We start from the raw sequence: 113,106 nt of genomic DNA on the forward strand, positions 1-113,106 counted from the left end.
GAAGTCGGGCGGAAGATATTGTTTCCCTCGGGCACGTTGACACCCACCACCATATCCGCGGCCGCGGCAAGCGGCGTGTCGCTCTGGGTAAGCGCGATGGTGGTAACCCCCATGTCGCGAGCCAGCCTGAAACACTTCACCAGCTCCATGTTGCGGCCGGAAAAGGAGGAGCCAATAATCACGTCCTCCTTTCGGGCCGCGGCGGTCATCATCAGCTGCATGCTGTGATCGGCGCTGGTGGAGACACGCAAACCCAGGCGAAAAAGCCGGTTCTGGATTTCCGAAGCGATCATTGAGGAATTGCCGCCCGCGCCGAAGGCATAGATCATGCCGCTATTGGCGATCTTGATCGCCGCTTCATCGGCAAGGGCAGGATCGAGCGTCCTGTGCAACAGGAAAAGTGCTTCCTGAGCCTTGGCAAGCACCTCTTCCGCGACGTCCGAGGGGCCGGTGCTGGACGGTTCGGAGGTGAGGTACCGGATACCGACATAGGCCGTCTTGGCGAGACTGACCTTGAAATCCGAAAAGCTCTGGCAGCCCAGCCGGCGGCAGAACCGCGTCACCGTCGGCGGAGACACTTCGGCGCGGGCGGCAAGTTCAATGATCGACGCATTGACGGCGAATTCGAAATCCGAAACCAGAATATCGGCAATCCGCCGCTCCGATTGCGAGAATTGTCCTCTGTCTTCCTGTATTCTTGCGAAAATATCCATGCTCACCGGTCTCCGTTCCGCCAAAACTTAAGGCTTGGCCCCGTTTCCGATGCACCCTAATCCAGGCCGCGCGTCAACCGAATAAAGCCGGGAGCCGCCGTTGTTCCGTCCTCCCGAAGACACCCCTGACATCCTCAAAATGAAAACAGTTTTCTCTGTTGATTGGAAGATGAGCATATGCCAACAATAATCACCAGAGAAATTTCCAATTCCTGAAAATAATTTCAACAACGGACCAGAATCATGCGCGATCCCTTCCAAAACCCCTTCGCCGAAACCGACAGCGCCCGCCATTCCATCTGGGAGATGCTGGTAACGCGGGACATCGACGCTTTCCTTGCAGCCGACTGGTCCAGGGTAGCGGATGATTTCGTTGAAGACGGCTTCCTCGGCATCAATGCCAGTCGGGATGCAAATCCTGACAACTGGCGCCTGTCTTTCCCCTCTCTTGCCGCCTATCGCGACGAATGGGTGCGGCAGGCGAAGGATTTCCAAAACCAGCAATTTGCTGAAGACCCACGCCATGCGATCTTCACCACCACCACGCTTGAGGAAATCGAAGTGGAAGGCGAAACCGCGCTGGTTCGCAAGAAATTCGACGGCGGAATTCGCAGGGCCGATGGCGGTTTCGACGTCATGAAGTGGCAGACGCTTTATTATTGCCGGCTGCATGAAGGACGCTGGAAGATCCGCGGCTTTACCGGCTACATGCCCAACCCCATGCCGTGATCCAACGGAGATGCTGGAGTTCAGTGAACGCCGGGCCAAAAGCCCGGCGTTGTTTTTTCGCCCGGTGACGGACAAAAATCGCCGGACACCGATCGCATCAGGAAAAGCCGGGCGCGTTAGGACAGAGTGCATGGCCCGACTCCCAGCCGTTATTGTATCAGCTTGAGGACGGAAAGATCGACGCGCCGATCGAGAGCAATGCCGCTTTCGTCGAACAGGTGACAATCCGATGCCTTGATGCCGGTGACGATGGGCTCGTCCACCACCACGGGTGCGGAGCCGGAAAGCAGCGCGCAATAATTTTCACCTGTCGGCGCGACGCCATAGGCGATCGTGTTCACACCGAGCCGCTCGATGACACTGGGAGCCACCTTGATGTTGAGGTCCGCCGGCTCGAGGCCGGTATGTTCGGGGCGAATGCCAAGCGTTAGCTGCGCGCCTTCCAGAGCAGCGCGAGGTTCCACCGGCACGGTGATCGTCTGGCCCTCATAAGCCACCGTTACACCCTCGGGACCGACGGATTTGCAGGTGACCTTCAGGAAGTTCATTTTCGGATTACCGATGAACCCCGCGACGAACAGGTTCGCCGGCTTGTGATAAAGTTCGAGCGGCGCGCCCACTTGGGCGATTTCGCCGGCATTCAGCACAACGATGCGGTCCGCCATGGTCATGGCCTCCACCTGATCGTGTGTGACATAGATCATCGTTGCCTTGAGCGTCTTGTGAAGATTAGTGAGCTCGATGCGCATATCGGCGCGAAGGGCGGCATCAAGATTGGAAAGCGGTTCGTCGAACAGGAATATCTTCGGTTCACGAACGATGGCGCGGCCGATGGCAACGCGCTGGCGCTGTCCGCCGGACAACATGCCGGGGCGCTGCTGCAGGCGCTGGTCGAGCTGAAGAATCTTCGCAACGCTCTCCACCTTGTCCTTGATCTTGCCCTCTTCCATCTTTTCGACGCGCAAAGGAAAAGCGATGTTTTCGAAAACAGTCATATGCGGATAGAGCGCATAGGACTGGAAGACCATGGCGATACCACGCTTGACCGGCGGCAGTTCATTGACCTTCACGCCGTTGATGACGACGTCGCCGCCGGAAATATCCTCAAGGCCGGCGATCATGCGCAGCAAAGTGGATTTGCCGCATCCCGAGGGGCCGACAAAAACGACGAACTCGCCATCCCTGATGTCGAGCTGAACGCCCTTGATGACTTCGAAATGTCCATAGTTCTTGCGGACGTTGTTGAGATAAAGCTGACCCAAGACTTGCCTCTCCCGTCAGCGGCCGAAATCTGGCCGCATTCAGAGACGTTCCGGACAATGATGCGGAAACCGCGTCAGACCGGAACCGTTGAAAAACACGAGAAAGAGCAGCCACAGGGGGCGGCGACCAATCTCACGGCGAAACGGACCGGTTGCGGGCATTACGCCCGCAACCGTCGCAATCGGATTATTTATATTGCTCGAGAGCGCCAGAAGCCTTCTTTGCCGCATCTTCCGGCGTTGCCTTGCCGGTAACGACAGACTGAACCATCTCGATCATCACGTCCTGGAAACCCTTGTAGTCCGTGAAGAGCGGCTCCGGCCCACCATAGGCGATACCGTCGATCAGCGGCTTCCAGAAGGGATCCTTCGCAACGAATTCGTCTACCTTGGCAGACGGACGCAGCGGGGTGAGGCCCGCGCCGCCCTGCAGCTCATATTCGCCCTGGGGGCCGGGCGACGTGATGAACTTCGCAAATTCCGTCGCCTTTTCTTCAACCCCGGTTCCCTTGAAGATCGCCAGGCTGTCGGTGATGAGCAGCGTGCCGGGACCCTTGGCTTCCGGGCCGAGCGGCAGGGTCGCGATACCCCAGTTGATCTTGGTTTCCTGCAGGCGTGTTGCGGCGCCCGAGCCGGCCTGGATCATGCCGACCTTACCATCGAGGAAGATGGCGCGGATTTCATTCTGCTCATAGGCCGTTGGGCCTTCCACGGAATAGGGCGTGATGTCCTTGTAGGCCTTCAGCGCCGCGACAACCTGCGGGCTGTCGACCGTGACCTTGTCGCCGTCGATCACCTTGCCGTTGTTGGTATAAACCCAATGCATGAACTGGTGCATGGTATTGTCGAAGGTCTTGGCGGGGAGGCCGTAACCGGCAATACCCGTCTTTTCCTTGATCTGCTTGGCGAAAGCTATTTCTTCAGCCCATGTCTTCGGCGGCACTTCGGGATCGAGACCAGCCTGCTTGAACAGGTCCTTGTTCCAGTAGAGCGCCTTGGTCGAGAATGCGACGGGAACGCCCCACTGCGTGTCCTCGAACGTCACCGTGTCGACGATGTTGGGGTAATAGCTCTTCTTTTCGTCTTCGGTCATCGGCACCGGAACGATCAGATCGTTCTGCGCGAACTGCTTCAGCGTGCGCGAACCGACATAGGCCATGGCGACGGGCGTGCCGGCGGCGGCAAGCGTTGTCGCCTTGTCCTGGCACTGCGCCCAGCCGACGACCTCGGGCACAACCTTCCAGCCCTCGTTCTTGCCTTCCCATTCCTTGATGTATTTTTCGTGGATCGGGTCCATCTTGTCGCCGCAATAGATCCAGCTGATCTCCTTGTCGGCCGCGTGCGCCGTCACCGTGGTAAGGGCAGTGGAACCGGCAAATGCGAAAGCGCAGAGCGCCAATCCGTAATGTTTCAGTGCCATAGGTAGTCTCCCGTTTTGGTGGTCGTTCCGGTTGTTGTTTATTTCACCGCGCCGGCGGTCAGCCCGCTGACGAGATATCGTTGCATGAAGAAGATCACGACCATGGCCGGCGCAATGCCGACGAAGCTGGCCGCCATCAACTCATTCCAGATGACTTCCTGACGACCGAAATAGGCGAAGAGGCCGATGGGCAGCGGCATATATTCGGTCTTGGAATTGAAAGTGAGCGCGAAGATGAACTGCTGCGCATAAGCGCCGATGAAGGTTGTGATGGAGACCACGGCGATACCCGGCATCGCAAGCGGCAGGATCACCCGACGGAAGGTGTAAAAGTAGCTTGCGCCATCCACATAGGCCGCCTCTTCCAGTTCCCGCGGGATACGCAGCATATATGTGCGCAAAAGCCAGATCGCGGTCGGGATCAGGAAAGCGGCTCCGGGAATGATCATCGCCAGATAAGTATTCAGCACACCCATATTGCGCATCAGCCGGTAAAGCGGGATCAGGAGCACGGCGCCGGAGAACATGTTGATCGCCAGAAATGCACCGAGCAATTGCCCGCGGCCGCGAAACTGGAACCGGGCGAAGGCATATGACGCCGGCACCACCAGAAGCAGAACGATGATCGTGGAGATCGTCGAAATGAAGAACGAGTTGAAGACGTAGCGGGCAAAGCCCGGAACGCTGACCCACATGGTACGGTAGGCCTCGAAGGAACCGTTTGTCGGCCAGAACTTGTAAGGCGAGGAAAACAGCAGGCTGAGCGGTTTCAGCGAAACCAGGAATCCTTCGACGAAGGGCGCCAGCACGAAGGTCAGGAACACGGCGATACCGCAATAAATCCCGACAATTTCATACCACCTGTAGCGGTTGATCATCGCATTCTTGTCGGTCATCGGCTGGCCTCCTGCGAGATGCGGCTGGTAATGCGGAAGTAGAAATAGGTGAAGATCGACAGGAAGATGCAGATCAGCACGGCGCGCGCGGCACCTTCACCATATTTGTAAGAGCCGATCGCCGTCTTGTACGTGTCGATGATCATGGTCGTGGTCTGGCCGGTCGGTCCGCCCTGCGTCAGGATCCAGATGATATCGAAGGAATTAAAGGTCGAAATCAACGAGATCATCGACATGGTAATCATCGCGGGCAGCATCAGCGGCAGCGTGATGCGGCGGAAGCGGTAGAGGCGGCTTGCCCCGTCTGTCCATGCGGCCTCGTAGAGATCCTGCGGAATGGCCTGGATGGCCGCCAGCAGATAGAGCGTCACCATCGGCACGCCGATCCAGACGTCAGTGACGATCGTTGCCCAGAATGCCGTTCTGCCATAGGCGAGGAATGCGACCGGACCATCCACCAGACCGAGGTTCTGCAGCACGCCGGAAATCATGCCGAACTGGCCGTTATACATCCAGCCCCACATGAAGATGCCGATAGCCATCGGCACGATCCACGGCGGCATTGTCAGGATGCGAAACAGCGCCCGGCCGGGAACGGCGGAGTTCAGCAGCACTGCACCAAAGGTGCCGATGATCATCTTTATCGAGACGGAAAAGAACGTCCAGATAAAGGTCCGCGTGATGACATCGGCAAAAGTAGCGTTGAAGATCTTCTCGTAATTGATGAAGCCGACCCAATTTGTCGTTTTCCTGAGCGACGCATCGGTAAAGGACAGGATGAAGGTATCGACAAGCGGATAAGCAACGATAACCGTGATGTATAAAAGCGCCGGCAAAAGAAGGAGCCAGGCAAAGACGACAGCGCTGCGTTTCGCTTCCATCGCGCCGCCCCTCAAGCCGTTTTCACGGCGGGGGATTTCGGCTGCCCATGCAGGGCCAGATCATATGCCTCCCAAACCGGCTTCAGATCGACCACCTTGCGGCCATGACGCGCTTCATCCATCGCAAGCGCCAGAATACCGGCCTCAATTGCGTCGAGTGCGGAAACCGGAAGCGGCGCGCCCTCTACGACATGGGCGATGACGTCCTCCGCCATCTGCTCGTCCGCACCATAATGCTGCGAGAGCGTGGTTGCCGCCGAATAGGTCTTGGCCAGGGTCTTTTCATTGGTGCGGGCATTGTGCACGTTGAGAAAACCGCGCACGAAATCGCCCTCCGCCATGCCCTTGGCGCCGATGACGCAGAAACGGCGGAAATCATCGGGAACGTTGAGATTGGTATGGAAAGCGAGCGAAGCGCCATTTTCATATTCGACGATCGCCGTCTGGTAATCGATGATATCGCCGTCACTGTCGAAAACCTTGTCGGATCCCATCCAGCCGCTCGGCTTGCGATGGTAAACCTCCATGTCGTTGATGCCATCATTCTGCGGCGCATTGGCCGGCGTGAAGCTTTTGCGCCCGCCAAAGCTCGATACGAAACGGGGTCGCGCGCCGACAACACCATTGTAGAGATCGAGATCGTGGCAGCATTTTTCGAGCATGAAGGAGCCGGAATAGTGCTCATAACGCCGCCAGTCGCGCATGAAGAATGCGCCGTGATAGGGCGGAATATGCTCGGAAGCCTCGATGGAAACGACATCGCCAAGCTTACCTTCAGCCTGTGCGGCGCGCAGATCGCGGTAAAGCGGCGAATATCGCAGAACGAGACCCACCAGCAACCGCTCGTGACCATGCTTGTTGAGGAGCCGGGCAAGTTCGAGGCTTTCCTCGATGCTGACGACGATCGGCTTTTCGGAGAAGATGGTGCAACCCGCCTCAAGACCGATGCGGATATGGTCGAGATGCATGTGGTTCGGCGAACCGATCATCAGGAGATCGAATTTTTCATTGGCGATCAAGGCCTCGGGGCTGTCGTAAGCCTTGCCGGCCGAGATCCCCTTTTCCTTGAGACCCGGCAAGCCCGCCGGCGCCGGATCGACATAACCGACGATCTCGAAATCCTTGTCGATCTCATGAAAAACGTAGCCCAGATAACCGAGACGGAATCCGAGTCCGATAATTCCCACCTTCATGAACTTTGTTCCCTGCTCATTCGTAAATAATTTTCGCAGATTCAGCCAATTCTCCGCTGGCTATTCAGTTATCTGCGATAATTTCCAACCATGATGAAATTAGTTTTCAAAACGGTCAAGCAAAATTCGATTTACTCTGGCAAGTCGCGGATATGAAACCGATTCTTCCAGGCCAGCAGGACGCGCAACAGCTATTCACCGGCAACCGATGCCAAAACAATACCAAAAAAATGCCAATCGTCTAGAGCAATTACAATGCTCAGAAAATTTTTTTGGTTAATGCGGAAATTTCGATCATAAGGCCTTAAATTGAGGCATTAGAACGAAAAAAGCTCCGATTAATAATACAAGTTCGCCAATGGTTCTATTTTGGTATTGCTGATCGCGACTTGTGTGGTATAGCCAGAAGCAGCCATATCGGATTGTAACAGAGGTTATGGATGAACGGGGCAGCGCTTAATCTGGAGGATCTGCAATCGGGTGGCGGCCCGCTTTACCTAAAGCTGCGCCAGACGATTGAAGACGCCATCAATGGTGGCCGCCTGAAACATGGTGATGCCTTGCCGCCAGAGCGCGACATTGCGGAAAGTGCCTGCGTCAGCCGCGTCACGGTGCGCAAGGCGGTGGATGACCTCGTGCGCGACGGCCTCCTCGTCCGGCGGCACGGTTCCGGTACCTTTGTCGTCAAGCCGATCACCCGCATGCAACAGCCTCTGACCAAGCTCACTTCGTTTACGGAGGACATGCGCCGGCGTGGCATGACGGCGAGCACCCGCTGGCTGGACAGAGGCCTCTTTCACCCCACCGGCGACGAAATGATGGCGCTTGGCCTTTCACAATCGGCCATGGTGGCGCGGCTCACCCGTCTGCGCCTTGCCAATGACCAGCCGATCGCGCTCGAAGTCACGAGCCTGCCAGGCGATATTCTGCCCGACCCGCAACAGGTCGAAAATTCGCTCTATCTTGTGCTTGAGAAAAGTGGCATTCGCCCGGTGCGCGCCATCCAGCGCATCTCTGCCCGTAACCTTACCGATGAAGAAACCCTGCTGCTTGGCGTTCCGCCGGGCTCGGCAGCGCTTTCCGTTCAACGAATGGCCTATCTGGAAAGCGGGCGCCTCATGGAAATATCCCGTGCGCTGTACCGCAGCGACGCCTATGACCTCGTCGCCGAACTGACGATGGGCCCCGAGTGACCACCAGTGATCAAGGACAGAAACAATGACAACCCTGATGCGCCAGGAAATCGATGAGATTCCCGATGCAGTCGCCCGCCTGCTCGACAATGCCAATTCGGACTTCCAGGAAGCCGGCGCCAAGCTGAAGGCCCGTGATCCGGCCGTTATCGTCACCATCGCCCGTGGATCTTCCGATCACGCCGCCCATTTCCTGAAATATGCCATCGAACTGCAGACCGGGCTTCCGGTCGCCTCGCTCGGCCCGTCGCTCGCCTCGATCTACCAGACGAAGCTGCGGCTGGAACGGGCGGCGGCCATTGCCGTTTCGCAATCGGGCAAGAGCCCGGATATCGTCGCCTTGGCGCAAAGTGCGCGCGATGGCGGCGCGCTCACTTTCTCGCTCGTCAACACCCTGCCATCTGCGCTTGGCGATGCCGCCGATCACGCGATCGATATACAGGCTGGCCCGGAAAAAGCCGTGGCTGCCACCAAATCCTTCGTCAACTCCATCGTTGCCGGTCTCGCGATCCTTGCCGAATGGACGGAAGACAACCTGCTTGCCAAGGCGATCAGCGCCCTGCCGCAGAATTTCGCCCGGGCCGTCGCCCTTGACTGGAGCCACATCGGCGAGGCGGTCAAGGGTGAGGAATCGCTTTATATGCTTGGCCGTGGTCCTGCTCTCGCCATCGCCGCGGAAGCCGCGCTGAAATGCAAGGAAACCTGCGAACTGCACGCGGAAGCCTATTCGTCGGCGGAAGTCATGCATGGCCCGGTTTCGCTGGTCGCGCCGAGATTTCCGGTGATCGCCTTTGCCGCCCGTGACCGCGCCGAGACCTCCGTGACGGAAATTGCCGCAAATCTCTCCCGCAAGGGCGCCAATGTTTTCGTTACATCCTCAAAAGGCAGCCCCGCCAAGTCCCTGCCCTTCGTGGAAACCAACCATCCGCTGACCGATGCATTGTTGTTGATCGCGCCGTTTTACGGCTTCATCGAGCAATTGTCGCGCCTGCGCGGCTTCAACCCGGATGCGCCGGTGGCGTTGAAGAAGGTGACGGAAACTCAATGAGCGGCATCAAGGCATTCGTCGGCGCCCGCATTTTCGATGGTGCCGCATGGCAAGACGACAGGGTGCTCGTGACCGTGGATGGCCGTGTCGGCGACATCAGTGGCCGCATGTCCGCACCGGCAGAAGCCGAGATCATCGACGCGCCAGGATTGCTGATCACGCCTGGCTTCATTGACCTTCAGGTCAACGGCGGCGGTGGGGTGATGTTCAATAACCAGCCGGATGCGAAAGGAATAGCCCGGATCTGCTCCGCCCATGCGAAATTCGGCACCACGGCGCTGATGGTCACGCTCATCACCGACCGGCCGGATATCACATTGCGAGCCGCCGAAGCGGGCATTGACGCCCAAAGAGAAAGGGTGCCCGGTTTTCTCGGCCTGCATTTCGAGGGTCCGCATCTTTCAGTTGCCCGCAAGGGCACACATGATCCGGCACTGATCCGCAAAATGGAAGCGCCTGATCTGGCGGTGCTGACCGGATGCAAGGCAAAACTCCCCTTCGTGATGACGACCGTTGCCCCAGAGAATGTAACCTTGGAACAGGTCAAGGCGCTGGCAGAAGCCGGCATCGTCGTCAGTCTCGGCCATACGGACACAGGACTCGACATGGCGACTGCCTATGTCGAAGCAGGTGCTTCGATGGTCACACATCTTTTCAATGCCATGAGCCCGCTCGGTCATCGCGAGCCGGGGCTCGTGGGGGCGGCACTTTCAAACGGCAAGCTCGATTGTGGATTGATCGCCGACGGTTTCCATGTCGATCCGGCCGCGATGGGCATTGCGCTGCGCGCAAAGAATGGCCCGGCCCACATCTTCCTCGTCACGGATGCCATGTCGACTATCGGCACCGACGATGATGGTTTTGAGCTGAATGGCAGGCGTGTCTATCGCAACGGCGGCCGGCTGACGCTTGAAGACGGTACGCTGGCGGGGGCGGATATCGATATGCTCTCCTGCATTCGCTTCATGCACGAAAAGCTGGGCACGCCGCTGGAAGAGGCCTTGAGAATGGCGTCCGCCTATCCTGCCGAGGCAATCGGCGCTTCTGGCAAAGGCAGACTTCTGCCTGGTTTCGATGCGGATTTGGTCATGCTTACACCTGACCTTCAGATGCATTCGACATGGATCGGGGGAGATAAGATCCACGATGCCGCTCGCTCCGGAGGCTGAATCATGATCGTTTGTTTCGATATAGGCGGAACGACCATCAAGGGCGCGATTGCTTACGCTCCTGACGATATTCGCCCCGTGCCGCGCATCCCGACTCCAAAGACCAGCTTTGAAGACTTTGCCGCTGGCCTGAAATCCGTCATCGACAATAGTGGCGGCACACCCGCCTGCGTGTCGCTGTCGATTGCCGGCGTCATCGATGCCGACACCGGCAGGGCCACTGTCGCCAATATTCCAAGTATTCATGGCCGCGCGCTGAAGGACGAACTGGAACAGGCGCTGGGCCTTCCTGTCATCGTCTCCAACGACGCCGACTGTTTCGTGATGGCCGAATCGGAGATCGGTTCCGGGCGGGGCCATCGCGTGGTTTTTGGCGTCATCCTCGGAACTGGTGTCGGCGGAGGTCTGGTGATCGACGGCCGGCTCATCAACAGCGAGGGTGGCTTCGCCGGCGAATGGGGCCACGGACCCGTGGCTGCAACGCGGGCCGGCAACCCGCCGGTCGAGTTGCCTCGGTTCGAATGCGGCTGTGGCCTCACGGGTTGTGTCGATGCCATTGGCAGCGCCCGCGGCATGGAAAAGCTTCATATGCATCTCCACCGGCAGGACATGACCAGCGAGGAGATCATCGCAGCCTGGTTGGGCGGCAACCCGGACGCCGCAAGAACCATCGATATCCTTGTCGATATTCTCGCTTCGCCGCTTGCGATGGTGATAAACGTCACCGGCGCAACCATCGTGCCGGTCGGCGGCGGCCTGTCAAACTCCAGGGAACTGCTTGCCACACTGGATGAAGCGGTCAGAGCCCGAATTCTCCGTCGCTTCGCCCGGCCGCTGGTCGTGCCTGCCATCTGCAGGATTGAACCGGGACTGATCGGCTCGGCCGTTCTCGGGCTGAAACATGCACGGGTGATCGAAGAGGCCTGAACGGACGCCTACACGCCACCGAAGGATCAACGGGTCAACTTCTCCCGTCGGAAACCGAGGCCGATCAAACGGCCGGCGAGATGGGCGAGAAGCGGAACGCGGGCAATCATGCGCACGAAAGCGGGGGGCCCTTTCGCCTTGCGGCTATTGCCCTGATCCTTCTTCCGGCTGCTGCGCATCATCAATTGCAGCTTTTGTGTCGCCCTTGTCGGAAATGAGCGCCGCGCTTCGATGGCCATCAATTCCCGCTCGCCTGGCTTTTCGCCCCGCGCAAGAACGGGAATGAGAATATTTGCGGCGGCAACGGCATCCTGAATGGCAAGATTGACACCGACGCCGCCAATGGGCGACATGGCGTGAGCCGCGTCACCGATGCAGATGAGGCCAGGCTTCCACCACCGCTTCAGCCGGTCGATCCTGACCGTCAGCAGATGCACATCCTCAAAGGTCTGAAGTTCGAGAAGCCGTTCCTGCGGCAGCGGGCACACTTTCGCCACCGCATCGCGGAACGCTGCGATACCCTGAACCTTCATCTCGGCGAAGGTTCCGCGGCGGACCACAAAACCGCACTGCCAATAATCGCCGCGATCTATCAGGACGAAACCCTGCTGGGGGCCGGCATGCGCCATGGTTTCCGCCGGATCGCCCGGCTGCCTGGATAGTTTCATCCAGAGAACCTCCGTCGGCTGCCCGAAGCTTTCCACCAACAGACCTGCCTTGTCCCGCACGATTGAATTGCGGCCATCCGCCCCGATCACGAGCTCGGCATCGATCTCCAGCGGCCCGTCGGACGTATCCACCACGAGACCCGCAACAACGCCATCGCGCTCGCGCAGACCCGAGACACCTGCATTCATGAGCAGCGTGAAATTCTCATATTGCCCTGCCTTGCCGGCAAGAAAGCTTAGGAAATCCCATTGCGGCATGAAGGCGATGAAACGGTTTCTCGCAGGCAGCCGGGAAAAATCGGCGATGGTGACCGTCTGACCCGCAATCTCGGCATGAAGTTTCTGCGCTCTCGTATGCGGCAGCGCCAGAAACTCCAGAATGAAGCCTAGCTGCTCAACAATATCGAGAGTGGAAGGATGAATGGTATCGCCCCGAAAATCGCGCAGGAAATCGCCATGCTTTTCAACGATGGTGACATCGATACCTGCTCTCGCAAGGAGGAGCCCGAGCATGAGCCCGGCAGGGCCAGCGCCGGCAATGGCAACCCTTGTGATGATCCGCTTCCGCTCTGGCATTTCGGCGTCAAGGCCCCCGGCAACCATACGATCCCCCACCACCATCAAGTCTTTTGCGCAGGTAAGGCCACGTTTTTCGGTTGCGGCCACCCCTGTGCGTCGAACCGGAACAACATGTCGGACCTGGCGAAGATAAAGGCGAAGGCCATGGCCGTCCACATGCCGAGCAGCAGCCCGGCCGCCACATCGCTCGGATAATGCGCGCCGACAATGACACGTGAGACGCCAATCACAAGGGCAAGCAGAAGAAACGCCCAGCGAAAGCGCGGCATAAGCATGGCAAAGACACCGAAAAACGCTCCGGCAGCCGTGGAATGGCCGGAAGGAAAGCTTTCATAAAGATTGTCGCCGGTGAAGGGTGTAAGGCTATACGCCCCCATTTCCAGAAGGAGCTCCGGCCGCGCCCGGCCGATCAGGAACTTTAGCGTATGAACGAGAATGCTCGCGGTTCCGATTGTCAGAAAGAAATAGGAGAGAAGCCGCCACGCTGTCCGCAACCGGCCATGATAGGTCTGCGCGCTGAGAACCCGCGCCGCGACATAGGCGAGAATGGCCAGCGCGCCGGTGGAATAAAGCATCCAGCGGAAAGTTCCGAAATCGGTAATCGCACGATTAAAGGATACCACTGCACCGGGCAACGCCTGCGCGCTTTCCGAGAGGCGCGGATCAAAAGGGACAAAGGCCGCAACCAGCACAAGGCTCGCCGCAAAAATCCATCCGCTGGAAACGAGAAAACGCCGCATCAATATCCTCTCATCGTTTTTCTTGCATATGGCTTTGCCATCCGCAAAAACAATAGGCTGGCTTTGTCCTTGTTATGGCTTGTTTTCGCGGGTAGAGGCTAAAGCATATAGCCCGAAAACGTGCAGTACCTTCGGGAGAACGGCACGCCCGAAGAATTGCGACCAGCAACGGACCGACGGACTAAAAATGACGAATGCCAGTGAAATGCCCCGCAAGCTGACGATCTTGGGTTCGACGGGTTCGATCGGCTCCAATACGCTGGATGTGGTCCGTCAACTGGGCGGCAGGGGCCAATTCGAGATCGTGGCTTTGACCGGCGCCGGGAATATCGCCCTTCTGGCGGAGCAGGCGCGACAATTCGGCGCGGAGCTTGCCGTTACCGCCGAGGACGACAACTACGAAGACCTCAAGTCCGCTCTCGCAGGAACGGGCATAAAGACCGCGGCAGGCAAATCCGGTCTTGAAGAGGCGGCTTCGATGGATGCCGGCTGGGTGATGGCGGCCATTGCCGGAACCCCCGGTCTGGCCCCCACGGTGACTGCGGCCAGGCGTGGCGCAGATATCGCCCTCGCCAACAAGGAGTGCCTCGTTTCGGCGGGCGATGTTTTTATACGCACGGTCAAGCAGGGTGGCGGCAGGCTGATCCCGGTCGACAGCGAGCACAGCGCAATCTTCCAGTGCCTCACGGGCGATCACAGAGAGGCTGTGGAACGCATCATCCTGACGGCTTCCGGCGGCCCGTTCCGGACATGGTCGCGCGAAGAAATGACCAATGTCACGGCGGACGTCGCCCGCGCCCATCCCAACTGGTCAATGGGGTTGAAGGTTTCCATCGGCAGCGCGTCCATGTTCAACAAGGGACTGGAGATGATCGAGGCGAAATATCTCTTCGATCTCAGGCCGGATCAGGTTGAGGTAATAGTCCATCCGCAGTCGATCGTGCATTCGATGGTTGGCTACAGCGACGGCTCTTATATCGCGCAGCTCGGATCTCCCGATATGCGCACCGCCATTTCTTACGCCCTTACCTATCCTGAGCGCGGACAGCTGAACGTCGAACGGCTGGATTTCGCAAAACTGGCGAGGCTCGATTTCGAGGCGCCGGATGAGGCACGGTTCCCGGCACTTCGGCTGGCGCGAACCGCGCTGGAGCGCGGTGGCTTACAGGGTGCCGCCCTGAACGCCGCCGAGGAGACTGCCTTTCACGCCTTCGTCGACGGGGCCATCGGTTTCCTCGATATGGCGGAAATCGTGGAAACGGTCATGGACCGGATGGATGACGGCCGCAGCGCTGGCACGATCGAAGATGTATTCGCGGCAGATGAGGAAGCCCGCCGCCACGCCGGCGAACTCATCTCCACCAAAGAAAAGGCCGCGTAAACGCGGCCCGATTTCCCTATCCGAAGAGTTTCCTTACGCCACCGCACGCGCCAGCGCGCAATGCGACCAGAGTTGATGCAGCGCGCCGACCAGATGCTCGATGTCCGCGTCGCTATGCAGTGGGGTCGGAGTGATGCGCAGACGCTCGGTCTTACGCGGCACGGTTGGATAATTGATCGGCTGCACATAGACGCCGTGACTGTCGAGCAGGATATCAGATATCCATTTGCACTTGGCAGCATCGCCCACCATGACCGGCACGATGTGGCTTGGATTATCCATATGCGGAATGCCGCGCGCATCGAGAAGTCCACGCAGCTTCCGCACGCGGTCCTGATGACGGGCCCGCTCGAAAGGGCTTGCCTTCAGATGCTGGATCGAAGCAATCGCTCCGGCGGCGAGCGACGGCGGCAATGCCGTGGTGAAGATGAAGCCGGAAGCGAAGGAGCGGATGAAATCGCAGACCGCGGTGGAGCCGGTAATGTAACCGCCCATGACGCCGAAGGCCTTGCCGAGCGTTCCCTCGATGATCGTCAGGCGATCCATCAGGCCTTCGCGCTCGGCAATGCCGCCGCCGCGCGGGCCGTACATGCCCACAGCGTGGACTTCATCGAGATAGGTCATGGCGCCATAACGATCGGCAAGATCGCAGATTTCCCTGATCGGCGCGATATCGCCGTCCATGGAATAAACGGATTCGAAAGCGATGAGCTTCGGCGCGTTCGGATCAGCGGCCTGGAGCTTGGCCTCGAGGTCCTCGAGATCATTGTGCTTCCAGATCACCCGCTCACAACGGCCATAACGGATGCCCTCGATCATTGAGGCATGGTTGAGCGCGTCCGAAAAGATGATCAGGCCAGGTATCTTCTGGCCGAGCGTGCCGAGGGTAGCCCAGTTGGACACATAGCCTGAGGTGAAGATCAGCGCCGATTCCTTGCCATGGAGGTCAGCAAGTTCGCGCTCGAGCAGGACGTGATAGTGGTTGGTGCCAGAAATATTCCGGGTGCCTCCCGCACCCGCGCCACAGTGATCAATGGCGGCTTTCATGGCTTCGACAACCTTCGGGTTCTGGCCCATGCCGAGATAGTCGTTGGAACACCAGACAGTAACGTCCTTGCGTTCACCATTGGCGTTATACCGGGTCGCGCGGGGGAAATTGCCCTGCTGGCGTTCGATATCCGCAAAAACGCGATAGCGTCCCTCAGAATGCAGGCTTTGCAGTTCCGTCGTGAAAAATGCCTCGAAGTCCATGCCATGCTCCAGAATTGACCAGCTCGTTCTCTGCCTCGTTGCCGGGACCGTCAACCCTTCCGGGCTATTTTAGCCGCCACTGCGTCAATTCGCCGTTGTTTTGAACCATTCCAATAAACCGTTTATAGCCGCTCATGAAAAGCGCAAAATTGATTCACATCAAAAAAGCGGATTTTTGGAACCTTTTTTGCGCCGCGCCGTTGTTTGGGGCACAATCGATTTACGCTCGGAGGAATGCCTTAAGTGGAGGCTTCCCTAAACGACATCGAATTGTTAGTTATCTGTGGCGGTCGGAGGTAGCAGTCGCCGCAGATAAATATGGGACGCCTACCGAGCCAAAGAGCTCATTGTAACGTTGGAGAGAGTTTCATGAAAAAGGCAATCATATTTGCGCTGGTCGGCCTGTCGCTTGCAAGCTGCACGCAGACTGAAAAGGGTGCTTCGATTGGTGCCGTTTCCGGCGCCGTTATCGGTGGCGCGGTCACTGGCAACGTTCGTGGCGCAGCTGTTGGCGCAGCGATCGGTGGCGTCGGTGGTGCTTTGATTGGCAACGCTTCCGAGCCGGGCTATTGCTATTACCGCGACCAGTACGGCCAGCGTTACACGGCACGTTGCCGCTAATCGCTTCGCGAAATACCGTTGCACAGAAGCCCCGGTCATCCGGGGCTTTTTGCGTTATGGGCTGCAAAACATGTGCCGAGGGTCCTCAAAGCCGTTTATTTATGATTAAATTGCAATGTTAACGGAGAGGAAACGGGTTAGGGCGACAATAAAGGCTCAACCATAAAGCAGCTTATGCGAAGAACACGAACTAACCCGAAGACAGGTATTGCGTATCGGAAAGCTGGCACCGCGCTTGCGGTTGCTGTGACGTTCGCCCTGTATCCGGCTTTTACGCGTGATGCCTTCGCCTTTAAACTGTTCGGCATGCGCCTGTGGGGTTCGGAAGAACCGGAGGTCGAGGTTATCAACCCCGTCAAATATGCCGTCACGCTCAACGCTCCCGACGCCGACAAATCCCTGACGGACAGCCTCGAAAACAGTTCCCTTCTTTTGGCCGACAAGGACAAGCCTGCCTCAGGCGATCTCGGACTCCTGATAAAGGCAAGGGACGACAGGGACAGGCTGATTGCAGCGCTTTATGAAAACGCCCGCTATGGCGGTATTGTCAATGTCACCGTGGCCGGGAGGAATGTCGACGACCTGCCGCCCAACCCGGTTTTCGACCATAGCGCGCCCGTTCCCGTGGTCATAACCGTTACGCCCGGTCCCAAATTCACACTCGGCAATATCCGTCTCCAAGGCGACGTCACAGGCCGCAATCTCGAGGAATACGGCCTGACGACGGGCGGCGATGCCGGCTCCCTGGCGATCATCCGCGCCGGCAACAAGCTGATTGATGATCTGAAGGCCGAAGGCCGCCCGCTTGCCAAGCTGACGAAACGCGAGGCCGTTGCAAACCACGCGACAAACACTGTCGACATCACCATGGCGGCCGAAGGCGGCCCCGTCGCCCCACTCGGCACGGTCACCGTCACCGGTGAAAAAACCGTCGATGGGGATTTCATCCGCCGCTATTCGCGCCTCAATGGCGGCGAGCCCTATTCGCCGGAAAAACTGCGCAAGGCCGCCGATCGCCTGCGCCAGCTCGGTGTTTTTTCCAGCCTGACGATCAAGGAGGCAGGAACGCTCGCCCGCGACGGCACCATTCCGTTGACCATCGAAGTGTCCGAAGGCAAGCACCGCTATTTCGGCGTCGGCGCACAATATTCCACCACCGAGGGCATCGGTCTTCAAGGCTACTGGGGCCACAGAAACCTGTTCGGCCAGGCCGAATCTCTGCGCATCGAGGGCTCGGTCTCGCGCATTGCAGAGGCATCGAGCGTGGAAGGCATGGACTATTCGGCGGGCATTACCTTTACGAAGCCCGGAATGTTCAATCCCCGCACGACATTCAAGACCAGCCTGATTGCCAAGACCGAGCATCCGGACACCTACGAAGCCAAGACGCTGACTGGGACTGCCGGTTTCAGTTATGAACTAAACGATACCGACACGGCTGCCGCGGGCCTGGAGGTGCAGTGGGCCGATACAGACGACGCCTTCGGAAAGAACGAATATCTTACCACGTCCATTCCGCTGGAATTCGTTCGCGATACCCGCGACGACAAGCTCAACCCGACCGAAGGCTTTCGTGCATCGGTGGCCGCCAAGCCCAGCTATGAGGCCCTGAACGGGACCTTCTTCTCCTCTTTCGAAGGTTCGATTACCGGGTACAAGGGGCTGGGCGCGGAAGACAGGCTGATCATGGCCGGAAAACTGTCGGGCGGCGTACTCGTCGGCGGAAGCGACCTGCAGGACATCCCCACCACCCGCCGCTTTTATGCCGGGGGCGGCGGGTCGGTGCGTGGCTATAGCTATCAGGAAATATCGCCTTATAATGCGGCAGGCGACGCGACCGGCGGTCGCTCCTATGTCGTTGGCTCCATTGAAGCCCGCATCAAGGTCACCGACACGATCGGTATCGTGCCTTTTATCGATGCGGGTGTGGTCTCTGAAGACGTGACCCCGGACTTTTCCGACATTCGGGCTGGCGCCGGCATCGGGCTGCGTTACGCGACACCCTTCGGGCCTCTGCGTCTGGATGTCGCCACGCCGCTCGACAAATACGATGGCGGCAACAGTTTCGGCATTTATGCTGGCATCGGTCAGTCTTTTTAAACGCCGCAGTCGAACACCCTTGCAACAGAGTGTAGATTACCCTTTATGAAAACGTTGATTCGATTGCTGAAATGGCTGGGCTACGCTGCCTTGTGCGGCGTGGTACTTCTGTTGCTTGCAGCCTTTTTCGTCGGTTTTACGCCGATGGGCGCGAGAATAGCCGCAAAGCAGATTTCATCGCTTGTATCGACACCCGATCAGATAATCGAGATTTCTCCGCCCAGCGGGCTTTTGACGGGGCATCTGAGGCTCGACAACGTCACTCTTTCGGATCGCCAAGGCCCTTATGCCCGCGTGAACCAGATCGCCGTCGACTGGTCACCCTTCTCGCTTCTTGCCGGCACCTTCCATGCGGACCGGGTATCGGCGGGGTCGATCGATGTCCAGCGCCAACCGGTTCCGGTGGAGGAAACGATGAGCAAAAGCTCCGGCAGTTCCTCTCTGCCGATTGAAATAGCGATCGACAATTTCAGCTTTCCCGATATTCGTCTCGGCCAGCCCCTTCTCGGCCGCCCCTTTGAATTGACGGCCGAAGGCAACCTCAAGGCCGCCAGCGACGATATCAGACTGTCGCTCACGGCCCACCGGCTGAATGCCCCGGATGCGGCCGTTAACGCCGACATCGCATTTCTTCCCAACGAAAATGTCCTGAAGCTGAAAGCGGAGATGCGGGAGCCTGAGGGCGGACTTCTTGCCACGCTGCTGTCTCTGCCCGGCACACCTGCGGTCGCCATCGACCTTAACGGCGAAGGACCGCTTTCAAACTGGACCGGCAGCATGCGCGGCAACGTCGCTGGTAACCCTGTTGTCAACGTCACCGGCCGGCACCTCCTCGCGGAGGATGGCACCCGCCGCATCGAAGTTGCGGGTGGCGGCCAACCCGATCTGCTTCTGCCGCCCGCCTTCCGGCAGCTTTTTGCCGGTGAGACGAAGCTCGACGCAAACGCCACCCTTTCCCCAAAGGGGCGCATCGAAATCGGCAGCAGTACACTGGAAACCGGCACCTTGCTGCTGACGGCCTCCGGCACCATTGATCCGAACGGCCAGAACGACCTCGCCGCCAACCTCATCGGCACAGCCGGGCCCGTCGATTTTCGCTGGCCGCTGAGCGATGGGGAGGTGCAGGCCCTCATCAACGGCCTCGATCTTTCGTTAAAGGGTGGGGCAGACGCCGCACATCTTGACACGACCGTTTCCCTGCGCAGCCTCTCTTTGCCGCAAGGCAGGCTGGACGACGTCAAACTGACGGCGCAAAGCGCTGATCTCAATATCGCTGACCGGAGCGGCACAATCGCCACCGCTCTCTCCGTAGCGCAATCGTCCTTTGTCAGCCCGGATATTGATCGGCTGGTGCGTGCGCCGCTCACCATCAAGGCACCGCTCCGCCTGAGCCCATCCGCCATCGGCTTTGATAGCGCGACGCTTGAAAGCGCCAGCGTTGGCGGAACACTGAACGGCAGTTTTGACCTTACCGGCAACCGCCTCACCTCAAGCGTGCAGCTCTTCGCACTGCCCGCTACCCTTCCACCGGCTCTCGCGGAAAAGTTCGACACCACCATCGCCCTCCAGGGTGATGTCGACGTGACCATCGGTGGACGCACCAGCGTTGAAAACCTCGTCGTCAAGTCGGGAACGATCGAGGCGACAGGCAATGCCAGTCTCGAAAACGATGCATTGAGCGCCAGCCTGACGGGTAAATTTCTCGCTCTTGAAAAGTTGACGCCACAGGCAAAGGGCGTCGCCGATTTTGCGATCGAGGCCACCGGCGCGCTGGCAGCGCCGGATTTCAACGTGACCCTGACTTCCGAGAGCGCAATCCTTGCCGGACGTACGCTTGAATCATTGCAAGTCAATGCGACAGGCAAGGCCGATCCCGCCGCTCCTCAGGCGAAACTTACCGCCAGCGGCAGCCTTGACCGACAGAAGATCGATGCCAACGCCGAATTGGTGCAAACCGAAAACGGCACTGCGATTCCCGAGCTGCGCGTGGCGGTAGGCCGGAATATCTTGAACGGGCAACTGCAATTCTCGCAGCAGTTTCTGCCATCCGGCAATCTTTCCTTCAACTTTCCCGACCTTGCGCTACTCGCCGCTCTCGCTGCGCAGCAGGCGGATGGCGATATTGCCGGCGACATCGCCCTTAGCAACGCCAATGGCCGGATCGCCGCGACGATCAAAGCCAATGGCAGCAGCATCCGTCAAGGCACGACAACGATCTCAGGGTTGGCGGCCGATATTTCAATAGACGACCTTCAGGCAATCGCCATCAACGGCAAGGTCAACGCCGATACCGTCAATGCCGGCGCGGCTGCGATATCTGACCTGAAAGCCACAATCGGTCATTCCGGCACAACGACGCAGTTCGACGTCAACGCGCGTTACGACAACGCACCGCTGGTGGTGAATGGCAGCGCCGAGACGGGCGGATCGCCCATGACGGTAAGACTCGACGCCTTTTCCGCCGCGCCCAAGGGCATTGCCGTGCGCCTTGAAAAACCCACCACCATTGCCATCCAGAACGGTACGGCCCGGATCTCCGATTTGACCATCATCACGGGCGAAGGACGTGTCGAGGTCAACGGCACCGCCGGGTCGACGCTTGATATCAATGCCGATATCCGTTCGCTGCCCGCAAGTCTCGCAAATGCCTTTGCCACCGGACTGGATGCGGCGGGCAGCATCTCCGGCACGGTGAAGGCCAAGGGTGCGGCATCGAACCCTGCGGTCGACTATAATCTCAACTGGGTAAATGCCGAGGTCGCGCAGACGCGCGCGGCGGGTCTCGCCGCCCTCAGCATCAAGGCGAACGGTCAATTTTCCGGTGGTACCCTTCAGATCGACACGAATGTCTCCGGTCAGGGCGGCATGGCGCTTTCAGGCGGCGGCTCGCTCGGTATCGCCGGCAATCGTCCGCTTTCGATGGCGTTTTCCGGCAGACTGCCTTTCTCAGCCGTCGCGGCACAAACAGCAGCGCAGGGCCTTGATGTGAATGGCACCGCCGCCATCGACGTGAAGATTTCCGGCAGCGCTTCCGCACCTGTCATTAGCGGCAGCATCACCACTGATGGCACGCGCCTGACCGACGTGCGCCGAAACCTCACCATCAACGATCTGGGCGCCACCATCACCTTCGACCGTGATCGTGCCGTCATCTCCCGATTGACCGGCAGGCTGGCAGGCGGTGGAACGATCTCGGGAACCGGCAGCGTCGGCATAACCGGTGGTTCGGGTTTTCCTGCCGATATATCGATTACGCTTAATCGCGCCGGTTACAACGACGGCACGCTGGTAACGACAGTGGTGAGCGGCACGCTGACGCTGAAAGGCCCGTTGCTGAATTCCCCCGTGCTGGGCGGCAACCTGACGCTGGACAGAAGCGCCATCACCATTCCGGAGAAGCTGCCGGCCTCGCTGACGGAGATCGACGTCAAGCACAAGAACGCGCCACCCAAGGTGCGCGCGCAGGCCAAGGCGCTTGGAGCCGATCAGGGCGGAAGCGGCAGCTCGTCCACCATCAATCTCGATCTGCAGGTCAATGCACCGAGCGGTATATTCGTGCGCGGTCGGGGTATCGATGCAGAACTGACCGGCAATCTGACGATCCGTGGCACCGCAGCGGTTCCGGTCATTTCCGGCGGCTTCGAAATGCGTCGGGGCAGGCTTGAAATCCTCACTCGCCGCCTTGATTTCACGACAGGAAATATCAGTTTCGGTGGCGGCCTCGTTCCGGTCCTCGACATGAAGGCGGACTCAACGGTTGGTTCAACGACCATCACCGTATCTGTTTCCGGTACTGCCAACGATCCGACCTTTGCGTTCTCCTCGGCTCCCGCTCTGCCACAGGATGAGGTGATGGCACAGCTGATCTTCGGCCAGTCCATGTCAAAACTATCCGCGCTGCAGATCGCACGGTTGGCGGATGCCGCCGCTCAACTGGCCGGCGGGCGTTCCACATCGCTGTTCGACAAGCTCAGAAGCAATCTCGGCGTCGATGATCTTGATATTTCGACCGATTCCGAAGGACAGGCCCGTGTTTCCGCCGGTAAATACCTGAACGAAAGAACCTATCTGGAGCTGCAGCAAAGCGGCGAATCCGGCGCAAAAGCCATCATCAATCTCGACGTAGGACGCGGTGTGAAGCTGCGCGGGGAAGCGGGCGGCGATGGCGAAGGCGCAGCAGGCATATTTTACGAGAAAGAGTATTGAGATGGTTCGCATTTAGGTTTGCGAAACCATCTCATGCTAGGAATCTTCCATTGAAGACGGAAATATTGTTTCCGGCTGTTCAGGCACCAGGCAGAACGCCAAATTCGCATTGCAAGTGTCGGTGCACTTGCGCCGGCCTCCACAGCGAGCATTGGGAAGAATTCTGATGGCAATGATTAACTCTACCAATTTTGGCGGTGAGACGCTCGAAATCATCGCATTCCGCCTGCATGATCAGGAATTCTGCGTGAAGACGACGACCATTCGCGAAATCCGCGGCTGGGCGCCTTCGACGCCCATTCCCCACGCACCGAAAGACGTCATCGGCGTCATGAACCTGCGCGGCTCTGTTATCCCGATCATAGATCTGGCTCACAAACTCGGCATGAAAAGCACCGTTGCCAATGAGCGCAGCGCAATCGTAGTAGCCGAGGTGCATAACATGGTCATCGGCATGCTGGTGGATCGCGTTTCAGACATTCTGACGATCCCGGCAAACCAGGTCCAGCCGGTTCCCGAAATTTCAGCCTCCTTCGACAAGTCCTATTCCGAAGGGATCATCGCCAACGAACATGGCATGATCTGCTTTCTGAACCTTGCGAAAATGTTCAAGGGCACTGAAGCGGAAGATCTCGCGGCCTGACAAGGTCTGCGCAGGCCTCGCTGAAGAATGATAAGGAACAATCCAGACCGCCGGAGCACCTGCCGGCGGTTTTGTTTTTTCTTTCACGCATTTTATTAAATAAGAACATTTTAATATTATAGATATCTAATATTAACGCCATAGATCAGTACCGCGCCGGTAAGCCTATTACGCGGGCGGATACCTGACCCAGGGCCAACATAGAGAAGTGCCTGCATTGCTGCCTTCGGCGGCAAAACCTGTTCGGTGTTCAACGTGATATGGCGTGGACCGCATCTTCTTTGCGGCTTGCCGCGCCGTGGGCTGACTTTGGGGGACTTGTAATGCTGGGGTTAGGAAAAAGCGCAGACAGTAGAAATATGCTCGATGCGATATCAAGATCGCAGGCGGTCATCGAATTCGATCTCAAAGGTAATATCCTCACCGCAAATAAGAATTTCTGCGCGGCACTGGGTTATGACCTCACCGAGATCGTCGGTAAGCACCACCGCATATTCTGCGACAGCGAGCTTGCCGCGTCTCGCGCCTATCAGGAATTCTGGGACTCTCTCGCCCGTGGCGAGTTTCAGGCCAGGGAATTTCGCCGTATCCGCAAGGACGGCTCGGTGATCTGGATCGAGGCATCCTACAACCCGGTTTTCCGTTCGGGCAAGCCCTATAAAGTGGTAAAGATCGCAACAGATATCACCGCAAAAAAGATCACGGCCGCGGAAGATGCGGGCAAACTGGAGGCGCTCTCCCGCTCGCAAGCCACCATTGAGTTCTTTCCTGACGGTACGATCATCACCGCCAATCCAAACTTCTGCGCTGCGGTGAACTATGACCTCAAGGAAATCGAGGGCAGGCACCACCGCATGTTCTGTGATCCTGCCTATGCCGCCTCGCCCGCCTATGCAAATTTCTGGCAACGACTGGCATCAGGCGAATTCATCTCGGACGAGTTTGTCCGCTACGGGAAGAACGGCAAGGAAATATGGATCCAGGCCGCCTATAATCCCGTTGTCGATGAAACCGGTAAAGTGGTGAAGGTGGTGAAATTTGCCACCGACGTCACACCGCGCATGAGCGCCATTCGCATGCTTGCAGATGCCCTGCGGGCGCTGGCCGAAGGCGACCTTGTACAACGCCTCGACAACAGCTTCGTGCCCAGCATGGAAAAACTGCGGGCAGATTTCAACGAGGTCGTCGCCAAGCTGCAGGCCACGATGCAGACGATCGCGCATAATGCCTCGACAATCGCATCCGGATCCGGCGAAATCCGCATCGCCGCCGATCAGCTCTCGCAACGCACCGAACAGCAAGCCGCCTCACTGGAGGAGACCGCTGCGGCGCTGGAGGAGATCACCACCACCGTAACCGATGCAAGCCACCGCGCAGGTGAGGCCGGTAAACTGGTGCTGCGGACAAGAGAACATGCCGAGCATTCCGGCGACATCGTTCAGCAGGCAATTTCCGCCATGGATGCGATTTCGAGGTCCTCAGGCGAAATCACCAACATCATTGGCGTTATAGACGACATCGCTTTCCAGACCAATCTTCTGGCCCTCAATGCGGGCGTCGAAGCAGCGCGCGCCGGGGAAGCGGGCAAGGGGTTCGCCGTCGTCGCACAGGAGGTCCGGGAACTCGCACAGCGATCCGCCGTTGCCGCCAAGGAGATCAAATCCCTCATCAACACCTCTCGCGAGCAGGTCTCCAACGGCGTGGATCTGGTGGGCAGAACCGGCGACGCCCTGCGGGACATCCAGTCGCAGATGGGCGAGATCGACACTAATGTCTCGGCCATCGTTGAAGCATCCCGCGAACAGGCGAACGGTCTCAGGGAGATCAATCAGGCCGTCAACGTCATGGATCAGGCCACCCAGAAAAACGCCGCGATGGTAGAAGAAACCACCGCTGCGAGCCACGGGCTCGCTACAGAAGCGGAAAATCTGCATGAATTGCTGCGGCAGTTCAGAATCGCGCACGACACGTCACCCGCACGCCCCGTCGACAAGAAACCAGCCGTCCTCACCAGGCTGCCGGTGCCGCAACCGCGATATGCTGCTTTACCAAGGTCTCATGGAAACGCAGCAGCCGAATGGGCGGAGTTCTAAGGGTCTCTTTGAAGTCTGAAGGCCGTCGGTAGCGGCGGCCTCTACGTCATAAAATGATGCGATCCGCCCTGGTAAATATCTCAAAATCTTCACCCCGCACGAGTGCGACAAGGGTGATACCCGAGCTTTCTGCGGTTTCGATGGCGAGCGCGGTGGGTGCGGAAATCGCCGCCAGAATGGGACTGCCAAGGATGGCGGTCTTTTGGACCATTTCTACCGACAGGCGGCTGGTCACAACCACAATGCCGGCATTCGGCGGCAGGCCTGCATTAACAACTGCACCTGCAAGCTTGTCGAGCGCATTATGCCGACCGACGTCTTCACGAACAGCAAGCAGCCCCTTTTGAGGATTGTAGAAACCCGCGCCGTGAACCGCTCTCGTTTCGCGATTAAGGCTTTGCGCTTCATTCAGTGCTTTCATCGCAGCAACAATATCATCCCCGTAGACGGAGAGTTCAGAGCCGCTCAGGACCGGGACCACTCGGACCGCCTGTTCTATCGACTCGATGCCACAAAGACCGCAGCCGACAGGGCCTGCCATATGCCGCCGTCTCGCCCTGAGCGCATCCGCATTGGCATCCTGCAAATCCACCTGAACGTCGAAGCCCTGCCCCGCCTCGATCACCTCGATTGACCGGATTTCCGCCCGTGTGGATATGATGCCTTCCGTCAGACTAAATCCGACTGCAAAATCGACAAGATCTGCGGGGCTGGCCATCATCACGGCATGGGTGCTGCCACCATAGGAAAAAGCAACCGGCACTTCCTCGGGCACCGCTCTCTCGCCCTCGATCAGGGTCCCTGACCGCAACGCGGTTCTCGCGACCCCTCTGTAGCTCGCTTTTGCCGACACGCCGATCACTCCTCCATCACCAAATCTGCTTCGTGTTGCGCACAGCCCAAGCAGCATTTCTTCGGGATATCACATCTAAACGAAAGCTCTGAAAATCGGAATCGGTTTCCGAGGCTGCCCCGGTTGAAACGCAATCGTTGAAGCGCGCCTTTGCTAGACTCATGTTCCATAGGCGATAATTGATGCAACCCGGTCAACGTGATTTTGAAGCTTATGTAGGCAGGCTGAGGACGACGAAGGCAATCGTACCCGCTGACCCGTTAAGCAGCAGGTCAAAACAAAAAAAGCGACCGAGACGGCCGCTTTCTGGTTCGGATTTTTTGTGGGCAGTCATTCTTTCGAACCCGCCCGGTGCTTTCAAGCAGCGACGAGAACCTCATGCAGGTTCGTCAGTTCGTAAAGGTGCTTTTCAAGCTTGGTCAGATGCTCGTGGTGATGATTGCCTTCTTCGATTTCGGCCTTGGCCGCATCGATGCGACGCTGCAACGTGTCGGGAGACATGTCATCGGCCGAAACAGCGGATTCGGCAAGAAGTGTGCAGCCCGTCGGGAGAATATCGGCGAAGCCACCGAAGACGACATATTTATGCGTTTCACCAGAAGCGAACTTCACCGTGACCAAACCCGGCTTGATCGTGGTCATCGTCGGCGCATGGTTGGCCAGAACGGTCATTTCACCCAGCGTGGCCGGGATGACGACTTCCGTAACCGTTTCGGAAACGAGCAGACGCTCCGGGGAAACGAGATCGAATTTGAAACTGTCAGCCATGGCTATTCACTTCTTTTCAATTACGCGGGCGTCACGGACTTGTCTGTTACAACGCCGACAAAGCCTTATCGGTTTCGCCACCATTGTCGGCAAGGCGCGCGGCTGAACCACGCGCCCGCCAATTCATGATCAGGCAGCTTCGGCAGCCAGCTTCTTGGCCTTTTCAATGGCTTCTTCCATCGAACCGACCATATAGAAGGCAGCTTCCGGCAGGCTGTCATATTCACCGTTGACCAAGCCCTTGAAGCCCTTGATCGTGTCTTCGAGCGCAACTAGCTTGCCCGGCGAACCGGTGAAGACTTCGGCCACGAAGAACGGCTGCGACAGGAAGCGCTCGATCTTACGGGCGCGGGCAACCGTCAGCTTGTCTTCTTCCGACAGTTCGTCCATGCCGAGGATGGCGATGATGTCCTGAAGAGCCTTGTAGCGCTGAAGGGTCGACTGAACCTTACGAGCCACTTCATAGTGTTCTTCGCCGACGATCATCGGGTCGAGCATGCGCGAGGTGGAGTCGAGCGGGTCAACGGCCGGGTAGATGCCCTTTTCAGCGATCGAGCGCGACAGAACCGTCGTGGCGTCCAGGTGGGCGAACGAGGTAGCAGGAGCCGGGTCGGTCAAGTCGTCGGCGGGGACGTAAATGGCCTGAACCGAGGTGATCGAACCCTTGGTCGTGGTGGTGATGCGTTCCTGCATCTGGCCCATGTCGGTTGCCAGCGTCGGCTGATAACCCACGGCCGAAGGAATACGGCCGAGCAGAGCCGACACTTCCGAACCAGCCTGCGTGAAGCGGAAGATGTTGTCCACGAAGAACAGAACGTCCTGGCCTTCGTCGCGGAAGTTTTCAGCGATCGTCAGACCGGTCAGAGCGACGCGAGCGCGAGCGCCCGGCGGTTCGTTCATCTGGCCGTAAACCAGCGCAGCCTTGGAGCCTTCGCCGCCGCCGAGCTTGTTGACGTTCGATTCGATCATTTCGTGGTAGAGGTCGTTACCTTCACGGGTACGCTCACCAACGCCGGCGAATACCGAGTAACCGCCGTGTGCCTTGGCAACGTTGTTGATGAGTTCCATGATGAGAACGGTCTTGCCAACGCCGGCGCCGCCGAACAGGCCGATCTTACCACCCTTGGCGTAAGGAGCCAGAAGGTCGACGACCTTGATGCCGGTGACGAGAATCTGTGCTTCGGTCGACTGTTCGACGTAAGCAGGAGCGTCCTGATGGATGGCGCGCTTGGAAGCGGTCACGATCGGACCAGCTTCGTCAACCGGCTCGCCGATGACGTTCATGATACGGCCGAGCGTTTCCGGACCAACCGGAACGGAGATCGGAGCGCCGGTGTTCGAAACGCTCTGACCGCGAACGAGACCTTCGGTCGAGTCCATGGCGATCGTGCGAACGACGTTTTCACCGAGGTGCTGCGCGACTTCCAGAACCAGGCGGTTGCCGTTGTTCTCGGTTTCGAGCGCGTTCAGGATCGGAGGCAGTTCGCCTTCGAACGCCACGTCGACAACAGCGCCGATAACCTGGGTAACCTTGCCCGCGCCGTTCACCGCTGCGGTTTTCTTGGGGGTAGCTGCCTTAGCCATTATCCTTACCCTCTTTCCTTACCTCAGAGCGCTTCCGCGCCCGAAATGATTTCAATGAGTTCCTTGGTGATCTGAGCCTGACGCTGACGGTTGTAGGACAGCGTCAGCTTGTTGATCATCTCACCGGCATTGCGCGTTGCGTTATCCATCGCGCTCATCTTGGCGCCCATTTCACCGGCAACGTTTTCGAGCAGAGCCCGGAAAACCTGAACCGAAATGTTGCGCGGAATAAGGTCTTCCAGAATAGAAGCCGCATCCGGCTCATATTCATAGACAGCGTTCTGCGTTGCTGCATCCTCTTCCACAACAGGCGTTGCGGCCGGAATGAGCTGCAGGCCGGTCGGGATCTGGCTGATGACGGACTTGAATTCCGAATAGATCAGCGTGCAGACATCGAACTCACCGGCGTTGAAGAGCGAGATCACCTTCTTGGCGATCTGGTCGGCATTTTCGAAACCAACCTTCTTCACGTCGCGCAGCTCGATGCGCTCGATGATGTTGGCTGCAAATTCGCGACGCAGGGCGTCGTAACCCTTCTTGCCGACCGTAATGATCTTGACCGTCTTGCCTTCCGAAATCAGCTTGCGGGCGTGATCGCGGGCAAAACGGGCGATTTGCGAGTTGAAACCGCCGCAAAGACCACGCTCAGCCGTGCAGACGACGAGCAGATGCACGTCGTTCTTGCCGGTGCCGGTCATCAGCGCCGGAGCAACGTCCGCCTCGACCGCATTCGCGATGTTGGCAAGAACGGCGCTCATGCGCTGAGAATAAGGCCGGGCGGCCTCCGCAGCTTCCTGGGCGCGCCGAAGCTTCGCCGCGGCGACCATTTTCATCGCCTTGGTAATCTTCTGCGTCGCCTTTACGGAGGCAATGCGGTTTTTCAGATCCTTTAGTGAAGGCATCCGTTATCCGTCCGAGTAAAAGAGCCCTGATTTAAGAGAAAGACTTGGCGAAACTATCAAGAGCGCCCTTGAGCTTGCCCTTGGTATCGTCGCTGATAGCCTTTTCCGTGCGGATGGTGTCGAGGATCGCCTTGCCTTCCGACCGGAGGTAGGAGAGCAGACCCTGCTCGAACTTGCCGACCTGTGCGACCGGAACCTTGTCGAGGTAACCGTTGACGCCGGCGAAGATCACCGCAACCTGTTCTTCCGTCTTGAGCGGCGAGAACTGCGGCTGCTTCAGGAGTTCGGTCAGGCGTGCACCGCGGTTCAGCAGGCGCTGCGTCGAGGCATCGAGGTCCGAACCGAACTGGGCGAAGGCGGCCATTTCGCGATACTGGGCGAGTTCACCCTTGATCGAGCCGGCAACCTGCTTCATCGCCTTGATCTGGGCGGCAGAGCCAACGCGCGAAACCGACAGACCGACGTTAACAGCCGGACGGATACCCTGATAGAACAGGTCGGTTTCAAGGAAGATCTGGCCGTCGGTGATCGAGATCACGTTGGTCGGAATAAAGGCCGAAACGTCGTTACCCTGGGTTTCGATGACAGGCAGAGCTGTCAGCGAGCCGGCGCCCATTTCGTCGGAGAGTTTTGCAGCGCGCTCGAGAAGACGGGAGTGGAGGTAAAAAACATCGCCCGGATAAGCTTCGCGGCCCGGAGGACGGCGCAGCAGAAGCGACATCTGACGGTAAGCAACGGCCTGCTTGGAAAGGTCGTCGTAACCGATGAGGGCGTGCTTGCCGTTGTCGCGGAAGTATTCGCCCATGGCGCAACCGGCAAACGGTGCCAGGTACTGCATCGGAGCCGGATCGGAAGCGGTCGCAGCAACGATGATCGAGTACTGCAGCGCGCCGCGCTCTTCCAGAACCTTCACGAACTGGGCAACGGTCGAACGCTTCTGACCGATAGCGACGTAGACGCAATAAAGCTTGTCGCCGTCAGGACCATTGTCGTGAATGGCCTTCTGGTTCAGGATCGTGTCGAGAATGATTGCGGTCTTGCCGGTCTGGCGGTCGCCGATGACAAGCTCGCGCTGGCCGCGACCAACCGGGATGAGCGCATCGATGGCCTTGAGGCCGGTCGACATCGGCTCGTGAACCGACTTGCGCGGAATGATGCCGGGAGCCTTGACGTCAACGCGCGAACGCTTGGCGGCGTTGATCGGGCCCTTGCCGTCGATCGGGTTACCGAGCGCGTCAACGACGCGGCCCAGCAGTTCCGGACCAACGGGAACGTCAACGATAGCGCCAGTCCGCTTTACGGTGTCGCCTTCCTTGATGTCACGGTCGGAACCGAAGATAACCACACCGACATTGTCGGCTTCGAGGTTGAGCGCCATGCCGCGGATGCCGCCCGGAAACTCGACCATTTCACCAGCCTGAACATTGTCGAGACCGTAAACGCGAGCAATACCGTCACCGACGGAAAGCACCTGGCCGACTTCCGAGACTTCCGCCTCGTTGCCGAAATTTTTGATTTGATCTTTCAGAATTGCGGAAATTTCCGCGGCGCGGATATCCATCAGCCAACCTCTTTCAGTGCAAGCTTAAGGGTGGAAAGTTTGGTGCGAAGAGACGTATCGATCTGGCGGGAGCCGACCTTGACGATCAGACCACCGAGGATCGAGGGATCGACGGTAACGGAAACCGCCACATCCTTGCCGGTAACGCTCTTCAGCGCCGCCTTCAGTTCAGTTTCCTGCGCCTCGTCGAGCGCATGTGCCGAGGTGACCTCGGCGGTAATTTCGCCGCGATGGGCGGCAGCAATGGTGCGGTAGGCGCGGATCATGCCGGGAACGGCGAAGAGACGGCGGTTATTCGCAACAACCTTGAGGAAATTCAGCGCAAGACCGGTGATGCCGGCCTTTTCGCAGATAGCGGTGATTGCCTTGAACTGGTCCTCGGCGGAGAACACCGGGCTCGCAACCAGACGCTTCAAATCGTCACTTTCGTCGAGAAGTGCGCCAAACTTGTCCAGTTCGGCCTGAACCGCTTCGACCGTACCCGCTTCCAAAGCAAGCTCGAAAAGCGACGACGCATACCTTTCCGCTACACCGGATGTTCCCTGGGAGGTCTCTGCCACGGGCACTTTTTCCCTGCTAATCGTCCAAGACCATCAGCGATGGGGCTCCACCGCATCAAATTCTTGAAATCGTTTCAATTTCCCCGAAAAAGACCGGAATTCCCCCCTGCCTTTTCCCAATTTCGCGGTCCGTCTAGCATAGGACGCCGGGACTCGCAACACGCGTAATAGCGGAAAGCGCCGTTTGGGCAAGGGGGAATGCGTTTTAATTTTCCGATTTCGCTCTGGATCAAGCGCCTGTGAGGTGCAAAAGCCAAAAAACCCGCTTCAGACCAGGCCGAAGACGTAGCTCAACGAGAATGCAGCGAGCAGAAAGTGCACAACCAGAAGTAAGAGATTCCGCATGCTTGCGCCACCATCCGAGAGGATGGAGAGTATCCCGCCGAAGACGCTGAGGCCGAATGCCGCACCGAAGGCGAGATAGACCATGGGCTGGGCGAGAAGCAGGGCGGCGGCGCCGAGGCCCAGATAAAAGCCGGCAAGCGACGAGCGCACCAGCGCATAGCCATCCCGGCGTTCGCCGGCGGGCAGCAGACCGAAAGCGCGAAGCGTCAAGCCGGGTGCGAACATGAAAAACAGCCCGATGACAGCTGACACCACCGCCGCGCCGAAGGCCAATTGTTCGCCGAACTCGGTCGGAAAATAAAACTCCATATCGTTCCCCAAATCATTCTGTTTCCCGCTGGCGTTATGACACGGTCATGACAGCAGGAAAAAGCCCTTCTTTGCTAAAGTTCAAAGGAAACTTTGCGGATCGATATCCAGCTGAACATGCACGCTGCCGCGCTCTTTAGGGCCATTTGCCAGAAGCGTTCGCAGGAACGACTGCATGTCGGAGTTGCGTCGCCCGTGCACCAGCAACCGGAAGCGATGGCGGCCGCGGATGAGCGCGAGCGGCGCTTCCGCCGGGCCAAGCAGCATGATGCCGGTTACCTGCGGGGCCGCAGCCCGCAATCCACGCGCATGTGTCTCCGCCTCTGCGCGCGTATCGGCTGATACGATGATCGAGGCAAGCCGTCCGAAGGGCGGCAGGACAGCCTTTTCGCGCTCCACGATCTCCCTCTCGTAAAAGGCCGAGGCGTCACCGGAGACGATCGCCTGCATAACCGGATGCTGCGGCTGATAGGTCTGGAGCAGGCCATGACTCTTGCGCCCCGTCCGTCCGGCGCGACCCGTCACCTGCGAAAGCAGCTGGAAGGTTCGCTCCGCCGCACGCGGGTCGCCATTGGCAAGGCCGAGATCGGCATCGACGATGCCAACGAGCGTCATCAGCGGGAAGTTATGCCCCTTGGCGACGAGCTGCGTGCCGATGACGATATCCGCCTCGCCTTTGACGATCGCCTCCAGTTCCAACCGCAACCGCTTGACGCCCATGAGATCGGAAGAGAGCACGATGGTGCGGGCATCGGGGAAATGTTTCTCCACCTCTTCGGCAATGCGCTCGACACCCGGCCCGCAGGCCACGAGATGATCGAAGGTGCCGCATTCCGGGCAATGGTCGGGCGTCAGCTCATTATGGCCGCACTGATGGCACTGCAACTGATTGCGGAAACGATGCTCCACCAGCCAGCTGGAACATTGTGGGCACTGAAAACGATGGCCGCAGACGCGGCAGAGCGTCAGCGGCGCATAACCGCGTCGATTGAGGAACAGCAGCGCCTGCTCGCCCTTCTCGATCGTCTTGCCGATTCCGCGCAGCAGAACGGGTGACAGAAACCCTCCCCTTTCCGGCGGATGGCGGCGCATATCGACAAGATGCAGATCGGGCATTGCCGCATCGCCGAAACGCGTATGCAGGTGAATGGTGTTGTAACGCCCCGAACTGCCGTTGACTTGGCTTTCCACCGAAGGCGTGGCCGAAACCAGCACGACGGGGAATTCGGCGATACGCGCCCTCACCACCGCCATGTCGCGGGCATTATAGAAGACACGATCTTCCTGCTTGTAAGCGGGGTCGTGCTCTTCATCGACAATAATAAGACCAAGATTGTCGAACGGCAGGAAAAGCGCCGAACGTGCCCCAGCCACCACCTTCACCTCGCCGGTCACTGCCTGCCGCCAGACCTTTTCGCGCATACGCGGCGACAGGTCCGAATGCCATTCGGCCGGTTTCGCGCCGAAACGATCCTGGAAACGCTCCAGAAACGCCGCCGTCAACGCGATTTCGGGCAGCAGGATGAGGACCTGCTTGCCTTGCCTGAGCGTCTCGGCCACGGCCTCGAAATAGACCTCGGTCTTGCCGGAGCCGGTCACGCCATCGATGAGCGAGACGTGAAAACCGCCCTTGCGCACATCCTCGAGAATCTCCGATGCCGCCTGTCTCTGCGGGCCTTCCAGACGCGGCTCGACATAATCGGGGTCAGGCTCGGGCACCACTGGCGGCGCGGGCAGGAATATCGTCTCGAACACGCCCTGTTTGACAAGCCCGTCGATGACACTGGTCGAAACGCCTGCAGCATGGGCAAGTCCGCTCTTCGTCCAGCCGTGCCCTTCGGCCGCCAGCTCCATCACCCGTTCGCGGGCGGGGGTCAGGCGCTCCGGCCTACCTTCGGTCAGCCGCAGCCCCTCGATCATCGGTTCGGGATCGAAAGCGGCGGGCGCACGCAACGCCATGCGTGCCACGAGGCCGGGCGGAGAAAGCGTATAGGCGGCGACCCAGTCCACGAAGCGGCGCATTTCCGTCTTCATGGGCGGGCACTCGAAACTCTTGGTAATGGGCCGCAACTTCTTCGGATCGACAGCTTTCTCTCCGGTTTCGTCCCACACCACGCCGAACACCTGCCGGGGGCCGAGCGGCACCTGAACGACGGAACCAGTTTCCACCACCATATCTTCAGGCACGGCGTAGCTATAGGGCCCGGGCGCCGGCATGGGCACAAGAACGGGCACCGTGCGCGTGGGCGACGGCGGGTCGAACAGAGCCCCAAACAGATCGGACGAATCTTTTGCCATGATGTGGCGACCATGCCCCGGCGACAGGAAAAAGGAAACCGCCCGGATGTAGTGGGCGCACCACGCAAAGTCCACCTCTTAACCAAATGCTGACCATAACCGCATAGTTTCGAATTGTGGAATGGAGCGCCGCGTGACCGAAATCCTGACATTTGCCGAACCCGACCTGCTCGCCGAGCGCCAAGCCTGGCTGACGGCGCTTGCAGGCGAGCGCCGCCTCTCCGACAACACCGTCGAGGCCTATGAGCGCGATACGCGTCAGTTCCTGACGTTCCTGACCGGCTACATCGGCAAACCAGCCTCCATAATCGATATTGCCGATCTGCGCCCCGTTGATCTTCGCGCCTTTCTGGCCAATAGACGCAAGGAGGGCGCCGGCGCGCGGTCGCTTGGGCGGCATCTGGCGGGCCTGCGCTCGCTACTGCACCACCTGCAGAAAAAGGGACTCGTCAATGCGGCCGGCGCCACCGCAATGCGCTCGCCAAAACAGCCAAAATCCCTACCGAAGCCGCTGACCGACCGTCAGGCGCTGAAGATCACCACGGCCGAGGCACAGTTGAACGATGAACCCTGGATTGCCGCCCGCAACGCTGCGGTTCTGTCGCTGCTTTATGGCTGTGGCCTGCGCATTTCCGAGGCACTGGGTCTTACCCCGGCCGATTTCCCACCCGGCGCGCGCAGCCTGCGCATCACCGGCAAGGGCAACAAGACGCGGATCGTGCCGCTGCTGGCGGTGGTGACGGAAGCGGTCGATACATACAAAAAGCTCTGCCCCTATGCCCTGTCGGCGGACGAACCGATGTTCCTCGGGGCACGCGGCGGCAAGCTTCAGCCTGCCATCATCCAGCGTGAAATGCAGAAGCTGCGCGGCGCTTTCGGCCTGCCGGAAAACGCCACCCCGCATGCGTTGCGCCATTCCTTCGCCACCCATCTTCTGGCCGGCGGTGGGGATCTGCGCACCATTCAGGAACTGCTCGGCCATGCCAGCCTCTCCACCACACAGGTCTATACCGGGGTGGATACGGCAAGATTGCTTGAAATCTACGACAACGCGCACCCTCGCGCATGAAGCAGAAAAATGGTTAACCATAGGCATTAACCAGACGTCCAAACCGCCGTTCTATAAGCGAACAAGAACCGGATTGGACCGATGCACAGCCTGATAAAGCCTCAAAATCTCACCGCCACCCTGATGGGCAAGACCGGCGACGCGCTGCTCTGGCTGCTGGCCGCCCTGCATGTCACCGCCGTTGCCATCCTGCTCATGACCTTGCTGTCACTCAGTGAAGCGGAAGCCGCCGAGCAGACGATCACCTGCGCGGGCAGCGACATTCTCGTTGACATGCGCAAGACCGATCCTGAAGCCTTCGCCAAGATCGAACAGGAAGCGGCCGCGATCCCGAACGGCAAGGGCAATTTCTGGCGTATCGAAAAGGCAGATACGGCCCCATCCTATCTTCTCGGCACCATGCATGTGACCGATCCGCGCGTTCTGGAGATGCCGGCCGCCGCCAGCCCCGCCTTTGAGAAGGCAGCGACTGTCATCGTGGAATCGGACGAGATCCTTGATGACAAGAAAATAGCGGCATCCCTGCTGGGCAAGCCCGAACTCACCATGTTTCTGGACGGCAAATCGATCACCGACATCCTGCCGCCCGACAATGTCGCGCGCCTCGAAAAGGGCCTGAAGGAGCGCGGCATTCCACTCAATGCCGTGTCGCGCATGAAGCCCTGGATGCTCTCGAGCTTCGTTGCCCTTCCCGCCTGCGAGTTTGCCCGCAAGGCAACGGGCCTTTCCTTTCTCGACAAGAAGCTTGCCGAAGATGCGGTTGCGAACGGAAAGCGCCTCGTCGGGCTGGAGACAATGGTCGAACAACTGACCGCCATGTCCGAACTGCCGATGGAATTTCATCTGCAGGCGCTTATCGAAACGCTTGAGCTTGGCGACCGCATGGATGACGTGATGACGACCATGACCGATCTTTACGTCGCGGGCGACATCGGCATGACCATGCCGATGCTGAAAAGTCTGGATCCCAAGAAGGCCGCCGACAACGATAAGGGCTACGCCGCTTTCGAACAGCGCATCATCACCGATCGCAACCATGTGATGGCGGACCGCTCCACCAATGAGCTTGCCAAGGGTAATGTCTTCATGGCCGTCGGCGCGCTGCACCTGCCGGGCGAAGGAGGCCTCGTGGAACTGCTGCGCGCGAAAGGCTTCACGCTGACGCGGGTTGAGTGACCGGAGTTCCTGTTTCGACGGGCCAGATAGAGGCGCAGAACGGTCGCATCGTCGCAGGCACGATGCGGCGGTGAAACGGACCAACGAGAAGAAGATAAAACCGACCGAACAGGTTCTTGCGCCGGACAATGGTGGTGACGCTCGCCAGCTGGCGGTCTGCCGCATCTTCGAGATCGATGACGATGCGAAAATCGAGGTGGTGGTCATCAAAGCCGAGGACTGTTCGCTCTGGCGTGGAGGTGATGACCGGGAACCCGCCCGCAGAACTGCCCGCCGCCAGCTCGACCGTTTTTAAACCGACCATCGAAACGATACCGTTTCGAAGCGACATCAGGCCGCTGATCCACGTCGGAGGATGCTCCAGAAAAAGCCTGCTCACATCGAGCGATGACGTTACCGGCGTTGTCAATTCACCCTGAAAGCAATCGTACCAATCGGCACCTGGCAATATATCTTCAATATTTGGCATCTTTGATCCCCAGCCGCTCCTTTGCAGCAAGGGAAACATGCCGTTTTTACGCGGCAGGGGGAACGTGACAAACCGCCGCTCAGCCGTGTGTCATGCGCCGGAGGAGATTGGTGCGCCAATAGAACTGGTGAACAAGGACAGCCGCGACATGGCCCGCGATCAAAACCCACATCAGCACCTTGAACGGGCCGGAGTGTAGCTCCCCTGCCGCGCCTACGCCCAAGTAATAGGCGGCGATGCCGGAGAGTGGCAGGATGAAGAACAGCGCGTAAAGCGTAAAATGCGCCACCTTGGCGGCAATCTGCGCGACACGCGGCTCCTCAGGCGGATGTGGCGGAACGCCCTGGATCAGCCGCAGACAGAAGCGCAGTACCGCAAGAAACAGCACGGCGAAGCCGACATAGGCATGGATATTGGCAGAAGAAATCTGATCTGGCGTCAATGTTTCACCCCGCCGCATCAGCCGGTAGGCATGGGCCATGGCATCGGGAAACAAGAGGTTGAAGAAAATCAGAAGCGCCATTGTCCAATGGATGACACGCTGCGGAATGGAGAAGGAGACTTGAGTGGAATGCGCCATTTTATTGCCTTTTATCAAAAGGTTAGACAGGCTTTAGCGCGAGTATGAGAAACCCCGGCCTGCATGGCAAGCCGGGGTTCAGCAGATGACGGAAATTTAATATTCGAGCGTCGGGCTCAAACGCCGATCACATGTGGATCGGCTTGAAGAACGTTGCCAGCGCCGCTTCCTTCACGGCTTCCGACATGGTCGGGTGCGCATGGCAGGTGCGGCCGAGATCTTCCGAGGAACCGCCAAATTCCATCAGTACGGTGATCTCGTGGATCATTTCGCCAGCGCCGAAGCCGACAATGTGACCACCGAGAACCCGGTCGGTTTCCTTGTCGGCAAGGATCTTCACGAAACCATCCGTCACCTGCATGGCGCGGGCGCGGCCATTGGCGGTGAAGGGGAACTTGCCAACCTTGTAAGCGACGCCGGCGGCCTTGAGTTCCTCTTCGGTCTTGCCGACGGAAGCCACTTCCGGCTGCGTGTAAACGACTGCCGGAATGACGTCGTAATTCACGTGACCGCGCTGGCCGGCAAGGATTTCCGCAAGCGCAACACCCTCGTCTTCCGCCTTGTGCGCCAGCATCGGGCCCTTCACCACGTCGCCGATCGCATAGATGCCGTCGACATTGGTCTTGTAGTGGCCGTCGATTTCAACGCGGCCACGGCTGTCGAGCACGACACCAGCTTCGGCAAGGCCGAGACCTTCGGTGTAGGGCTTGCGGCCGGTGGAGATCAGCACGACGTTTGCTTCCAGCGTTTCGGCAGCGCCGCCCTTGACCGGCTCGAACACGACCTTGGCGCCGGCAGCGGCCTTTTCAACAGCCGTTACCTTTGCGCCGAGCTTGAAATCGAGGCCCTGCTTGGCGAGCAGACGCTGCGCCTGCTTGGAAACTTCGGCATCCATGCCGCCGAGAATGTTGTCGAGATATTCGACGACGGTAACCTTGGAGCCGAGACGCGACCAGACCGAACCGAGTTCAAGGCCGATGACGCCGCCGCCGACAACGATCAGCTTTTCCGGAACCTTGGAGAGAGCGATTGCGCCGGTGGAGGACACGATGACGCTTTCATCGATATCAACCTGAACACCCGGAATGCCGGCAACGTCAGAACCCGTGGCGATGACGATATTCTTTGCTTCGATTTCCTGTGTCTCGCCCTTGTCGTTGGTGACGGAAACCTTGCCGGCCGACACAACCTTGCCGGTGCCCTGGAAAGCATCGATCTTGTTCTTCTTGAACAGGAAGGCAACGCCATCGACATTGGCCTTCACCACGCCGTCCTTGTGACCCATCATCTTTTCAAGGTTCAGCTTGGGCGCTGCAACTTCGATGCCGAGCGAGTCGACACCATGGGCAACATGCGCGAAGGTTTCGGACGCGTGCAGCAGCGCCTTGGAGGGAATGCAGCCGACATTGAGGCAGGTGCCGCCATAGGTCGCGCGCTTTTCGATGACAGCGACCTTGAGGCCCAGCTGCGCCGCCTTGACCGCGCAAACATAACCGCCGGGGCCGGTGCCGATTACAACTACATCATATGCCATGTTCTGGTTCCTGCTTTATAGGGGCAAGATATCGGATCATTGCCCAGCTTCCATTTGACCTGAAACTCAGGCCGCTTTTTCCGTTGCGAGTTTTATACCGAGGGCGATGAAAACCACCCCGCTGGTGCGGTCGATCCATTGGCTGGCGCGCTGAAACGCGGCGCGCATCCGTGGTGTCGTCATGAACAGGCTGACGCCGACGAACCAAAGGATGAGGCAGCTTGCCATGACGAGACCGTATCCGAATTTGACGGCCACCGGCGTGTGGGCGTGAACCACCGTCGAAAAGATCGACAGGAAGAAAAACACCGGCTTGGGGTTGAGCGCGTTGGCCGCAAAACCGAGCGTAAACGCCTTCAGCGCCGTCTGACTGCTTTTCGCCTGAACGTCTTCACCTTCGGCAGCGGGAAATTCGGTCTTGCCAGCGCGCAACGCCTTGATGCCGATATAGATCAGATAGGCGACACCCAGCCATTTGACGATGTTGAAGAGATAGATCGACTGGGAAATGATCAGGCCAAGGCCGAGGATCGTATAGGTGACATGGAACATCAGCGATGTCCCGACGCCGAAGCTGGTGATAATGGCCTGCTTGCGCCCATGCACCATCGCCTGACGCATAACCATGGCGAGATCGGCGCCAGGCGACACGATCGCGAAGGAGAAAATCGCCATCAGGGATGCAAGTTCGATGAGATATTGATGCATCGTAAAGCAGCCTTCAGAACATCAGCACGACAAACATGAGCGCCAGCCCGAGCATCGACCCCAGCCAGACGAAAGACCGTATATAGGGGATGCCCGCCAGATAGAGCGGAATATAGATCACCCGGCAGATCAGCCAGATCCAGGCGCCAGTGAGCGCCAGACCGGCAGGATCACCCGCCATGATGACTCCGAAAGCGAGCGCCAGAAAAGCCGGATATGTTTCCCGGAAATTCGCAGACGCGCGTGAGGCACGGCCGGAAAGCCTGCCCTTCGGCTCTCGGCTGCCATCCCTCGGGCCGGCATTCCATTCAAGCCCGAATTCCGTGGTCGCCGTCATCCCCTGCAACATGACGTGCACGACGAGGAGAAGAACGCTCAGACCGACAAGCGGCAAAAAAGGCGAAGCGGCTAGAAATGTCGGCTGCACGTCTGCTCTCCCTGTTAGTCTTTCAGCGGGGCTTCACTTGAAGCCCCGCTGAAACGAAAAGCAAGAGCGATTAGAGATCAAGAACCAGACGTTCCGGATCCTCGAGGCTTTCCTTGACGCGAACGAGGAAGGTCACGGCTTCCTTGCCGTCAACGATACGGTGATCGTAGGAGAGCGCCAGATACATCATCGGCCGAATGACGACCTGCCCGCCGATGGCGACCGGACGCTCCTGGATCTTGTGCATGCCAAGAATACCCGACTGCGGTGCATTGAGGATTGGCGAAGACATCAGCGAGCCGTAAACGCCACCATTGGTGATGGTGAAGGTGCCGCCCTGCATGTCGGCCATGCCGAGCGAACCATCGCGCGCCGCCTTCGCAAGACGGCCGAGTTCCTTTTCGACGCCGGCGATGGAAAGCTGGTCGGCATCGCGGATGACCGGAACGACAAGACCCTTGTCCGTGCCGACAGCCATGCCGACGTGACAATAGTTCTTGTAGATGATGTCCGTGCCGTCGATTTCGGCGTTGACGGCAGGCAGTTCCTTCAGCGCGTGGGTCACGGCCTTGGTGAAGAAGCCCATGAAGCCGAGCTTGACGCCATGCTTTTTCTCGAACACGTCCTTGTAACGGTTACGCAGGTCCATAACCGCGCTCATGTCCACTTCGTTGTAAGTGGTGAGCATGGCGGCGGTGTTCTGCGCGTCCTTGAGGCGCTTGGCGATGGTCTGACGCAGGCGCGTCATCTTCACACGCTCTTCGCGAACCTGATCCTGTTCGGCGGAAACCGGACGCGGTGCAGCAGCAGGAGCCGGAGCGGCGGCGGGTGCCGAAACGCCCTTGGCGACAGCAGCGAGCACATCGCCCTTCAGCACCTGGCCACGCTTGCCGGAACCGTCGACCTGATCGGCAGACAGGTTGTTTTCAGCAAGCAGCTTGCCAGCGGCAGGTGCCGGCGGCATGGCGCTTGCGGCAGAAGCAGCGGGAGCCGGAGCGGCGGCCGCGGCAGCAGCAGGCTTTGCCGGTTCGGCAGCCGGTGCGGAGGTCGCAGCGCCGGCAGCACCTTCGGCGATCTGGCCGAGAAGCGCGTCGAGCCCAACGGTCTCGCCGTTCTGCGCAACGATTTCAGTCAGAACGCCAGAGGCAGGCGCCGGGACTTCGACGGTAACCTTGTCGGTTTCCAGTTCAACGAGAGGTTCGTCGGCCTTGACGGTGTCGCCGACCTTCTTGAACCAGGTGCCGACGGTCGCTTCGCTGACGGATTCGCCGAGGGTTGGTACGCGGATTTCAGTGGCCATGATCTAGTTCCGTTATTCAGGTGTCTTTTTTGCGGGGCGATGCGGGAGAGTTCTCACTCTCCCAGCGCGTCTTCCAGGAACGCAGCAAGCTGCGCCAGATGCTTGGACATCAGGCCGGTCGCCGGAGAGGCGGCAGCCGGACGGCCCGTGTAACGGACCTTCTGGTACTTGGCGTCGATATGCGCCAGGACCCATTCCAGGTAAGGGTCGATAAACGACCACGCACCCATGTTCTTCGGCTCTTCCTGGCACCAGACCATCTCCGCATTGCGGAAACGCGACAGTTCGTTGATGAGCGCCTTGGCCGGGAACGGATAGAGCTGTTCGATACGCAGCAGATAGATATCGTCGATGCCGCGCTTCTCACGTTCTTCCAGCAGATCATAATAGACCTTGCCCGTGCACATGACGACACGGCGGATTTTCGAATCCTTCTGCAGCTTGATCGGGCCGTCCTTGATGACTTCAGCATCGTCCCACAGGAGACGGTGGAAGGAGGACTCGCCTGCAAGCTCGGCCAGCGAAGAGGTGGCGCGCTTGTGACGCAGCAGCGACTTCGGCGTCATCAGGATCAGCGGCTTGCGGAAGTCGCGCTTCACCTGGCGGCGCAGGATGTGGAAGTAGTTTGCCGGCGTCGTGCAGTTGGCGACCTGCATGTTGTCTTCCGCGCACATCTGCAGCCAGCGCTCCAGACGGGCGGACGAATGTTCCGGACCCTGGCCTTCGTAACCATGCGGCAGAAGGCAGACGAGACCGGACATGCGCAGCCACTTGCGTTCACCCGACGAGATGAACTGGTCGAACACCACCTGTGCGCCGTTGGCGAAGTCGCCGAACTGGGCTTCCCAGAGCGTCAGCGCATTCGGACGGGCGAGCGAGTAGCCATATTCAAAACCAAGGACGGCTTCTTCCGAAAGCATCGAGTTGATGACTTCGTAACGGGCCTGCGTCGGCGCGAGGTTTGCGAGCGGGATGTAACGCTCTTCGGTTTCCTGATCGTAGAGAACCGAATGGCGCTGCGAGAAGGTGCCGCGTTCGCAATCCTGACCGGAGAGGCGGATCTTGTGGCCTTCGACGGCGAGCGAACCGAAAGCAAGCGCTTCCGCCATCGCCCAATCGATGCCTTCGCCGGTCTCGACCATCTGCGAGCGGTTTTCCATGAAACGCTGGATCGTGCGGTGGGCGTTGAAACCCTCCGGAATGGTCGACAGTTTCTTGCCGATTTCCTTCAGCTGCTTCATCGGCACGCCGGTCTTGCCGCGACGCTGCTCATCCGCATTGTCGGCGGCACGCAGGCCGGACCACTGACCGTCCAGCCAGTCGGCCTTGTTCGGCTTGTAGGACTGCCCCGCCTCGAATTCCTGCTCGAGATGGGCGCGCCAGTCGGCCTTCATCTTTTCGAATTCGCCTTCGCTGAGCAGGCCTTCGGCGATCAGACGGTCGGCATAGATGCGCGCGACGGTCTTGTGGCCGCGGATGACCTTGTACATCTTCGGCTGCGTGAACGCCGGCTCGTCGCCTTCGTTGTGGCCGAAGCGGCGGTAGCAGAACATGTCCACGACGACGGGCTTGTGGAACTTCATGCGGTATTCGGTGGCAACCTTGGCCGCATAGGTCACAGCTTCCGGATCGTCACCGTTGACGTGGAAGATCGGCGCTTCGATCATCTTGGCGACGTCGGACGGATAGGGCGACGAACGGGAGAAGGCCGGGTTCGTCGTAAAGCCGATCTGGTTGTTGATGATGAAGTGCATGGTACCGGCAACACGGTGACCGCGCAGGCCGGAGAGGCCGAGAATTTCAGCAACCACGCCCTGGCCCGCAAAAGCGGCATCGCCGTGCAGAAGCAGCGGCAGAACCTTGGCGCGCTCGGAAAGCGGAATGACATCGCCTTCCCACACCTTGGCCAGCTGGTCCTGCTTGGCACGGGCCTTGCCCATGACGACAGGGTTGACGATTTCAAGATGCGACGGGTTGGCCGTCAGCGACAGGTGAACCTTGTTGCCGTCGAACTCGCGGTCGGAGGAGGCACCAAGGTGATACTTCACGTCACCCGAACCTTCGACGTCGTCTGGCTTGAACGAACCACCCTTGAACTCGTGGAATACGGCGCGGTGCGGCTTGCCCATGACGTTGGTCAGAACGTTCAGGCGGCCGCGGTGGGCCATGCCGAGAACGACTTCTTCGAGACCTTCCTGGCCGCCGCGCTTGATGATCTGCTCGAGCGCCGGGATCAGCGATTCACCGCCATCGAGGCCGAAACGCTTGGTGCCCTTGAAACGCACGTCGAGGAACTGCTCATAACCTTCGGCTTCGACCAGCTTTGACAGAATGGCCTTCTTGCCTTCGGCCGTGAAGGCAACGCCCTTGTCCGGACCTTCGATGCGCTCCTGAATCCAGGCCTTCTCTTCCGGGCTGGACATGTGCATGAATTCGACGCCGATAGTGGAGCAATAGGTGCGCTCCAGAATATCGATCATCTCGCGCACGGTCGCATATTCGAGGCCGAGCACGTTATCGATGAAAATCTTGCGGTCGTAATCGCTTTCTTCAAAGCCGTAGGACTTCGGCGAAAGCTCGTTATAGTCCTCGACGGCAACGGCAATACCGAGTGGATCGAGCTTGGCATGCAGGTGGCCGCGCATGCGGTAGGCGCGGATCATCATGATGGCGCGAACGCTGTCACGGGTCGCCTGCAGCACTTCGGCTTCGCTGACCGGCTTGCCGGTATCGGCGCTCTTGGCCTCAGCCTTTGCCTGAACCTTCTTTTCGATGGCCTTTTCGACCGTGGCCCAGTTGCCATCAAGTGCGGAAACTAGGTCGCCATTTGCCGGGATCGGCCAGTTGGCACGCTTCCAGGAGGCGCCCTTGGCCGCCTTCTTCACATCTTCCGGATTATCGGACAGTGCCTTGAAGAAGCTCTGCCACTCCGGCGACACGGAAGAGGGGTCCTCTTCGTACCGGGCATAGAGCTGCTCGATATAGGCTGCATTCGCGCCGTCCAGAAACGACGTGATCTGAAACTGCTCGTTCGCTTCTTGCCTTGCCATTGTGTTCTTGCGGACTTGTCCGTCCGCCTCCTCGATGCCGTTAGGGCCGTTCGACCGGCCTGCCGCTTTGATTATTGCTGTCTGCCGCCGAGGCGGTATGCCGTCTGTTTGTCTTCGTGCGGCATCGGGCAGCGCGAGCTTGAAGCCGCGCCGCCCGTTACCGGTTTCATGTGGTCTCAGCCCTTGAGGACTTCAACCAGCGTCTTGCCGAGGCGCGCCGGGGAAGGCGATACCTTGATGCCCGCTGCTTCCATGGCAGCGATCTTGGATTCCGCATCGCCCTTGCCGCCGGAAACGACAGCACCGGCGTGGCCCATGGTGCGGCCCTTCGGAGCCGTACGGCCTGCGATAAAGCCGGCCATCGGCTTCTTGCGGCCCTTCTTGGCTTCGTCGATCAGGAACTGCGCCGCATCTTCTTCAGCCGAACCGCCAATTTCGCCGATCATGATGATCGACTGCGTGGCGTCGTCAGCGAGGAACATTTCCAAGACGTCGATGAACTCGGTGCCCTTGACCGGGTCGCCGCCGATGCCGACAGCCGTCGTCTGGCCGAGGCCTTCGTTGGACGTCTGGAACACGGCTTCATAGGTCAGCGTGCCGGAGCGCGAAACGATACCGACCGAACCCTTACGGAAAATGGAGCCCGGCATGATGCCGATCTTGCATTCTTCCGGCGTCAGGATGCCGGGGCAGTTCGGGCCGAGCAGGCGGGACTTCGAACGGTCGAGGCGAGCCTTGACGCGGACCATGTCCATGACCGGGATGCCTTCGGTGATGCAGGTGATGAACGGAATTTCCGCATCGATGGCTTCGATGATCGCGTCTGCTGCACCTGCCGGCGGAACATAGATCACGGATGCATCTGCACCGGTCTTTTCCTTGGCTTCGGCAACCGTTGCGAAGATCGGCAGGGTTTCGCCCTTGGAACCGGTCCAGGTTTCGCCACCCTTCTTCGGATGAATGCCGCCGACCATCTGCGTGCCGTAATAGGCAAGCGCCTGTTCGGTGTGGAAGGTACCGGTCTTGCCGGTCAGACCCTGAACGAGGATCTTGGTGTCTTTATTAACGAGAATAGACATTATTTCCGGTCCCTCAATTAGCCGTTGATCGCCGCGACGATCTTCTTGGCTGCGTCGTCCAAATCGTCAGCAGCCGTAATCGCAAGGCCCGATTCATTCAGAAGCTTCTTGCCAAGTTCGACGTTGGTGCCTTCGAGGCGAACAACGAGCGGAACCTGCAGACCGACTTCCTTCACCGCGGCGATAACGCCCTCGGCGATAACGTCGCACTTCATGATGCCACCGAAGATGTTGACGAGGATGCCCTCGACCTTCGGGTCGGCAGTGATGATCTTGAAAGCTGCCGCAACCTTCTCCTTGCCGGCGCCGCCGCCGACGTCGCAGAAGTTTGCCGGCTCCTTGCCGTAAAGCTTGATGATGTCCATGGTGGCCATCGCAAGACCTGCGCCGTTGACCATGCAGCCGATATTGCCGTCGAGGGCGACGTAAGCGAGGTCCCACTTGGAGGCTTCGATTTCCTTGGCGTCTTCTTCGGTCTCGTCGCGCAGCGCCTTGACGTCGTCATGGCGGAACATGGCGTTGCCGTCGAAGGAAACCTTGGCGTCGAGAACGCGCAGATGGCCATTTTCCATGACGATCAGCGGGTTGATCTCGAGGAGAGCCATGTCCTTCTCGCTGAAGGCCTTGTAAAGGATCGGGAAGAGCGACGTGGCATCTTCGGCTGCAACGCCGTCAAGCTCAAGCGCCTTGGAGATCGCAGCAACGTCGGCATCGGAAACGCCCTTTTCAGGGTTGATGGCGATGGTGTGGATCTTTTCAGGCGTGTCGTGGGCGACGGCTTCGATGTCCATGCCGCCTTCAGTGGAAACCACGAAGGCAACCTGGCCGACCGAACGGTCTACCAACAGCGAGCAATAGAGTTCGCGAGCGATATCAGCGCCGTCTTCGATATAGAGACGGTTGACCTGCTTGCCGGCATCGCCCGTCTGCGCCGTTACCAGCGTGTTGCCGAGCATGTCCTTGGCGTGGGAAACGACTTCTTCAATGGACTTGGCCAGACGAACGCCGCCCTTGGCGTCCGGGCCGAGTTCCTTGAACTTGCCCTTGCCGCGGCCGCCAGCATGGATCTGGCTCTTGACGACATAGAGCGGGCCCGGAAGCTGCTTTGCGGCAGCTTCAGCTTCTTCGACCTTGAGAATGGCAACGCCTTCAGCAACCGGCGCGCCGTAGCCCTTCAGAAGAGCCTTGGCCTGATATTCGTGAATATTCATGGAATAATCCCTGTTTGGAACCGCTTGAAGTTGTTACTTCAGCGACGGAGCGATGTTGATGCAGGCTTCGCAGAGACCAGCGACAGCGCCGACGGACTTCTGGAAGGCAGCCTCTTCTTCCTTGTTGAGTTCGATCTCGATGATGCGCTCGATACCGCCTGCACCGATGATGGTGGGAACGCCGACATACATGTCGTCTACGCCATACTGGCCCGAAAGGTGGGCAGCGGCGGGCAGAACGCGCTTCTTGTCCTTGAGGTAGGATTCAGCCATCTCGATTGCCGAGGCAGCCGGGGCGTAATAGGCCGAGCCGGTCTTCAAGAGACCAACGATTTCGGCGCCGCCGTCACGGGTGCGCTGGATGATCTCTTCGAGACGCTCGGCGGTCAGCCAGCCCATCTTTACGAGATCGGTCAGCGGAACGCCGGCAACGGTGGAGTAACGGGCGAGCGGCACCATGGTGTCGCCGTGGCCGCCGAGAACGAAGGCGGTGACGTCTTCAACCGAAACGTTGAACTCTTCGGCGAGGAAGAGGCGGAAACGCGCGCTGTCGAGAACGCCGGCCATGCCGACGACCTTGTTCTTCGGCAGGCCGGAGAACTTCTGCAGCGCCCAGACCATGGCGTCGAGCGGATTGGTGATGCAGATGACGAAAGCGTTCGGCGCGTATTTTTTGATGCCGGCGCCGACCTGTTCCATGACCTTGAGGTTGATGCCGAGAAGATCGTCGCGGCTCATGCCGGGCTTGCGGGCAACACCAGCGGTGACGATGCAGACGTCAGCGCCTTCGATGGCAGCGTAATCGGATGCGCCGGTGAGCTTTGCATTGAAGCCTTCAACCGGGCCGGACTGGGCAATATCCAGGCCCTTGCCCTGCGGGATGCCGTCAGCAATATCGAAGAGGACGATATCGCCCAGTTCCTTCAGGCTGGCCAGATGCGCCAGCGTGCCGCCGATCATGCCAGAACCAATAAGTGCAATCTTTTTGCGAGCCATCGAATGCTTCCTCTTGAGCTTCAATTCAATTTCACCGCGCCAAACCGGCAGCCAAATTGTCGCACTCCGATTAGACCCATTGGCCAAAATAGGCAACAGATTCTTTTCTGCTGAGTATTTTCAATCGTTTAGATCAATATTTTCTTACGTAAACGTAAGAAAATGCGTCACGAAAGTGTCAAACTTTCTGCCGTTTTTCTTGATGAAGCGCCAGATAATCGGCGCTACGCATTTCAAACAGACGCGAGGCGGTGCGATCGAACTCGAAACCTTCCGTCCCCTTGCGTTTGCCGAGCAGCTCTTCCGGCATCGCTGCCGCCGACGCGAACAGCCTGACGCTGTGATCATAAAGCGCGTCGATGAGGATGATGAAACGCTTGGTTTCGTTTCGTTTGTCCGCGTTTAAAAATGGAATGTGGTCGATGAAGACCGTGTCGAAACGATTGGCGATGGCAAGGAAGTCGGAAGCCCCGAGCGGCTTCTCGCAAAGGTCGGAAAAGGAAAAACGCGCCACACGGCCGCTGGCGCGCGGCACCAGGATGGAACGACCCTTCATGGGTATCTCGGTTGGCGCAACAAGGTGCCCGCCGGTCATGTGCCGCCACGCCATATCCATCGCCTGATCGGCCGCGCCATCAAGCGGCGTCACATAGACCGGCAGGCTTTCCAGCTTCTCCATCCGATAATCGGTGGGACTGTCCAGCGTCACCACCTCCACATGCTTCTTCAGCAGCTCGACAAAGGGCAGGAACAGGCCGCGATTGAGACCATCCTTGTAGAGATTGTCCGGAACGACATTGGAGGTCGTCACCAATGTGCAGCCATTGGCGAAGAGCTCGCTGAATAGCCGCGCGAGGATCATCGCATCAGCAATATCCGTCACGGTGAATTCATCGAAACACAGGAGTTCGGCCTCCGCCAGAAGCTGGGCGGCGACAGGCGGAATCGGATCGGCCTGTTTGGTCTCGCCATTCTTCAGCTTCTGCCGGTGCGCATGCACACGATTATGCACATCCGCCATGAATTCATGAAAATGGCAACGCCGCTTGGAAGAAACGGGCGCCATTTCGTAAAACATGTCCATCAGCATCGTCTTGCCGCGGCCGACACTGCCATAGACATAAAGCCCTTTCACCGTCGTTGCTGGACCGGCCTTGCGTGCGAACATCCAGCCGAGCGCGCTCTTCTTCTTGGCAGGCTTGCGGGCCTTCAGATCGGCGAGAATTCTGTCGAGATGGGCCGCCACACCAAGCTGGGCGGCATCGGCCTGCAAGGTGCCAGCTGCCGTCAATGCGTTGAGCTGTTCAACGACACTATGATTGTAATCAGGCAATGGCTTCATGAAAAGACGCCCCGGTCGCGGATGCAGCACGGAACCCGCGACGAATGGAATGGCTTAGAGCAGAATGAACGTTCCGGCTGCACCGGAACGACTCATCGGCTGAGGCTGAGCGGCTGCCCGCTATTGGTCGTGCCGTCGAAGCGTGCGTCTGCGCTCTTGTAGACGCGGCCGATCGTGTCACCCGAGCGATTCTTGAAGACGACCATCTTGCCGGATACTTCCCAGGACCCCATCGCCGTCAGCTCGCCGGAGCAACCACGCGTGCCGCCACGCGATCCGCTGCCCAGATTGGTGAGCGTCAGGAACATATCGCAATTGGCCCCGCCATTAGAAACGCGCCAGTTGCCGACCATGGATTCCTTGGTCACGTCGAGAGCTGTTGCCGGTGGAGCAGCGGATGCAACATTGGTGCCGCCGGGTGTCGCCGAAGCAGGCGCCGACGGGAACTGGCTGCCGTTGGCACCACCGGGCGGCGGCAGGGCGCCAGACTGAACGGAGGGCACCGGCTGCGCCTGCAGGGGCGGCGTATAACCGGGATTGTTGCTGGCGTTGTTGTTGTAATCGTAGGAGGTACGTTGGCAACCGGCAAGGCTCATCACAACCGCAAGGCCCGTCACCACATATCTGAATTGCATATCAAGCTCCCGATTCTCTCGCTTCCGGAAAGACGATGATCAAACAAGAAGGCTGAATTATTACCAAAGCCTTATCTTGCGCAAGCGATGGCCGGGATAATTACCATTTCGGTCAATTTTTACCGAATTTTCCCACGCCGGGTTGAAAAAAGGGCCACGGTCGAGACCGCGGCCCGATAAATCTCTGTGGTCGGCGATTCGTCCTCAGACGCGGCGCTCAACCATCATCTTCTTGATTTCCGCAATCGCCTTGGCCGGGTTCAAGCCCTTCGGGCAAGCCTGCGCGCAGTTCATGATCGTATGGCAGCGATAGAGACGGAACGGGTCCTCGAGATTGTCGAGACGCTCGCCGGTCGCCTCATCGCGGCTGTCGATCAGCCAGCGATAGGCCTGCAACAGAACGGCCGGACCCAGATAACGGTCGCCATTCCACCAGTAGCTGGGACAGGACGTGGAGCAGCAGGCGCAGAGAATGCACTCATAAAGACCGTCCAGCTTCAGGCGATCCTCATGGCTCTGCTTCCATTCCTTGGCGGGTGTGGGCGAAACCGTCTTCAGCCAGGGCTCGATCGAGCGGTGCTGGGCGTAGAAGTTCGACAGGTCAGGAACAAGGTCCTTCACGACAGGCATATGCGGCAGCGGATAAACCTTCACCGTGCCGTTGATCTCGTCCATGCCCTTGGTGCAGGCGAGCGTATTGGTGCCGTCGATGTTCATCGCGCAGGAACCGCAGATGCCTTCGCGGCAGGAGCGGCGCAGCGTCAGCGTCGGGTCGATGTTGTTCTTGATGTAAAGAAGCGCATCGAGAACCATCGGTCCGCAATCATCGACATCAATATAGAAAGTGTCGATGCGCGGGTTCTGGCCGTCATCCGGGTTCCAGCGATAGACGCGGTATTCGCGCACATTCTTGGCACCATCCGGCTTCGGCCAGACTTTGCCTTCGTTGATCTGGGAATTCTTGGGGAGAGCAAGTTCAACCATATCCAGTTCCTCAAATCAGTAGACACGCGCCTTCGGCTCGATCTTTTTCGGATCGATGCCGTCGGCGATCAGGTCGGTGTGAACCGGGCGATAGTCGAGCTTCACGTCGCCTTCGGGGCTGACCCAGGCAAGCGTATGCTTGCGCCAGTTCACGTCGTCGCGACCACCGAACGGACCGTCGACGAAATCCTCGCGGGCATGCGAACCGCGGCTTTCCTTACGCGCTTCCGCGCCGTAGACCGTGGTGATGGCATTGGCCATGAGGTTATGCAACTCGAGCGTTTCGACCAGGTCGGAATTCCAGACCATCGAACGGTCGGTGACCTTGACGTCGGGCAGTTCCTTCCAGATCGCCGAGAGACGGCGGCAGCCGCTTTCGAGCGATTCCTGTGTGCGGAACACTGCCGCGTCGTCCTGCATGGCGCGCTGCATCTTATCACGCAGCACCGCCGTTGGCGTCGAGCCATTGGCATAACGTAGGCTGTCAAAGCGTTCCATGATCCTGTCGCAGGCAGCCGTATCGAGAGCGGGAATCGCCTCGTCACGGTTGATGACCTGAGCGGCGCGGATGGCGGCGGCACGACCGAAGACCACAAGGTCGATCAGCGAGTTGGAGCCAAGACGGTTGGCGCCGTGAACCGAGGCGCAACCGGCTTCGCCGACCGCCATCAGGCCGGGCGCGATACGCTCCGGGTTGTTGGCATCGGCATTCAGCACTTCACCCCAATAGTTGGTCGGAATGCCGCCCATGTTGTAGTGAACCGTCGGCAGGACCGGGATCGGCTCGCGGGTCACGTCAACGCCGGCGAAAATCTTGGCGCTTTCGGAGATGCCCGGAAGACGCTCATGCAGGATCGCCGGATCGAGATGATCGAGATGCAGGAAGATGTGGTCCTTGTTCTTGCCGACGCCGCGGCCTTCACGGATTTCCATCGTCATGCAGCGCGAGACAACGTCACGCGAGGCAAGGTCTTTCGCCGAAGGTGCATAACGCTCCATGAAGCGTTCGCCTTCGGAGTTGACGAGATAGCCGCCTTCGCCGCGCGCGCCCTCAGTGATGAGGCAGCCCGCGCCATAAATACCGGTCGGGTGGAACTGCACGAATTCCATGTCCTGAAGCGGCAGGCCCGCACGGGCGATCATGCCGCCGCCGTCGCCGGTGCAGGTGTGGGCAGACGTCGCCGAGAAATAGGCGCGGCCGTAACCGCCGGTCGCCAGAACCACCATCTTGGCGGCGAAGCGGTGGATCGTGCCGTCATCGAGGTTCCAGGCAACGACGCCAGTGCAGCGGCCATCCGGCGCCATGATGAGGTCGAGCGCGAAATATTCGATGAAGAATTCCGCATTGTTGCGCAGCGACTGGCCATAAAGCGTGTGCAGAATGGCGTGACCGGTACGGTCGGCGGCGGCACAGGTGCGCTGCACCGGTGGGCCTTCACCGTAATTCTGCATGTGGCCGCCGAAGGGGCGCTGGTAGATCTTGCCTTCTTCGTTACGCGAGAAAGGCACGCCGTAATGCTCCAGCTCATAGACCGCCTTCGGCGCTTCCATGGCGAGATATTGCATCGCGTCGACATCGCCCAGCCAGTCGGAGCCCTTTACGGTGTCGTAAAGGTGCCACTGCCAACAGTCCGGCGTCATGTTGGTGAGCGATGCGGCGATGCCGCCCTGTGCTGCGACGGTGTGGGAGCGCGTCGGGAAAACCTTGGTGATGCAGGCGGTCTTGAAACCCTGTTCGGCCATGCCGAGTGTAGCGCGCAGACCGGCGCCGCCGGCACCCACCACGATCACGTCATAGGAGTGATCGACATAGGTGTAGGCCTTGCCATTCTGGGAAGGTGAACTGATCGAAGCCATGACGAACTTATCCTACGAATGCGATTTTCAGGATGGCGAAGACAGACAGGCCACCGATGAGGATCGCGAAAAATGTATTCAGCATCAGAAGAACGAGCTTCGGAACTTCGGCGTGAATGTAGTCTTCGATGATGACCTGCATGCCGAGCTTCATGTGGATGAGACCGGAGACCAGCACCAGAGCCATGATGACAGCGACGAGCGGGTTGGAAAGCGCAGCGACGACTTCCGGATAGGGCGCGCCGGCATATTTGATCAGGAAGACAACAAAAAAGGTCAGCAACGGAATGTTCGAAACGGCCGTCAGGCGCTGGCGCCAGAAATGGTCGGTGCCTTCCTTGGCGGAGCCGAGACCGCGAACCTTCCCGAGAGGTGTACGCATATCCATGTAAGTATCTCCTCAGCGCACGATCAGGACGATGACCCAGATCAGCGCGGTCAGACAGATAGACGCCACGAAGGAGGCCTTTGCCAGCTTGGTGGTGAAGTGCTTCTCGAAGCCGTGCCCGAGGTCCCACATCAGGTGGCGCAGGCCGCCGATCATGTGGTGAACCAGCGCCCAGGTGTAGCCGACGAGAACGATCTTGCCGATGATGGTGCCCATCGCCCAGCTGACCCAGTCATAATAAGCTGGACCGGATGCCAGCGCGATAAGCCACCAGGCGACCAGGAGCGTACCGAAATAGAGCGCGCCACCGGTTACGCGGTGGATGATGGAGGCCACCATCGTCGGAATCGGCTTGTAAATTTGAAGATGCGGCGACAGAGGCCGGTTATTTGTCACATTCGCCATCAGAACCTCGCGGCGTTTTCCCGTGCGTCCACAAGACAGGACGCCCCCAAGCAACAGCACATGACGAAAGAATGTGCATTGCACCAACCGCGACGTTTAATCACATGGGCGCATCACCACAAGCACATTTCATGGCGGATTCCAATTTAATCGATTGGTTCGCGAATTTTTTTTGGAATTTTTTTGCATGAAAATAAAAAATCGAGCGTTTCCAAGATTTACGCCCTCAAAATATTTACCTTTACGTAATTCCGAAAAGGTGTAATTTACGATTGGTTAACTCAAAAAACCGGAGCATGAAGCTCATGTTACAGTACCGAATCGTTGCCTTGGTCATGATCGTTTCAGGCGGGATTTCAACTTACGCGCTGCCCTCTTTGGCGGGCGATTTTCATAGTCGGAATTCCTATCGTCACAGTCAATCGCAAGTCAGCTTTTCAACCGACGGCCTGCCATCCACGCTGCCTGGGGGCACCTATGTCGGAAGCATTTCCGCGCTAAGAGTTCGAGGGAACGGCAATTATTTCGCGACCGGCAGCGGAATATCGCCGCAGATTGCCACGACCGGACCCCGTTTATTGCCGGCGCCCAGAGCAAAAATCATTACCGTGAATACCGATAATGAGCATGATGCCTGCGTTTACCAGCACGGTGTCTGCATTATTCGCCCCTGATCAGAGGAAACGCCAGACGGTGGTCTTCTTCACTTCGCTGTCTTCCAGTGCACGGCTGACGGTAACCTGATAGGTCGCGAGGGCCTCAAGACGCTGTTTCGGCAGATAGGCTCTGCCTGGATCTCCAACGAGAACGCTGACGCCCCGGTCAGTCAGGTTTATAAACCATGGCACGAGGAGATCCGCAAAGGCCCGGTCGTAAAAGACATCTCCTGCCAGCAGGACATCAGCCTCAATGGAGCGGCCGATCAGATCGGCATGGGTAAAGCCGATATCAACCCCATTCAGGCCTGCATTCATACGAACAGCCGTTTCCGTCCACGGATCTATATCGGCGGCAAGCACGGTTGCAGCACCGGCCTTTGCAGCAGCTATGGCAACCAACCCGGAGCCGCTGGCAAAATCCACCACACGCTTGCCGCTTACGCTTTCCGTGTGATCGAGCACATAACGGGCAAGACCCTGCCCGCCGGCCCAGGCAAAAGCCCAGAAAGGCGGCGGCAGGCCAATCTGCTCCAGTTCCTCTTCCGTCTTCAGCCAGAGCTCATGCGCTTCGGTCGCGAGATGAAGGGAGAGTTCCGGCACATGAGGCGGATGCATGATGCCGGTATTGTCGAGGATGAAGCGTTCGGGATCGGTCCTCACCGACGCTTCAATCCGGGGATTTCGGAGGATTTGCGAGCCCGCCCATGCGGCAGACCTCAAAATACTCCTCTTCCGTCACCGGCTGCACGGAAAGCCGCATGGAGGTGACAAGCGACATATTCGCCAGCTTCGGATTGGCCTTAACATCCTTTAGCGAAACCGGCTGCGGCATATCGCAGACGGCGCGGATGTCGACACAATCCCACTTCAGATCACCTTCGGCGGTCGAGTCCGGATGCGACAACGCACAGACTTCGACGATGCCGACAACATCCAGTCCCTCATTGGAGTGGTAAAAGAAGCCCTTGTCGCCAATCTTCATGGCGCGCATGTTGTTGCGCGCCTGATAATTGCGCACGCCGGTCCACTCTTCGCCAGCCTCGCCCTTGGCCTTCTGCATCTCCCACGACCATTTGAACGGCTCGGACTTGTAAAGCCAATAATTCGCCATGCCCGCTCAAGCTCCCGGATTGTTGAAGACCCAGTTATAGGGCTTCACGTCCACGCTTTCGAACAGGCCAGCCTTTGCATAGGGATCGGCTTCGGCAAGAGCCTTGGCCGCATCGATATCGGCGGCTTCCACGATGACGAGGCTGCCATTCGGCTTGCCTTCGGCATCGAGAAAAGGCCCGGCGATCTTCAGCGTGCCCTCGGAATTGAGCCTGTTCAGATGCTCCAGATGCGCCGGGCGCGTTTCCATGCGCACGTTCAGGTGGCCGGGCTTGTCCTTGCAGATAAAAGCGAACAGCATTTTCGTCTCCTTATGCCTTATTCGGTTGTAATGGGCCGTGTCATCAATTGTTGCATGGCGCTCGCCACATCCAGATTTCCGTCGATGATAGCGGCCACCGCTTCGGTAACCGGCATGTCCACGGTGTGACTTTCTCCCAGCCGGGCGGCGACGGCAGCCGCAAAGGCACCCTCTACCAGCCCGCCGGACATGTCCTCGCCGTTACCGCGGCCAAGCGCGATGCCGAAACGCAGGTTGCGCGACTGGTGGCTGGTGGCGGTCAGCACCAGATCGCCAAGACCGGAGAGGCCGCGTACCGTATCGGCCTTGCCGCCCATGGCAACGATGAGACGCGACATTTCGGCAAGCCCGCGCGATATCAGCGCCGCCCGGGCGGAATCGCCAAGGCCCGCGCCTTCAACGATGCCGGCGGCAATGGCGAGGATATTTTTCAGTGCGCCGCCAAGCTGCACGCCGATGCGGTCTGTCGAGGCATAAAGCCGGAAGGTCTTGCCGGAGATCGTAGTCGCAAGCCGCTCGGCTATTGTTGCATCTTCCGCCGCAATCGCCATGGCCGTCGGTAGACCTCGAGCAATATCGGCCGCGAAGCCCGGACCGGAGAGAACCGCGATCGGATGACGGGGCAATTCCGCTTCCAGAAGTTCCGTGAGCAGCCGACCGGAACTCCGGTCGATACCCTTCGCGCAGGTAACGACGATCGAGTCATTAGCCAGATAAGGACGATAATGACGAGCCGCATCGGCATGAGCCTGCGAAGGCATCGCAAAGAGGACGATGCCGGCACTGGTCAGAACATCCGGCTCGGCGGAAAATTCAAGCACATCCGGCAGTTCGACGCCAGGCAGCGCCGCCTCATGTACGCGGTCGCTCCTGAGGTCGGCCATCAGGGATGGATCGCGGCCGAGCAGGATCACGTCGTGCCGGTTTTCCAGCGCGATGACGACGGCAAGCGCAGTTCCGAAGGCGCCGGCGCCGATGACGACGATTTTCTCCCGCTGCATCAGGCCTTGGCTCCCCTTTTACCGAAACCGATCAATGTCTCCGCACTGCCGTCGAGCGGCCAGCGCGAGCGCGGCGGGATTTCCAGCGGATCGGCTTCTCGGCCGTCGGCCATTCGCTCCAGCCCGGCCCATGCGATCATGGCCGCATTATCGGTGCAGAGCCGGTGCGGCGGCGCAACGAAACGAAAGCCATGGGTATCGCAAAGCGACTGCAGCGTCTGGCGGATTTGCTGATTGGCCGCAACGCCGCCTGCGACGACCAGGGCAGGCTGGGTTTCCATATGCGGAAACTCCTGCTTGAAACGGGCAAGACCACGGCCAATCCGGTCCTTGAGTGTGCGTGAGACCGCTTTCTGGAACGATGCGCAGATATCGGCAATGTCCTGCTCGGACAGCGGCGCGATCGCGGTCGCCGCCTGCCGTACCGCCGTTTTCAGGCCGGAAAAGGAAAAATCGAGCCTGGTCTCGCCGACCATCGGACGAGGAAGCGGAAAGCGGTCGGGATCGCCCTTTGCCGCCGCCTTCTCAACCGCAGGGCCCCCGGGATAGGGCAGGCCGAGAAGTTTCGCGGTCTTGTCGAAGGCCTCGCCGAGCGCATCATCGATGGTGGTGCCCCAGCGCTCATAATCGCCAACGCCACGCACCAGCACCAGCTGCGTATGGCCACCGGACACGAGCAGCATCAGATAGGGAAAAGATAGACCATCGGTGAGGCGCGCCGTCAGTGCATGTCCTTCCAGATGGTTGATCGCATAAAGCGGCTTGCCTGCTGCTTTTGCGATGGCCTTGCCCGTCATCAAGCCCACCAGCAGGCCGCCGATCAGCCCGGGGCCGGAGGTAGCAGCAACGGCATCGACGTCGGCAAGGGCCACGCCCGCCTGCTCCAGCGCTTCTTCCACGAGCGTATCCAGCGCCTCGACATGGGCCCGTGCGGCAATTTCCGGCACCACACCGCCATAGGCGCTGTGTTCCTCGAGCTGCGACAAAACGACGTCGGAGACGATCTCGCCGCGCCCATCCGCATGCCGAACCACAATGGATGCAGCGGTTTCGTCACAGCTTGTCTCTATGCCGAGGATACGAAGAAAGGGGGTCATCACATCTGTTCGTTCATTGCGATCATGCGCGGAGTTGGTCTAAGACAACTCCGGTAACAATGGATAGACGCGGATGCAAACAAAACCTTTCCGAATCGGCACGCGCGGCAGCCCGCTGGCGCTCGCGCAGGCTTATGAGACGCGCAACCGGCTGATGGCGGCGCATGGTCTGCCGGAAGACATGTTCGAAATTGTCGTGCTATCCACCAAGGGCGACCGGATAACCGATCGCGCCTTGTCCGAAATCGGCGGCAAGGGCCTGTTTACCGAAGAACTGGAAAGCCAGCTCCTGTCAGGCGAACTCGATATGGCCGTGCATTCCTCAAAGGACATGCCGACCGTTTTGCCGCAAGGCCTTTATCTGTCCGCCTTCCTGCCGCGTGAAGACATACGCGACGCCTTCATCGGCCGCACCGCGCCGAAGCTGCTCGAACTGCCGCATGGCGCCGTGGTCGGCTCCGCATCCCTGCGTCGCCAGGCGCTGATCCGTCGCCTGCGGCCGGATCTGAGCGTGATCATTTTTCGCGGTCAGGTCGATACAAGGCTGCGTAAGCTGGAGGAAGGCCAGGCGGACGCGACACTTCTTGCCCTTGCCGGCCTGAAGCGGCTCGGAAAGGACAATGTTCCCACGGAAATTCTTGACCCGAAGGAGTTCCCTCCCGCTCCAGCCCAAGGCGCAATCGGCGTGGAAAGCCGCATCGACGATACGCGCATGGACGAACTGCTCGCGCCTATAAACGACAGGCCCACTCATGATTCAGTGAGCTGTGAGCGCGCCTTTCTGGCGGCGCTTGACGGCTCCTGTCGCACGCCGATTGCCGGTTATGCCACCTGTGACGGCGAGGAACTGCATTTTTACGGCCTCATCCTCACCCCCGATGGCCAGACGAGCCATGGCATCGAAATCTCCGGCAACCGCAGGGATGCGGCGAGACTGGGCCAACAGGCCGGCGAAGAGGTACGCGCCAAGGCAGGCAGCAGTTTCTTCGAAGGCTGGGGCTGAGCCAATGCGGATCGTCGTCACCCGGCCGCAGCGTTCGGGCGAAAGTACGGCCGCAAAACTCGAAGCGCTCGGCCACACGCCGGTGCTACTGCCGCTGTTCTATCCCGTCCATCATCACGAGCGCGCCATCTCGGCGCTGTCGCACCCAATGGCGGCCATCGCCGTGACCAGCGCAGAGGCTTTGCGGGCACTGGAGACATCACGACACCGGCTGGTTCCCAATCTATCAAAACCGCTGTTCGCCGTCGGAAGGGCAACGGCTGAAGCGGCGGAAAAAACCGGTTTCAAACACATTCTCACCGCTTCCGGCGACGCCGTAAGTCTGAACGCGCTGGTGACTGAACGCGCGGCCCTGTTTTCCGAGAAAGAACCCCTGCTTTATCTCGCCGGCCGACCCCGTGGCGCCGTCTTCGAGGAAGGCCTTGCCGCCGCCGGCATTGCCTTCAAAACGGTCGACTGTTACGAGATGCTGCCCTGCAACGTTCCTGAAACTGTGCTCGAAACGGCCCTGGTGAAAAACGCGGCGGATGTGGTCCTGCTTTATTCATCGGAAGCGGCGCGGGCATTTTTCCATCATGTATCGACAGAAAAATACGAAAAGGCGTTGGCGAGAACACAATTCATCTGCATCAGCCGCAACGTGTTTTCTCTCGTTCCGGAAATCTTCCGCGTAAACGCGGTTGCCGCCAAAGAGCCGAGCGAGGCTGCAATGTTTGAACTTCTGCACCGCAACTCTGGAACCTAATTCGAGCTCGCCTCTTTCCTTTGCCGCCGTCACTGACTAGGTTTAAGAGTACTGCAGGCAGAAATGAGGTTGTCATGGTATCGGGAAAGCCGCCACGCCACTCCAAGTCCAAAGCCGAACCGGTCACGATCGACCTGGACGCCAAAGACGTGAAAGCAGTTTCCGCCGACGTGGATGCCGCCGAGACCGACAAAAAGCCCGGTGACAAAACCCCGGAGACCGCAGCGGATTCCGCAGTTTCGGATATCAGATCGGAAGCAACCGCAACAAGCAATGCCGCACCGATATGGGATCAGCCAAAGAGACCCCCTCTCGAGCCCGAGCCCAATGTCGGGAAAGCGGACGCCGTGGCGGCGACACCGAAGGCGGAGAACCTGGATAACGGACAGAAAACGCCTGTCTCGCCCTCCTCCGCTCCGCCTCAAGCCGATACTAAATCTTCGACAGGCACCGCCCACACGAGCGCTGCCTCGGCTGCAACAGCAAAGCCCGCCTCCGGATCCACAGCCTCCACCAGCGCATCCGGCGGCGCCACCACGGCAAAGCCTTCGACCGCGACCTCGTCCTCAGGACCGGCAAAGCCCTCCATACCGCAGCGGGTCGAAAGCAAACAGGCGGCGACCTCGGGCCTGATCGCGGCAGGTATCGTCGGCGGCCTTGTGGCGCTCGCCGCCGCCGGCAGCATGCAATATGCAGGCATCCTGCCCTCCTTTAATGCAGGCAAGGCGGGAAGCGAGGAAATCGCTGCCCTTAAAACCGATCTGGACAGCTTGCGCCAGCAGCTTGCCAATGCGCCAGCCTCCGACACCTCGGCGCTGGAACAGCGCATCGCAACCCTTGAAGGCGTGAAGGGGGAGGCCTCGCAGGTCGATGGGCTGTCAGAGAAAATCACCGCCCTCGAAGCGGCTCTCCAGTCGGAACGGTCTGCGCAGACTTCGGCGACAGCGGAACTGACACGCCGTCTCGCTGATGCTGAAGCCAAGATCAACGAGCCGCGCGACGATATCGAAGTTGCCCGCGCTATAGCATCGGCCGCGCTGAAGGCCGCGATCGATCGCGGTGGACCGTTCCTGACGGAACTCGATACCCTGTCCAAGGTAACGCCCGACGATCCGGCCATCGCATCGCTGCAATCCTTCGCCGCAACCGGCGTACCATCACGCTCGGAGCTGATGCAGAAGTTCCCCGATGTCGCCAATGCGATGCTCTCAGCCATAAACCAGCCTGACCCCAATCAGGGCATCATGGAACGCCTGACCGAAAGCGCCTTTTCGCTGGTGAAGGTGCGACCCGTCGGAAACATCGAAGGCGAAACCCCCGAAGCCAGGATCGCACGCATGGAAAACAAGCTGCGCAATGGCGATCTTCAGGGCGCGGCACTTGAGTGGAACGGTCTTCCGGATGCCGCCAAGACGGCATCCGCCGATTACAAGAAATCTCTGGATGCGCGCGTCGAGGTCGAAAATCTGGTGGGCGGCACGTTGAACCGCGCCATCACCAGCACCGGCAGGCAGGGGTAAGGGCATGACCAGAATTCTGACTTTCGCCGTTATCGTTCTGGCCCTCGGTTTCGGTTTCTCCTGGCTGGCTGACAGGCCGGGCGTCCTTTCCATCGTCTGGCAAGGTCAGCTGATCGAAATGAGCCTGATGGTCGCAGCCTCCATCATCGCGGCGCTCATCGCTGCTGCCATGTTGCTCTGGTGGATCGTCAACGCCGTATGGACTTCGCCTAATGCCGCCCGTCGTTATTTCCGCGCGCGCAAGCGCGACCGCGGTTATCAGGCGCTCTCCACTGGCCTCATCGCCGCTGGCGCTGGCAATGCCATTCTTGCACGGAAGATGACGGCCCGCACGCAGGGACTACTGAGTGCCGATCAGGAGCCGCTGATTCACCTGCTCGATGCACAGGCCGATCTCATCGAAGGCAAATATGATGAGGCGCGCCGTAAGTTCGAGGCCATGGCGCGTGATCCCGAAACGCGTGAACTCGGCCTTCGCGGCCTCTATATCGAGGCACGTCGTCAGGGCGCTTACGAAGCCGCCCAGCAATATGCCGAGGACGCCGCGGAAAAAGCACCCTATCTGCCATGGGCGGCACAGGCGACGCTGGAAAACCGATGCCGCAACGGACAGTGGGACGATGCCATCCGTCTGCTTGATCAGCAGAAGGCGGCCAGCGTCATCGAACGCGGCGAGGCGGAGCGGCTGAAAGCCGTGCTTCTCACTGCCAAGGCCGGCGAGAAACTGGAAAGTGACCCGGTAGGTGCGCGCGAGGACGCGAAGCACGCTCTCAAGCTTGCAAAAGGCCTCGTCCCGGCAGCGCTTATCGCGGCAAAGTCCTACCTGCGCGAAGACAATCTGCGCAAGGCCGCCGCGATTCTTGAACCCGTCTGGAAAAACGATCCGCATCCGCAGATCGCCGAACTTTACGTACGCGCCCGCAGCGGCGATACCGCCATCGACCGTCTGAAGCGGGCAGAGCGGCTTGAAAGTCTGAAGCCCAACAACATCGAATCCCTGTTTGCAGTGGCGCAGGCGGCGCTCGACGCCAAGGAATTCGCCAAGGCCCGGGCGAAGGCCGAGGCCGCCGCCCGGATCGAGCCGCGCGAAAGCATCTTCCTCTTGATGGCCGATATCGAGGAGGCCGAAACCGGGGATCAGGGCCGTGTGCGCTACTGGATGGCGCAGGCACTGCGCGCGCCGCGTGATCCGGCATGGGTCGCCGACGGTATCGTCTCTGAAAAATGGCTGCCGGTCTCGCCTGTCACGGGTCGTCTCGATGCCTTCGAATGGAAAGCGCCTTTCGGGCAGCTGGAAGGCCCTGTTGAAGATCTGACAATCGAAAACGCGATTGCCGCAGCACCCGCAAGGACCGAACCGACGGTAAAGACGGTCGTCGTGGAAACCGCGCCCGAGACCCGTGCGGAGCCAAAGCGGGCTTCGGCTGAGCCCATAGAGGTAAAACCGAGTGTTTCGGCTCCGACGGAGAAAAAGCCCGTCACGATCGAAGCGCCGGTGGAAACCGAAGCGGCGAATGAAAAGGCCGAAGCAGTGCCCTTTTTCGGCGGTGCGCCAGATGATCCGGGTGTGAAGAAATCCGGCGCGGAAGCCGAACCCAAGACACGGCTCAAACTCTTCTGACGAGCAGGCTATCGATGTTCCAGCAAATACAGTCGTTTATTCAGAACCTCGTCGGCCCGCAGGCAGGTGATTTCAGTCCCGATGATCTGAGGGTGGCGGTAGCCGCCCTCTGTTTCCAGGTCATGGAAGCCGATGGCACCATCTCGAAAAGCGAGCGTGATCGTCTTCGCGAAATTCTGCATGAATATTATCATCTCGACGGCGGCAAGCTTGATGCCCTTCTCGCCGCCGGTCAGGAGGCCGGCAAGGAAGCAGTCGATTATTACCGCTTTACCACCGATATCCGTCGCCACCTGGATGAAGATCAGCGCGTGGAGCTTATTGGCATATTATGGGATATTGTTTACGCTGACGGCGAACGAAGCGAGATGGAAGACCATGTGATCTGGCGTGTCGCGGATCTGCTGGGTGTTTCCGTGCGCGACAGGGTCCTGCAACGTCAGCAGGCCGCCACGAGGTCCGGACCCGCTGAAGAAAGCGAAAACGAAGACGATGCTGTTTGACCCCTCCAGGCAACAGAAACAACAACCTTCGCTGCTCATCGTCCTGCATCAGGAACGCTCCACGCCCGGTCGCGTCGGCCAGATGCTGGTGGAAAAAGGGTATCGTCTGGATGTAAGGCGTCCCGCGCTCGGCGATGACCTGCCGCAGACGCTGGAAAAACACGCCGGAGCCATCATTTTCGGCGGCCCGATGAGCGCCAATGATCCGCATGATTATGTCAAAGCCGAAATCGACTGGCTGAAAGTGCCGCTGAAGGAAAACAAGCCTTTTCTCGGCATCTGTCTCGGTGCGCAGATGTTGTCCAAACATTTGGGCGGCAGGGTGGAAGCCGACAGGGACGGCAAGGTGGAGATTGGCTGGTATCCGCTCCATGCCACCGAACATGGGCGGCTTCTGATGCCGCACTGGCCGAAGATGGTCTATCACTTCCATCGCGAAGGCTTTGAGCTGCCGCGTGGAGCCGAACTTCTGGCATCGGGCGAAACCTACCCCAATCAGGCCTATCGATATGGAAAAAATGCCTGGGGCCTGCAGTTTCACGCCGAGCTGACCCGTGCCATGATGCATAGCTGGGTGGTGCGCGGCGCGCAGCGTTTCGGCATGCCCAATGCCCAGGTGGGCAGCCAGCATCTGGAAGGCCGCATGCTGTTCGATACGCCGCTCAGGGCATGGCTCAGCAATTTTCTGGATCTGGTTTTTGAGGGCAAGGCGCAGCGCTAGAGCATTTCCGGTAAAGATGCGCTGCGGCTTTACGTCCGGATAATCCGTGAAAACAAAAAGTTAGATCGTTTTTGCGCTTCGAAGAAAAGCCAAGACGATCTGAGACCCATCGCTGTCAGTGCGGCGCGTCGAGATTGTCGATCTTGCGCAGCTTGGAAAAGCCGAGCGCCCAGATGACCGCCACGGCGAGCGTGCCAGCCCCGCCGATGACAACGGCTGGAACGGCACCCACAACGTGAGCCATGGTGCCGGCACGAAACTCACCCAGTTCGTTCGATGCGCCGACGAAGACCATGTTCACCGCGTTCACACGCCCGCGTACCTCATCCGGTGTCCAAAGCGCGATCAACGTTTCTCGCACATAAACCGATACCATGTCCGATGCGCCCATGACTACCAACGCGGCGATGGACAGCCACGCGGTTTGCGAAAGTCCGAAGACCACGGTTGAAACGCCGAAAAGGCCAACGCCAGCGAACATCAGCAGGCCGGCATGGTGACGAATGGGCTTGAATGCCAGAATAACGGCGACGGTGATGGCGCCGATACCGGGCGCCGCGCGCAGAAGCCCGAGGCCCCACGGGCCGAGCGTCAGCACTTCCTTGGCAAAGATCGGCATCAATGCAACCGCGCCACCCAGCAACACCGCGAAGAGATCGAGCGATATTGCACCGAGGACGATCTTTTCCTGCGAGATGAATTTAAACCCGGCGAGCATGGTTTCGAGGCTGATCGCCTTTGCCGGGCCGCGTTGTTCCGGCTTGCGGATAGCCACCGCAAGTCCTGCGGAGACGATAAAAAGCACGAGCGCCACACTGTAGGCAACGGAGGCGCCGAGACCATAAAGCAGGCCGCCGGCAACGGGACCGAGAATGGAGGCCATCTGCCAGGAAGAAGAATTCCAGGCGATGGCGTTCGGCAAATCCTCCACCGGCACGAGATTGGGCGCCAGCGACTGGACCGCCGGTCCCATGAAAGCGCGCTCTATGCCGAAGACGACAAGAATGGCAAAGACCGGCCAAGGGGAAAAGCTGTGCGTGAGTGTCAGCGCCAGAAGAGCGACGGCACAGAGCGCCGCAACCATCAGGCATATGGCCATAATACGCCGGCGATTGTGCCGGTCGGCAACCGTTCCCGTAACAAGGATCAAAAGAAGTGACGGCAGAAACTGGAAAAGACCGATCAGGCCGAGATAAAAGGCATTGCCGGTCACTTCATACATTTGCCACCCAACCGAAACACTGACGATCTGTATGGCAAAGGCCGAAAAAAACCGGGCGCTGAAGAAACGTCGATAGGATGAATGCCGGAATGCACCGAAACGGTTTTCGGCAGAAGGAAGAGACATCGGCTGGGTGCTCGCGAAGAAAATGTGTGATGGCAATAAAGCGATATGACAGGAATCACCAGCCCTCACCATCGCGATCGCGCAAAGTGTGAGCGGTTTTTGCGTGAAATCCTGCCGCCCGGTTATGAGTTAGACCACGATCACAGCAGGTGGATCTAACCGGTGATGATTACGATTCGGCGCAACACTTGCCGGTTCAGCGACGAATGTCTAAATGTCTTGCAACCAAGATACGGAGATATTGATGCTTGCCCTGTTTCAGACCATCGATCTGGCCTTGAACCTCTATACCTGGGTGCTGATTGGCAGCGCCATTTTTTCATGGCTTTACGCCTTCAACGTCATCAATTCCCGCAACCAGTTCGTGAACGCCATCGGCAGCTTTCTGTTCAATGTCACGGAACCGGTTCTGCGCCCCATCCGTCGCGTTCTGCCCAATCTCGGTGGCATCGACATTTCGCCGATCATCGTGCTCCTGATCATCTTCTTCATCCGCTCCTTCATGTGGAACACGCTGTACCCGATGTTCGCGTGAACGGCTGCTGGCAAAAACACGGTGATCATATCCGGCTCTCCGTTCGCCTCACGCCGAATGGCGGGCGGGACGCGATTGATGGCGTGGAGCTTGATGCGGACGGAAACGCGCAGCTAAAGGCCCGGGTCAGCGCCGTGCCGGAAGGCGGTAAGGCGAACAAGGCCCTGGCTGTTTTGCTGGCAAAGAAACTTGGCGTACCCAAAACCGCCATCAGCTTCGTTTCGGGCGAAACAGCGCGCAAAAAAATCCTCCGGATCGACACCGACCCGGAGGATTTTGAAGACCGATTCAAGAAGCTTTAGACCAGATCAGCCCTGCGCCTTGTAGCGCTCGATGGCTTCGACGATCAGCTTCTTCGCAACGTCAACATCCTGCCAGCCGCCCATCTTCACCCACTTGCCGGGCTCCAGATCCTTGTAGTGCTCGAAGAAGTGCTCGATCTGCTTCAGCGTGATTTCCGGAAGATCGGTGTAATTATTGACCTTGTCGTAACGACGGGTCAGTTTCGGAACCGGAACCGCCAGAATCTTCTCGTCCTTGCCGCCATCGTCTTCCATGATCATCACGCCGATGGGACGAACATTGATGACGCAGCCCGGTACCAGCGGGCGGGTGTTGCAGATGAGAACGTCGATCGGATCGCCATCGTCGGACAGGGTGTGCGGTACGAAACCATAGTTACCCGGATAGGTCATCGGCGTGTAGAGGAAGCGATCAACGATCAGCGCACCGGCATCCTTGTCCATCTCGTACTTGATCGGGTGTCCACCGACCGGCACTTCAACGATAACATTAACGTCTTCCGGCGGATTTTTGCCTACGGAAATTGCATCGATACGCATTCGCTTCCCTCATTCGACGGGTTGGATTTGGTTTTCGATACTGGGAAAGTCTGCGCATTGCAACACGGCTGTGGGCATATAAGGCATAATGGATAAATTGGGTGCCAGCGATGCGGTCACGACCGGACGCGAAAAGACAATCCCGGAATTTGCGCCGTCAGTTCCAGACGAAACCGACCTTGCGAAGTGATTTGCCACCGAAATCTTCCATGCCTTCGGCAATGTCGCGCCCGCCATGCGAGCGGAAAAAGCGATTGGCTACATCGCTGTCCTCAAGGCACCAGACGACAATACCGTTGCAGCCAAGCGAGGTCAGCAACCGTCGCGCTTCCGTGAAAAGCAGTGATCCGAGGCCGATGCCCTGATATTCCGGACGGAGATAGAGTTCGTAAATCTCGCCGTCATGCGGCAGTCCGCGCGCCCGGCTGAGGCCCAGCGTCGCGTAGCCGGCAACAACGCCCGCCACTTCAACCACCAGCATGGTTGCGGAACCCTTGGTTGCCTTTTTCCACCAGATTTCGCCACGGCGCTCGAGCATCTGCGTCAACGGCCGATGCGGGATAAGCCCGGCATAGGCCTGTTGCCACGACAGACGGTGCGCCTCGGATATGGCGCGCGCATCATGCGGTTCAGCACGGCGAACATCGATGGATAACGTTTTCATAACGCGATTCTGGCCCCGGCCACGGAAACTTACCAGTCATAAAGGTTAACGCCGGCAAGCTTACCCACAGCCTATTCATGTGGACGACCAGAAAAAATTAACGCATCCTTAACCTTTGGCAAAGCTCCTTTCGACTCATGCACACATAAAAAAGAATGCATAAAAAAACCCGGCGCAAGGCCGGGTTTTCGAAACAGGGATCGAACCGATCAGCTGGCAGCAAGCTTTGCCTTTTCGAAACGCTTGCGGTCATTCGGATCGAGATAGAGCTTGCGAAGACGGATAGACTTCGGCGTGACTTCAACGAGTTCGTCATCCTGAATCCAGGAAAGTGCGCGCTCCAGCGTGAACTTGATCGGGGGGGTGAGCTTCACGGCTTCATCCTTGCCGGCGGCGCGGATGTTGGTGAGCTTCTTGCCCTTCAGCACGTTCACGTCGAGGTCGTTGTCACGGCTGTGAATGCCGATGATCATGCCTGCATAAACCTTCTCACCGGCATCGATGATCATCGGGCCGCGATCTTCGAGGTTGAACAGAGCATAGGCAACAGCTTCGCCCGACTCGTTCGACAGCAGAACGCCGTTGACGCGACCGCCGATCTCGCCCTTGTAAGGCTGGTAGTCGTGGAACAGGCGGTTCATGACGGCCGTACCGCGCGTGTCGGTCAGGAGTTCCGACTGGTAACCGATCAGACCACGGGTCGGCGCGAAGAACACCAGACGGACGCGGTTGCCGCCGGAGGGGCGAAGCTCGACCATTTCGGCCTTGCGCTCGGACATCTTCTGCACGACGACGCCGGAATGCTCCTCATCCACGTCGATGACAACTTCTTCGACCGGCTCCATCAGCTGGCCGTTCTCATCCTTGTGCATGACGACGCGCGGACGCGAAACGGCAAGCTCAAAACCTTCGCGGCGCATGTTTTCGATCAGAACCGCCAGCTGCAATTCGCCACGGCCAGATACGAAGAAGGAATCCTTGTCGGCGGATTCTTCGATCTTCAGCGCAACGTTACCTTCGGCCTCCTTGAACAGACGGTCGCGGATGACGCGGCTCGTCACCTTGTCGCCTTCGGTGCCGGCGAGCGGCGAATCGTTGACGATGAAGGACATGGTAACGGTTGGCGGATCGATCGGCTGCGCCTGCATCGGCTCCATGACGGCAGGGTCACAGAAGGTGTCGGCGACGGTGCCCTTGGAGAGACCTGCGATGGCGACGATGTCGCCTGCATGGGCTTCTTCGATCGAGGTGCGCTCGATGCCACGGAAAGCAAGAATCTTGGAGATGCGGCCGTTTTCAATCAGCTTGCCATCCTGGCCGAGAACCTTGACCGCCTGGTTCGGCTTGATCGAACCGGAAGCGATACGGCCGGTGATGATGCGGCCGAGGAAGTTGTTGGCTTCGAGGATCGTGCCGATCATGCGGAACGGACCTTCTTCGACCTTGGGCTCCGGCACGTGCTTGACGACGAGATCGAGGAGCGGCGCAAGACCTTCATCAGTCGGGCCTTCCGGATTGACGTTCATCCAGCCGGAACGGCCCGAGCCGTAGAGGATCGGGAAGTCAAGCTGCTCGTCGGTTGCATCCAGAGCCGCGAAAAGGTCGAAGACTTCGTTGACGACTTCCTCATGGCGGGCATCCGGACGGTCGATCTTGTTGATGGCGACGATCGGGCGAAGGCCGACCTTCAGCGCCTTGCCAACCACGAACTTCGTCTGCGGCATAGGGCCTTCGGCAGCGTCAACGAGAACGATGGCGCCATCCACCATCGACAGGATACGCTCGACTTCACCGCCGAAGTCGGCGTGGCCGGGGGTGTCGACGATGTTGATGCGGGTATCTTTCCACTCGATCGAGGTCGCCTTGGCGAGAATGGTGATGCCGCGCTCTTTTTCGATGTCGTTGGAATCCATCACGCGTTCCATCACGCGCTGGTTTTCACGGAACGAACCGGATTGCTTCAGAAGCTCGTCAACAAGCGTCGTTTTTCCATGGTCAACGTGCGCGATGATCGCGATGTTGCGAAGTGCCATTGTTCAAAATCTCTGAGGTTGGGCGCTATACTGATGAGAAACGCCAATTTAGTTTGGCGCGCTCATAACCTTTTTTTTGCAAATGCGAAAGGGGGGCTCATGTCATAAGCCCCCTGCGCTCAGCTTCTAGCTCAGAAATATGACAGTCTCTTATAGGAGACCGCGCTTCGAAAGCATCGCGTCCGGGCTCGGCATCTTGCCGCGGAAGGCGAGATAGGCTTCCTCGGGATCCACGGAACCACCGACGGAGTAGATGTTGTCCTTCAGCCGCCGCGCCATATCGCTATCGAAGGCATTGCCGGTTTCCTCGAAGGCGGAAAAGGCATCGGCATCCAGCACTTCCGACCACATGTAAGAATAATATCCAGCGGAATAACCGTCGCCGGAGAAAACGTGCTGAAAATGCGGTGTCGCATGGCGCATGACGATGGATTTAGGCATGTTGAGCGTTGAAAGAACCTCACCCTGCACGGCCATCGGGTCGTCGACGCTGTCGCGCGTATGGAACGCCATGTCGACAATCGCCGAAGAGGTAAACTCCACCGTGCTGAAGCCGGCATTGAAGGTCTGTGCGGCCAGAACCTTGTCCAGCAGCGCCTTCGGCATTGCCGCACCAGTTTCATAATGCAGGGCGTATTTTTCCAGGATTTCCGGCACAGTCAGCCAGTGCTCGTAAAGCTGCGAGGGCAATTCGACGAAATCGCGCGATACGCCCGTTCCCGACACCGAGGGGTAGGTGACATCGGACAACATGCCATGCAGCGCGTGGCCGAATTCGTGGAAGAGTGTACGCGCATCGTCAAGCGAAAGAAGCGCGGGCTTACCTTCGGCCGGTTTGGCGAAGTTGCAGACATTATAGATGATCGGGATTTCTCCGACCGTACCATTTTTCAGCGGCAACTTGTGCTGCGATTGGAACGAACTCATCCATGCGCCTGATCGCTTGGAGGGCCGCGCGAAATAATCGCCGAGGAACATGGCCTTCAGATCGCCCTGGTCGTCGCGGATCTCGAAAATCCGGACGTCCGGGTGATAGGCGGCGACACCCTTGACCTCGACGGCACGAATTCCAAACAGCCGCCCGGCCACATCGAAGCAGGCTTCAATGATCTTTTCCAGCTGCAGATAAGGTTTCAGTTCCGCCTCGGAGAAATTGAATTTCTGAGCGCGGAGCTTTTCGGCGTAATGTCGCCAGTCCCATGGCAGAACGTCGTGGTTTTTGCCCTCCGCGGCGATGATGGCGGCAAGCTCAGCCTCCTCCTCACCCGCGCGGCGAACGGCCTTTTCCCAGACCTGCCCCAGAAGGCCGTTCACAGCATCGGGCGTCTTTGCCATCGTGTCGTCAAGCTTGTAGGCGGCGAAATTCACATAACCGAGAAGCTTCGCCTTCTCTTCGCGCAGTTCAAGCGTGCGGCGGACGATCTCGCGGTTGTCGGTCTCGCCGCCGTTTTCACCGCGCGCCACCCATGCCCTGAAGGCCTGTTCGCGCAGGTCTCGACGTTCGGAAAAGGTCAGGAAGGGCTCGATGATGGAACGGGAAAGGGTGACGGCGAACTTGCCATCCTCGCCATGCTCCCGGGCCGCACCCGCCATTGCGTCGCGCAGAAAACCGGGAATGCCGGCAAGTTCCTCTTCCGTGGAAAGCAAGAGCTTCCAGTTCTTTTCATCCGCCAGCACGTTCTGCCCGAACTTTGCACCGAGACCGGCCAGCTCCTCATTGATCGCCGCCAGCCTCTCCTGCCGGTCTTTCGGCAATTTCGCGCCGGAGCGCACGAAACCCTTCCAGTGCCGTTCGAGAACACGGTTTTCCTCACTTGTCAGCCCAAGCGTCTCGCGTTTTTCCCACAAGGTATCGATGCGCTTGAACAGAGACTCGTTCATGCCGATCTTAGAATAGTGCCGCGACATTTTCGGAGCAATCTCCCGCTCCAGCGCCTGGATCACGCCATTGGTGTTCGCTCCTGCCCTGTTCCAGAACAGCGCCGAAATGCGTGAAAGATCGTCACCCGCGACCTCAAGCGCAGTTACAGTGTTTACAAATGTCGGCGCCTCGACATTGGCTGCGATCGCATCGATCTCCTGCTCATGGGAACCAAGTGCGGCGTCAAAGGCCGGAGCGAAATCCTCATCCCTGACTGCATCGAATTTTGGCAGACCATTGTGACCGTTCCAGTGAACGAGTGCGGGATAAAGCGCGGTCTCAGATGGCATTTCATGTTCCTCGTACAATTCCGGTTTAGCCATATGGGCACGCCGCCGCCGCCAATTCAATATCGGAATTTGGTGTGGAATACGCACTCGCCTTCATTGCCAAGTATTGACCGATATGACGACATCATGGTCTGCTTCTTTAAATAATATCCCATGACGGAGATATGTATTATGGAGATTTATTCTTTAAGGGCCTCTAATAATTTCCTTTTCAGGGACAATTCCAGAAACGCAAGATCCGTGGGCATTGCCGATTTCGGCAAGGCCGGAAAATCCGATGCAGCCTCAGGCTTTGAAGAGACGGTAAGAGGGATAGATTTTACCCGCATCAGCCCGCGCGACCTGCGCGAAATCGCCCGAGATTATTACCATGCGGGAAAAATCAGCCAGGACACCCTTTTTGAACTTTCGTCCGAACTTCCGGCACAAACCCTTAGTGCCAGCGGTGAGGTCATCGACATAGCTGATGTGACCGAGGACACGGAATTCGACTTCCTGACCTATTTTTCCGACCGAGCTGAAATTGCCCGTTCCATCGGCACCGCAGACGAGGTTGAAAAAATGCAGGACGTTCTGTCTTTTTTTGCTTTGGCGTGACGGCCCCTGAACCGCGTTGCGGGGCACACCGCAATGGAAGTGACATATAGTTTACTCGATTTTCGGTAATATGATTTGTGTACCATTGATTATCGCCCGGATTTTAGTAAGGCTGACTTACGAAAAGGCGAAGCATGGGCACGAAACGCGAAAAAGATTCATTGGCATTTCTGCTGAACAGCGGTGCACGCCTGCTGAACAGTGCTTTTGAGCGCCGTATATCCGAGGCCGGACTGGGCCTGACCCCCGGCGAGGCGCGCGCATTGCTGACGGTCGCTGTCGTTGACGGCAGCAAACAGTCGGACATCGCCGCTCGCCTCGGAATAGAACCCATGACGATCTGCGCCTATCTTGATAAGTTGCAGTCTCTCGATCTCATCGAGCGGCAGCAGGACCCGCAGGACAGACGCTCCAAGCGTATTGTGCTGACCAAATCCTCAGCCGACATGCTGGAAGCCGTCCGGCAGGAAATAGATGAACTCGTCCGCCACGCTACCCAGGGCCTGAATGACGAGGAGGTGGCGCTGTTCCGCCACTTTCTGCAAACCCTTCGTGACAATCTGCAGCCGGAACAACCGGGGCAGAACGGCTGATCACCATGTCGCCAAAACCGATCATGTCCACGAAACGCACGGCGATGCTTGGTGCGTTTTTGACGGCGCTTGCGCCCATATCCATGGCGATTTACACACCCGCCATGCCGGAACTGACGCGGGTTTTTGCCACTGACCAGTCCGCCGTCAAGCTCAGCCTGTCCCTCTATTTTGCCGGGTTCGCGCTGGCGCAACTGCTCGCCGGGCCGGCATCGGATGCCTTCGGTCGGCGAAAGGCAAGCATCGTCTTCCTCCTGATCTTTCTGGGCGGCGGCCTGGTGGCCATTTCCGCGCCGACGATCGAAGTGCTGCTTTTCGCCCGGCTGGTTCAGGGCATCGGTGCTTCGGTCGGTATGACGGTGGCGCGTGCCGTGGTGCGCGACCAGTTTACCGGCGCCGAAGCCTCCAGCATCATGAATCTCATTGGTATCATGCTGGCGGTCGGTCCCGCCCTCGGACCGACGATCGGTGGACTTTCACTCGCGGCTTTCGGCTGGAAATCCGTGTTTTTTCTGATGGTCGGCCTCGGAGCCATCGCCATTTTATCCGTCGTGATTTTTTTGCGGGAAACAACGGTTCCGGACAGGAGTCTGATCCGGCCCAGGCGGCTCCTGTCGGCCTATGGCACGCTGCTCAGCGCGCCACGTTTCCTTCTGGCTGCATTGGTGCTTGGTGGTTCCATCGGCGCGCTTTATGCGCAGGCCACAATGCTGACTTTCATCCTTATCAACGAGGTCGGCATGACACCCACCGCCTTCGGCATCGGCATGCTGATGCAGACAGGCGCCTACTTCTTCGGCTCGATTGCCCTGCGTTACATCGCCCCCCGACTGGGAGACCGGCGCTCGGTCGTGATCGGCCTCTGTTTTTCCGGAACCGGCGGCCTCCTTATTTTATTGTCATTTTTCCTGATGCCGCCATCGTTCCTTTCGATCATGGGGCCCGTTGCAGTCGCGACTGTCGGCATCGCCCTGCTGACCCCTTCGATGGTGACAGCAGCGCTTGCTCCCTTCCCGCATATCGCCGGTTCGGCATCGGCCATGATGGGATTTATCCAGATGGGATCGGGCTTCGCCGGCGGTGCTGCAGCCTCCCTCATCGGTTCACCTTTGACCGGCTTCGGCGTCATCATTCCCATGATGGAATTCACAGCCGTTGCCAGCTACATCGGCTTCCGCATCGTCTCCAGAAGAGCGACATGAAAAAACCCGCCGGTGTCACCACCAGCGGGTTTCGTTATTTTTTCAAGAACAGAATTACTTGCTGAGATTGCGCTTTGCCAACGTGCGAAGACGCAGCGCATTGAGCTTGATGAAGCCTGCCGCATCCTTCTGGTCATAAGCGCCGTGGTCGTCCTCAAAGGTCACCAGCGCGTCGGAGTAGAGCGACTTGGCACTCTCGCGGCCGGTTACCATGACGTTGCCCTTATAGAGCTTCAGCGTCACTTCGCCTTCCACATGCTCCTGGCTCTTGTCGATCAGGGCCTGCAGCATTTCGCGCTCCGGCGAGAACCAGAAGCCGTAATAGATCAACTCGGCGTAGCGCGGCATCAGCTCGTCCTTCAGATGCGCAGCACCCCGGTCGAGCGTGATGGACTCGATGGCGCGATGCGCGGCAAGAAGGATGGTACCGCCGGGCGTTTCGTAAACGCCGCGCGACTTCATGCCGACGAAGCGATTCTCGACCAGATCGAGACGTCCGATGCCGTTTTCACGGCCATAATTGTTGAGCGTGGCAAGAAGCGTCGCAGGCGACATCTCGACACCATTGATCGAGCAGGCATCACCCTTTCGGAAACCAACCTTGATGACGGTTGCCTTGTCGGGAGCGGCTTCCGGGGAGATCGTGCGCATATGCACATATTCAGGAGCTTCCACCGCCGGGTCTTCCAGAACCTTGCCCTCGGAAGAGGAGTGCAGCAGGTTGGCGTCGACGGAGAACGGCGCTTCGCCCTTCTTGTCCTTGGCAACCGGAATCTGGTGCTGTTCGGCAAAGTTCAGGAGGTCGGTACGGCTCTTGAACGTCCAGTCGCGCCACGGGGCGATGATCTTGATGTCAGGGTTCAGCGCATAGGCCGAAAGCTCGAAACGGACCTGGTCGTTGCCTTTGCCGGTCGCACCATGGGCGATGGCGTCGGCGCCGGTCTTCCTGGCGATTTCAATCAGGTGCTTGGAAATCAGCGGCCGGGCAATGGAGGTGCCGAGCAGATAGACGCCTTCGTAGACGGCGTTGGCGCGGAACATCGGAAACACGAATTCGCGCACGAACTCTTCACGGACGTCCTCGATGAAAATTTCCTTGATGCCCAGCATCTCGGCCTTCTTGCGTGCCGGCTCAAGCTCTTCGCCCTGGCCGAGATCGGCGGTGAAGGTAACGACCTCAGCGCCGAGTTCCGTCTGAAGCCATTTCAGAATGATCGAGGTGTCGAGGCCGCCGGAATAGGCGAGAACGACTTTCTTAACGTCTTTCGGGAGTGCCATAGTGATGTCCATCTGCATGATGACGGCATCGGGACACCGCCATTTCCTTGGGATTTCGGCACTTTTACAGTGCAACCCGAAATGTGTGAAGCGCTTTTCCGTGAGATAAGCGACAAAACAATTGATGGACACGCGTGACGCACGTGACGACAGCTACACCGAGGGGAACGAAGCCGTTGTCACATGCATTTAGAAAATTCGCGCTTTATGATGAAGCGGCGCGATCGACTTGAAAACCGTGAATGAAGCCACTCAGGTTCAGGCAACGTTGCAAACCGCTGGAAACAGCAGAAACGACGCGAAGGAGAAACCTATGACGACCATCCACCCCGCATTCAAGGAAGATAATGTCGCCGTCATAACAGGTGCGGCCTCTGGCATCGGACTCGCCGCCGCCCGCAAATTCGCCGGTTTCGGCATGAGTGTCGTGCTCGTCGATCTCGATGGCGAGAAACTCGCCGCCGCGCATGCGGACGTTCTGGCACTTGCCCGGGACGGCGAGGCGCAAATCGTTGCGATCCCAACCGACGTCTCGAAACTCGATGAGCTGGAGGCGCTGGAACGCGCCGTAATTCAGCGTTTCGGGCGCGTTCACGTCCTCATGAACAATGCCGGCATCCAGCCTGGCAGCGCCATTTTCGGTCCCCAGGCCAACTGGGAAAAGATTATCAGCGTCAATCTGATGGGCGTTGTGAATGGCAGCCGTGTCTTCGGTCAGGGCATGATCGCCCATGGTGAGCCGGCACTCATCATCAACACCGGCTCGAAACAGGGCATCACCACGCCTCCCGGCGATCCCGCCTACAATGTCTCGAAATCGGGCGTCAAAACCTTCACGGAAGCGCTTCAACACGAGTTGCGCAATGTTCCAAATGGTAGAGTTTCCGCCCATCTCCTCATCCCCGGCTTCGTCTTCACAGGCCTTACAGCCCACGGCAGAACGGAAAAACCGGAAGGCGCCTGGACCGGCGAACAGACCATCGAGTTCATGCTCGAAAGCATTGGCCGGGGCGATTTCTACATTCTCTGCCCGGATGGCGAGGTTGACCGCCCGACGGACGAGAAACGCATTCTCTGGGCGGCCTATGATATCGTCCAGAACCGCCCGCCGCTCTCGCGCTGGCACACGGAATATTCCGCCGCCTTCACCAGCTTTCTCAAGAACTGACGCCAAGGGGCCGCCGCGATCTGAAAATTGCGGTGCCCCGCCCTGCTTAATCCACCACTGCGCTAGGGCCGCCACTCAAAAACATTGGCAGAAATCCGCAATCACGTTAAACAACGGCCGTCTCCAGCTTTACGGGTACCGCGATGGATTTCGTTCCAAGCCTGCCAACACTGATCGCCTTCACCATCGCCATCCTTCTCCTGGCGATAACACCGGGTCCGGACATGACGCTCTGGATCAGCCGCTCCCTGCGCGAAGGCCGGGCGGCGGGCTTCATGACCCTGGTGGGAACCAATATCGGCATCACCGTGCACACGATGCTGGTCGCCTTCGGTGTCGCCGCCCTCATCGTGGCCTCGCCGACGGCTTTCATGATCCTGAAGACCGGCGGAGCCGCTTATCTTGTCTGGCTCGCCATTCAGGCGATCCGCAAGGGCTCGGATTTCGTGATGGTCAAAGGCACCGGCGAAAAAGCGCAGGCCTCCCTCAAATCCGCCCTGCTGAACGGCATCTGGGTCAACCTGCTGAACCCGAAGATCATCATCTTCTTCATGACCTTCCTGCCGCAATTCGTCAGCGCATCCGATCCGCATGTGACCGGCAAGCTGATTTTCCTCGGCATCTGGTCAATCATCGTCGCACTGCCGATCGGCATCGGCATCGTGATCGCCGCAGATGTTCTCTCCGCCTGGCTGCAACGCAACCGGAAAATTCTGCGCGGACTGGATTATACGATCGCCGGCGTCTTTTCGCTTTTCGCCGTGAAGATTTTCTTCACGCAGGCCCGCTGACGGCAAACAAAAGGCGCCTTACGGCGCCTTTTTTAGAATCAACCAATCAGCAACTCATCGTCATCGAGCTTCTGGCCGCGTATCTTGCGGAACATGTCGATCAGATCCTCCACCTCAAGATCCTTGCGGCTGTCACCGGAAACGTCGAGCACGATCTCACCGGCATGCAGCATGATCGTGCGCGTGCCATAGTCCAGCGCCTGACGCATGGAATGGGTGACCATCAGCGTCGTCAGCTTGCGCTCCGATACCACCTTGCGGGTCAATTCCATCACGAATTCCGCCATGCCGGGATCGAGCGCTGCCGTATGTTCGTCCAATAGAAGCACGTCCGAGCCTGACAGTGTCGCCATGACGAGCGAGACCGCCTGCCTCTGGCCGCCCGACAGAAGGTCCATGCGGTCCTTCAGACGATTTTCCAGACCGAGATTGAGCGAAGCGATACGCTCCTTGAAAAAATCCCGCCGGCCACGTCCGAGCGCAGGCAGAAGACCGCGACGTTCACCACGTGATGCCGCCAGCGCGAGGTTTTCCTCGATGGTAAGCGCGCCGCAGCTGCCCGCCAGCGGGTCCTGAAACACGCGTGCCACCCGCCCCGCCCGGCTGGCAGTCGGCTTGCGGGTAACATCGGCGCCACCGATCATCACCCTGCCTGCCGTGGGCAGCACATCGCCGGCCAGAACACCGAGAAGTGTCGATTTGCCCGCACCATTGGAACCGATGACCGTGACGAACGAACCATCCTCAATGGTGAGGTCTATCTTGGACAGCGCCTGCTTCTGCAGCGGCGTGCCGCGCCCGAAGACGACCTGGATGTCGGAAAGCGAAATCACGATGTTGCTCCCCCGCGGCGCAGTCGGGGCAGGATCAATGCGATGGCCACCAGTACCGCCGTTACAAAATTGAGATCGGACGCCTTGAGACCCAACACATCACTCGACAGAGCAAGCTGGATGGCGAGACGATAGGCGATGGAGCCGAAGACACAGCCGATCAGCGCGATCAGGATGCCGCGCGCGCCAAACAGGGTTTCACCGATGATGACGGCCGCAAGCCCGACAACAATGGTGCCGACACCGGAAGTCACATCCGCAAAACCATTGGTCTGGGCAAACAGCGCACCACCAAGAGCCACAAGCGCATTTGAAAGCGCCATGCCAAGATAGATCTGGCTACCGGTCTTCACGCCCTGCGCCCGCGCCATCCGCGCATTGGCACCCGTCGCGCGCATGGCAAGACCCGCATCGCTTTCAAGGAAACGCCAGACGAGAATGACAGCAATCAGCACCAAAGCGCCGACGAAGAGCGGCCGCACCAGATATTCAGAAAGGCCGAGGCCGTAAAACGGCGATATCATCGTGTCCTGATTGAGCAGCGCGACATTCGGCTTTCCCATCACGCGCAGGTTGACCGAAAACAGTGCGATCATCGTCAGGATCGAGGCAAGCAGGTTCAGAATCTTGAAACGCACATTGAGTGTGGCGGTCACGATGCCGGCAGCCGCACCGGCCACCATCGCAATCGCCGTCGCGACCCAGGCATTCAGACCGGCGATGATCAGCACGGCTGCCACGGCAGCGCCAAGCGGAAACGAACCGTCCACGGTCAGGTCAGGAAAATCAAGCACCCGGAAAGCGAGGTAAACGCCGATCGCCACGAAAGCGAAGACCAGTCCCAGCTCCACGGCACCCCAGAAGGCGATTTGGCTCACGGTAATGTCCTTGTTATTGCCGCCATCGGGCGGATACGGGCACCGTCTCGTGCCACGTAAAACGGGCGGCGAGTTTGCCGCCGCCCGTTATTCAGTCAGGTTTCGGTTCAGTCGATGACCTTGGTAGCGCGCTTCGTAACGCTTTCGGGGAAGGTGACGCCTGCTTTTTCAGCGGCCTTCTTGTTGATCACGAGATCGGTGCCAACAGCAACGGTTGCCGGAATATCGCCCGGCTTTTCACCCTTGAGGATGCGGACAACGACGGCACCGGTCTGCTTGCCAACGTCGAAATAGTTGAAGCCGAGGGCAGCAACCGCACCGCGAGCAACGGAATCCGTATCGGCGGCATAAAGCGGGATCTTGGCTTCAGACGCAACACCGGCAGCAGCCTCGAAAGCCGAAACGATGGTGTTGTCAGTCGGAACGTAGATCACGTCGGCCTTGCCGACCAGCGCACGGGTCGCACCCTGCACCTCAGCCGACTTGGTGGCGACGGATTCAACGACCTTGAGACCCGCCTTCTCGGCCTCGGTCTTCAAGAGAGCGAGTGTCGAAACGGAGTTTGCCTCGGCCGAATTGTAGATGAAGCCGATGGACTTGGCGTTCGGCGAGATTTCCTTGATGAGCGCCAGATGTTCGCCGACCGGCAACATGTCGGAAAGGCCGGTGACGTTACGGCCCGGCTTCTGCATATCCTTGACGAGCTGTGCGCCGACCGGATCGGAAACCGCCGTGAAGACAACCGGAATGTCGCGCGTGGCGGCAACGACGGCCTGGGCAGACGGCGTGGAAATCGGCACGATGACAGCAGGTGCCTCGCCAACGAACTGGCGCGCGATCTGTGCTGCGGTGCCGGGATTGCCCTGCGCGGATTCGTAAAGGAACTTGAGGTTCTCACCTTCCTTGTAGCCCGCTTCGGCAAGGGCAGCCTTCACGCCATCGCGGGCGGCATCGAGTGCCGGATGTTCGACAATAGCGGTCACAGCAACGGTGACGGTTTCAGCCTTCGCCGGCAGAACGATGGCGCTCGCAGCGGCGAGAGCCAGAATGAATGCGCGCATGGATATCCTCCTGTTGGTTCCCTGTTTTCGTCTTCTTAGGAACAAGACAGGCCGAAATCAATCGGAGAACCGCCGGAAACCCAGCTTTATGAGGCAAAACCGGCTTATTCAGTCGTCTGCGCCGTGGTTGGCGATCATCATCGCCTCGAAAGCCAGCCTTTCGGTCTTGCGCATGCGCTCGGATTCCGACTTCAGCTGGCCACAGGCCGCTAGGATATCGCGGCCGCGCGGCGTGCGGATCGGCGAGGCGTAACCTGCCTGATTGATGAAATCGGCGAACTTCTCGATCTGCGCCCAGTCCGAGCACTGGTAATTCGTGCCCGGCCACGGGTTGAACGGAATGAGGTTGATCTTGGCCGGAACGCCCTTCAGAAGCTGCACCAGCATCTTGGCGTCTTCCAGACTGTCATTGACGTCCTTGAGCATCACATATTCGAAGGTGATGCGCCGGGCGTTGGAGAGGCCCGGATATCTGCGGCAGGCTTCGATCAGTTCCTTCAGAGGATATTTCTTGTTGATGGGCACCAGCATGTCGCGCAACTCATCACGCACCGCATGCAGCGAAATCGCCAGCATGACGCCGATCTCATCGCCGGTGCGGAAGATTTCCGGCACCACACCCGAGGTGGAGAGTGTGACGCGGCGCTTGGAAAGCGACAGGCCATCGCCATCGGTGGCGATCAGAAGCGCGGTCTTTACATGCTCGAAATTGTAGAGCGGCTCGCCCATGCCCATCATCACGATGTTGGAGACCTTGCGGCCTTCGCTCGGCACATAAGCGCCAACCGGCGTCGAACCATCGGGGAAGTCACCGAGCCGATCACGCGCCAGCAACAGCTGCGAGAGGATTTCCTCGGCCGTCAGGTTGCGCACCAGACGCTGCGTGCCGGTGTGACAGAAAGAACAGGTCAGCGAACAGCCCACCTGGCTCGAAATGCACAGCGTGCCGCGCCCTTCTTCCGGAATATAAACCGTTTCGATCTCGACGGGACGGCCAGCGCCCCGCGGCGGAAAACGCATCAGCCATTTGCGGGTGCCGTCATTGGAGATCTGCTCCTCGACGATTTCAGGTCGAGCGATGGTGAAGGCCGCCTTCAGCTTCTCGCGAAGCTCCTTGGCGACATTGGTCATATTGTCGAAATCGGAAACGCCGCGCACATAAAGCCAGTTCCACAACTGGCTGACGCGCATCTTCACCTGCTTTTGCGGCACACCGATTTCCGCGAGCGCCTCACCCATCTCCTCACGGGTCATGCCGATCAGCGACGGCTTGCCGGACATGAGATCGCTATTGGCGATCAGCGGGGTTTTGACTGCCAGACCGGCAGGAGCTTGCATTACGGACATCACGTTATCCCATCGTTCCATGCGTCGCACGACCGGCCTGTCGGGAAGGCGGAAAATCGTCTGCATGTCGAGAAAATCAAAGGCGGAGCACTTTTCGCGCATCCGCCTGTCAATATTGCCGCGCCTTTAGCATCAAACTGGCAAAAACGCAAATGGCCGGTCTAGGACCGGCCATTGTCAAACGCGATGAAGGGTCAGCGTTACTTGCAGCTCTCGATCTGCTTGAGAGCAGCCGAAATACCCGACAGCGAATAGGAATAGGAGGTCGCGGTGCCACGGCCGGAAACTGCCTTGACGGTCATGGACTTGCCGCCCTTCATGGCAGCCACGAGAGCCGGTTCTTCCGCAGCGTTTTCAACCCAGGCGGCCTTGTCCTTCGTGAACATGACGAAATTCTTGTTGTCGATCGTCACATTGACCTTCGAACCCTGCTTCAGCGGATAACCTACCATGGCCTGCGGCTCGTAGGAGATGTTCTGGCCCGGGCGCTGGGAGACGATGAAGAATATATCGCCGTGGTCGACGCTCGCCGGTTCCTTGGCGGTGGGAATGGACAGAACGTAGCAGACGGTGCTGTTGCCCGATTTGTACGAATAGGCACCCCAAGCATTGAACTGCTGGATGCGCGTGGGCGACTGTGCAGATGCTACGCCGACGCTGGTCAGCAAAATGGCCGCTGCGGTTGCTACACTTCTTACAAACATAGAATTTCCTGCCGGGTTATTGTCTTCCATTGGCCCGAAGCATCGGCGAGCCCAGAGTCTGGATCGGCCACGTTCAGGTGCGGATCGTCTTTTCTCATTGTGGTCGGGAAGCGGTTACCAAACCGTCAACAACATGCATAAAATGCCGGAAACGTCTTGCAGTGTTACAGATTGGCGACTCCCGACGCCCTGAAGAGAAGGGCATGCAACACCCTTCCTCCGTGTGTATGACACATAAATTCAGGCAAGAATTTGTCGCCCGTCGGGCGCGCCCGAACGGGCAGATCACAGAGGCGTTACCCGGCTTCCTGCTGCCGCTTCAACATGGCGTCCGCCGCGTCGTAATGTTCCATCTTGATATTGGCGCGGATCATCGCGAGCGCTGCGGTAATGACGGCTATGTCATCAGTAAAACCGACGACGGCCAGCATGTCCGGCACGACATCAAAAGGCATGATGAAATAAGCCAGCGCAGCGAGGATGATACCCTTGGCGCGGAGCGGCGTGTCGCGATCGATCGCGCAATAATAGGCCGCGGCCGCATCGCGGGCAAACGGCACTTTCGACATGACACGTTTCAGCTTCGGCCAGAACCTGGTCCGAACAACCTCTTCGCGCTCACGCTGCCTGTCGGTTTCACCCGGCAGAAGAATTTCACCGATTTTCACATCATCCATGATCGACGGTCCTCCGGTCACGGCTATTATATGGGATTTAAGGTGGAGCGTTCAATTGCCTCGGCCGGCAGCGGCCTTCTGCATGGCCTCGGCCAGAAGAAAATCGCGCTCCGTCACACCCTGCGAATCGTGGGTCGTGAGGCATACCTTGACCCGCGAATAGACGTTGGACCATTCGGGATGATGATTGAGCCTCTCTGCGACGAGTGCGGATTCAGCCATGAAACCGAAGGCTTCCGCAAAGCTGGAAAACTTGAAGGAACGGACGATCGCCGCCCCGTCTTCGCGCAGGGACCAACCCTCCAGTTTCTGCAGGGCCTGCCGGATGGCATCGGGCTCGAGTCTGGGATATTTCATGAATTTGCCTCCGCTTTAAACCCATTAACGCTTCAACGACCGGATCGACGCATATTCCATGAAACATACAGCTATTCTCTTCGTCTGCATGGGCAATATCTGCCGCTCACCGTTGGCCGAAGGGATTTTGAGGAACCTTGCCGACAGCGCAGCGCTTCATCAGCTTACCGTCGATTCCGCCGGCACCGGCGGATGGCACAGGGGTGACACGCCCGATCCGCGATCCATCGCCATGGCGCGCCGGCACGGTATCGATATTTCACTTCAACGGGCGAGACAGGTCACTGCGGCGGATTTCGAGACCTTCGATCTGGTATTCGCCATGGACGAAAACAATCTGGCGAACCTGCTGCGATTGAGTTCCGAAAGGCACCGGCACAAAATCCATCTTTTCATGGAATATGCCGCCGGGCGTCGCGAGAACGTCCCCGATCCCTATTACGGGGCCGAGGACGGATTCCTCACAGTTTACAACATGCTTTTGGCGGGATGCAGATCGCTGCTCGAAAAGATCGAGCTGGACCGCGCCTCGTGAAGCGGAAACACCTCTTCGACGATATAGGGCCCGCCACCCACCGATTCCTTCGACGACATCAGCACAAAGCGGCCGACCGTAAAGGGTGAGGTGCGGAAGTTGCCGCGTCCGGAAAGATACTGCACCACATCGTCCACGCGGGAGGAGCGCAACCGCGCCAGCGTGACGTGGGGCATGAACTTGCGCGGATCGGGCGGGAGACCGATCCTTTGGCAGATTCTCTCGATTTCCGCCTGCAGCGCATGCATTTCGGGCGAGGGAGAAACGCCAGCCCAGATGGAATGCGGCTTCTTGGAGCCGAAGGAGCCCATTCCGGTGAGGTTGAGCTGGAATTCCGGCCGGTCTATCCGGTCCAGCCTGTCAACGACCTCATCGGCGGTACGACCGTCGATGTCACCGATAAAACGCAGGGTTATGTGATAATTCTCCACATCGATCCACCGGGCTCCCGGCAGACCACCGCGCAACAACGAGAGGCTCATCGCCGCATTGCGCGGAATTTCGAGGGCGGTAAACAGTCTCGGCATGGCGAGCTCCCCGAATCTCTTGGCAGAACAAGCATAGCGAATCACGCAATGCAGACGGGCGCAAGTGCTTATTTTTTTTGCGCACCGATTGTCTTGATGAAGCTTTCAACAGCCGGCAAAGATTTTTCGACCATCACTACCACCCCCTTGGTATTGGGGTGCATCTTGTCGTCCAGCTTCAGCGCATCATCCGTCACCACGCCATCCAGAAAGAAGGGATAAAGCGGCAGGTTGTATTTTTCCGCAAGCTTCGGGAATATCGGATTGAAGCGCTTTGCATAATCATCGCCCATATTTGGCGGCGCCATAATACCGACCAGCAACACGGCTATGTTGCGCTTCTGAAAACCGGAAATGATGGTGTCGAGGTTCTTTTCGGTCTGTTCCGGCGGAATTCCCCGCAGGGCGTCGTTGGCGCCCAGTTCCAGAATGACGCCGTCAGTGCCATCGGGAACAGACCATTCCGCCCGCGCCAGACCGCCTGAGGAAGTGTCACCGGACACACCTGCGTTGGCGATGGCGACATTGATACCCCTGGCCTTTAATGCAGCTTCAAGCTGTGCGGTATAGCTGTCAGTCGGGGGAAGCTGATAACCGGCCATCAGGCTGTCGCCGAGGCCAACCAGCTGCAATGTCCGCTCCTGGGCGAAGCCAGCAGTGGCGGAAAGGGCGGTGGCGAAAATGACGATGAAGTGAAACAGGGCAGCTTTAAATCTCATCACGGCTTTCCTAACTTGGTTCCCATTGCCTGAAATACTGACCGCATCGACCGCCAGACCGTTTTCATCACCCTATATAGGAACGAGAATTGTGACGAAAAGCATCATAGAGCTGAAGAAAGCCGACCTCACGCTCGGCAATGCCGCCGCCTCCGTCCACGTTCTCAAGAACATCGATCTCTCAATCAGAGAGAGCGAGGCGGTTGGCATCGTCGGCCCCTCCGGATCGGGAAAGTCGACACTTCTGATGGTGCTTGCCGGGCTCGAGAGGCTCGACAGCGGCGAAATCATCATTGCGGATACGCCGCTGCACAAGCTCGGTGAGGACGCGCTCGCGGATTTCCGCGGCCGCAACATTGGCATCGTTTTTCAGTCCTTCCACCTCATCGCCAACATGACCGCACTGGAAAATGTCGCAGTGCCGCTGGAATTGGCAAACGTTCCGAACCCGTTCGAAATCGCCGAGCGTGAACTGGTCGCTGTCGGTCTCGGCGAGCGCCTCAATCATTATCCCGGCCAGCTTTCCGGCGGCGAGCAGCAGCGTGTGGCCATCGCCCGCGCACTCGCCCCGTCGCCAGCCGTATTGATAGCCGATGAACCGACCGGCAACCTCGATACCGACACGGGCAAACAGATCGCCGATCTTCTGTTTGCCAAACAGGCCGAGCGCGGCATGACGATGATCCTCGTTACCCATGATCCCTCGCTGGCGGCCCGATGCTCACGGCAGATCAAGGTCCGCTCCGGCGAAATCGAGGGCGACAGCGCCCGCTCACAGATGGCTCGGGCGGTATCCGCATGACCGGAATCTTTCTTCCGTCTTTTGCAAATGTCAGAAACGCCGCAAGGCTCGCGCGGCGCGAAATTCGCGGCGGCCTGCGGGGCTTTTACATCTTCCTCGCCTGCATCGCGCTTGGAACCGGCGCCATCGCCGCCGTCAATTCCGTCTCGCGCGCGGTCACCAGCGCCATCGCCACGGAGGGGCAGTCCATACTGGCAGGCGACGTGCGTTTTGAGCTGCGCAACAGGGAAGTGACGGCAGAAGAGCGCGCTTACCTCGATAGTCTCGGCACCGTCGCGGTTTCCACCGGTCTACGCTCCATGGCGCGCCTCGCCAATGGCTCAGAACAGACCCTGACGGAAGTAAAGGCCGTTGACGGCTCCTACCCGCTCTATGGAACGTTCGTGGCCGAGCCGAACCGGCCGCTGAGCGAGCTTCTGGCCGGAAATGGCGACACCTATGGCGCGATTGCCGCGCCGCTTCTGCTGGAACGGCTCGGAATCAAGGTCGGCGATGAGATTCTGCTCGGTAATGTGACGTTGAAACTGAACGGCACCGTGATCGATGAGCCGGATGCCCTATCTGATGGTTTCGGTTTTGCTCCTCGACTGATGGTCAGCCGCGACGCCCTTTTCGCCTCTGGTCTCGTCCAGACGGGCAGTCTCGTCGAACACGCCTACAAGATCAAGCTGAACGACCCTGCAGCACGGGCGGCAATGACCGATGCAGCCAACAAGGCGTTTCCCGATGCCGGCTGGTCGATCCGCACCAGCGACCGGGCTGCCCCGTCGCTCACCGAAAACGTCAACAGGTTCTCGCAGTTTCTGACGCTGGTTGGCCTCACTGCCCTGATCGTCGGCGGTGTCGGCGTCGCCAACGCCGTTCGCGCATTTCTGGATTCCAAGCGCACCACCATCGCCTCGCTGAAATGCCTGGGTGCGCCGGCCTCCGTGGTCACCATGACCTATCTCTTCCAGATCGCCTTCATAGCGGCTGTCGGCATTGTCATCGGGCTTGTGGTCGGCGCCGTTGCGCCACTCATCGCCATGCGGTTTCTGGAGGGCGTGCTGCCAGTGCCGGAAGAACTTGCCTTCTATCCCGGCGCGCTCGGTCTCGCCGCCCTGTTCGGCCTCCTGACGACACTCGCCTTCGCCATCGTACCACTCGGTCAGGCACGCGAGGTGCCGGCTACGGCGCTCTTCCGCGAACAGGGTTTCGAGGAGGGAAGCTGGCCGTCCTGGCCTTATCTGACCGCGACCGGTGTGCTTCTGGCGGCGCTTGCGGCCCTTGCTGTCTTCTCGGCGGAAGACCGTTTCATAGCCTCGGTCTTCCTCGCGGCCATTGCCTTTGCCTTCGTAGTGCTGCGGCTGGTTGCCTCCGGCGTAAAGGCCATCGCCAAGCGCAGTCCGCGCGTTCATTCGGCTGCGCTGAGACTGGCGATCGGCAATATTCACCGACCGGGCGCACTCACCCCCTCGGTGGTTCTTTCTCTCGGCCTCGGCCTGACCCTCCTCGTGACGCTGACACTGATCGACGGCAACCTGCGCCGCGAACTAACGGACAGCCTGCCGGAGAAAGCGCCGAATTTCTTCTTCGTCGATATTCAGGGCAGCGAAGTGCAAGGCTTCCGCGATCTTCTCAAACAGGAAGCGCCGCATGGCACCCTGACGGAAGTGCCCATGCTGCGCGGCCGCATCCTCGCTCTCAACGGAGAAGACGTGACGAAAATGGACGTACCCTCGTCCGGGCGATGGGTGCTGCGTGGCGACCGCGGCATCACCTATTCCGAAAACATTCCTGAAAATGCCAAGCTGACGGAAGGCGCCTGGTGGGCACCGGATTATAGCGGCGAACCACTGGTCTCCTTCGCAGCGAAAGAGGCGGGTGATCTGGGCCTGAAGATCGGCGACAGCGTTACCGTCAACGTGCTTGGCCGCAGCATTACGGCGAAGATCGCTAATCTGCGCAATGTCGAATGGGAATCCCTGTCGATCAACTTCGTCATGGTGTTTTCGCCCAATACTTTCCGCGGCGCGCCCCATGCCTGGCTGGCAACACTTGCCGATCCTTCCGCAACTGCGGCCGACGAAGGCCGCATATTGCGCGCCGTCACCAATACTTATCCCACAATCACCAGCGTCCGCGTGAAGGATGCGCTCGACGTCGTCAACCGGCTTGTCGGCCAGCTCGCGACCGCGATCCGCGCCGCAGCAGCCGTTGCGCTCATTGCGTCCGTCCTGGTTCTCGCCGGCGCGCTTGCGGCCGGCAATCGCGCCCGTACGCATGACGCCGTCATCCTGAAAACGCTGGGCGGCACGCGAAGCCTGCTCATACGCGCCTTCTCCTATGAATACATGATCCTCGGTCTCGCCACCGCCGTCTTCGCGCTTTTCGCCGGCGGTGTCTCCGCATGGTTCGTGGTCGCCCGCATCATGAAGCTACCCTCCAGCTTCCTGCCGGATGTGGCAATCGGAACCCTCGTCGTCGCCCTTGTGATGACTGTGGGCATCGGCCTCATCGGCACCTGGCGGATTCTCGGGCAGAAGGCAGCGCCTGTTCTCAGACAGGCCGGTGAATGATCATCGGTTGTGCGCCGCTTAACTTTAACGATTAATTCTTTGTAATGATCGCCAAAACGTGAGCGCTTTTCGCGCATACGGTGTCTTTTCGGCGGGAAAAGGCCTTGTATCGAACGCGTTCTGCCATCATATTCTTGAGCAGGCTTGCTGAAGCTCCGCAGCGGCGCCCGGGAGGTATCCCGACACCGTAGCAATTACGGAGCTCAAAAGAGGAAACAATGGCTGACTTTAATAACTACCAGAACCGCATGGCGCAGACGCGTGCACAGTCTGGTGCGCTGATCGACGAAGGTCTTCGCGCCTATATGCTCAAGGTTTACAACCTTATGGCGCTGGCTCTGGTCATCACCGGCGTTGCCGCGTTCGGCACTTATACGCTCGCCGCTTCCAATCCGGCTGTCCAGCAGCTGCTTTTCGCGTCGCCGCTTCGTTGGGTCGTGATGCTCGCTCCGCTGGCACTGGTCTTCTTCCTTAGCTTCCGCATCCAGAACATGAGCGTTTCCGCTGCGCAGACGACCTTCTGGGTTTACGCCGCGCTGATGGGTGTTTCGCTCTCCTCGATCTTCCTGGTCTACACCGGCCAGAGTATCGTGCAGACCTTCTTCGTGACCGCGGCCTCGTTCGGTGCGCTCTCGCTTTACGGTTACACGACCAAGAAAGACCTGTCTGGCATGGGTTCGTTCTTGATCATGGGCCTGTTCGGTCTGATCATCGCTTCGATCGTCAACATTTTCCTTGCATCCTCCGCGCTGCAGTTCGCGATTTCCGCGATTGGCGTGCTGATCTTCGCAGGCCTGACCGCCTACGACACCCAGAAGATCAAGGAAATGTATTTCGATGCTGACGATGTTGCCGTCGCCGGCCGCAAGGCCATCATGGGTGCGCTGACGCTCTATCTCGACTTCATCAACCTCTTCACCTTCCTCCTGCAGTTCCTCGGGAACCGCGACGACTAAGGGATTGGGTCCTACGGAAAAAAGAAAGGCGACCTCAGGGTCGCCTTTTTTATTACCTCATTTCGCCCAATGCGCCTGATCGTCCGTCAAGGCAGGAGACTGACGTTACTGGAGCTCATTCGATAAGTTTCAAAACCTTGTCGAAAACCTTGAGGACTTGCGGCAGCTCGTGGCCGCGCTTCAGAATGCGGCCATCCACATTCACGACGCTGTAAGCTCCCTGCTTCGCCGCCAGCCTGGGGTTCTTTTCGATCCTGTAGAGCGGCATTTCTCCCGACCGTTTAAAGACGGAAAACACCGCTTTTTCCTTCAGATGATCGATGGCGTAATCCCGCCACTCCCCTTCTCCCACCATGCGGCCATAAATGCGCAAAATCGCATCCAGCTCGCGGCGGTGAAAGGTCACCGGCAATGGATCCTTGTTCTTCTTGTATTCACGGAGATCGATAACGGTGGAGCTGTCGCGTGAAGCGGTTTGAGCCTGCTGCACATCCGGTTGATCGGTCATCCAGTACCTCCGATTCCACCCAAATCATCAGATCAATGTGAGCTTGGCGGCTCGAAATTGCAAGTGTTGTCGACTTACGGCGCTCACAGGAACCAGATGGGGTTTCTCGGCTTAGAAAGCTCAGCAGGCAGAAAAACAATGCGACAACGAGCATCTGCCCCAACATCACCGACAAACCGTCCCGCGCAAGAGCAGGGTAGAACGGTAACCATTTAGGCACCCATTTTACGGGCGCCTGCCGTATTTCGGTCAAACCATGGCCTGAATTGGGTGGAATAGTCGCATTGTCAATTGATGCCTAGGCACCAAGATGACCCGGTCCGGTGCATTGACCCTTTACCCCCAGCCCCCAGTGCCCGGACCGGATCTTCAATCGCCAGATCGGCGATTATGGCGTTTCGTTCCCCAATAAAATACTTGCGCCGACAATTGCCGCGGGATCACCGCTTGCATTCGCCGTCTGCAACAGCACGGCGCAGCCGCCCTTTTTTACCTTGGCCACCACGCTCGCCGGCAGCTTTACCGTCATCGGCGAACCGTCCCACATGCCGACCGTCTGCACGTCATAAACGCTGTGCCAGTAGGACATTTTTTTCCCCTGATTTTCACCCTTCTGCACATCCACGGTCTGCTCCCGGGTAAAATATGCGACGACGACATCGGCCTTGCCGCTGCCGGCACCGATATCGATCTCCACCTCATCACCCGCAAATTTTGACGAGACGGGCACGTTCAATCCCTTGCCCTCATGCTTGAACGAGTCGAGCCTGTCATAAATCCCGCGCACATCCGCTCCCTTGACGTGGTCACGGCCGTTCAGAATGGCCTGCGGCGTGTAGACCCCGTTGCGGCCGAGTGCACGCATGTAACCGTATTGCCGTTCGGTATTTTCCTTGGATGCGAGCGAATCCGTCCAGCCGAGATAGTTCCAATAATCGACATGGTAGGAGAGACCGACGACGTCGCCCTTCTGGATCATCTTGCGCAGGGCCTCATCCGCCGGGGGGCAGGATGCACATCCCTGCGATGTGAACAATTCGACGACGCCCTTCACCGCCTCCTGCGCCTGCGCGGAGGTGACGAGCAACGTGCCGAGAAGACATATCGACAGGGGGAATTTCAGCGGCATTACAAAAACCTTTGTCCGGAAGAGATCCAGACGAATTGATGCGATCAATCCCGCCGGGATGCAAACCGGAAAATAACGTCTAACGCCCTTCAATAGAAAGTCACGAAGGGGTGAGCGACAATCACAAAACAAGCGACTTGAAACGGAAAGACGCCGGGATTCCTCCCGGCGCCTTCGATTGTCGAAGCTTTACGCAGCCAGATCGCGCAGAACGGTCTGCAGAATACCGCCATTGTTCATGTAGATCACTTCATCAAGCGTATCGATACGGCAAAGAAGCGGAACTTCCTTCACCGTGCCGTCGCTGTAAGTGATCTTGGCGATCTTCTTTTCACGCGGCTTGATCTCGCCTTCGAGACCGTCGATCTCAACGATTTCATCGCCTTTGAGGTCGAGGCTCGCCCAGGACGTTCCCTCTTCAAAGACGAAGGGGACGACGCCCATGCCGACCAGGTTCGAACGGTGAATACGCTCAAAGGACTGCGCGATAACCGCCTTGACGCCGAGCAGGTTGGTACCCTTGGCCGCCCAGTCACGGGATGAGCCGTTGCCATATTCGACACCTGCAAAGATGACGAGCGGAACGCCCTCAGCCTTGTACTTCATGGCCGCGTCATAGATCGACATCTCTTCCTTGGACGGATAGTGAATGGTGTAGCCACCTTCCTTGCCGTTCGGGCCGAGCATGTGGTTGCGGATGCGGATGTTGGCGAAGGTGCCGCGCATCATCACTTCGTGGTTGCCACGACGTGTGCCGTACTGGTTGAAGTCGGCAACGCCGACACCATGCTCGGTGAGATAAGCACCGGCAGGCGATGCCGCCTTGATCGAACCGGCCGGAGAAATATGGTCGGTGGTGATCTTGTCGCCGAAGAGACCGAGAACGCGCGCGCCCTTGATGTTCTTGAGACCCGAGCCCGTCTTGCCCATGCCCACGAAGTAGGGTGGGTTCTGGACATAGGTCGAGTTGTCGTCCCAGGCATAGGTCTGACCCGGCGGCACCTGAACGGCCTGCCAGTTGGCATCACCCTTGAAGACGTCGGCGTACTTCGTCTCGTAAAGCTCGCGCGTGACGTATTTCAGGATGAACTCCTGAATTTCCTTCGAGGTCGGCCAGATATCCTTGAGATAGACCGGGTTGCCGTCCTTATCATTGCCGATCGGCTCCTTGGTCAGGTCCTTCTGGACCGTACCGGCAAGAGCGTAAGCGACGACGAGGGGCGGAGAGGCCAGATAGTTCGCCTGCACGTCAGGCGAGATACGGCCTTCGAAGTTGCGGTTACCGGAGAGAACGCCGGCGGCAATCAGGCCCTTGTCGTTGATCGTCTTGGAGATCGGCGCCGGCAGCGGGCCGGAGTTGCCGATGCAGGTCGTGCAGCCGAAGCCAACGAGGTTGAAACCGATCGCATCGAGATCCTTTTGAAGGCCCGACTTGTCGAGATATTCGGCAACCACCTGTGATCCAGGTGCAAGCGACGTCTTCACCCATGGCTTGGAGGTCAGCCCCTTGGCGACAGCGTTACGGGCGAGAAGGCCGGCAGCGATGAGGACGGAGGGGTTGGACGTGTTGGTGCAGGAGGTGATGGCGGCAATTGCCACATCGCCGTGACCAAGATCGAAGTCCTCGCCTTCAACCGCGTAGCGGCTCGAAAGCTGGCCGGGCTTCTTGTAGTCGTTTTCGAGAGCAGTCGCGAAATTGGGCGCGATGGTTTCGAGCGGCAGGCGGCCTTCCGGACGCTTCGGGCCGGCCATGGACGGTACGACGTCGCCGAGGTCGAGTTCGAGCGTGTCGGTAAAGACAAGATCGGAACCGTCGCCGGTGCGCCACATGTCCTGGGCCTTGGAGTAGGCTTCCACGAGGGCAATACGATCCTTTGCACGGCCGGACATCGTCAGATAATTGATGGTTTCGCTGTCAACCGGGAAGAAGCCGCAGGTCGCGCCATATTCCGGGCCCATATTGCCGATGGTCGCCCGGTCGGCCAAAGACATTGAATCAAGGCCGGGGCCGAAGAATTCGACGAACTTGGAAACGACGCCCTTCTTGCGCAGCATCTGCACGACGGTCAGAACGAGGTCAGTCGCGGTGACGCCCTCCTTCACCTTGCCAGTCAGCTTGAAGCCGATGACCTCAGGCAGAAGCATGGAAACCGGCTGGCCAAGCATGGCCGCTTCAGCCTCGATACCGCCGACGCCCCAGCCGAGAACGCCGAGGCCGTTGATCATGGTCGTGTGGCTATCCGTGCCGACGCAGGTATCCGGATAAGCGATGGTCTCGCCGTCCTCTTCCTTGGTCCAGACGGTCTGGCCGAGATATTCCAGGTTGACCTGGTGACAGATACCCGTGCCGGGGGGAACAACGCGGAAGTTCTTGAATGCCTGCTGGCCCCACTTGAGGAAGCGGTAACGCTCGCCATTGCGCTCATATTCAAGTTCGACGTTGCGGGCAAAAGCGTTCGGCGTACCGAATTCGTCAACGATAACGGAGTGGTCGATGACGAGATCGACAGGAACCAGCGGATTGATCTTTTCGGGATCGCCACCCAGCGCTTTGATACCATCACGCATCGCAGCAAGATCGACCACGGCAGGAACGCCGGTAAAGTCCTGCATGAGAACGCGGGCGGGGCGGTAGGCGATTTCGTTTTCGGTGAGGCCCTTGTTGTTGAGCCATTCGGAAACCGCCAGAATGTGTTCCTTGGTAACGGACTGGCCGTCCTCGAAACGCAGGAGGTTTTCGAGCAGGACCTTCATGGAATAGGGCAGCTTGGAAACGCCCTTCAGGCCATTGGCTTCAGCCTTGGGCAGGCTGAAATAGACATAGTCCTTACCATCGACGGTAAGAACGGAACGACATTTGAAACTGTCGAGTGATTTGGGCATGGATAAAAACCCCGCTTACACTGATAGCCAACACGTTCGTGCGGACACCTATGCACTCATGCACATCAGGATGCGGGTACGACCATTTCCGCTGTCCGCACGTGAAAATTGCTCCTCGCAATCGTCAAGTCCGGCGCAAGATGATGTTCACGCCGGCCGCTGGCGTGTTGACACCCATATAGATAATTTCAGACAAACGTGCCAGACCATTCCACGACGCTAATCGATTTTTTTATGATCGAACGGCAAATTTTAATCGGAACCGCAGCATGCATCTGACGGCGGAAAATCTTGGCGTGCGACGCGGCGAAGATTTCATATTCATGAACATTTCCTTCAAGTTAAGCGACGGTGAGGCGCTGGTGCTGACCGGGCGTAACGGCTCGGGAAAATCGACGCTGCTGCGCACGGTGGCCGGTCTGTTGCGACCCGAGCGGGGGCAAGTGAAGATAGCCGGCGAAGGAATAGAAGCCGAGATGCGCCCTTCGGAAGCGTGCCATTATCTCGGCCATCGCAATGCGATGAAGACGGAACTGACAGTTTCCGAGAACCTGCGCTTCTGGAAGGATTTCCTTGGAGACTTTCATGGCGCGGCGGGCGTAGCGATTGACGAAGCGGCCGAGAGTGTCGGCCTTGCCGGCATTACCCACCTGCCTTTCGGTTACCTGTCCGCCGGTCAACAGCGCCGCTTCGCGATGGCAAAGCTCCTTGTCGCATGGCGGCCGGTATGGATTCTCGATGAACCGACTGCGGCGCTCGACAGGGCGGCAGACGACATGTTTACCGACCTTGTGAAAGGTCATCTTGCAAAAGGCGGGATCGTGCTGGCGGCAACCCATCAGCCTTTGGGGCTGGAGAAGGCGCAGGAGTTACAAATGACCGGGTTCGCGGGCGTGGAGGCTTGGGCGTGATGGCGATGTGCACGCGGCTTACCCCCCTCTGCCCTGCCGGGCATCTCCCCCTCAAGGGGGGAGATCGGCAAGAGGGGCTACAGCCACTCGATTCTCGAGCATTGAGTTGGACGAGACCTAACCGCGAGTCGATCTCCCCCCTTGAGGTGGAGATGTCCGGCAGGACAGAGGGGGGTAAACTACACCCACCGAGGTCGCCCCAATGACCGCTCTCTTCCTCCGCGATCTCAAGCTCTCCATCCGCGCCGGCGGCGGCGCGCTGATCGGCGTCCTGTTCTTCATGACAGTGGTTGCCGTCATCCCTTTCGGCGTTGGACCCGATCTCAACCTGCTTGCTCGTATCGGCCCGGCCATTGTCTGGATCGGCGCACTTCTGTCCGCCCTTCTCGGCCTCGACCGGTTGTTCCAGGCCGAACGCGACGACGGCTCCCTCGATCTCATCCTGATGCAGGAAACGCCGCTGGTGCTGACCGTCTTCGTCAAATGCCTGGCGCACTGGGTATCAACGGGCCTGCCCCTGGTGCTGGCATCGCCCCTTCTCGGCCTGTTCATGAACATGGACGAGGTGGCAATCGGCGCGGTGATGCTCACCCTTCTCGTCGGCTCTCCCGCCATCACCTTCATCGGCGCGGTAGGGGCGGCGGTTGCCGTTGCCCTGCCACGCGGCGGCCTTCTGGTCTCCATCCTCGTCCTGCCGCTCGCCATTCCGGTGCTGATCTTCGGTGTCAGCGCTTCCTACGCGGCAGTGCAGGACCCGGCGCCTTTCCTGCCACCCTTTCTCATTCTCTGCGCGATCACGTTATTTTCAGCCGTGACCGGCCCTTTCTTCGCCGCTTTGGCACTGCGCAATGTTATGGATTGAGGAAACCGCAACGCACGATACCCTGTTGACAGGGATCAATTGCGGGGCGGCCATTCTCGGGTTACACAAACGGCATGAACGAGCAGACTTTCTCCATCACCAAGTTCAGCGATCTCGCCAATCCCACGCGGTTTCTGGCGCTGGCGGCACGCATCCTGCCATGGCTCGCCGGTTTGACCGCGCTGGTGCTGGCGGCCGGCCTCTACATGTCCTTCACCTCGGAAGGAGATTACCAGCAGGGTTACACGGTGCGCATCATGTATGTGCACGTTCCGTCCGCCTGGCTGGCCATGATGTGTTATTCGGTCATGGCAATATCCGCTATCGGCACCCTCGTCTGGCGCCATCCGCTAGCCGATGTCAGCCATAAGGCCGCAGCCCCCATCGGTGCAGCCTTCACGCTCATCGCACTTATCACCGGTTCGCTCTGGGGCAAACCCATGTGGGGAACCTGGTGGGTGTGGGATGCGCGGTTGACCTCCGTTTTCGTGCTTTTCCTGATGTATCTCGGGCTCATCGCACTCAACCGCGCCATGGACGATCCATCCAGAGCCGCCCGCGTCAGCGCGGTGCTGATCCTCGTCGGGTTCGTGAATATTCCGATCATCAAGTTTTCGGTCGAGTGGTGGAATACGTTGCACCAGCCGGCAAGCGTCATCCGGATGGGCGGCTCCGCCATCGACGCGGAGTTTCTCTGGCCGCTTCTGACCATGGCGATCGGTTTCACGTTGCTGTTCTTCACCCTGCATATCGCCGCCATGCGCAATGAAATCTGGCGCCGCCGCGTGGCCGCGCAACGCCGGCTTGCCGCTCGCATGGCGAACCGGGAGGGTTGAGGGATGACACACGCCTTTTATATCGGCATGTCCTATGCGGCGACCGGCCTTGTCGTTCTCTGTCTCATCGCCTGGGTCGTCGTTGACGGCCAGGCACGCAAGCGGGAACTGAAGGAACTCGAAGCATCCGGCGTGCGCCGCAGGGCAAGAGCCGGTTCCGCTGGTGACGGCAAATGACGCAGACTAACCAGAATGACACATCAAAATCCAGGTCGTCTGGCCGCGCACGTTACGCGCTGGCGCTTCTTCCCTTGCTGCTGTTCGGCGGCTTTGCCCTCGTTGCCGGCAAGATGCTATATGATCAGGATGTCAACGGACTGGATGTCAGCGCCATACCGTCAGCGCTGATCGGCACCAGGGCGCCGACCCTGTCGCTGCCGCCGCTGGAAGGTTCGAACCTGCCGGCACTGACGGATGCCGCCATCAAGGGCAAGCTGACGCTGGTCAATGTCTTCGCTTCCTGGTGCATTCCCTGCCGGCAGGAACATCCGCTGTTGCAGGAACTGGCGAAAGACGACCGCATCACTGTCGTCGGCATCAATTACAAGGACAAGCCGGACAATGCCCTGCGCTTCCTCGGCGAGCTCGGCAACCCCTTTGCTGCCATAGGTATCGATCCCAGCGGCAAGGCGGCGATTGACTGGGGTGTGTATGGCATTCCCGAAAGTTACCTGGTCGGCGCGGACGGCACGATCCTTTACAAAAAGGTCGGCCCCTTCGATGCCCGCAGCGTCGAGCGCGACCTGCGACCGGCCATTGCGGCCGCAGCCGGGAAATAACCGCTCGTAAGGCATCACGCCTTGTTAACGACCCTCAGAGGCGGGCCTTCCGCCGGCAGACGCATGCCTTCCAGCACCACCTGATCGCGACCGCCGCGTTTTGCGGCATAAAGACTGTCATCAGCACGCTTGATGGCGTCGTGAATGGAATGATCGCCCCTCGCGACCGCCGAAACACCGAAGCTCGCCGTGATCTGACTGGTCACACCCCGGTTGCGCCAATCCAGTGACGACAGGCCTGTCCGCATGCCATTGGCAAGCTGGCTGGCCGCAGCAGCCGTCTGACCGGGCAGGAACACCACGAATTCCTCGCCGCCGAAACGCGCTACCAGCGCATCCTCGGGTGCATTTTTTGTGAGAAGATCGGAAAGGCCGATGAGGACGATATCTCCCGCCGCATGGCCGTAGACATCATTGATACGCTTGAAATGGTCTATGTCGCAGGCAATCACCGCGCCATCAGGCGTATCATTGCGAAAGTCGGGCACACGCCGGTCGAAGCCACGGCGGTTCAGCACGTCCGTCAGGGGGTCATGCTCCGCCGCGTGCTGATGCCGGTCCACGGTGACGGAAATCTGGCTCGCGAGCACCGAAAGCGCGAGCAGGAAGCCAAAAATACTCGCAGCAAGCTGCATGTAGAAAGCATAATCCGACTCGAAGAACTCGCTGAGCTCGATCATCGAGCCTCCCGGCGTCATCACCAGCAGCAAGCCGATGCGCACCAGCGTCTCCACCACCACGAGACAGGCAATTCCCACCATCAGCCTGTCGGCAAGCGCAGCCGGGCGCTTTCGCACGAGCCAGACCGGGATCGCGAGCAAAAGGGCGCAAACGAGATCGCCGATGACGAGTTCGCGTTTCAGATCGGGGGTGATGAAAACATGGAAAGAGACCAGCAACACCGCAACCACGACGATCGACAGCCGCGCTTTGGTATAGAGCGGCCGCCCGAAATGGGTGAGCAACGCGTGGCCATAGAGGAAGAAGGCGGAAAAGAACAACAGATTCGAAAGGATCGCCTGAACTTCAAAAGGCAGCCCGCCAAGCACCAGCGGTGTTGCAAAAGCAAAGGCCGCCGAAAGATATCCGATACCCCAGTAGCGGGCGGAAGCCTGCCCGGTCCTCTGCAGGAACAGAAACACCACGCCGAATGTCAGCATGATAAAGGGAAGAAGATAGGCGAAATTGTCTTGCAATGGGTTCTGCCGGAGGGAGAGACGAGCCTTTGAACCCGGATGTTACCGCAATGCCCTTAAGAAAGCCTGCATATATCGCGCGATTCCAGGGCCGTTCGGACTGCAATGTCGGCGAACACCGTTCACATTTGCGGGAGCGCGTTCTGCCATTCCTTTATGGCTTCAACAGGCCAGACAAGCATGACGACGTTGAGCGTCAGGTTGTCGCGGATCAGCCAGCCGGTGAATATCTCGAAGAAGATGGCGGCCACCACGGTTAGCCACACCGGCGCACGGCCGGCGAAGAAGAAACCCAACGCCATGAAAACCGTGTCCATCGCCGAGTTCAGGATACTGTCGCCCGTGTACCCCAGCGCCATCGTCGCGGTTCGGTAGCGATCGATGATGATGGGCGAGTTTTCAAGAATTTCCCACGCGGCCTCTACCAGCACCGCAAGGGAAAGCCGCATGGAAAGCGGCTTGTTGCGGAACAGCAGCCACGCAAACCAGTAGAACAGGAAGCCGTGGATGATATGTGACGGGGTGTACCAGTCAGCGATGTGCTGGGAGTTGCCCGGTGTATTCACGCCAGGCTCGAACAGCTTCACATAACCGCATTCACAAATCGGAATGCGGCCCATGGCGTAGAGAATGATGATCTGCAGGAGAAGCAGCCCGGCGGCCACGCCGAACCATTTAAGCGAACGCGAACGGGAAGCCGGCATCTCCGCAACTGTCATTTTTCGTCCTTGCCAAGCGGCTCGACAGAATGGCGCATCACAAGCGGCATCTGCGCCATGGTGAAGATGATGGTGATCGGCATGGTGCCCCAGACCTTGAAGGCCACCCAGGTGTCTGTGGAGAACATGCGCCAGACAACCTCGTTCAGCACCGCCAGAAAGAGGAAAAAGATACCCCAGCGCAGCGTCAGCTTGCGCCAGCCCTCATCCGTAAGCTTGAAGGCGGAATTGAAGACGTAACCGAGCAGCGACTGCCCGAAGAACAGGCCGCCCAGCAGAATGACGCCAAACAGCGTGTTGACGATGGTCGGCTTCATCTTGATGAAAGTGTCGTTCTGCAACCACAACGTCAGAGCGCCGAACACGAAGACCACGATGCCTGAAATCAGCGGCATGATCGGCAGCTTGCGCGTCAGCACCCAGGAAACGGAGAGCGCAATCGCCGTCGCGATCATGAACAGGCCGGTGGCGATGAAGATCGGGCCACCGAACTCTGTTAGAACCGGAAAAGTGGTGGCAAGCCATTCGCCGCGGGAATTGGCGAAAAAGAAAACGACGAGCGGGCCAAGCTCAAGCACGAATTTCAGGAGCGGGCTGACTTCCGCCACCATCTTTTCGCTTTCCTTGGAATTGCTTTCAATATCCATACTCAAACTCCCGCAATGGCTTTGGCGAAATCTTCCGCCTCGAAGGGCTCCAGATCGTCAACACCTTCACCCACGCCGATGAAATAGACCGGCAGCTTGTGTTTTGCAGCGATGGCGACGAGGATACCGCCCCGCGCCGTGCCATCCAATTTTGTCATAATCAGGCCCGAAACGCCCGCAACATTGCGGAATATTTCCACCTGGTTCATGGCGTTCTGGCCCGTCGTTGCGTCCAGAGTCTGCAACACGGTGTGCGGCGCATCCGGATCGAGCTTGCCGAGCACGCGCACGATCTTTTCCAGTTCCGCCATCAGTTCCGTCTTGTTCTGCAAACGGCCGGCGGTGTCGATGATGAGCACATCGCTTTTTTGCGCCCGAGCCTGCTCATAGGCGTCGTAAGCGAGACCCGAGGCATCTGCCCCAAGCTTGGTGCCGATGAAGTCCGAGCCGGTGCGGTCGGCCCATATCTTCAACTGCTCGATCGCTGCCGCGCGGAAAGTATCGCCGGCCGCCAGCATCACCTTGAGGCCCGAGCCAGAAAGCTTGGCGGCGAGCTTGCCGATGGTCGTCGTCTTGCCCGTACCGTTGACGCCGACCACGAGAATGACATGCGGCTTGTGCGAGAGATCGAGTTCCAAAGGTCTGGCAACAGGCTTCAGCACCTTGGTGATTTCACCAGCCATAATGCGCGCCACATCTTCACCGCTCACATCCTTACCGTAGCGTTCGGATGACAACGCGCCGGTGATGCGCATGGCGGTCTCGACACCAAGATCGGACTGGATGAGAAGATCTTCCAGCTCGTCGAGCGTATCTTCATCCAGCTTGCGTTTGGTGAAAAGCGCCGAAATCTGTGTGGTTAGCTGCGAAGACGTGCGGGCAAGCCCGTTTCGCAGGCGCTGGAACCATGTCAGTTTCACCTCAGGTGCGGCAAGCGCAGGCTCCTGCCGCTCACTCGCGGACGAAAAGCCCTTCGGCAGAGCTGGTGGAACCGCAATGGGTTCAGGCGCGGTAGCGGCTTCCGCCTCGTCGAGCAGCGCATCCATCGCATCGGCATCCAGCACGACGTCGGCAGTGTCCGGAGTCGGCTCGACCTGCTCCTCAGCAGCGGCTTCCGCCTGTAGCAGTGACAGTGGCACCAGGCCCATATCGCCGGAAAGCTCGGCACCGGGGAGAAGCGGCGCGTCCTCGTCTTCATTTTCGCCGGAGGAATCTAGATCTTCCGCCTCGTCGGGGGCCGGGCCGCCGGCCGTCTCCATCTCCAGTTCGGAAACAGGGTCCCTGTCGACAGCATCATGCGCTTCGGCGTCGTTCAGCGCCGCTTCGAAAGAGGCGTTTTCATTGCCGCGCTCAAGCGCAGCATTCTCTTGTGGCCGCTCTTCCGTTTCGGCCTTGTCCTTGCCGAACGAAAAGACTTTTTTGATGAAGCCGAGGGCCATGGTTGTTCCCGTGTCTCTTTTCTTGCGCTGCCTCAGGCCGCATCTGCCGCCAGAAGCCTCATATTCAGATGTTTGCCGTTGTGGCCGGTAATCGCAACCCGCGCAAGGGTGCGCGGGGCAAGATCAGGTGCCGCCACCAGCGTGAAATTGTCCGTATGGGCAAAACCGTTGTTTTCAACAAGAATGGTCTGCACCGAACCAACCATTCCTTGCAGATGCGCCACCTTAAGCGACTCCCCCCGCACGCGAAGCCTCGCCGCCCGCTCCTTCACAAGCGCTCGGTCCAGCTGCGGCATGCGTGCGGCGGGCGTGCCGGCACGCGGGCTGTAGGGAAAGACATGCAGGTTGGAAATGCCGCATTCTTCCGCAAGCGTCGCCGCGTTCTCGAACATCTCTTCAGTCTCGGTCGGAAAACCGGCGATCATATCCGCGCCGAAGGCCACATCGGGCCTGAGGGCCCGCACCTCGTGACAGAAGCGGATGGCATCGGCACGTGAATGGCGGCGTTTCATGCGTTTCAAAATCATGTCGTCGCCATGCTGGAGTGACAGGTGCAGATGCGGCATGAAACGCGGCTCACCGGCAATCAGATCCATCAGATGGTGGTCGGCCTCGATACTGTCGATGGAAGAAAGGCGCAGGCGCAGAATGTCGGGCACCTGCTTCAGCAATGTCTTGGCAAGATAACCAAGAGAAGGCTCACCCGGCAGATCGGCGCCGTAACTGGTCGCATCCACGCCGGTCAGCACGATCTCGCAATAACCGCTCTCCGTCAGCCTGCGGGCCTGATCCACCACCGCACCCATCGGCACGGAGCGCGAATTGCCACGGCCATAAGGTATGATGCAGAAGGTGCAGCGATGATCGCAGCCGTTCTGCACCTGAATGAAGGCGCGCACATGCCCGTCTATGTGCTTGACCATCTGCGGCGCAGTCGCCTTGATGCTCATGATATCGTTGACGCGCAGTTTTTCTTCCGCCGAAACGCCAAAATCCGGCAGCGCGCGATAAGAGGCGCTTTTCAGCTTTTCCTCATTGCCCAATACCGCGTCTACCTCGGGCATCTCGGCAAAGGTCTGCTTCTCGGTCTGGGCGGCACAGCCCGTCACGATGATGCGCGCATGTGGGTTGTCGCGCCGGGCGCGGCGGATCGCCTGGCGAGCCTGTCGCACCGCTTCCCCGGTCACCGCGCAGGTATTGACCAGCACAGCATTGTTAAGCCCGGCCTTTTCGGCCTCCGCCCGCATCACTTCCGATTCATAGGTGTTGAGACGACAGCCGAAGGTTATGACCTCGACCCCGCTCATACAGCCCCCCGCTCGACCGCATCCCGCGCCCACAAGCCGGTAATGGGATCGACGGAGCCCGACCATTCCCATTCGGCCGGTCCGGTCATGATGACGTGGTTATCTCCACGCCAGTCGATGGTCAGCGGCACGCGGATCGGGCTTGAGGCGACATCGATGCTGACCTTGCGGCCGGTGCGGCCGGTGCGGGCAGCGGAAACAGCTGAAGCACAGGCGGCCGAACCGCAGGCAAGCGTTAGCCCGGCGCCGCGCTCCCAGGTGCGGGTGCGAAGCGCGCTGTCTGAAATCACCTGCGCCAGCGTGATATTGGCCTTTTCCGGAAACACCGGATGGTTTTCGAGCAACGGGCCAAAGCGTTCGAGATCGAACTCCATCGGATCACGATCAACCCAGAATACGGCGTGCGGGTTGCCCATCGACATCACAGCGGGCGAATGCAGGATCGGCGCGTCGATCGGCCCGATCTGCAACTCGATGCGGCTGGTATCGTGGAACTCTTCCGAAAGCGGAATGTCGCTCCAGCGGAAACGCGGGAGCCCCATATCGACCGATATCATGCCGTCTTCATGCTCGACGGCATTCAGGATACCGGCGACCGTCTGGAAGGTGAAGCTGGTCTTGCCGGTTTCGGACGACAGCGCCTGCACCACGCAACGCGTGCCGTTGCCGCAGGCCTGCGCCTTGGTGCCATCGCAGTTGAGGATGTCAATATAGGCATCGGTTCCCGCGATACGCGGATCGTGGATGGCCATGATCTGGTCGAACTGGGTGGCAGGATCGGCATTGAGGGCAATTGCGGCCTCTGGCGTGACCATATCCTTTCGGCCGCGCATGTCGATAACGAGAATCTTGTTGCCAAGTCCGCTCATCTTCGCAAATTCGACCGTGTCCGCCATCGCTTTAAACCTGAAACCGCTTTTCATACGGGATTTTCCCGTGCTTTCGCCCTATATGGCGGAAACACCGGCAAATTACCAGACTGTTGCGTCGCAAACGGGGCGGCTGTCAGGCGGAAGGCACGTCGAAAACCTCTCCGGGGCGCATCGGCCGGAAACGGCTCTCCTCCACCCCGTGTTCGGTCAGCGCTGCCTTGAGGGCCACAAGCGGCGCATCCACCGCCTCATCGGTGAGCTGTACCGTACCCCAATGGTGGCCGCAGACATGCGCCGCACCGCAAAGCTTCATGCCTTCCACGGCTTCCGCCGGGTTCTGGTGTTGGCCCTTCATGAACCAGCGCGGCTCATAAGCGCCAAAGGGCAGGTTGGCGAGGCGGAACTCACCATGCTTCTTGCGCGCGGCGTGATAGTTGAGGCCCTCGTGAAAGCCGGTATCGCCAATATGGTAGATTTTCCCACCCGGCGTTTCGATGACGAACGCCGCCCAGAGTGCCATGCGCCGGTCGTTCAGACCACGCGCCGACCAATGATGGCACGGCTCGAAGTGAATTTTCGCCGCACCGGCATCAATCACACCACCCCAGTCGCCCACCTCGATGCGCGCCGCCTGAACGCCGGTACGGATGATGGCATCATTGCCGAGCGGCGTGATGAAAAGCGGCTTGTGCGCCACATGCAGGCGCTTCAGCGTCTCCATATCCAGATGATCGTAGTGATTATGCGTTACCAGCACGAGATCGATGGGCGGCAGATCCTCAAAACGGATACCGGGCGGGTTGACGCGCTTGGGCCCGGCGAAGCTGAAGGGGCTGGTGCGCTCAGACCACACGGGATCGACGAGAATATTCAGGCCCGCTGTCTGGATAAGAAAGGAAGCATGGCCGATGAAGGTGACACGCATGTCTTTACCCTCGACCCGGCTGTCCGGTTTCGCAAACGGAAACGGGCTCGCATAGCTTTGCGGCCACTTGGCGCGTTCACCGTTGAAGCGCCATTTCAGCAGACCCATGAAGTTGCTGGGCGGCGTACCACCGGGATTGAAAAAGCGTATCCCGTCGAAATGATCGGAGATAGGGCCGCTATAATAAGCGCTGGCGCTTGAACGGCGAGCATAAAGGCCGCCGCCCGCCAGAGCGAGCAGGCCAACAGCGGAAAAACGGAAAAATTTTCGACGGTTCATGACAAATGTATAGGGAGCAGAATGGCGCCGTTCAAGCACCGCCTCTGGCGGCCGACGACCGATCACGCAAAGATGAAATGCAGGCTTTGTCGGGCGGAAACCAACGCTGCCTTGACTTTTCCGGCACTTTCCTGTTTATCCCGCCCATCAGCTGGCAGTTTCACGACTCCAAGCCGCCGACCGGGACCCGAAAAGGTATAAAGAGATCCCGGAGGTCAACACCCGACAGCGCGATGCGCCCTCGGGTGCTTTTTGGCTTTGCGTCTTGTTTTTGCCAGCGAAAGCACCGACGTTTCGGAAACCCGGAACGAAGAAGGAAGAAACGATGTTTGAAAACCTCCAGGACCGCCTTGGTTCCATTCTAAATGGACTGACCGGCCGTGGCGCGCTGACGGAAGCCGATGTTGCCGCCGCCCTGCGCGAGGTTCGCCGTGCGCTGCTGGAAGCGGATGTGGCCTTGGAAGTCGTACGTTCCTTCACCGACAGAGTGCGTGAAAAGGCCGTCGGCGCGGCCGTTCTGAAATCCATCAAGCCCGGCCAGATGGTCGTCAAGATCGTCCATGACGAGCTTGTCGAAATGCTCGGCACCGAAGGCGTCTCGATCGACCTTCATGCGGCCGCCCCCGTCGTCATCATGATGGTAGGTCTGCAGGGCTCGGGTAAAACCACAACCACCGGCAAGATCGCCAAGCGCCTGACCGACCGCGACAAGAAGAAGGTGCTGATGGCATCTCTCGACACGCGTCGTCCGGCCGCACAGGAGCAGCTTCGCCAGCTCGGCGTCCAGACCGGCGTCGACACGCTGCCGATCATTGCCGGCCAGTCGCCGACGGATATTGCCGCACGTGCCGTGCAGGCCGCAAAGCTCGGCGGCCACGACGTCGTCATTCTCGATACCGCCGGCCGTACCCATATCGACGAACCCTTGATGCTGGAAATGGCAGACATCAAGAAGAAGTCCAATCCGCATGAAATCCTGCTGGTCGCGGATTCTCTGACCGGTCAGGACGCCGTCAATCTGGCGCGCAATTTCGATGAACGTGTCGGCATCACCGGCCTCGTTCTCACCCGTATGGACGGCGACGGCCGCGGCGGTGCGGCCCTCTCCATGCGCGCCGTCACCGGCAAGCCGATCAAGCTGATCGGTATCGGCGAGCGCATGAACGAACTCGACGAGTTCCACCCGCGCCGTATCGCCGACCGTATTCTCGGCATGGGCGACATCGTCTCGCTGGTCGAAAAGGCCGCCGAAAACATCGATGCGGAAAAAGCCCGCGCCATGGCCGAGAAGATGGCCAAGGGCAAGTTCGACCTCAACGATCTGGCCGACCAGCTTGCCCAGATGAAAAAGATGGGCGGCATGGGCGGCATCATGGGGCTGATGCCCGGCATGGCCGGTATGAAGGACAAGATGGCTTCAGCCGGCATGAACGACAAGATGTTCGATCGCCAGATTGCCATCATCTCCTCCATGACCAAGGCGGAGCGCGCCAATCCGGATATTCTGAAACACAGCCGCAAGAAGCGCATCGCTGCCGGTTCCGGCACCGATGCCGCCGAAATCAACAAGCTTCTGAAGATGCATCGCGGCATGGCCGACATGATGAAAGCCATGGGCGGCAAGGGCAAAGGCGGCATCATGAAGCAGATGATGGGCGGCCTTGCCGGCAAGATGGGTCTCGGTGGCATGATGGGCGGCGGCATGCCTGATTTGTCCAACATCGATCCGAAGCAGCTTGAAGCGCTCCAGAAGCAGGCGGAAGCCGCCGGCCTCGGCAAGCCGGGTGGAATGCCCGGCCTTGGCGGTCTGCCGGGCGGATTGCCGGGCCTCGGAGGCACAAAGCTGCCGGGTCTTGGCGGCATGCCGGGCCTTCCCGGCTTTCCGAAAAAGAAGTGAGGGGGACGCCAATGAACAATACAGAGGTGAAAGCCCAGCTTTCCGAATACCGCCAGTCGATCGACAACATCGATGCCGCACTGGTTCACATTCTTGCCGAACGTTTCCGCTGTACCAAGGCGGTGGGCGTGCTGAAGGCAAAATACAATTTGCCGCCGGCAGACCCGGCGCGCGAGGAATACCAGATCGAACGCCTTCGCCACCTGGCAAAGGACGCCAATCTGGACCCGGATTTCGCCGAGAAGTTCCTGAACTTCATCATCAAGGAAGTCATCCGGCATCATGAAGCAATCGCCGCCGAACATGGCGGCACAGAAAAGACCGCCTGAAAGGCGGACAAGCCATCCTAAGGAGTAAATGACATGGCACTGAAAATTCGTCTCGCACGCGGTGGTTCCAAGAAGCGCCCGTATTACCAGATCGTTGTTGCTGACGCCCGTTCGCCCCGCGACGGCCGCTTCCTCGAGAAGGTCGGTTCCTGGAACCCGATGCTTGCCAAGGACAACCCGCAGCGCGTTGAGCTGAAGGCTGACCTCATCAAGGAATGGATCGCCAAGGGCGCACAGCCGACCGACCGCGTTCTGCGCTTCCTCGCAGAAGCCGGCCTTGCCGAGCGCGCCGCTCGCAGCAACCCGGAAAAGGCAAAGCCGGGCAAGCGCGCTCTGGAACGCGTTGCTGAAAAGAAGCAGAAGGCTGAAGATGCAGCCGCTGCCGCTGCGGAAGCCTCTGCTGCAGAATAATCTGCACGGAAACTTTTGAGGAACGGGTGGCGTGGATTTCCACGCCGCCCGTTTTTTGTTTATTTTGGCGTCAACAGACCTTAAAGCTGACGCAACCAATACCAGAAGACGGACGGCCCGATGGCAAAGCTGGAAAACCCGATACTCATGGCAAAAATCGGTGGCGCGCAGGGTCTGCGTGGCGAAGTCCGTGTCAGCACATATACCGATGACCCGCTGGCGCTCGGCGATTACGGCAATCTGGTCAGCGCCGATGGCCGCATTTTTGAAATTCTGGAAATTCGCGAGGGCAAGAACGTTGTCATTGTGCGCTTCAGGGGCGTCAACGACCGCAATGCGGCCGAAAGCCTGAATGGGCTCGAACTCTTCATCGAACGCGACAATCTGCCCGACGACGAGCTTGATGACGACGAATTCTATTATGCCGATCTCGAAGGGCTGGAGGCAGTTGATGCCGAAGGCAAGAGTTATGGCGCCGTCAGTGCAGTCTATGATTTCGGCGCGGGTGATCTGCTGGAGCTGAAGGGTGCGGGCCGTCGCCCGGCCCTCATTCCCTTTTCAGAGGCGGCGGTGCTGGAGATCGACCTCGAAGCCGGACGCATTCTTATCGATCCGATGGCCGCCGGCCTGATCGACAATCCCGACGACAAGGACGAAACCGGCGTACCGCCGTTCGGCAAGAAGTAACCGATGACCTTCAAGGCTACCGTGCTGACGCTTTACCCGGAAATGTTTCCGGGACATCTCGGATATTCGCTGGCCGGCAAGGCGCTGGAGCGGGGACAATGGTCGCTGGACGCCGTGCAGATCCGCGAATTCGCCACCGACAGGCACAGAAGCGTCGATGACACGCCCGCAGGCGGCGGCGCTGGCATGGTGCTGAAACCCGATGTCCTGGCCGCGGCCATCGACCACGTTTCCGATGGTGACACGCGCCCGCGCCTGCTGATGAGCCCGCGCGGCAAGCCTTTGTCCCAGAACCGTGTGCGCGAACTTGCGGCGGGTGACGGCGCAATCATCGTCTGCGGCCGTTTTGAAGGCGTCGACCAGCGGGTGATCGAGGCGCGCGCGCTGGAGGAGGTGTCGATCGGCGATTACATCCTCTCCGGCGGTGAGCCGGCGGCGCTGACGCTGCTGGACGCCGTCGTCCGCATCCTGCCGGGCGTCATGGGCAATGACCTTTCCGGCGTGCATGAAAGCTTCGAGGGCGGGCTGCTGGAACATCCTCATTATACCCGCCCGCAGGTCTGGGAAGGCCGCGATATCCCCGCCGTTCTCACCTCCGGCAATCACGCTGTCATCGACAAATGGCGTCATGAACAGGCGCTTAAGCTGACGAAGGAAAGGCGGCCCGACCTTCTTGAGAAGCCTCAGGTCGAGACGAAATAATAAGCCGTCAGCACCAGCCCGACCGCAATCACCAGCCAGCGAATGACCCACTGCGGCACCCGCCGTGCCGTGTGCACGCCCGCATAGCCGCCAAGCGCTGCCGCGGGAAACATGATGAGCGCCGCCCACCAGGAGACAACACCGCCGCTGACGAAGATCGTAATCGCGATGACCGCGATCACCACCGACAGCAGGTTCTTCAAAGCGTTCAGATGATGATAGCTTCCGCCCGAAGTTATTCCGAGGATGGCAAGCATCATGATGCCCATTCCAGCGCCGAAAAAGCCGCCATAGATGGAGGCAAGCCCCTGGAAGACGAGGCTCGGCAGATTGCCGGGAGAGCGCTCGGTGCTTGTCTTCGGCCTGAGCCACGGGCCGGCGGCAAAAACGGCGGTGGCGGCGAGAAGCAGCCATGGAACCAGCTGACGAAAGGAGGGGTTGTCGAGCGACAGAAGCAGGAGCGATCCACCCAGCCCACCGACGACGGAAACAGCCGACAGAAGGATCGCCTCGCGCCAATGGGCGCGTATCTCCGGCCCATAGGCGATGACGGACGTGACGTAGCCCGGAAACTGCACGATCGCCGACGTGGCGTTTGCGACAATCGGCGGCAGGCCGGCCAGCGTCATCGCACCGAAGGTCAGGAATGTGCCGCCGCCGGCAATCGCATTGACGACACCTGACAGAAAGCCGGTTGCAAACAGCATGAGAACGATGAATATGGACATGGCCCCTCCCAAGGTTTTCATGCCATATCCGGCCGAAAGCCGCTTCGCAACTGTCGGAGCGCGGTGAAGAATTGATAAAAATTGTCATGAAGGGATGACAAACGGTGCATCCTCGTGTATGTGCCCGCGTGGAATTGGGGTTTACCCCTTTAACCGCAAGCAAAGAATGGCGAACCCGCTCCTGCCGCAAGGCATGGCCTGAAGGCATCGACCGACAGGCAACCGTTGAGCGCTCTGGCTGTTTCAGAAGAAATCAGAGGTTAACATGACCAATATCATTCAGCAGCTGGAAGCCGAACAAGCTGCCAAGATCGAAGCAAAGCGCACCCTGCCTGAGTTTTCTCCGGGCGACACGCTGCGCGTGAACGTGCGCGTTACCGAAGGTAACCGTACCCGCGTTCAGGCTTATGAAGGCGTTTGCATCGCCCGTTCCGGCGGCGGCCTTTCCGAAAGCTTCACCGTTCGCAAGATCTCCTACGGCGAAGGCGTAGAGCGCGTATTCCCGATCTACTCGCCGCTGGTCGAAGGCGTTGAAATCGTTCGCCGCGGTAAGGTTCGTCGTGCGAAGCTCTACTATCTGCGCGACCGTCGCGGCAAGGCTGCCCGTATCGTTGAAAACACCGGTACGCGCGCCCGTAAGCTGAACGAGTCCGAGCGCCAGGCAGCTGCCGAAGAAAAGGCACGTCTGGAAGCTGAAAAGGTAGCAGCAGCACAGGCTCTCGCCGCCGAAAAGGCAGCAGCCGAAGCTGCTGAAGCCAAGGCAGCAGAAGAAGCAGCAAAGGCTGCAGAAACCGCAGCAGAATAAGATTTCCAGTTTACTGGATTTACGAAAAAGGCGGTCTTGGGACCGCCTTTTTTGTTGCGCTCACATGTCTTGCTCTCGCTCCGGCAAGCGTGCAATTTGAGAAAAATCGCTCCGGAGCCTTTCATGATCGCCAGACGCCCGTTTCTCGCCGCCCTCGCCGTATTGGCCATGACGCCTGCACTCGCCGGCGCCGTCGATCTGCCGGATCTTGAGGGACGCACCGTCGTCGTGGTCACGGAAAATGCCTATCCGCCGCTGCAATTCGTCGACCCGAAAAGCGGAAAAGCCATCGGATGGGAATATGATGCGATGGAAGAGATCGCCAGACGGCTGAATTTCAAGGTCGAATATCAAAATATTTCCTGGGACGCGATGATACAGTCAGTTTCTGCGGGGCAATACGACATCGGGATGACCGGAATCAGCATCAAGGACGACCGCAGGGAAAAAGTGGATTTCTCCGTCCCTTATATGCGTTCGGAAATGTTCATGCTGGTGCGGGCAGACGAAAACCGCTTTACCGACGCAAAGAGTTTCGCCGCCTTCGATAAAGGTCTCGTTGGCGCACAGGCCGGCACCACGCCCTTCTACACGGCCGTTTACGATGTTCTGGATGGCAACGAGCAAAATCCGCGCCTTCGCCTGATGGAAACCTTCGGCGCCAGCGTTCAGGCGTTGAAAACAGGCGATGTCGACCTCGTGCTCACCGATGGCGTTGCCGGCAAGGGTTATGTCGATGCGTCAAACGGCACGCTCAAACTGATCGGTGGTCCGCTTGGCGGCGATGACTTCGGTTTCATCTTCAAAAAAGGTTCCGATCTCGTTGCCCCTGTCAATGCCGCGATCGCGGCGCTGAAGGCGGACGGCACCTTCGCCTCACTCGATAAGAAGTGGTTCCTCGACTACAAGCTTGGCGAATGACGCTGCACGACGCCACAACAAAGCGGAACACGCAGAACAGCACGAGCGAGGATTTTCCCTGGTGGCTGCTCGCGATCCTCGTGATCGGCATTGCCCTTGCCGCGATGATCGCTGTCAATGGCATTTACACGCAGGTGTTCAGCACCGTGGCAAAAGGTGTCGGCATCACGGTTTCCGTCACGCTCATGGCCTTTATGCTGGCAAAATTGCTTGGCCTTTGCATCGCCCTCGTCGGAATGGCTGATAATATCGTGGCACGGCAAGTGGCACGGTTTTACATCGAAGTGGTTCGCGGCATACCGATCATCGTTCTGCTTTTCTACATCGCTTTTGTGGGAACGCCAGGCCTGGTGGCGCTCTATAACGGGCTGACTGCTCCGCTTGTCTCACAGGGATGGGTGGAGCCTTTGCTTGTGCGGGACGTATCATTGATCTGGCGGGCGATCATCGCACTGACCATCGGTTATGCGGCTTTCATTGCAGAGATTTTCCGCGCCGGCATACAGGCCGTTCCGGAGGGGCAGATCGAGGCAGCAAAGGCCCTCGGTTTCAGCCGCTATCAGCGCTTCAGGCTGATCACTCTGCCACAGGCGACCCGGACGATCTTTCCGCCGCTTTCGAACGATTTCGTGTCGATGGTGAAGGACAGCTCACTTGTTTCGGTGCTCGGCGTCACCGACATCACCCAAATGGGAAAAGTCTATGCCGCCGGTTCTTTCCGGTTTTTCGAGACCTATTCGATCGTCGCCTATATCTACCTGATCTTGACCATAGGCCTATCACTGATATTGCGGCGGATTGAAAAGGCGATGCGCTCGAAACAAGGATGAGGGAAAGGGGACAGCCGGAAGCAATCCGGCCATCCCTCTCTTTTGGTTCAGGCGGTTTGAGCCTGATTGCCCATCTTGCGGGTGGCGATGATGACTAGCACACCGGCAAGCGCGAGGCAGAAGGCAAGGAAGAACATCGGCGCAATGGTGCTGCCGGTCTGATCCTTGATCCAGGGCACGACGTTTTGCGCCACGAAGCCACCGAGATTGCCGACCGAATTGATGGCGGCGATACCCGCAGCAGCGCCCGCTCCCTTGAGGAAGCGGCCGGGCAGGCTCCAGAACACCGGCTGGCCTGCAAAGATACCTGCAGCGGCGATGCAGAGGAAAGCGAACTGCAACACCGGGTCGCTCAGCAATGCCGACATCAGCAGGCAAAACGCACCGATAAAGGCAGGACCAACGATATAGGGCGTCTTGTTCTTTGCCTTATCGGCCGCCAGAGGCACGACGAACAAGGCAACGGCAACGATCACCCAGGGGATGATGTTGATGAAACCGTTCGCGGTGTTGGAAACGCCAAAGCTCTTCACGATGGTTGGAAGCCAGTAGCTGAGACCATAGGCGGCCAGCGGAAATCCAACATAGCAGAGCGACATGAACAGAACCCGCGGATTGATCAGGGCTTTGAAGCCATCTTCCGCATGCTCTTCCATGCCCTTGTTCTCTTCGGCAAGCCGGTTCTTCAGCCAGTCCTTCTCGTCCTGCGACAGAAACTTGGCCTTTTCGGGCGTATCATCCAGATAGAAGAAGGTGGCTATGCCAGCGATCACAGCCGGAATACCAGTGGCAAGGAATACCCATTCCCACCCGGCATAACCGAGGAAACCGTCGAGATCGAGCAACATGCCGCCGAGCGGCGCGCCGATGGCATTGGCGAGCGCGCTGAAGATCATGAACAGGC

At 59.0% G+C, this 113,106-nt stretch carries 109 protein-coding genes (2 of these 109 only partly in view); 44 read left to right on the plus strand and 65 right to left on the minus strand.

Features of this window, described 5'->3' with window-relative positions:
• Positions 1-713, minus strand: partial view of a MurR/RpiR family transcriptional regulator gene (locus HQN82_RS10930; protein WP_006698207.1) — the 5' portion only. It extends 151 nt beyond the left edge of the window; the window shows 713 of its 864 coding nt (coding positions 1-713); the start codon lies at positions 711-713; the stop codon falls past the left edge of the window.
• 243 nt (positions 714-956) lie between these two features.
• On the opposite strand from HQN82_RS10930, the gene HQN82_RS10935 reads away from it, so the two are divergent.
• The gene (locus HQN82_RS10935) at positions 957-1,442 is read left to right on the plus strand and encodes a hypothetical protein (protein WP_045533305.1); all 486 of its coding nucleotides are present in this window, start codon (positions 957-959) and stop codon (positions 1,440-1,442) included.
• A gap of 149 nt (positions 1,443-1,591) precedes the next feature.
• On the opposite strand, the gene HQN82_RS10940 is transcribed toward HQN82_RS10935, so the two are convergent.
• The 5 genes from HQN82_RS10940 to HQN82_RS10960 all read right to left on the minus strand — a co-directional run bounded on the left by HQN82_RS10940 (position 1,592) and on the right by HQN82_RS10960 (position 7,094).
• A complete protein-coding gene (locus HQN82_RS10940; RefSeq protein ID WP_045533307.1) occupies positions 1,592-2,704 on the minus strand; it encodes an ABC transporter ATP-binding protein in 1,113 nt (370 codons plus the stop codon).
• Between the two features lie 187 nt (positions 2,705-2,891).
• On the minus strand, positions 2,892-4,124 hold the full coding sequence (locus HQN82_RS10945; protein WP_004443722.1) for an ABC transporter substrate-binding protein: 1,233 nt from the start codon (positions 4,122-4,124) through the stop codon (positions 2,892-2,894).
• Positions 4,125-4,162: 38 nt separating this feature from the next.
• Positions 4,163-5,020, minus strand: coding sequence for a carbohydrate ABC transporter permease (locus HQN82_RS10950; protein ID WP_004443724.1), 858 nt, complete (start codon positions 5,018-5,020; stop codon positions 4,163-4,165).
• A complete protein-coding gene (locus HQN82_RS10955) occupies positions 5,017-5,901 on the minus strand; it encodes a carbohydrate ABC transporter permease (protein WP_004443728.1) in 885 nt (294 codons plus the stop codon). Before HQN82_RS10955 ends, HQN82_RS10950 begins: the two co-directional genes overlap by 4 nt.
• A gap of 11 nt (positions 5,902-5,912) precedes the next feature.
• The gene (locus HQN82_RS10960) at positions 5,913-7,094 is read right to left on the minus strand and encodes a Gfo/Idh/MocA family protein (protein ID WP_004443731.1); all 1,182 of its coding nucleotides are present in this window, start codon (positions 7,092-7,094) and stop codon (positions 5,913-5,915) included.
• Between the two features lie 440 nt (positions 7,095-7,534).
• On the opposite strand from HQN82_RS10960, the gene HQN82_RS10965 reads away from it, so the two are divergent.
• Genes HQN82_RS10965 through HQN82_RS10980 form a run of 4 tightly spaced genes read left to right on the plus strand, consistent with a single transcriptional unit; the run spans position 7,535 to position 11,431 of the window.
• Positions 7,535-8,287 (plus strand): GntR family transcriptional regulator, encoded by a 753-nt coding sequence (locus HQN82_RS10965; protein ID WP_112765618.1) that lies wholly within the window; start codon positions 7,535-7,537, stop codon positions 8,285-8,287.
• 25 nt (positions 8,288-8,312) lie between these two features.
• Complete coding sequence (locus tag HQN82_RS10970) at positions 8,313-9,335, plus strand: SIS domain-containing protein (protein WP_004443735.1); 1,023 nt, start codon at positions 8,313-8,315, stop codon at positions 9,333-9,335.
• Positions 9,332-10,504, plus strand: a complete 1,173-nt coding sequence (nagA, locus tag HQN82_RS10975) for an N-acetylglucosamine-6-phosphate deacetylase (RefSeq protein ID WP_173614879.1) — start codon at positions 9,332-9,334, stop codon at positions 10,502-10,504. The genes HQN82_RS10970 and nagA overlap by 4 nt, the downstream gene beginning before the upstream one ends.
• A 3-nt stretch (positions 10,505-10,507) precedes the next feature.
• Positions 10,508-11,431, plus strand: a complete 924-nt coding sequence (locus HQN82_RS10980) for an ROK family protein (protein WP_006698215.1) — start codon at positions 10,508-10,510, stop codon at positions 11,429-11,431.
• A 26-nt stretch (positions 11,432-11,457) separates the two neighbouring features.
• Here the strand turns inward: HQN82_RS10980 and HQN82_RS10985 are convergent, their stop codons facing one another.
• Entirely contained in the window at positions 11,458-12,702 is a 1,245-nt protein-coding gene (locus HQN82_RS10985; protein ID WP_427832739.1) for an FAD-dependent oxidoreductase, read from the minus strand.
• A 17-nt stretch (positions 12,703-12,719) separates the two neighbouring features.
• Entirely contained in the window at positions 12,720-13,418 is a 699-nt protein-coding gene (locus tag HQN82_RS10990; protein WP_077987018.1) for a phosphatase PAP2 family protein, read from the minus strand.
• A 187-nt stretch (positions 13,419-13,605) separates the two neighbouring features.
• Between HQN82_RS10990 and dxr the strand changes: the two genes are divergently transcribed.
• Positions 13,606-14,799, plus strand: coding sequence for a 1-deoxy-D-xylulose-5-phosphate reductoisomerase (gene dxr, locus HQN82_RS10995; protein WP_173614881.1), 1,194 nt, complete (start codon positions 13,606-13,608; stop codon positions 14,797-14,799).
• Positions 14,800-14,832: 33 nt separating this feature from the next.
• Here dxr and hemA read toward each other — a convergent pair whose 3' ends face one another.
• Positions 14,833-16,050: a 5-aminolevulinate synthase gene (gene hemA / locus HQN82_RS11000; protein WP_004443751.1), complete on the minus strand. Its 1,218-nt coding sequence runs from the start codon at positions 16,048-16,050 to the stop codon at positions 14,833-14,835.
• Positions 16,051-16,419: 369 nt separating this feature from the next.
• On the opposite strand from hemA, the gene HQN82_RS11005 reads away from it, so the two are divergent.
• The 5 genes from HQN82_RS11005 (at position 16,420) to HQN82_RS11025 (ending at position 25,713) form a co-directional block, all read left to right on the plus strand.
• Positions 16,420-16,671: a YMGG-like glycine zipper-containing protein gene (locus tag HQN82_RS11005; RefSeq protein WP_004443753.1), complete on the plus strand. Its 252-nt coding sequence runs from the start codon at positions 16,420-16,422 to the stop codon at positions 16,669-16,671.
• Positions 16,672-16,845: 174 nt separating this feature from the next.
• On the plus strand, positions 16,846-18,771 hold the full coding sequence (locus HQN82_RS11010) for an autotransporter assembly complex protein TamA (protein ID WP_173614882.1): 1,926 nt from the start codon (positions 16,846-16,848) through the stop codon (positions 18,769-18,771).
• Positions 18,772-18,816: 45 nt separating this feature from the next.
• Positions 18,817-22,977 carry a translocation/assembly module TamB domain-containing protein gene (locus HQN82_RS11015; protein ID WP_173614883.1) on the plus strand — a complete coding sequence of 1,387 codons (4,161 nt, stop codon included), beginning with the start codon at positions 18,817-18,819 and terminating at the stop codon, positions 22,975-22,977.
• Positions 22,978-23,143: 166 nt separating this feature from the next.
• The gene (locus HQN82_RS11020; protein ID WP_003504949.1) at positions 23,144-23,620 is read left to right on the plus strand and encodes a chemotaxis protein CheW; all 477 of its coding nucleotides are present in this window, start codon (positions 23,144-23,146) and stop codon (positions 23,618-23,620) included.
• A 323-nt stretch (positions 23,621-23,943) separates the two neighbouring features.
• Positions 23,944-25,713: a methyl-accepting chemotaxis protein gene (locus HQN82_RS11025; protein ID WP_112765624.1), complete on the plus strand. Its 1,770-nt coding sequence runs from the start codon at positions 23,944-23,946 to the stop codon at positions 25,711-25,713.
• 46 nt (positions 25,714-25,759) lie between these two features.
• Here HQN82_RS11025 and fdhD read toward each other — a convergent pair whose 3' ends face one another.
• The 8 genes from fdhD to HQN82_RS11065 all read right to left on the minus strand — a co-directional run bounded on the left by fdhD (position 25,760) and on the right by HQN82_RS11065 (position 34,893).
• Positions 25,760-26,575, minus strand: a complete 816-nt coding sequence (gene fdhD, locus HQN82_RS11030; RefSeq protein ID WP_112765625.1) for a formate dehydrogenase accessory sulfurtransferase FdhD — start codon at positions 26,573-26,575, stop codon at positions 25,760-25,762.
• 348 nt (positions 26,576-26,923) lie between these two features.
• On the minus strand, positions 26,924-27,334 hold the full coding sequence (locus HQN82_RS11035) for a F0F1 ATP synthase subunit epsilon (RefSeq protein WP_004443766.1): 411 nt from the start codon (positions 27,332-27,334) through the stop codon (positions 26,924-26,926).
• A 129-nt stretch (positions 27,335-27,463) separates the two neighbouring features.
• A complete protein-coding gene (atpD, locus tag HQN82_RS11040) occupies positions 27,464-28,918 on the minus strand; it encodes a F0F1 ATP synthase subunit beta (RefSeq protein WP_004443768.1) in 1,455 nt (484 codons plus the stop codon).
• Between the two features lie 23 nt (positions 28,919-28,941).
• Positions 28,942-29,820: a F0F1 ATP synthase subunit gamma gene (locus HQN82_RS11045; protein ID WP_004443770.1), complete on the minus strand. Its 879-nt coding sequence runs from the start codon at positions 29,818-29,820 to the stop codon at positions 28,942-28,944.
• A gap of 31 nt (positions 29,821-29,851) precedes the next feature.
• On the minus strand, positions 29,852-31,381 hold the full coding sequence (gene atpA / locus HQN82_RS11050; protein WP_004443771.1) for a F0F1 ATP synthase subunit alpha: 1,530 nt from the start codon (positions 31,379-31,381) through the stop codon (positions 29,852-29,854).
• On the minus strand, positions 31,381-31,947 hold the full coding sequence (locus tag HQN82_RS11055) for a F0F1 ATP synthase subunit delta (RefSeq protein ID WP_004443773.1): 567 nt from the start codon (positions 31,945-31,947) through the stop codon (positions 31,381-31,383). The genes atpA and HQN82_RS11055 overlap by 1 nt, the downstream gene beginning before the upstream one ends.
• 261 nt (positions 31,948-32,208) lie before the next feature.
• Positions 32,209-32,595, minus strand: a complete 387-nt coding sequence (locus tag HQN82_RS11060) for an AGROH133_08824 family phage infection protein (protein WP_173614884.1) — start codon at positions 32,593-32,595, stop codon at positions 32,209-32,211.
• Positions 32,596-32,676: 81 nt separating this feature from the next.
• A complete protein-coding gene (locus HQN82_RS11065) occupies positions 32,677-34,893 on the minus strand; it encodes a primosomal protein N' (protein WP_173614885.1) in 2,217 nt (738 codons plus the stop codon).
• A 121-nt stretch (positions 34,894-35,014) separates the two neighbouring features.
• On the opposite strand from HQN82_RS11065, the gene HQN82_RS11070 reads away from it, so the two are divergent.
• Complete coding sequence (locus HQN82_RS11070) at positions 35,015-35,962, plus strand: tyrosine recombinase XerC (protein WP_173614886.1); 948 nt, start codon at positions 35,015-35,017, stop codon at positions 35,960-35,962.
• Between the two features lie 81 nt (positions 35,963-36,043).
• Positions 36,044-37,138 (plus strand): TraB/GumN family protein, encoded by a 1,095-nt coding sequence (locus HQN82_RS11075; protein WP_173614887.1) that lies wholly within the window; start codon positions 36,044-36,046, stop codon positions 37,136-37,138.
• Here HQN82_RS11075 and HQN82_RS11080 read toward each other — a convergent pair.
• From HQN82_RS11080 to sdhC, 16 genes are all read right to left on the minus strand, one after another.
• Positions 37,116-37,607, minus strand: a complete 492-nt coding sequence (locus HQN82_RS11080) for a DUF2867 domain-containing protein (protein ID WP_173614888.1) — start codon at positions 37,605-37,607, stop codon at positions 37,116-37,118. The two genes, HQN82_RS11075 and HQN82_RS11080, sit on opposite strands and share 23 nt — an antisense overlap.
• 79 nt (positions 37,608-37,686) lie before the next feature.
• On the minus strand, positions 37,687-38,187 hold the full coding sequence (locus HQN82_RS11085; protein ID WP_173614889.1) for a cytochrome b: 501 nt from the start codon (positions 38,185-38,187) through the stop codon (positions 37,687-37,689).
• Positions 38,188-38,314: 127 nt separating this feature from the next.
• Positions 38,315-39,721, minus strand: coding sequence for a dihydrolipoyl dehydrogenase (gene lpdA, locus HQN82_RS11090; RefSeq protein ID WP_173614890.1), 1,407 nt, complete (start codon positions 39,719-39,721; stop codon positions 38,315-38,317).
• 66 nt (positions 39,722-39,787) lie between these two features.
• On the minus strand, positions 39,788-40,429 hold the full coding sequence (locus tag HQN82_RS11095) for a LysE family translocator (RefSeq protein ID WP_173614891.1): 642 nt from the start codon (positions 40,427-40,429) through the stop codon (positions 39,788-39,790).
• A gap of 13 nt (positions 40,430-40,442) precedes the next feature.
• Complete coding sequence (locus HQN82_RS11100) at positions 40,443-40,856, minus strand: MAPEG family protein (RefSeq protein WP_173614892.1); 414 nt, start codon at positions 40,854-40,856, stop codon at positions 40,443-40,445.
• A 70-nt stretch (positions 40,857-40,926) separates the two neighbouring features.
• A complete protein-coding gene (gene odhB / locus HQN82_RS11105) occupies positions 40,927-42,156 on the minus strand; it encodes a 2-oxoglutarate dehydrogenase complex dihydrolipoyllysine-residue succinyltransferase (protein WP_173614893.1) in 1,230 nt (409 codons plus the stop codon).
• A gap of 53 nt (positions 42,157-42,209) precedes the next feature.
• The gene (locus HQN82_RS11110; RefSeq protein WP_004443801.1) at positions 42,210-45,206 is read right to left on the minus strand and encodes a 2-oxoglutarate dehydrogenase E1 component; all 2,997 of its coding nucleotides are present in this window, start codon (positions 45,204-45,206) and stop codon (positions 42,210-42,212) included.
• A gap of 176 nt (positions 45,207-45,382) precedes the next feature.
• Entirely contained in the window at positions 45,383-46,285 is a 903-nt protein-coding gene (gene sucD / locus HQN82_RS11115) for a succinate--CoA ligase subunit alpha (RefSeq protein WP_006698231.1), read from the minus strand.
• A gap of 17 nt (positions 46,286-46,302) precedes the next feature.
• Positions 46,303-47,496, minus strand: a complete 1,194-nt coding sequence (sucC, locus tag HQN82_RS11120; RefSeq protein WP_112765629.1) for an ADP-forming succinate--CoA ligase subunit beta — start codon at positions 47,494-47,496, stop codon at positions 46,303-46,305.
• Between the two features lie 33 nt (positions 47,497-47,529).
• Positions 47,530-48,492 carry a malate dehydrogenase gene (gene mdh, locus HQN82_RS11125; protein ID WP_004443804.1) on the minus strand — a complete coding sequence of 321 codons (963 nt, stop codon included), beginning with the start codon at positions 48,490-48,492 and terminating at the stop codon, positions 47,530-47,532.
• A gap of 178 nt (positions 48,493-48,670) precedes the next feature.
• Positions 48,671-49,834 (minus strand): cell division protein ZapE, encoded by a 1,164-nt coding sequence (gene zapE, locus HQN82_RS11130; protein ID WP_045533338.1) that lies wholly within the window; start codon positions 49,832-49,834, stop codon positions 48,671-48,673.
• Between the two features lie 92 nt (positions 49,835-49,926).
• Entirely contained in the window at positions 49,927-50,469 is a 543-nt protein-coding gene (locus HQN82_RS11135) for a protease inhibitor Inh/omp19 family protein (RefSeq protein WP_004443808.1), read from the minus strand.
• Positions 50,470-50,673: 204 nt separating this feature from the next.
• Positions 50,674-51,453, minus strand: coding sequence for a succinate dehydrogenase iron-sulfur subunit (locus tag HQN82_RS11140; protein ID WP_004443810.1), 780 nt, complete (start codon positions 51,451-51,453; stop codon positions 50,674-50,676).
• 15 nt (positions 51,454-51,468) lie between these two features.
• Entirely contained in the window at positions 51,469-53,310 is a 1,842-nt protein-coding gene (gene sdhA / locus HQN82_RS11145) for a succinate dehydrogenase flavoprotein subunit (protein WP_004443812.1), read from the minus strand.
• 7 nt (positions 53,311-53,317) lie between these two features.
• Complete coding sequence (gene sdhD / locus HQN82_RS11150; RefSeq protein WP_004443814.1) at positions 53,318-53,698, minus strand: succinate dehydrogenase, hydrophobic membrane anchor protein; 381 nt, start codon at positions 53,696-53,698, stop codon at positions 53,318-53,320.
• Positions 53,699-53,710: 12 nt separating this feature from the next.
• Complete coding sequence (gene sdhC / locus HQN82_RS11155) at positions 53,711-54,103, minus strand: succinate dehydrogenase, cytochrome b556 subunit (RefSeq protein WP_004443817.1); 393 nt, start codon at positions 54,101-54,103, stop codon at positions 53,711-53,713.
• 305 nt (positions 54,104-54,408) lie between these two features.
• Here sdhC and HQN82_RS11160 point away from each other — a divergent pair, with 305 nt between their 5' ends.
• Positions 54,409-54,777, plus strand: a complete 369-nt coding sequence (locus tag HQN82_RS11160) for a hypothetical protein (RefSeq protein ID WP_162699303.1) — start codon at positions 54,409-54,411, stop codon at positions 54,775-54,777.
• On the opposite strand, the gene HQN82_RS11165 is transcribed toward HQN82_RS11160, so the two are convergent.
• The 5 genes from HQN82_RS11165 to tsaD are packed head-to-tail and all read right to left on the minus strand — an operon-like array spanning position 54,778 to position 58,271.
• Positions 54,778-55,422, minus strand: coding sequence for a class I SAM-dependent methyltransferase (locus HQN82_RS11165; protein ID WP_107340315.1), 645 nt, complete (start codon positions 55,420-55,422; stop codon positions 54,778-54,780). It lies immediately after the preceding gene.
• 7 nt (positions 55,423-55,429) lie between these two features.
• Entirely contained in the window at positions 55,430-55,873 is a 444-nt protein-coding gene (locus HQN82_RS11170; protein WP_107340314.1) for an EVE domain-containing protein, read from the minus strand.
• Positions 55,874-55,879: 6 nt separating this feature from the next.
• Positions 55,880-56,173 (minus strand): YciI-like protein, encoded by a 294-nt coding sequence (locus HQN82_RS11175; RefSeq protein WP_004443827.1) that lies wholly within the window; start codon positions 56,171-56,173, stop codon positions 55,880-55,882.
• Between the two features lie 17 nt (positions 56,174-56,190).
• Positions 56,191-57,174: an NAD(P)H-dependent glycerol-3-phosphate dehydrogenase gene (locus HQN82_RS11180; RefSeq protein WP_112765631.1), complete on the minus strand. Its 984-nt coding sequence runs from the start codon at positions 57,172-57,174 to the stop codon at positions 56,191-56,193.
• Positions 57,174-58,271 carry a tRNA (adenosine(37)-N6)-threonylcarbamoyltransferase complex transferase subunit TsaD gene (gene tsaD / locus HQN82_RS11185; RefSeq protein ID WP_112765632.1) on the minus strand — a complete coding sequence of 366 codons (1,098 nt, stop codon included), beginning with the start codon at positions 58,269-58,271 and terminating at the stop codon, positions 57,174-57,176. The genes HQN82_RS11180 and tsaD overlap by 1 nt, the downstream gene beginning before the upstream one ends.
• 73 nt (positions 58,272-58,344) lie before the next feature.
• Here tsaD and hemC point away from each other — a divergent pair, with 73 nt between their 5' ends.
• From hemC to HQN82_RS11215, 6 genes are all read left to right on the plus strand, one after another.
• Positions 58,345-59,274 carry a hydroxymethylbilane synthase gene (gene hemC, locus HQN82_RS11190; protein ID WP_112765633.1) on the plus strand — a complete coding sequence of 310 codons (930 nt, stop codon included), beginning with the start codon at positions 58,345-58,347 and terminating at the stop codon, positions 59,272-59,274.
• A gap of 4 nt (positions 59,275-59,278) precedes the next feature.
• On the plus strand, positions 59,279-60,019 hold the full coding sequence (locus HQN82_RS11195; protein ID WP_173614894.1) for a uroporphyrinogen-III synthase: 741 nt from the start codon (positions 59,279-59,281) through the stop codon (positions 60,017-60,019).
• A 74-nt stretch (positions 60,020-60,093) separates the two neighbouring features.
• Entirely contained in the window at positions 60,094-61,539 is a 1,446-nt protein-coding gene (locus HQN82_RS11200) for a COG4223 family protein (RefSeq protein ID WP_112765635.1), read from the plus strand.
• A gap of 4 nt (positions 61,540-61,543) precedes the next feature.
• Positions 61,544-63,160: a heme biosynthesis protein HemY gene (locus tag HQN82_RS11205; RefSeq protein ID WP_004443842.1), complete on the plus strand. Its 1,617-nt coding sequence runs from the start codon at positions 61,544-61,546 to the stop codon at positions 63,158-63,160.
• A gap of 14 nt (positions 63,161-63,174) precedes the next feature.
• Complete coding sequence (locus HQN82_RS11210; protein WP_004443844.1) at positions 63,175-63,663, plus strand: tellurite resistance TerB family protein; 489 nt, start codon at positions 63,175-63,177, stop codon at positions 63,661-63,663.
• A complete protein-coding gene (locus HQN82_RS11215) occupies positions 63,653-64,384 on the plus strand; it encodes a glutamine amidotransferase (protein WP_035207930.1) in 732 nt (243 codons plus the stop codon). The genes HQN82_RS11210 and HQN82_RS11215 overlap by 11 nt, the downstream gene beginning before the upstream one ends.
• Before the next feature lie 115 nt (positions 64,385-64,499).
• Here the strand turns inward: HQN82_RS11215 and HQN82_RS11220 are convergent, their stop codons facing one another.
• Entirely contained in the window at positions 64,500-65,732 is a 1,233-nt protein-coding gene (locus HQN82_RS11220) for an MFS transporter (RefSeq protein ID WP_004443847.1), read from the minus strand.
• Between the two features lie 244 nt (positions 65,733-65,976).
• Here HQN82_RS11220 and HQN82_RS11225 point away from each other — a divergent pair, with 244 nt between their 5' ends.
• Positions 65,977-66,267, plus strand: coding sequence for a YggT family protein (locus HQN82_RS11225; RefSeq protein ID WP_004443850.1), 291 nt, complete (start codon positions 65,977-65,979; stop codon positions 66,265-66,267).
• Positions 66,264-66,569, plus strand: coding sequence for a DUF167 domain-containing protein (locus HQN82_RS11230; RefSeq protein WP_072495144.1), 306 nt, complete (start codon positions 66,264-66,266; stop codon positions 66,567-66,569). Before HQN82_RS11225 ends, HQN82_RS11230 begins: the two co-directional genes overlap by 4 nt.
• A 6-nt stretch (positions 66,570-66,575) precedes the next feature.
• Here the strand turns inward: HQN82_RS11230 and ppa are convergent, their stop codons facing one another.
• From ppa to HQN82_RS11250, 4 genes are all read right to left on the minus strand, one after another.
• On the minus strand, positions 66,576-67,109 hold the full coding sequence (gene ppa, locus HQN82_RS11235) for an inorganic diphosphatase (RefSeq protein ID WP_004443856.1): 534 nt from the start codon (positions 67,107-67,109) through the stop codon (positions 66,576-66,578).
• 157 nt (positions 67,110-67,266) lie between these two features.
• Complete coding sequence (locus tag HQN82_RS11240; RefSeq protein ID WP_006698245.1) at positions 67,267-67,773, minus strand: GNAT family N-acetyltransferase; 507 nt, start codon at positions 67,771-67,773, stop codon at positions 67,267-67,269.
• Positions 67,774-67,982: 209 nt separating this feature from the next.
• Complete coding sequence (gene typA / locus HQN82_RS11245; RefSeq protein WP_004443860.1) at positions 67,983-69,806, minus strand: translational GTPase TypA; 1,824 nt, start codon at positions 69,804-69,806, stop codon at positions 67,983-67,985.
• A gap of 150 nt (positions 69,807-69,956) precedes the next feature.
• Positions 69,957-72,017, minus strand: coding sequence for a M3 family metallopeptidase (locus HQN82_RS11250; protein ID WP_035207933.1), 2,061 nt, complete (start codon positions 72,015-72,017; stop codon positions 69,957-69,959).
• Between the two features lie 171 nt (positions 72,018-72,188).
• Between HQN82_RS11250 and HQN82_RS11255 the strand changes: the two genes are divergently transcribed.
• The 3 genes from HQN82_RS11255 (at position 72,189) to HQN82_RS11265 (ending at position 74,409) form a co-directional block, all read left to right on the plus strand.
• Positions 72,189-72,614, plus strand: coding sequence for a hypothetical protein (locus HQN82_RS11255; protein ID WP_037090200.1), 426 nt, complete (start codon positions 72,189-72,191; stop codon positions 72,612-72,614).
• Between the two features lie 134 nt (positions 72,615-72,748).
• Positions 72,749-73,207, plus strand: a complete 459-nt coding sequence (locus HQN82_RS11260; protein WP_006698248.1) for a MarR family winged helix-turn-helix transcriptional regulator — start codon at positions 72,749-72,751, stop codon at positions 73,205-73,207.
• A 5-nt stretch (positions 73,208-73,212) separates the two neighbouring features.
• Positions 73,213-74,409 (plus strand): multidrug effflux MFS transporter, encoded by a 1,197-nt coding sequence (locus tag HQN82_RS11265; RefSeq protein WP_173614895.1) that lies wholly within the window; start codon positions 73,213-73,215, stop codon positions 74,407-74,409.
• A gap of 54 nt (positions 74,410-74,463) precedes the next feature.
• On the opposite strand, the gene HQN82_RS11270 is transcribed toward HQN82_RS11265, so the two are convergent.
• Positions 74,464-75,687 (minus strand): argininosuccinate synthase, encoded by a 1,224-nt coding sequence (locus tag HQN82_RS11270; RefSeq protein ID WP_045533551.1) that lies wholly within the window; start codon positions 75,685-75,687, stop codon positions 74,464-74,466.
• Positions 75,688-76,000: 313 nt separating this feature from the next.
• On the opposite strand from HQN82_RS11270, the gene HQN82_RS11275 reads away from it, so the two are divergent.
• Both HQN82_RS11275 and HQN82_RS11280 read left to right on the plus strand, forming a co-directional pair.
• Positions 76,001-76,855: an SDR family NAD(P)-dependent oxidoreductase gene (locus HQN82_RS11275; RefSeq protein ID WP_004443871.1), complete on the plus strand. Its 855-nt coding sequence runs from the start codon at positions 76,001-76,003 to the stop codon at positions 76,853-76,855.
• A gap of 143 nt (positions 76,856-76,998) precedes the next feature.
• Complete coding sequence (locus HQN82_RS11280) at positions 76,999-77,646, plus strand: LysE family translocator (RefSeq protein WP_045533363.1); 648 nt, start codon at positions 76,999-77,001, stop codon at positions 77,644-77,646.
• Between the two features lie 38 nt (positions 77,647-77,684).
• Here the strand turns inward: HQN82_RS11280 and HQN82_RS11285 are convergent, their stop codons facing one another.
• From HQN82_RS11285 to HQN82_RS11315, 7 genes are all read right to left on the minus strand, one after another.
• Complete coding sequence (locus HQN82_RS11285) at positions 77,685-78,479, minus strand: ABC transporter ATP-binding protein (RefSeq protein WP_022556955.1); 795 nt, start codon at positions 78,477-78,479, stop codon at positions 77,685-77,687.
• Complete coding sequence (locus tag HQN82_RS11290; RefSeq protein WP_004443879.1) at positions 78,476-79,357, minus strand: ABC transporter permease; 882 nt, start codon at positions 79,355-79,357, stop codon at positions 78,476-78,478. The genes HQN82_RS11285 and HQN82_RS11290 overlap by 4 nt, the downstream gene beginning before the upstream one ends.
• 107 nt (positions 79,358-79,464) lie before the next feature.
• Entirely contained in the window at positions 79,465-80,418 is a 954-nt protein-coding gene (locus HQN82_RS11295; RefSeq protein WP_004443882.1) for an ABC transporter substrate-binding protein, read from the minus strand.
• A 108-nt stretch (positions 80,419-80,526) separates the two neighbouring features.
• Positions 80,527-81,699: a dual-specificity RNA methyltransferase RlmN gene (gene rlmN, locus HQN82_RS11300; RefSeq protein WP_077987047.1), complete on the minus strand. Its 1,173-nt coding sequence runs from the start codon at positions 81,697-81,699 to the stop codon at positions 80,527-80,529.
• Between the two features lie 266 nt (positions 81,700-81,965).
• Positions 81,966-82,469, minus strand: coding sequence for an invasion associated locus B family protein (locus HQN82_RS11305; protein WP_003523183.1), 504 nt, complete (start codon positions 82,467-82,469; stop codon positions 81,966-81,968).
• A 296-nt stretch (positions 82,470-82,765) separates the two neighbouring features.
• Positions 82,766-83,146 carry a YkvA family protein gene (locus tag HQN82_RS11310; RefSeq protein ID WP_173614896.1) on the minus strand — a complete coding sequence of 127 codons (381 nt, stop codon included), beginning with the start codon at positions 83,144-83,146 and terminating at the stop codon, positions 82,766-82,768.
• A 51-nt stretch (positions 83,147-83,197) separates the two neighbouring features.
• Positions 83,198-83,503 carry a 4a-hydroxytetrahydrobiopterin dehydratase gene (locus HQN82_RS11315; RefSeq protein ID WP_004443891.1) on the minus strand — a complete coding sequence of 102 codons (306 nt, stop codon included), beginning with the start codon at positions 83,501-83,503 and terminating at the stop codon, positions 83,198-83,200.
• A gap of 58 nt (positions 83,504-83,561) precedes the next feature.
• Here HQN82_RS11315 and HQN82_RS11320 point away from each other — a divergent pair, with 58 nt between their 5' ends.
• Complete coding sequence (locus tag HQN82_RS11320; protein ID WP_112765636.1) at positions 83,562-84,038, plus strand: low molecular weight protein-tyrosine-phosphatase; 477 nt, start codon at positions 83,562-83,564, stop codon at positions 84,036-84,038.
• Here the strand turns inward: HQN82_RS11320 and thpR are convergent.
• On the minus strand, positions 83,972-84,565 hold the full coding sequence (gene thpR / locus HQN82_RS11325) for an RNA 2',3'-cyclic phosphodiesterase (protein WP_004443895.1): 594 nt from the start codon (positions 84,563-84,565) through the stop codon (positions 83,972-83,974). The genes HQN82_RS11320 and thpR overlap by 67 nt on opposite strands.
• A 68-nt stretch (positions 84,566-84,633) precedes the next feature.
• Complete coding sequence (locus HQN82_RS11330) at positions 84,634-85,284, minus strand: arylesterase (RefSeq protein ID WP_173614897.1); 651 nt, start codon at positions 85,282-85,284, stop codon at positions 84,634-84,636.
• A 91-nt stretch (positions 85,285-85,375) separates the two neighbouring features.
• On the opposite strand from HQN82_RS11330, the gene HQN82_RS11335 reads away from it, so the two are divergent.
• The 3 genes from HQN82_RS11335 to HQN82_RS11345 all read left to right on the plus strand — a co-directional run bounded on the left by HQN82_RS11335 (position 85,376) and on the right by HQN82_RS11345 (position 89,600).
• Positions 85,376-86,086: an ABC transporter ATP-binding protein gene (locus HQN82_RS11335; RefSeq protein ID WP_173614898.1), complete on the plus strand. Its 711-nt coding sequence runs from the start codon at positions 85,376-85,378 to the stop codon at positions 86,084-86,086.
• Complete coding sequence (locus tag HQN82_RS11340) at positions 86,083-88,644, plus strand: ABC transporter permease (RefSeq protein WP_173614899.1); 2,562 nt, start codon at positions 86,083-86,085, stop codon at positions 88,642-88,644. Before HQN82_RS11335 ends, HQN82_RS11340 begins: the two co-directional genes overlap by 4 nt.
• Positions 88,645-88,862: 218 nt before the next feature.
• Positions 88,863-89,600, plus strand: a complete 738-nt coding sequence (locus HQN82_RS11345) for a Bax inhibitor-1/YccA family protein (protein WP_006698258.1) — start codon at positions 88,863-88,865, stop codon at positions 89,598-89,600.
• Positions 89,601-89,715: 115 nt separating this feature from the next.
• Here HQN82_RS11345 and HQN82_RS11350 read toward each other — a convergent pair whose 3' ends face one another.
• From HQN82_RS11350 to acnA, 3 genes are all read right to left on the minus strand, one after another.
• A complete protein-coding gene (locus HQN82_RS11350; RefSeq protein ID WP_004443903.1) occupies positions 89,716-90,108 on the minus strand; it encodes a DUF2794 domain-containing protein in 393 nt (130 codons plus the stop codon).
• Positions 90,109-90,496: 388 nt separating this feature from the next.
• Complete coding sequence (locus tag HQN82_RS11355) at positions 90,497-91,237, minus strand: DUF1223 domain-containing protein (RefSeq protein ID WP_035207945.1); 741 nt, start codon at positions 91,235-91,237, stop codon at positions 90,497-90,499.
• A 189-nt stretch (positions 91,238-91,426) separates the two neighbouring features.
• The gene (acnA, locus tag HQN82_RS11360; protein ID WP_022556961.1) at positions 91,427-94,120 is read right to left on the minus strand and encodes an aconitate hydratase AcnA; all 2,694 of its coding nucleotides are present in this window, start codon (positions 94,118-94,120) and stop codon (positions 91,427-91,429) included.
• A gap of 269 nt (positions 94,121-94,389) precedes the next feature.
• On the opposite strand from acnA, the gene ccmA reads away from it, so the two are divergent.
• The 5 genes from ccmA (at position 94,390) to HQN82_RS11385 (ending at position 97,508) form a co-directional block, all read left to right on the plus strand.
• Entirely contained in the window at positions 94,390-95,031 is a 642-nt protein-coding gene (gene ccmA / locus HQN82_RS11365) for a heme ABC exporter ATP-binding protein CcmA (protein WP_006698261.1), read from the plus strand.
• Positions 95,032-95,233: 202 nt separating this feature from the next.
• Positions 95,234-95,893, plus strand: coding sequence for a heme exporter protein CcmB (gene ccmB, locus HQN82_RS11370; protein ID WP_004443913.1), 660 nt, complete (start codon positions 95,234-95,236; stop codon positions 95,891-95,893).
• A 74-nt stretch (positions 95,894-95,967) separates the two neighbouring features.
• The gene (locus HQN82_RS11375) at positions 95,968-96,729 is read left to right on the plus strand and encodes a heme ABC transporter permease (RefSeq protein ID WP_006698262.1); all 762 of its coding nucleotides are present in this window, start codon (positions 95,968-95,970) and stop codon (positions 96,727-96,729) included.
• Positions 96,730-96,732: 3 nt separating this feature from the next.
• Positions 96,733-96,906: a heme exporter protein CcmD gene (gene ccmD, locus HQN82_RS11380; RefSeq protein WP_004443917.1), complete on the plus strand. Its 174-nt coding sequence runs from the start codon at positions 96,733-96,735 to the stop codon at positions 96,904-96,906.
• The gene (locus tag HQN82_RS11385) at positions 96,903-97,508 is read left to right on the plus strand and encodes a DsbE family thiol:disulfide interchange protein (protein ID WP_022556965.1); all 606 of its coding nucleotides are present in this window, start codon (positions 96,903-96,905) and stop codon (positions 97,506-97,508) included. The genes ccmD and HQN82_RS11385 overlap by 4 nt, the downstream gene beginning before the upstream one ends.
• A 14-nt stretch (positions 97,509-97,522) precedes the next feature.
• Here the strand turns inward: HQN82_RS11385 and HQN82_RS11390 are convergent, their stop codons facing one another.
• The 7 genes from HQN82_RS11390 to HQN82_RS11420 form a co-directional block, all read right to left on the minus strand.
• On the minus strand, positions 97,523-98,704 hold the full coding sequence (locus HQN82_RS11390; protein ID WP_034500065.1) for a GGDEF domain-containing protein: 1,182 nt from the start codon (positions 98,702-98,704) through the stop codon (positions 97,523-97,525).
• Positions 98,705-98,826: 122 nt separating this feature from the next.
• Positions 98,827-99,423, minus strand: a complete 597-nt coding sequence (locus HQN82_RS11395) for a DUF2585 domain-containing protein (RefSeq protein ID WP_035207953.1) — start codon at positions 99,421-99,423, stop codon at positions 98,827-98,829.
• Positions 99,420-100,070 carry a septation protein A gene (locus HQN82_RS11400; RefSeq protein ID WP_112765639.1) on the minus strand — a complete coding sequence of 217 codons (651 nt, stop codon included), beginning with the start codon at positions 100,068-100,070 and terminating at the stop codon, positions 99,420-99,422. The genes HQN82_RS11395 and HQN82_RS11400 overlap by 4 nt, the downstream gene beginning before the upstream one ends.
• A 2-nt stretch (positions 100,071-100,072) precedes the next feature.
• Complete coding sequence (gene ftsY, locus HQN82_RS11405; protein WP_112765640.1) at positions 100,073-101,509, minus strand: signal recognition particle-docking protein FtsY; 1,437 nt, start codon at positions 101,507-101,509, stop codon at positions 100,073-100,075.
• 32 nt (positions 101,510-101,541) lie between these two features.
• Entirely contained in the window at positions 101,542-102,816 is a 1,275-nt protein-coding gene (mtaB, locus tag HQN82_RS11410; RefSeq protein WP_045533386.1) for a tRNA (N(6)-L-threonylcarbamoyladenosine(37)-C(2))-methylthiotransferase MtaB, read from the minus strand.
• Entirely contained in the window at positions 102,813-103,712 is a 900-nt protein-coding gene (gene dapF, locus HQN82_RS11415) for a diaminopimelate epimerase (protein WP_112765700.1), read from the minus strand. Before dapF ends, mtaB begins: the two co-directional genes overlap by 4 nt.
• Positions 103,713-103,821: 109 nt before the next feature.
• Positions 103,822-104,892, minus strand: a complete 1,071-nt coding sequence (locus HQN82_RS11420) for an MBL fold metallo-hydrolase (protein WP_112765642.1) — start codon at positions 104,890-104,892, stop codon at positions 103,822-103,824.
• A 325-nt stretch (positions 104,893-105,217) separates the two neighbouring features.
• Here HQN82_RS11420 and ffh point away from each other — a divergent pair, with 325 nt between their 5' ends.
• The 5 genes from ffh to trmD all read left to right on the plus strand — a co-directional run bounded on the left by ffh (position 105,218) and on the right by trmD (position 108,918).
• Positions 105,218-106,789 carry a signal recognition particle protein gene (gene ffh / locus HQN82_RS11425; protein ID WP_004443941.1) on the plus strand — a complete coding sequence of 524 codons (1,572 nt, stop codon included), beginning with the start codon at positions 105,218-105,220 and terminating at the stop codon, positions 106,787-106,789.
• Between the two features lie 11 nt (positions 106,790-106,800).
• Positions 106,801-107,118, plus strand: a complete 318-nt coding sequence (locus HQN82_RS11430; protein ID WP_003505091.1) for a chorismate mutase — start codon at positions 106,801-106,803, stop codon at positions 107,116-107,118.
• A gap of 33 nt (positions 107,119-107,151) precedes the next feature.
• Entirely contained in the window at positions 107,152-107,529 is a 378-nt protein-coding gene (rpsP, locus tag HQN82_RS11435) for a 30S ribosomal protein S16 (protein WP_004443943.1), read from the plus strand.
• A 120-nt stretch (positions 107,530-107,649) separates the two neighbouring features.
• On the plus strand, positions 107,650-108,216 hold the full coding sequence (gene rimM, locus HQN82_RS11440) for a ribosome maturation factor RimM (RefSeq protein ID WP_006698269.1): 567 nt from the start codon (positions 107,650-107,652) through the stop codon (positions 108,214-108,216).
• A gap of 3 nt (positions 108,217-108,219) precedes the next feature.
• Positions 108,220-108,918 carry a tRNA (guanosine(37)-N1)-methyltransferase TrmD gene (trmD, locus tag HQN82_RS11445; RefSeq protein ID WP_004443947.1) on the plus strand — a complete coding sequence of 233 codons (699 nt, stop codon included), beginning with the start codon at positions 108,220-108,222 and terminating at the stop codon, positions 108,916-108,918.
• Here trmD and HQN82_RS11450 read toward each other — a convergent pair.
• Positions 108,900-109,646 carry a sulfite exporter TauE/SafE family protein gene (locus HQN82_RS11450; protein WP_004443948.1) on the minus strand — a complete coding sequence of 249 codons (747 nt, stop codon included), beginning with the start codon at positions 109,644-109,646 and terminating at the stop codon, positions 108,900-108,902. The genes trmD and HQN82_RS11450 overlap by 19 nt on opposite strands.
• A gap of 265 nt (positions 109,647-109,911) precedes the next feature.
• On the opposite strand from HQN82_RS11450, the gene rplS reads away from it, so the two are divergent.
• The 3 genes from rplS (at position 109,912) to HQN82_RS11465 (ending at position 112,202) form a co-directional block, all read left to right on the plus strand.
• Positions 109,912-110,451 carry a 50S ribosomal protein L19 gene (gene rplS / locus HQN82_RS11455; RefSeq protein ID WP_003505101.1) on the plus strand — a complete coding sequence of 180 codons (540 nt, stop codon included), beginning with the start codon at positions 109,912-109,914 and terminating at the stop codon, positions 110,449-110,451.
• A 123-nt stretch (positions 110,452-110,574) separates the two neighbouring features.
• Positions 110,575-111,372 carry a transporter substrate-binding domain-containing protein gene (locus HQN82_RS11460; protein WP_173614900.1) on the plus strand — a complete coding sequence of 266 codons (798 nt, stop codon included), beginning with the start codon at positions 110,575-110,577 and terminating at the stop codon, positions 111,370-111,372.
• Entirely contained in the window at positions 111,369-112,202 is an 834-nt protein-coding gene (locus HQN82_RS11465; protein WP_173614901.1) for an amino acid ABC transporter permease, read from the plus strand. The genes HQN82_RS11460 and HQN82_RS11465 overlap by 4 nt, the downstream gene beginning before the upstream one ends.
• A gap of 47 nt (positions 112,203-112,249) precedes the next feature.
• Here the strand turns inward: HQN82_RS11465 and HQN82_RS11470 are convergent, their stop codons facing one another.
• On the minus strand, positions 112,250-113,106 hold the 3' portion of the coding sequence (locus tag HQN82_RS11470) for an MFS transporter (RefSeq protein ID WP_022556971.1). The gene runs 421 nt beyond the window's last position; the window shows 857 of its 1,278 coding nt (coding positions 422-1,278); the start codon falls outside the window, past its right edge; the stop codon is at positions 112,250-112,252.

Source organism: Agrobacterium pusense, assembly GCF_013285525.1.
GTDB classification, from domain to species: domain Bacteria; phylum Pseudomonadota; class Alphaproteobacteria; order Rhizobiales; family Rhizobiaceae; genus Agrobacterium; species Agrobacterium pusense.

Excerpts from the sequence above, each read along its gene's own strand:
- HQN82_RS11175 (WP_004443827.1), bottom strand. The coding sequence starts at position 56,173 with ATGCTGTTCGCTTTTATCTGCAAGGACAAGCCCGGCCACCTGAACGTG.
- HQN82_RS11005 (WP_004443753.1), top strand. The coding sequence starts at position 16,420 with ATGAAAAAGGCAATCATATTTGCGCTGGTCGGCCTGTCGCTTGCAAGC.
- HQN82_RS11140 (WP_004443810.1), bottom strand. The coding sequence starts at position 51,453 with ATGGTTGAACTTGCTCTCCCCAAGAATTCCCAGATCAACGAAGGCAAA.
- HQN82_RS11195 (WP_173614894.1), top strand. The coding sequence starts at position 59,279 with ATGCGGATCGTCGTCACCCGGCCGCAGCGTTCGGGCGAAAGTACGGCC.
- HQN82_RS11250 (WP_035207933.1), bottom strand. The coding sequence starts at position 72,017 with ATGCCATCTGAGACCGCGCTTTATCCCGCACTCGTTCACTGGAACGGT.
- HQN82_RS11265 (WP_173614895.1), top strand. The coding sequence starts at position 73,213 with ATGTCGCCAAAACCGATCATGTCCACGAAACGCACGGCGATGCTTGGT.
- HQN82_RS11085 (WP_173614889.1), bottom strand. The coding sequence starts at position 38,187 with ATGGCGCATTCCACTCAAGTCTCCTTCTCCATTCCGCAGCGTGTCATC.
- HQN82_RS11015 (WP_173614883.1), top strand. The coding sequence starts at position 18,817 with ATGAAAACGTTGATTCGATTGCTGAAATGGCTGGGCTACGCTGCCTTG.
- HQN82_RS11035 (WP_004443766.1), bottom strand. The coding sequence starts at position 27,334 with ATGGCTGACAGTTTCAAATTCGATCTCGTTTCCCCGGAGCGTCTGCTC.
- HQN82_RS10950 (WP_004443724.1), bottom strand. The coding sequence starts at position 5,020 with ATGACCGACAAGAATGCGATGATCAACCGCTACAGGTGGTATGAAATT.
- HQN82_RS11450 (WP_004443948.1), bottom strand. The coding sequence starts at position 109,646 with ATGTCCATATTCATCGTTCTCATGCTGTTTGCAACCGGCTTTCTGTCA.
- rpsP (WP_004443943.1), top strand. The coding sequence starts at position 107,152 with ATGGCACTGAAAATTCGTCTCGCACGCGGTGGTTCCAAGAAGCGCCCG.
- HQN82_RS11205 (WP_004443842.1), top strand. The coding sequence starts at position 61,544 with ATGACCAGAATTCTGACTTTCGCCGTTATCGTTCTGGCCCTCGGTTTC.
- HQN82_RS11075 (WP_173614887.1), top strand. The coding sequence starts at position 36,044 with ATGCACAGCCTGATAAAGCCTCAAAATCTCACCGCCACCCTGATGGGC.
- atpD (WP_004443768.1), bottom strand. The coding sequence starts at position 28,918 with ATGGCTAAGGCAGCTACCCCCAAGAAAACCGCAGCGGTGAACGGCGCG.
- dxr (WP_173614881.1), top strand. The coding sequence starts at position 13,606 with ATGACGAATGCCAGTGAAATGCCCCGCAAGCTGACGATCTTGGGTTCG.
- HQN82_RS11310 (WP_173614896.1), bottom strand. The coding sequence starts at position 83,146 with ATGGATGATGTGAAAATCGGTGAAATTCTTCTGCCGGGTGAAACCGAC.
- nagA (WP_173614879.1), top strand. The coding sequence starts at position 9,332 with ATGAGCGGCATCAAGGCATTCGTCGGCGCCCGCATTTTCGATGGTGCC.
- HQN82_RS11345 (WP_006698258.1), top strand. The coding sequence starts at position 88,863 with ATGGCTGACTTTAATAACTACCAGAACCGCATGGCGCAGACGCGTGCA.
- ffh (WP_004443941.1), top strand. The coding sequence starts at position 105,218 with ATGTTTGAAAACCTCCAGGACCGCCTTGGTTCCATTCTAAATGGACTG.
- HQN82_RS11460 (WP_173614900.1), top strand. The coding sequence starts at position 110,575 with ATGATCGCCAGACGCCCGTTTCTCGCCGCCCTCGCCGTATTGGCCATG.
- lpdA (WP_173614890.1), bottom strand. The coding sequence starts at position 39,721 with ATGGCATATGATGTAGTTGTAATCGGCACCGGCCCCGGCGGTTATGTT.
- HQN82_RS11305 (WP_003523183.1), bottom strand. The coding sequence starts at position 82,469 with ATGTTTGTAAGAAGTGTAGCAACCGCAGCGGCCATTTTGCTGACCAGC.
- HQN82_RS11095 (WP_173614891.1), bottom strand. The coding sequence starts at position 40,429 with ATGCATCAATATCTCATCGAACTTGCATCCCTGATGGCGATTTTCTCC.
- hemC (WP_112765633.1), top strand. The coding sequence starts at position 58,345 with ATGCAAACAAAACCTTTCCGAATCGGCACGCGCGGCAGCCCGCTGGCG.
- HQN82_RS11045 (WP_004443770.1), bottom strand. The coding sequence starts at position 29,820 with ATGCCTTCACTAAAGGATCTGAAAAACCGCATTGCCTCCGTAAAGGCG.
- HQN82_RS10935 (WP_045533305.1), top strand. The coding sequence starts at position 957 with ATGCGCGATCCCTTCCAAAACCCCTTCGCCGAAACCGACAGCGCCCGC.
- HQN82_RS11110 (WP_004443801.1), bottom strand. The coding sequence starts at position 45,206 with ATGGCAAGGCAAGAAGCGAACGAGCAGTTTCAGATCACGTCGTTTCTG.
- HQN82_RS11180 (WP_112765631.1), bottom strand. The coding sequence starts at position 57,174 with ATGCAGCGGGAGAAAATCGTCGTCATCGGCGCCGGCGCCTTCGGAACT.
- HQN82_RS10970 (WP_004443735.1), top strand. The coding sequence starts at position 8,313 with ATGACAACCCTGATGCGCCAGGAAATCGATGAGATTCCCGATGCAGTC.
- rplS (WP_003505101.1), top strand. The coding sequence starts at position 109,912 with ATGACCAATATCATTCAGCAGCTGGAAGCCGAACAAGCTGCCAAGATC.
- HQN82_RS11385 (WP_022556965.1), top strand. The coding sequence starts at position 96,903 with ATGACGCAGACTAACCAGAATGACACATCAAAATCCAGGTCGTCTGGC.
- HQN82_RS11280 (WP_045533363.1), top strand. The coding sequence starts at position 76,999 with ATGGATTTCGTTCCAAGCCTGCCAACACTGATCGCCTTCACCATCGCC.
- HQN82_RS11315 (WP_004443891.1), bottom strand. The coding sequence starts at position 83,503 with ATGAAATATCCCAGACTCGAGCCCGATGCCATCCGGCAGGCCCTGCAG.
- HQN82_RS11355 (WP_035207945.1), bottom strand. The coding sequence starts at position 91,237 with ATGCCGCTGAAATTCCCCCTGTCGATATGTCTTCTCGGCACGTTGCTC.
- HQN82_RS11350 (WP_004443903.1), bottom strand. The coding sequence starts at position 90,108 with ATGACCGATCAACCGGATGTGCAGCAGGCTCAAACCGCTTCACGCGAC.
- ftsY (WP_112765640.1), bottom strand. The coding sequence starts at position 101,509 with ATGGCCCTCGGCTTCATCAAAAAAGTCTTTTCGTTCGGCAAGGACAAG.
- HQN82_RS11270 (WP_045533551.1), bottom strand. The coding sequence starts at position 75,687 with ATGGCACTCCCGAAAGACGTTAAGAAAGTCGTTCTCGCCTATTCCGGC.
- hemA (WP_004443751.1), bottom strand. The coding sequence starts at position 16,050 with ATGGACTTCGAGGCATTTTTCACGACGGAACTGCAAAGCCTGCATTCT.
- HQN82_RS11255 (WP_037090200.1), top strand. The coding sequence starts at position 72,189 with ATGGAGATTTATTCTTTAAGGGCCTCTAATAATTTCCTTTTCAGGGAC.
- ccmD (WP_004443917.1), top strand. The coding sequence starts at position 96,733 with ATGACACACGCCTTTTATATCGGCATGTCCTATGCGGCGACCGGCCTT.
- HQN82_RS11240 (WP_006698245.1), bottom strand. The coding sequence starts at position 67,773 with ATGAAAACGTTATCCATCGATGTTCGCCGTGCTGAACCGCATGATGCG.
- HQN82_RS10985 (WP_427832739.1), bottom strand. The coding sequence starts at position 12,702 with ATGGTTGCCGGGGGCCTTGACGCCGAAATGCCAGAGCGGAAGCGGATC.
- sucD (WP_006698231.1), bottom strand. The coding sequence starts at position 46,285 with ATGTCTATTCTCGTTAATAAAGACACCAAGATCCTCGTTCAGGGTCTG.
- sdhD (WP_004443814.1), bottom strand. The coding sequence starts at position 53,698 with ATGGATATGCGTACACCTCTCGGGAAGGTTCGCGGTCTCGGCTCCGCC.
- zapE (WP_045533338.1), bottom strand. The coding sequence starts at position 49,834 with ATGAAGCCATTGCCTGATTACAATCATAGTGTCGTTGAACAGCTCAAC.
- HQN82_RS11060 (WP_173614884.1), bottom strand. The coding sequence starts at position 32,595 with ATGGAGTTTTATTTTCCGACCGAGTTCGGCGAACAATTGGCCTTCGGC.
- HQN82_RS11225 (WP_004443850.1), top strand. The coding sequence starts at position 65,977 with ATGCTTGCCCTGTTTCAGACCATCGATCTGGCCTTGAACCTCTATACC.
- sdhA (WP_004443812.1), bottom strand. The coding sequence starts at position 53,310 with ATGGCTTCGATCAGTTCACCTTCCCAGAATGGCAAGGCCTACACCTAT.
- HQN82_RS11430 (WP_003505091.1), top strand. The coding sequence starts at position 106,801 with ATGAACAATACAGAGGTGAAAGCCCAGCTTTCCGAATACCGCCAGTCG.
- HQN82_RS11025 (WP_112765624.1), top strand. The coding sequence starts at position 23,944 with ATGCTGGGGTTAGGAAAAAGCGCAGACAGTAGAAATATGCTCGATGCG.
- HQN82_RS11420 (WP_112765642.1), bottom strand. The coding sequence starts at position 104,892 with ATGAACCGTCGAAAATTTTTCCGTTTTTCCGCTGTTGGCCTGCTCGCT.
- ppa (WP_004443856.1), bottom strand. The coding sequence starts at position 67,109 with ATGCGTATCGATGCAATTTCCGTAGGCAAAAATCCGCCGGAAGACGTT.
- mtaB (WP_045533386.1), bottom strand. The coding sequence starts at position 102,816 with ATGAGCGGGGTCGAGGTCATAACCTTCGGCTGTCGTCTCAACACCTAT.
- ccmA (WP_006698261.1), top strand. The coding sequence starts at position 94,390 with ATGCATCTGACGGCGGAAAATCTTGGCGTGCGACGCGGCGAAGATTTC.
- atpA (WP_004443771.1), bottom strand. The coding sequence starts at position 31,381 with ATGGATATCCGCGCCGCGGAAATTTCCGCAATTCTGAAAGATCAAATC.
- HQN82_RS10980 (WP_006698215.1), top strand. The coding sequence starts at position 10,508 with ATGATCGTTTGTTTCGATATAGGCGGAACGACCATCAAGGGCGCGATT.
- HQN82_RS11330 (WP_173614897.1), bottom strand. The coding sequence starts at position 85,284 with ATGAGATTTAAAGCTGCCCTGTTTCACTTCATCGTCATTTTCGCCACC.
- tsaD (WP_112765632.1), bottom strand. The coding sequence starts at position 58,271 with ATGACCCCCTTTCTTCGTATCCTCGGCATAGAGACAAGCTGTGACGAA.
- HQN82_RS11215 (WP_035207930.1), top strand. The coding sequence starts at position 63,653 with ATGCTGTTTGACCCCTCCAGGCAACAGAAACAACAACCTTCGCTGCTC.
- HQN82_RS10955 (WP_004443728.1), bottom strand. The coding sequence starts at position 5,901 with ATGGAAGCGAAACGCAGCGCTGTCGTCTTTGCCTGGCTCCTTCTTTTG.
- HQN82_RS10960 (WP_004443731.1), bottom strand. The coding sequence starts at position 7,094 with ATGAAGGTGGGAATTATCGGACTCGGATTCCGTCTCGGTTATCTGGGC.
- HQN82_RS10990 (WP_077987018.1), bottom strand. The coding sequence starts at position 13,418 with ATGCGGCGTTTTCTCGTTTCCAGCGGATGGATTTTTGCGGCGAGCCTT.
- HQN82_RS11080 (WP_173614888.1), bottom strand. The coding sequence starts at position 37,607 with ATGCCAAATATTGAAGATATATTGCCAGGTGCCGATTGGTACGATTGC.
- HQN82_RS11135 (WP_004443808.1), bottom strand. The coding sequence starts at position 50,469 with ATGCAATTCAGATATGTGGTGACGGGCCTTGCGGTTGTGATGAGCCTT.
- HQN82_RS11375 (WP_006698262.1), top strand. The coding sequence starts at position 95,968 with ATGAACGAGCAGACTTTCTCCATCACCAAGTTCAGCGATCTCGCCAAT.
- rlmN (WP_077987047.1), bottom strand. The coding sequence starts at position 81,699 with ATGTCCGGCAAGCCGTCGCTGATCGGCATGACCCGTGAGGAGATGGGT.
- HQN82_RS11395 (WP_035207953.1), bottom strand. The coding sequence starts at position 99,423 with ATGACAGTTGCGGAGATGCCGGCTTCCCGTTCGCGTTCGCTTAAATGG.
- HQN82_RS11020 (WP_003504949.1), top strand. The coding sequence starts at position 23,144 with ATGGCAATGATTAACTCTACCAATTTTGGCGGTGAGACGCTCGAAATC.
- acnA (WP_022556961.1), bottom strand. The coding sequence starts at position 94,120 with ATGCCCAAATCACTCGACAGTTTCAAATGTCGTTCCGTTCTTACCGTC.
- trmD (WP_004443947.1), top strand. The coding sequence starts at position 108,220 with ATGACCTTCAAGGCTACCGTGCTGACGCTTTACCCGGAAATGTTTCCG.
- sdhC (WP_004443817.1), bottom strand. The coding sequence starts at position 54,103 with ATGGCGAATGTGACAAATAACCGGCCTCTGTCGCCGCATCTTCAAATT.
- HQN82_RS11340 (WP_173614899.1), top strand. The coding sequence starts at position 86,083 with ATGACCGGAATCTTTCTTCCGTCTTTTGCAAATGTCAGAAACGCCGCA.
- HQN82_RS11010 (WP_173614882.1), top strand. The coding sequence starts at position 16,846 with ATGCGAAGAACACGAACTAACCCGAAGACAGGTATTGCGTATCGGAAA.
- HQN82_RS10945 (WP_004443722.1), bottom strand. The coding sequence starts at position 4,124 with ATGGCACTGAAACATTACGGATTGGCGCTCTGCGCTTTCGCATTTGCC.
- HQN82_RS11160 (WP_162699303.1), top strand. The coding sequence starts at position 54,409 with ATGTTACAGTACCGAATCGTTGCCTTGGTCATGATCGTTTCAGGCGGG.
- HQN82_RS11295 (WP_004443882.1), bottom strand. The coding sequence starts at position 80,418 with ATGCGCGCATTCATTCTGGCTCTCGCCGCTGCGAGCGCCATCGTTCTG.
- HQN82_RS10965 (WP_112765618.1), top strand. The coding sequence starts at position 7,535 with ATGAACGGGGCAGCGCTTAATCTGGAGGATCTGCAATCGGGTGGCGGC.
- HQN82_RS11170 (WP_107340314.1), bottom strand. The coding sequence starts at position 55,873 with ATGGCGAATTATTGGCTTTACAAGTCCGAGCCGTTCAAATGGTCGTGG.
- HQN82_RS11320 (WP_112765636.1), top strand. The coding sequence starts at position 83,562 with ATGAAACATACAGCTATTCTCTTCGTCTGCATGGGCAATATCTGCCGC.
- HQN82_RS11210 (WP_004443844.1), top strand. The coding sequence starts at position 63,175 with ATGTTCCAGCAAATACAGTCGTTTATTCAGAACCTCGTCGGCCCGCAG.
- rimM (WP_006698269.1), top strand. The coding sequence starts at position 107,650 with ATGGCAAAGCTGGAAAACCCGATACTCATGGCAAAAATCGGTGGCGCG.
- HQN82_RS11465 (WP_173614901.1), top strand. The coding sequence starts at position 111,369 with ATGACGCTGCACGACGCCACAACAAAGCGGAACACGCAGAACAGCACG.
- HQN82_RS11220 (WP_004443847.1), bottom strand. The coding sequence starts at position 65,732 with ATGTCTCTTCCTTCTGCCGAAAACCGTTTCGGTGCATTCCGGCATTCA.
- HQN82_RS11260 (WP_006698248.1), top strand. The coding sequence starts at position 72,749 with ATGGGCACGAAACGCGAAAAAGATTCATTGGCATTTCTGCTGAACAGC.
- sucC (WP_112765629.1), bottom strand. The coding sequence starts at position 47,496 with ATGAATATTCACGAATATCAGGCCAAGGCTCTTCTGAAGGGCTACGGC.
- HQN82_RS11065 (WP_173614885.1), bottom strand. The coding sequence starts at position 34,893 with ATGGCAAAAGATTCGTCCGATCTGTTTGGGGCTCTGTTCGACCCGCCG.
- ccmB (WP_004443913.1), top strand. The coding sequence starts at position 95,234 with ATGACCGCTCTCTTCCTCCGCGATCTCAAGCTCTCCATCCGCGCCGGC.
- HQN82_RS11200 (WP_112765635.1), top strand. The coding sequence starts at position 60,094 with ATGGTATCGGGAAAGCCGCCACGCCACTCCAAGTCCAAAGCCGAACCG.
- typA (WP_004443860.1), bottom strand. The coding sequence starts at position 69,806 with ATGGCACTTCGCAACATCGCGATCATCGCGCACGTTGACCATGGAAAA.
- HQN82_RS11070 (WP_173614886.1), top strand. The coding sequence starts at position 35,015 with ATGGAGCGCCGCGTGACCGAAATCCTGACATTTGCCGAACCCGACCTG.
- HQN82_RS11275 (WP_004443871.1), top strand. The coding sequence starts at position 76,001 with ATGACGACCATCCACCCCGCATTCAAGGAAGATAATGTCGCCGTCATA.
- thpR (WP_004443895.1), bottom strand. The coding sequence starts at position 84,565 with ATGCCGAGACTGTTTACCGCCCTCGAAATTCCGCGCAATGCGGCGATG.
- mdh (WP_004443804.1), bottom strand. The coding sequence starts at position 48,492 with ATGGCTCGCAAAAAGATTGCACTTATTGGTTCTGGCATGATCGGCGGC.
- HQN82_RS11400 (WP_112765639.1), bottom strand. The coding sequence starts at position 100,070 with ATGGATATTGAAAGCAATTCCAAGGAAAGCGAAAAGATGGTGGCGGAA.
- odhB (WP_173614893.1), bottom strand. The coding sequence starts at position 42,156 with ATGGCCACTGAAATCCGCGTACCAACCCTCGGCGAATCCGTCAGCGAA.
- dapF (WP_112765700.1), bottom strand. The coding sequence starts at position 103,712 with ATGGCGGACACGGTCGAATTTGCGAAGATGAGCGGACTTGGCAACAAG.